At 49.1% G+C, this 83,882-nt stretch carries 82 protein-coding genes, 1 tRNA gene and 1 riboswitch; of the genes, 81 read left to right on the top strand and 2 right to left on the bottom strand.

Annotated features, from left to right (window positions below):
* Positions 1-135 precede the first annotated feature (135 nt).
* Positions 136-209, bottom strand: a tRNA-Pro gene (locus tag ACZYR9_RS19195).
* A 178-nt stretch (positions 210-387) separates the two neighbouring features.
* The gene (gene tadA, locus ACZYR9_RS19190) at positions 388-864 is read right to left on the bottom strand and encodes a tRNA adenosine(34) deaminase TadA (protein WP_488980067.1); all 477 of its coding nucleotides are present in this window, start codon (positions 862-864) and stop codon (positions 388-390) included.
* Positions 865-1,261: 397 nt separating this feature from the next.
* Here tadA and ACZYR9_RS19185 point away from each other — a divergent pair, with 397 nt between their 5' ends.
* From ACZYR9_RS19185 to ACZYR9_RS18785, 81 genes are all read left to right on the top strand, one after another.
* Positions 1,262-1,972, top strand: coding sequence for a PilZ domain-containing protein (locus tag ACZYR9_RS19185; protein ID WP_488980066.1), 711 nt, complete (start codon positions 1,262-1,264; stop codon positions 1,970-1,972).
* 80 nt (positions 1,973-2,052) lie between these two features.
* A complete protein-coding gene (locus ACZYR9_RS19180; RefSeq protein WP_488980065.1) occupies positions 2,053-2,769 on the top strand; it encodes a peptidoglycan recognition protein family protein in 717 nt (238 codons plus the stop codon).
* A 166-nt stretch (positions 2,770-2,935) separates the two neighbouring features.
* Positions 2,936-4,036 carry a redox-regulated ATPase YchF gene (ychF, locus tag ACZYR9_RS19175; protein WP_488980064.1) on the top strand — a complete coding sequence of 367 codons (1,101 nt, stop codon included), beginning with the start codon at positions 2,936-2,938 and terminating at the stop codon, positions 4,034-4,036.
* 53 nt (positions 4,037-4,089) lie between these two features.
* The gene (prfA, locus tag ACZYR9_RS19170) at positions 4,090-5,169 is read left to right on the top strand and encodes a peptide chain release factor 1 (protein WP_488980063.1); all 1,080 of its coding nucleotides are present in this window, start codon (positions 4,090-4,092) and stop codon (positions 5,167-5,169) included.
* A gap of 10 nt (positions 5,170-5,179) precedes the next feature.
* Positions 5,180-6,049 (top strand): peptide chain release factor N(5)-glutamine methyltransferase, encoded by an 870-nt coding sequence (gene prmC, locus ACZYR9_RS19165; RefSeq protein ID WP_488980073.1) that lies wholly within the window; start codon positions 5,180-5,182, stop codon positions 6,047-6,049.
* A gap of 99 nt (positions 6,050-6,148) precedes the next feature.
* Entirely contained in the window at positions 6,149-6,916 is a 768-nt protein-coding gene (gene spoIIR / locus ACZYR9_RS19160; RefSeq protein ID WP_488980062.1) for a stage II sporulation protein R, read from the top strand.
* 46 nt (positions 6,917-6,962) lie between these two features.
* Entirely contained in the window at positions 6,963-8,039 is a 1,077-nt protein-coding gene (locus ACZYR9_RS19155; protein WP_488980061.1) for an L-threonylcarbamoyladenylate synthase, read from the top strand.
* 116 nt (positions 8,040-8,155) lie between these two features.
* On the top strand, positions 8,156-8,719 hold the full coding sequence (locus tag ACZYR9_RS19150) for a manganese efflux pump MntP (protein WP_488980060.1): 564 nt from the start codon (positions 8,156-8,158) through the stop codon (positions 8,717-8,719).
* Between the two features lie 88 nt (positions 8,720-8,807).
* Complete coding sequence (locus ACZYR9_RS19145; RefSeq protein ID WP_488980059.1) at positions 8,808-9,392, top strand: low molecular weight protein arginine phosphatase; 585 nt, start codon at positions 8,808-8,810, stop codon at positions 9,390-9,392.
* 87 nt (positions 9,393-9,479) lie between these two features.
* Positions 9,480-9,560: riboswitch (ZMP/ZTP riboswitch) on the top strand.
* 95 nt (positions 9,561-9,655) lie between these two features.
* Entirely contained in the window at positions 9,656-10,114 is a 459-nt protein-coding gene (gene rpiB / locus ACZYR9_RS19140) for a ribose 5-phosphate isomerase B (RefSeq protein ID WP_488980058.1), read from the top strand.
* A 16-nt stretch (positions 10,115-10,130) separates the two neighbouring features.
* Positions 10,131-10,712: a TIGR01440 family protein gene (locus ACZYR9_RS19135; RefSeq protein WP_488980057.1), complete on the top strand. Its 582-nt coding sequence runs from the start codon at positions 10,131-10,133 to the stop codon at positions 10,710-10,712.
* Positions 10,713-10,774: 62 nt separating this feature from the next.
* Positions 10,775-12,022 carry a serine hydroxymethyltransferase gene (glyA, locus tag ACZYR9_RS19130; RefSeq protein ID WP_488980056.1) on the top strand — a complete coding sequence of 416 codons (1,248 nt, stop codon included), beginning with the start codon at positions 10,775-10,777 and terminating at the stop codon, positions 12,020-12,022.
* A gap of 429 nt (positions 12,023-12,451) precedes the next feature.
* Entirely contained in the window at positions 12,452-13,081 is a 630-nt protein-coding gene (gene upp, locus ACZYR9_RS19125; RefSeq protein ID WP_488980055.1) for a uracil phosphoribosyltransferase, read from the top strand.
* Positions 13,082-13,120: 39 nt separating this feature from the next.
* A complete protein-coding gene (wecB, locus tag ACZYR9_RS19120) occupies positions 13,121-14,263 on the top strand; it encodes a non-hydrolyzing UDP-N-acetylglucosamine 2-epimerase (protein ID WP_488980054.1) in 1,143 nt (380 codons plus the stop codon).
* A 173-nt stretch (positions 14,264-14,436) separates the two neighbouring features.
* Positions 14,437-14,673, top strand: coding sequence for an AtpZ/AtpI family protein (locus ACZYR9_RS19115; RefSeq protein WP_488980053.1), 237 nt, complete (start codon positions 14,437-14,439; stop codon positions 14,671-14,673).
* The gene (locus ACZYR9_RS19110; RefSeq protein WP_488980052.1) at positions 14,666-15,037 is read left to right on the top strand and encodes an ATP synthase subunit I; all 372 of its coding nucleotides are present in this window, start codon (positions 14,666-14,668) and stop codon (positions 15,035-15,037) included. Before ACZYR9_RS19115 ends, ACZYR9_RS19110 begins: the two co-directional genes overlap by 8 nt.
* A gap of 36 nt (positions 15,038-15,073) precedes the next feature.
* Positions 15,074-15,835 (top strand): F0F1 ATP synthase subunit A, encoded by a 762-nt coding sequence (gene atpB / locus ACZYR9_RS19105; protein WP_488980051.1) that lies wholly within the window; start codon positions 15,074-15,076, stop codon positions 15,833-15,835.
* 96 nt (positions 15,836-15,931) lie between these two features.
* On the top strand, positions 15,932-16,153 hold the full coding sequence (gene atpE / locus ACZYR9_RS19100) for a F0F1 ATP synthase subunit C (protein ID WP_488980050.1): 222 nt from the start codon (positions 15,932-15,934) through the stop codon (positions 16,151-16,153).
* A 113-nt stretch (positions 16,154-16,266) separates the two neighbouring features.
* Positions 16,267-16,752 (top strand): F0F1 ATP synthase subunit B, encoded by a 486-nt coding sequence (gene atpF / locus ACZYR9_RS19095; RefSeq protein ID WP_488980049.1) that lies wholly within the window; start codon positions 16,267-16,269, stop codon positions 16,750-16,752.
* A complete protein-coding gene (locus ACZYR9_RS19090) occupies positions 16,749-17,300 on the top strand; it encodes a F0F1 ATP synthase subunit delta (protein ID WP_488980048.1) in 552 nt (183 codons plus the stop codon). The genes atpF and ACZYR9_RS19090 overlap by 4 nt, the downstream gene beginning before the upstream one ends.
* 16 nt (positions 17,301-17,316) lie before the next feature.
* A complete protein-coding gene (gene atpA / locus ACZYR9_RS19085; protein ID WP_488980047.1) occupies positions 17,317-18,831 on the top strand; it encodes a F0F1 ATP synthase subunit alpha in 1,515 nt (504 codons plus the stop codon).
* Between the two features lie 117 nt (positions 18,832-18,948).
* A complete protein-coding gene (atpG, locus tag ACZYR9_RS19080; protein ID WP_488980046.1) occupies positions 18,949-19,806 on the top strand; it encodes an ATP synthase F1 subunit gamma in 858 nt (285 codons plus the stop codon).
* Positions 19,807-19,862: 56 nt separating this feature from the next.
* Positions 19,863-21,269: a F0F1 ATP synthase subunit beta gene (gene atpD, locus ACZYR9_RS19075; RefSeq protein WP_488980045.1), complete on the top strand. Its 1,407-nt coding sequence runs from the start codon at positions 19,863-19,865 to the stop codon at positions 21,267-21,269.
* Between the two features lie 62 nt (positions 21,270-21,331).
* Positions 21,332-21,739 (top strand): F0F1 ATP synthase subunit epsilon, encoded by a 408-nt coding sequence (locus ACZYR9_RS19070; RefSeq protein WP_488980044.1) that lies wholly within the window; start codon positions 21,332-21,334, stop codon positions 21,737-21,739.
* Positions 21,740-22,083: 344 nt separating this feature from the next.
* On the top strand, positions 22,084-22,449 hold the full coding sequence (locus ACZYR9_RS19065; RefSeq protein WP_488980043.1) for an NADH-quinone oxidoreductase subunit A: 366 nt from the start codon (positions 22,084-22,086) through the stop codon (positions 22,447-22,449).
* Positions 22,434-22,952: a NuoB/complex I 20 kDa subunit family protein gene (locus ACZYR9_RS19060; RefSeq protein ID WP_488980042.1), complete on the top strand. Its 519-nt coding sequence runs from the start codon at positions 22,434-22,436 to the stop codon at positions 22,950-22,952. The genes ACZYR9_RS19065 and ACZYR9_RS19060 overlap by 16 nt, the downstream gene beginning before the upstream one ends.
* Positions 22,949-23,857, top strand: coding sequence for an NADH-quinone oxidoreductase subunit C (locus ACZYR9_RS19055; RefSeq protein ID WP_488980041.1), 909 nt, complete (start codon positions 22,949-22,951; stop codon positions 23,855-23,857). Before ACZYR9_RS19060 ends, ACZYR9_RS19055 begins: the two co-directional genes overlap by 4 nt.
* Before the next feature lie 6 nt (positions 23,858-23,863).
* A complete protein-coding gene (locus tag ACZYR9_RS19050) occupies positions 23,864-24,967 on the top strand; it encodes an NADH-quinone oxidoreductase subunit D (RefSeq protein WP_488980040.1) in 1,104 nt (367 codons plus the stop codon).
* Positions 24,967-25,974, top strand: coding sequence for an NADH-quinone oxidoreductase subunit NuoH (nuoH, locus tag ACZYR9_RS19045; protein WP_488980039.1), 1,008 nt, complete (start codon positions 24,967-24,969; stop codon positions 25,972-25,974). Before ACZYR9_RS19050 ends, nuoH begins: the two co-directional genes overlap by 1 nt.
* Positions 25,975-26,013: 39 nt before the next feature.
* A complete protein-coding gene (nuoI, locus tag ACZYR9_RS19040; RefSeq protein WP_488980038.1) occupies positions 26,014-26,457 on the top strand; it encodes an NADH-quinone oxidoreductase subunit NuoI in 444 nt (147 codons plus the stop codon).
* Positions 26,458-26,982: an NADH-quinone oxidoreductase subunit J gene (locus ACZYR9_RS19035; protein ID WP_488980037.1), complete on the top strand. Its 525-nt coding sequence runs from the start codon at positions 26,458-26,460 to the stop codon at positions 26,980-26,982.
* A 4-nt stretch (positions 26,983-26,986) separates the two neighbouring features.
* On the top strand, positions 26,987-27,304 hold the full coding sequence (gene nuoK, locus ACZYR9_RS19030; protein WP_488980036.1) for an NADH-quinone oxidoreductase subunit NuoK: 318 nt from the start codon (positions 26,987-26,989) through the stop codon (positions 27,302-27,304).
* An 80-nt stretch (positions 27,305-27,384) separates the two neighbouring features.
* Positions 27,385-29,274, top strand: coding sequence for an NADH-quinone oxidoreductase subunit L (gene nuoL, locus ACZYR9_RS19025; protein WP_488980035.1), 1,890 nt, complete (start codon positions 27,385-27,387; stop codon positions 29,272-29,274).
* Complete coding sequence (locus tag ACZYR9_RS19020) at positions 29,264-30,892, top strand: complex I subunit 4 family protein (protein WP_488980034.1); 1,629 nt, start codon at positions 29,264-29,266, stop codon at positions 30,890-30,892. The genes nuoL and ACZYR9_RS19020 overlap by 11 nt, the downstream gene beginning before the upstream one ends.
* A 4-nt stretch (positions 30,893-30,896) precedes the next feature.
* Positions 30,897-32,411, top strand: a complete 1,515-nt coding sequence (locus ACZYR9_RS19015; RefSeq protein ID WP_488980033.1) for an NADH-quinone oxidoreductase subunit N — start codon at positions 30,897-30,899, stop codon at positions 32,409-32,411.
* A gap of 326 nt (positions 32,412-32,737) precedes the next feature.
* Positions 32,738-35,119 (top strand): S8 family peptidase, encoded by a 2,382-nt coding sequence (locus ACZYR9_RS19010; RefSeq protein ID WP_488980032.1) that lies wholly within the window; start codon positions 32,738-32,740, stop codon positions 35,117-35,119.
* 145 nt (positions 35,120-35,264) lie between these two features.
* On the top strand, positions 35,265-35,516 hold the full coding sequence (locus tag ACZYR9_RS19005; protein ID WP_488980031.1) for a DUF1146 family protein: 252 nt from the start codon (positions 35,265-35,267) through the stop codon (positions 35,514-35,516).
* 144 nt (positions 35,517-35,660) lie between these two features.
* A complete protein-coding gene (gene murA, locus ACZYR9_RS19000) occupies positions 35,661-36,986 on the top strand; it encodes a UDP-N-acetylglucosamine 1-carboxyvinyltransferase (protein WP_488980072.1) in 1,326 nt (441 codons plus the stop codon).
* A 155-nt stretch (positions 36,987-37,141) separates the two neighbouring features.
* The gene (gene spoIID, locus ACZYR9_RS18995) at positions 37,142-38,200 is read left to right on the top strand and encodes a stage II sporulation protein D (RefSeq protein ID WP_488980030.1); all 1,059 of its coding nucleotides are present in this window, start codon (positions 37,142-37,144) and stop codon (positions 38,198-38,200) included.
* A 66-nt stretch (positions 38,201-38,266) separates the two neighbouring features.
* Positions 38,267-38,995: a peptidoglycan DD-metalloendopeptidase family protein gene (locus ACZYR9_RS18990; RefSeq protein ID WP_488980029.1), complete on the top strand. Its 729-nt coding sequence runs from the start codon at positions 38,267-38,269 to the stop codon at positions 38,993-38,995.
* Positions 38,996-39,201: 206 nt separating this feature from the next.
* Positions 39,202-39,489 carry a sporulation transcriptional regulator SpoIIID gene (gene spoIIID / locus ACZYR9_RS18985; protein WP_036682840.1) on the top strand — a complete coding sequence of 96 codons (288 nt, stop codon included), beginning with the start codon at positions 39,202-39,204 and terminating at the stop codon, positions 39,487-39,489.
* A 14-nt stretch (positions 39,490-39,503) separates the two neighbouring features.
* Entirely contained in the window at positions 39,504-39,665 is a 162-nt protein-coding gene (locus ACZYR9_RS18980; RefSeq protein ID WP_488980028.1) for a hypothetical protein, read from the top strand.
* Between the two features lie 133 nt (positions 39,666-39,798).
* Positions 39,799-40,797: a rod shape-determining protein gene (locus tag ACZYR9_RS18975; protein ID WP_488980027.1), complete on the top strand. Its 999-nt coding sequence runs from the start codon at positions 39,799-39,801 to the stop codon at positions 40,795-40,797.
* Positions 40,798-40,828: 31 nt separating this feature from the next.
* On the top strand, positions 40,829-41,728 hold the full coding sequence (locus tag ACZYR9_RS18970; protein ID WP_488980026.1) for a flagellar hook-basal body protein: 900 nt from the start codon (positions 40,829-40,831) through the stop codon (positions 41,726-41,728).
* 10 nt (positions 41,729-41,738) lie between these two features.
* On the top strand, positions 41,739-42,614 hold the full coding sequence (locus tag ACZYR9_RS18965) for a flagellar hook-basal body protein (protein ID WP_488980025.1): 876 nt from the start codon (positions 41,739-41,741) through the stop codon (positions 42,612-42,614).
* Between the two features lie 28 nt (positions 42,615-42,642).
* The gene (locus tag ACZYR9_RS18960; RefSeq protein ID WP_488980024.1) at positions 42,643-42,861 is read left to right on the top strand and encodes a DNA-directed RNA polymerase subunit beta; all 219 of its coding nucleotides are present in this window, start codon (positions 42,643-42,645) and stop codon (positions 42,859-42,861) included.
* Between the two features lie 127 nt (positions 42,862-42,988).
* Entirely contained in the window at positions 42,989-43,513 is a 525-nt protein-coding gene (locus ACZYR9_RS18955; protein WP_488980071.1) for a CDP-alcohol phosphatidyltransferase family protein, read from the top strand.
* Between the two features lie 155 nt (positions 43,514-43,668).
* Positions 43,669-44,100 carry a 3-hydroxyacyl-ACP dehydratase FabZ gene (gene fabZ / locus ACZYR9_RS18950; RefSeq protein ID WP_488980023.1) on the top strand — a complete coding sequence of 144 codons (432 nt, stop codon included), beginning with the start codon at positions 43,669-43,671 and terminating at the stop codon, positions 44,098-44,100.
* Between the two features lie 53 nt (positions 44,101-44,153).
* Complete coding sequence (locus tag ACZYR9_RS18945; protein ID WP_488980022.1) at positions 44,154-45,860, top strand: phospho-sugar mutase; 1,707 nt, start codon at positions 44,154-44,156, stop codon at positions 45,858-45,860.
* A gap of 33 nt (positions 45,861-45,893) precedes the next feature.
* Positions 45,894-47,933, top strand: coding sequence for a DUF5693 family protein (locus ACZYR9_RS18940; protein ID WP_488980021.1), 2,040 nt, complete (start codon positions 45,894-45,896; stop codon positions 47,931-47,933).
* Positions 47,909-49,030, top strand: coding sequence for a polysaccharide pyruvyl transferase CsaB (csaB, locus tag ACZYR9_RS18935; RefSeq protein ID WP_488980020.1), 1,122 nt, complete (start codon positions 47,909-47,911; stop codon positions 49,028-49,030). Before ACZYR9_RS18940 ends, csaB begins: the two co-directional genes overlap by 25 nt.
* Entirely contained in the window at positions 49,030-49,773 is a 744-nt protein-coding gene (locus ACZYR9_RS18930; RefSeq protein WP_488980019.1) for a WecB/TagA/CpsF family glycosyltransferase, read from the top strand. Before csaB ends, ACZYR9_RS18930 begins: the two co-directional genes overlap by 1 nt.
* 128 nt (positions 49,774-49,901) lie before the next feature.
* Positions 49,902-51,020 carry a glycosyltransferase family 4 protein gene (locus ACZYR9_RS18925; protein ID WP_488980018.1) on the top strand — a complete coding sequence of 373 codons (1,119 nt, stop codon included), beginning with the start codon at positions 49,902-49,904 and terminating at the stop codon, positions 51,018-51,020.
* Between the two features lie 247 nt (positions 51,021-51,267).
* Entirely contained in the window at positions 51,268-55,032 is a 3,765-nt protein-coding gene (locus ACZYR9_RS18920; RefSeq protein WP_488980070.1) for an S-layer homology domain-containing protein, read from the top strand.
* 449 nt (positions 55,033-55,481) lie between these two features.
* Entirely contained in the window at positions 55,482-58,646 is a 3,165-nt protein-coding gene (locus ACZYR9_RS18915) for an S-layer homology domain-containing protein (protein WP_488980017.1), read from the top strand.
* 101 nt (positions 58,647-58,747) lie between these two features.
* Positions 58,748-59,341 (top strand): hypothetical protein, encoded by a 594-nt coding sequence (locus tag ACZYR9_RS18910; RefSeq protein ID WP_488980016.1) that lies wholly within the window; start codon positions 58,748-58,750, stop codon positions 59,339-59,341.
* An 88-nt stretch (positions 59,342-59,429) separates the two neighbouring features.
* On the top strand, positions 59,430-59,702 hold the full coding sequence (locus ACZYR9_RS18905) for an alpha/beta-type small acid-soluble spore protein (RefSeq protein WP_488980069.1): 273 nt from the start codon (positions 59,430-59,432) through the stop codon (positions 59,700-59,702).
* Between the two features lie 180 nt (positions 59,703-59,882).
* On the top strand, positions 59,883-61,088 hold the full coding sequence (gene metK / locus ACZYR9_RS18900) for a methionine adenosyltransferase (protein ID WP_488980015.1): 1,206 nt from the start codon (positions 59,883-59,885) through the stop codon (positions 61,086-61,088).
* 157 nt (positions 61,089-61,245) lie between these two features.
* Positions 61,246-63,873 (top strand): stalk domain-containing protein, encoded by a 2,628-nt coding sequence (locus tag ACZYR9_RS18895; RefSeq protein ID WP_488980014.1) that lies wholly within the window; start codon positions 61,246-61,248, stop codon positions 63,871-63,873.
* Between the two features lie 88 nt (positions 63,874-63,961).
* On the top strand, positions 63,962-65,116 hold the full coding sequence (locus ACZYR9_RS18890) for a sensor histidine kinase (protein WP_488980013.1): 1,155 nt from the start codon (positions 63,962-63,964) through the stop codon (positions 65,114-65,116).
* Positions 65,117-65,120: 4 nt separating this feature from the next.
* Complete coding sequence (locus tag ACZYR9_RS18885) at positions 65,121-65,843, top strand: response regulator (protein ID WP_488980012.1); 723 nt, start codon at positions 65,121-65,123, stop codon at positions 65,841-65,843.
* 90 nt (positions 65,844-65,933) lie between these two features.
* Positions 65,934-66,332 carry a hypothetical protein gene (locus ACZYR9_RS18880; protein ID WP_488980011.1) on the top strand — a complete coding sequence of 133 codons (399 nt, stop codon included), beginning with the start codon at positions 65,934-65,936 and terminating at the stop codon, positions 66,330-66,332.
* Between the two features lie 26 nt (positions 66,333-66,358).
* A complete protein-coding gene (locus ACZYR9_RS18875) occupies positions 66,359-68,257 on the top strand; it encodes an ATP-dependent helicase ComFA (RefSeq protein WP_488980010.1) in 1,899 nt (632 codons plus the stop codon).
* Positions 68,258-68,279: 22 nt separating this feature from the next.
* Positions 68,280-69,035 carry a ComFC family protein gene (locus ACZYR9_RS18870; RefSeq protein ID WP_488980068.1) on the top strand — a complete coding sequence of 252 codons (756 nt, stop codon included), beginning with the start codon at positions 68,280-68,282 and terminating at the stop codon, positions 69,033-69,035.
* Between the two features lie 281 nt (positions 69,036-69,316).
* Positions 69,317-69,565, top strand: a complete 249-nt coding sequence (locus tag ACZYR9_RS18865) for a hypothetical protein (protein WP_488980009.1) — start codon at positions 69,317-69,319, stop codon at positions 69,563-69,565.
* A 96-nt stretch (positions 69,566-69,661) separates the two neighbouring features.
* Positions 69,662-69,931 carry a flagellar biosynthesis anti-sigma factor FlgM gene (gene flgM / locus ACZYR9_RS18860; protein WP_488980008.1) on the top strand — a complete coding sequence of 90 codons (270 nt, stop codon included), beginning with the start codon at positions 69,662-69,664 and terminating at the stop codon, positions 69,929-69,931.
* A 15-nt stretch (positions 69,932-69,946) separates the two neighbouring features.
* Entirely contained in the window at positions 69,947-70,450 is a 504-nt protein-coding gene (locus ACZYR9_RS18855; protein ID WP_488980007.1) for a flagellar protein FlgN, read from the top strand.
* Positions 70,451-70,467: 17 nt separating this feature from the next.
* Positions 70,468-72,024, top strand: coding sequence for a flagellar hook-associated protein FlgK (flgK, locus tag ACZYR9_RS18850; RefSeq protein WP_488980006.1), 1,557 nt, complete (start codon positions 70,468-70,470; stop codon positions 72,022-72,024).
* Between the two features lie 22 nt (positions 72,025-72,046).
* Positions 72,047-72,943 (top strand): flagellar hook-associated protein FlgL, encoded by an 897-nt coding sequence (gene flgL / locus ACZYR9_RS18845; protein WP_488980005.1) that lies wholly within the window; start codon positions 72,047-72,049, stop codon positions 72,941-72,943.
* A gap of 13 nt (positions 72,944-72,956) precedes the next feature.
* A complete protein-coding gene (locus ACZYR9_RS18840) occupies positions 72,957-73,526 on the top strand; it encodes a DUF6470 family protein (RefSeq protein WP_488980004.1) in 570 nt (189 codons plus the stop codon).
* 102 nt (positions 73,527-73,628) lie between these two features.
* Positions 73,629-74,099: a flagellar assembly protein FliW gene (gene fliW, locus ACZYR9_RS18835; RefSeq protein ID WP_488980003.1), complete on the top strand. Its 471-nt coding sequence runs from the start codon at positions 73,629-73,631 to the stop codon at positions 74,097-74,099.
* Positions 74,093-74,344, top strand: a complete 252-nt coding sequence (csrA, locus tag ACZYR9_RS18830; protein ID WP_488980002.1) for a carbon storage regulator CsrA — start codon at positions 74,093-74,095, stop codon at positions 74,342-74,344. Before fliW ends, csrA begins: the two co-directional genes overlap by 7 nt.
* A 210-nt stretch (positions 74,345-74,554) precedes the next feature.
* Positions 74,555-75,682 (top strand): flagellin N-terminal helical domain-containing protein, encoded by a 1,128-nt coding sequence (locus ACZYR9_RS18825; protein ID WP_488980001.1) that lies wholly within the window; start codon positions 74,555-74,557, stop codon positions 75,680-75,682.
* An 83-nt stretch (positions 75,683-75,765) separates the two neighbouring features.
* Positions 75,766-76,104, top strand: a complete 339-nt coding sequence (locus ACZYR9_RS18820) for a DUF8042 domain-containing protein (protein WP_488980000.1) — start codon at positions 75,766-75,768, stop codon at positions 76,102-76,104.
* A complete protein-coding gene (locus ACZYR9_RS18815; protein ID WP_488979999.1) occupies positions 76,097-78,022 on the top strand; it encodes a tetratricopeptide repeat-containing glycosyltransferase family 2 protein in 1,926 nt (641 codons plus the stop codon). The genes ACZYR9_RS18820 and ACZYR9_RS18815 overlap by 8 nt, the downstream gene beginning before the upstream one ends.
* A 12-nt stretch (positions 78,023-78,034) precedes the next feature.
* Positions 78,035-80,056: a methyltransferase domain-containing protein gene (locus ACZYR9_RS18810; protein ID WP_488979998.1), complete on the top strand. Its 2,022-nt coding sequence runs from the start codon at positions 78,035-78,037 to the stop codon at positions 80,054-80,056.
* Between the two features lie 365 nt (positions 80,057-80,421).
* Positions 80,422-80,805 carry a flagellar protein FlaG gene (locus tag ACZYR9_RS18805; RefSeq protein ID WP_488979997.1) on the top strand — a complete coding sequence of 128 codons (384 nt, stop codon included), beginning with the start codon at positions 80,422-80,424 and terminating at the stop codon, positions 80,803-80,805.
* 25 nt (positions 80,806-80,830) lie between these two features.
* Positions 80,831-82,396: a flagellar filament capping protein FliD gene (gene fliD, locus ACZYR9_RS18800; RefSeq protein ID WP_488979996.1), complete on the top strand. Its 1,566-nt coding sequence runs from the start codon at positions 80,831-80,833 to the stop codon at positions 82,394-82,396.
* 17 nt (positions 82,397-82,413) lie between these two features.
* Entirely contained in the window at positions 82,414-82,815 is a 402-nt protein-coding gene (gene fliS, locus ACZYR9_RS18795) for a flagellar export chaperone FliS (protein ID WP_488979995.1), read from the top strand.
* Positions 82,808-83,143 carry a hypothetical protein gene (locus tag ACZYR9_RS18790; RefSeq protein WP_488979994.1) on the top strand — a complete coding sequence of 112 codons (336 nt, stop codon included), beginning with the start codon at positions 82,808-82,810 and terminating at the stop codon, positions 83,141-83,143. The genes fliS and ACZYR9_RS18790 overlap by 8 nt, the downstream gene beginning before the upstream one ends.
* A gap of 335 nt (positions 83,144-83,478) precedes the next feature.
* Positions 83,479-83,676: a cold shock domain-containing protein gene (locus tag ACZYR9_RS18785; protein ID WP_036682971.1), complete on the top strand. Its 198-nt coding sequence runs from the start codon at positions 83,479-83,481 to the stop codon at positions 83,674-83,676.
* The last annotated feature ends 206 nt before the right edge of the window (positions 83,677-83,882 follow it).

Below are 83,882 nucleotides of genomic sequence, written 5' to 3'. Positions count from 1 at the left end.
CGAAAGGGCTGAGAAGTTTGCTTTCTCGTTATTTAGAGCTTTGTTAACCTTTTGGAACCGCCGTATGCGGACCCGCATGTACGGTGGTGTGAGAGGTCGGGGGCTAGGCGCCCCCTCCTACTCGATTGTAGGATATCGAGACGACAGGATTTGAACCTGCGACCTCTTGGTCCCGAACCAAGCGCTCTACCAAGCTGAGCCACGTCTCGATGAATTCTGTACAGTTCATAGAGTTTTATTATTTTATCATGGGCAAGATAAAAAGTAAATAGAAGCGCCTGCTCCATCCGACAGCAGCAGGATAAATGAGCTGCGTCAACCATACACAGCCGCATCTTTATAACATGAAGCAGGAAGCGGCGGCTCCTTACTCACGCGATGTTTAAATTACGCCTTTCCCCGTAATTTGCGGAAAAATTGCGTCAGCATAGATCCGCATTCCTCTTGAAGCACACCGCTGACAACGTCAACACGATGATTAAACCGGTCCTCCTGAAGCAGGTTCATCAGGGTTCCGGCACATCCGGCTTTCGGATCGGGAGTGCCGTAAATGACCTGGGGGATGCGGGATTGCACGATAGCGCCGGCGCACATAGGGCATGGTTCGAGCGTAACATAAAGCCTGCAATCCAACAGACGCCAGGCATCCAAATGCCGGCTTGCCTGCTTGATGGCGATCAGCTCGGCATGGGCCAGCGGATCCCGTGTTGTTTCGCGGACATTATGGCCGCGACCGATAATTTCATTGCCGTAAACGATGACTGCGCCGATGGGCACCTCCCGAATCGACTCCGCTTTACGGGCCTCCTCGATCGCAGCTCTCATATAAGGCAGATGTTCCTCCCATAAAGACAATATGCACACACCTCATTTAGCTTTTTAGACAAAAGGTTCGAACAAACATTCGTTGTTAACACGCTGTGGATAACATTGTGGATAAATCACTGCATCATCTACCTTTCATTGTAGAAAAATCGTGTCGATAGAGCAAGTTTAATTCCGGTCTATCCAGTTATTCACAGGATGTCGAATAATGTGAATAAATGAATTCGAGCTGTGAGACATAAAAAGAGAGCTGAAAAATTCAGTTGAACGGCTTTCAAGCAAGCGCTATAATGAAGTAATATGTTTTATAGGTAAATTTACCTAGTTGTCGGACGAAAATATAGTTAGATGGTCTTGTTTCAAGCTGATGTGTAACTTCTCGCTAAAGATAAAATAAAGGGGTTTCATTTTGCGATGAAAGGTGGATTGCTTAACAATGGGGTCGACTTCTTACGGTACATCATTTGAAATAGAAAAGGTCAAGAATAGAAGTCAAAACGGCATTTTGCTGCACAGCCGGATCATGGTAGAGAAGAAGGATTTTGTCTCCACAGGCATTCTCACTTACGCGGAAGGAGATATTATTGAGATCGAAATATCGGAATATAAGACATTCGTACTCGGGGACAAGGTCAAACTGACGGTGTATTCGCCGGGCGGCGTTTATGTGTTTGAGTCAGCGGTTGTAGCCAGGGCCAGGGATCATGGTGCGCTCATGGTCATCAATCCACCCCATAATCAAAGCCGTTTTGCGGAGAAACGCGAGCATCCTCGAGTAAAAGTAAGTCAAAGCGGAGTGATCGTTTCGATCAAAGAAGCGGAAGGGGTCGAGCGGCTGCTGCAAAATAAAATCGAGCTTACGTTGCAAAATTTAAGCATCAGCGGATTAGGCTTTACGGTGCTGGAACACAATCAGCTGCCACTCAACTCGATGGTTAACGTGGCTCTCGATTTGGGCTTTACCTTACAATGTACGATGGAAATCATAAGATCGGAAAAAAGTCATGGAGGTTATTATTACGGGGCGAGATACGTTGATCTGGCACCGGATAAGGCTAATTCCCTGCGGGCGTTTATATTAAAAATGCAAGTGGAATCACATTATACACTGAAAAAAGAAGAAATGCAGAAGCGTAATTTCAAATAACCCGGGCGAACGCCACGGACCAAGCGCTGACTTTAAGCATAAGTTGATTAAGACAATCATGCTCAAAGGTGGTGAGGGACGTGGCGTTTCGAATGAAATATGAGATTATTCCGCGCTATTTGCCCGGACCGAGCAAACGGAGGCCGCAGCTGCCGCTGGATCAATGCCGATTTATGGTTGCGCACGATACGGGAAATCCGGGGGCGACAGCCGCCGCTAACGTATCGTATTTTCAACGCACCCGCAACGATATGTCTTCCTCGGCACATATTTTTGTAGATGACCGGGAAATCATAGAGTGCATCCCCTTTTTGACGGGACCTGCGGAAAAAGCGTATCACGTGATTTATAATGTCACAACCGACAATGCCAGATATGGAGCCGATGCCAACGATGCCGCTGGCGCAGTGGAGCTGTGCCACGGAGGGCGTATTGTTCTGGCGGAAGCGTACGAGCGTTATGTGTGGGTTATGGCCTATGCATGCTACCGTTACGGTTTAAATCCATCGACAGCCATTGTCGGCCATTATATGCTGGATCCCACCCGCCGCAGCGACCCGCAGGGGCCCCTGCGGCAGCTGGGCAAAGCATTCTCCGACTTGGTGAGGGATGTGGAGGATGAATACCAAGCAAGCATCATACCGGAGCCGCAGGTCCTTATATCGGCGGAGGATGCAAACAAGATGATCCGCTTTTTGTCCGCCTCCTATTTTGCTGTGAATGACACGCCGGCTCAAGCGGAGTTTCACCGTCTGGCTAATGAGCTGCGGAGGATTTCGGGGCAGCAAACGCAATAGAGGGAGCAATGGGAACGGGACCGGTTCTGCGGGAAGCAGGCCGGTTTTTTTGTATTTGGGCTGGGTGTGATTTTCCTGACCCGATCAGGTGACATATGGGACATATTTATGGTATAATCTTTTGTTAGGAATTTACTAGTCGATTTATTAAGGAGTTGTCCTTGAGATGGCATTGAAAGCAGGGATCGTCGGATTGCCGAACGTCGGCAAGTCTACGTTGTTTAATGCAATTACGCAAGCCGGGGCGGAGTCAGCGAACTACCCTTTTTGTACAATAGATCCTAACGTCGGTGTTGTAGAGGTTCCGGATGAGCGTTTGCAGGGGTTGGCCGATATCGTAAACCCGAACCGCATTGTGCCGACGGCATTTGAATTCGTCGATATTGCGGGTCTTGTGAAGGGCGCAAGCAAAGGCGAAGGGCTTGGCAATAAGTTTCTGGCTCATATCCGTGAGGTGGATGCGATCGTACACGTGGTTCGCTGCTTCCAGGATGAAAATATTACACATGTCTCGGGAACCGTTGATCCGATCAGCGATATCGAGACCATTAATCTCGAGCTGATTTTAGCGGACGTGGACTCGGTAGACAAGCGAATTGAACGCTCGCGCAAAAATATGAAGGGCGGCGACAAGAAATACACGCAGGAGGTCGAATGCCTCGAACGGATAAAAGAAGCGCTGTATAACGACAAGCCGGCTCGCAGTGTGGAGCTAAGCGATGAGGAGAAGCTATTGATTCGCGATTTGCATCTGCTTACGATGAAGCCGGTGCTGTATGCGGCCAATGTCAGCGAAGCGGAGGTTGCCAACGCGGAAGATAACCCTTACGTCCAAAAGGTACGCGAATATGCTGCTCAGGAAGGCGCGGAGGTAGTGCCGATCAGCGCGAAGGTGGAATCGGAAATTGCCGAGCTCGAAGGCGAGGATAAGCAGATGTTCCTTGAGGAGCTGGGGCTTCAGGATTCTGGTCTGAACCGCTTGATTCAAGCAGCCTATCGTTTGCTCGGGCTGTATACGTATTTTACGGCGGGAGTGCAGGAGGTCCGTGCCTGGACGATCCGCAAGGGGATGAAGGCTCCGCAGGCGGCCGGCGTGATCCATACGGATTTTGAACGCGGATTTATTCGGGCTGAGGTTGTGGCTTATGAGGATCTGATCAACTCGGGCTCCATGAACGGAGCTAAGGAAAAAGGGCTGTTGAGGCTCGAAGGCAAAGAATATGTTGTGCAGGACGGGGATGTCATGCATTTCCGTTTCAATGTATAGGGATGTTTAGTTTTATGCATACAATCAATCCAAAAAAGAAAGGGTGAAATCAGATGCTGGATCGGTTACAAGCATTGGCAGACAGGTATGAAAAATTAAGCGAGCTGCTTTGTGACCCAAGTGTGACGAGTGATTCCAAAAAGCTGCGGGAATATTCCAAGGAGCAGTCCGATCTTCAAGAAACCTACGACGCTTATATGGAATACAAGAGCGTGACGGAGCAGTACGAAGCGGCGCGGATCATGCAAAATGAAAAGCTCGACGACGAAATGAAGGAATTGGTGAAGCTGGAGCTCGAAGAGCTATCGGAGCGCAAGGCGGAGCTGGAAGAGCGCATCAAGATACTGATGATGCCTAAGGATCCCAATGACGACAAAAACGTTATTGTGGAAATCCGCGGCGCTGCCGGCGGGGACGAAGCGGCATTGTTTGCGGCCGACCTCTATCGGATGTATACAAAATATGCCGATGCACAAGGCTGGCGGACGGAAGTGCTGGACGTGAACATGAATGATCTCGGCGGATTTAAGGAAATTATTTTCTCCGTCAGCGGCAAAGGCGCGTTCAGCAAGCTGAAGTTTGAGAGCGGCGCGCACCGCGTACAGCGTATTCCGACGACCGAATCGGGCGGGCGTATTCATACGTCCACTTCAACGGTATCGGTGATGCCGGAGATGGAGGAATTTGACGTTGAAATCCTTGACTCGGACATTCGTGTCGATACGTTCTGTTCAAGCGGTGCGGGCGGACAATCGGTCAACACGACCAAGTCGGCCGTACGCGTTACGCATATCCCTACAGGCATCGTAGCGACTTGCCAGGACGGTAAATCGCAAAACTCGAATAAAGAGAAGGCGCTGCAGGTGCTGCGGGCTCGGATATACGATAAAATGCAGCAGGAAGAAATGGAGAAGTATGGTGCCGAGCGTAAGAGCAAGGTCGGAACAGGGGATCGTTCGGAACGGATCCGCACCTATAACTTCCCGCAAAGCCGGGTGACCGACCACCGGATCGGCTTGACGCTGCATCGGCTTGACGCTGTGCTCAACGGCGAGATGGAGGAAATTATCTCCTCGCTGACCATCGCTTCGCAAGCCGAGCAGATCGAAAAAGGAGAATACGCCGGTGCGTAAGGATCGGCTGATGACGATACGTGAAGCCTATGCAGAGGCTTCTTCTTTTTTACGGGAAAGCGGAGTGCGGGAGCCGGAGAGCAATGCCGGAAGGCTGCTGGAGTATCTGCTCGGCGAAAGTCGCAGCGGTCTGCTCCTCCGCTGGCCTGATCCTTTCCCGCCGGAGCGGGAGGCCGACTGGAGGCGGCTGCTCGCGCGCAAGGCGAACGGTGAGCCCGTACAGTACATTATCGGGGAGCAGGAGTTCTACGGGCTTCCCTATACAGTGACGCCGGCGGTGCTCATCCCGCGGCCGGAGACGGAGCTGCTGGTCGAGCAGGTGATTCAGCTCGGCCGGCAGCTGTGGAAGGAAGGCGAAGGCCCGGCGGCAGCGGACATCGGTACCGGCAGCGGGGCGATTGCGGTGAGTCTTGCCGTGCATTGCCCGCAATGGCGGGTGATGGCTTCGGACATCTCACCGGACGCGCTTAAGGTAGCCAAAGCCAATGCGGTTCGTAACAGGGTGGCCGAACGGGTTGTCTTCTTTGAAGGAGATCTGTTGGGTCCGTGGATCGAACGCGGGCAACGGCTCGATCTGGTCGTTTCAAATCCTCCGTACATTCCGGAGTCGGATGAGGCGGGACTGCAGCCGGAGGTACGGCTATTCGAGCCGCGGACGGCGCTGTACGGAGGCTCCGACGGTCTGGTGCCATATCGTCGGCTGACGGCACAGCTTGCCGAGCTGCCCGCGATGCCGGCATTGGTTGGCTTTGAGGTCGGCATGGGCCAAGCCCTAGAGGTAAGGCGGCTGTTGGAACAGGCGGCCGATTGGGATGAGATTCGTATTGTCCCCGATTTGGCCGGCATGGATAGGCATGTGATCGCTTTTCGGAAAAAATAGAAACTAAACCTGGGGTCCGCTTACGTTTAAACTCTCTTAATTCGGACATACTAGCAGCTAGAAAAGCTAGAGTTCGAGATTGGAGAGGGGCTGTCCGGAATGGTTAAACGGTTTGCGTGGAAAAGGTATGCGTACTTGGCTTTTGCTTTTATGGTGCTGCTTGCTTGCTGGGAATCCCAGCGTTCGAATGCAGTTGTGTTCGCATCGCCCGCTGTAAGGGGGGAGGCGCAAAGCAGCGTCATACCGCAAGAATCGATTCGTCTGCGTATCCTGGCACATTCCGATGCGGCCCTCGATCAATGGCTCAAGCGCGAAGTACGTGATGCTATTGTGGAACAAATGAACGGTTGGATTACCGGTCCGCAAGGCATCGAAGAAGCCCGTGAAACGATCCGGAAGCATATGCCGGAGTTAAACGAGCTGGTGGGTGAGACGCTGCGGAAGAACGGTTTTGACTACAGCTATAAAGTAGAGCTCGGTGTCGTGCCGTTTCCCACGAAAATGTACGGGAATCAAGTGTATCCTGCCGGAGATTACGAGGCGCTGCGCGTGTCCATCGGTGCGGCGCAAGGGCAAAATTGGTGGTGCGTGCTGTTTCCGCCGCTCTGTTTTATCGATTCGGAGATGGTGGTAAAGAAGAACACGGCGTATGCCGCTGAGGCGGAGAGTGCAGAGCAAGACGCGAAGGCAGGCAAGGATACGGAAAACGGCGGATCAAAGACGGAACAGGCCAAATCACAGAGTACTGATTTCAAGACAGCCAAGGTGAAGACCGGATCCGAAGAGAACTCCGCAGCGGCTGCCCAGCCTGAGGTTCGGTTTTTCTTATGGGATATGCTGAAAAAAATCGGCTCTTGGTTTGCTTGATCCCTTTAGATTTATGGAGTTTGCAGTGAAAGGAAGAGGTGGCTTCATGACGATAAAGACGAAGGTATGGCAGGTAGACGGGCGGCATCCTGAGCAGGATAAGTTGCAGGAGGCGGCAGGGCTTCTCCGTCAAGGGCACACAGTGGCGTTTCCGACGGAAACCGTGTATGGCCTTGGAGCGGATGCCCGCAGCTCGGAAGCGGTGGCGGATATCTTCTCGGCCAAAGGCCGGCCGTCGGACAATCCTTTGATTGTGCATATTGCAGACAGGTCTCAGCTGGAGGAGCTGGCGGCTCCTCCGGAAGAGGCTGTTTTGCGTTTGCTGGATGCGTTTTGGCCGGGCCCGCTGACCGTTGTGCTCCCCGTTCGTGCGGATGTGCTGTCGCCGCTTGTGACCGCAGGGTTGTCCACGGTTGGCCTGCGCATGCCCGACCATCCAGTCGCGCTGCAGCTGATTGCGGCTTCGGGCTGTCCGATTGCGGCGCCTAGTGCGAACCGCTCGGGACGTCCAAGTCCGACGCAGGCGGCGCACGTGCTGGAGGATTTGGAGGGCCGCATCGCCGGCATTATCGACGGTGGGGAGACCGGTGTGGGCGTCGAGTCGACGGTCGTGGAGTACGCCGGAGGCGCACTGCATATCCTGCGGCCCGGAGGCATTACGGCTGAGCAGCTGCGCCGGGCGCTGCCGCCCCATATCCCGTTGCTCGAGGTAAGCTCGGAGGAGCACCAAGAGCCGGCCGCTCCGCGCGCGCCCGGCATGAAATATGCCCATTACGCGCCCCGCGGAACGCTGCTGCTAGTCCAAGGCGCCCGGGGCACGGCGCCCGAACAGCTTCTCGCTCGCATGCAGCGCGAGCTCGATGAGGCCCGCGCGCGCGGCGAGCGCACCGGCGTCCTCACCTACGGCGAGTACGCCGCCGCGTTGCGCGCGGACTGCGTCGTCGCCTGCGGCCGCATGGACGACCTCGAAACGGTCGCCCATGGGCTTTACGCCGCGCTGCGCGAATTCGATGAAGCCGGCGTCGGCTTCATCGCAGCCCAGGCTTGCCCCGACGAGGGCATCGGGGCCGCGATCATGAACCGCCTGCGCAAAGCCGCAGGCGGTCAAATCCTAACGGTCTAATGAAGCTTATCCCTATCATGCCTATCATTGGCTTGCATCCGTACGTCGGCCTGAAGTCATCTTTCTCCCCTTGTCCGCATATGTTGATTTAGAATAGGACAGGGGGTAGGGTAGAAATGGACTTGGCATCACCGCTGGTGTGGGCCCAAATCATATCCATCGGACTCATGGCGCTTGCCCTCGGTCTGGATGCGCTGTCACTGGGGCTGGGTATCGGAATGAAGGGCATCCGCAAGCGCGATATTTTGAAAATTAGCGCAGCCACCGCTCTGTTTCATATGATTATGCCGTTGGCCGGCATGTGGATGGGCGGGTACATCAGCATGATGCTCGGGAAAGTGGCCGCAATGTGCGGCGGTATTCTTCTTCTTCTGCTGGGATTGCATATGGTGTACAGTTCTTTACGAACGGAGGAGTCCAAGCCTTACGATCATCGTTCCATCTGGGGATTGACGCTATTCTCGCTCAGTGTGAGCATCGATTCTTTCTCCGTGGGCATTTCACTGGGGATGTTTGCGGGGGATGTTCTGCTTACCGTGTTGATGTTCGGCGCGGCGGGAGGTTTGATGTCGGTCATTGGACTGATGCTCGGACGGCGCGTCGGACAATGGGTGGGGGAATATGGCGAGGCGCTTGGCGGAGTGATTCTGCTGGCATTCGGCATCAAGTTTTTACTTTAAAGGGGAAGTTCCATATTTGCTTGCTTTTGGGGTACAATAATATGGTGAGAAACCAAAATAGGAACTTCGGAAAGGCGGGAAGAACGCGATGAACCGAATCTTGTTCGTTTGTACCGGCAATACATGCCGCAGTCCCATGGCGGAAGGAATTATGCGTAAAATTGTTTCGGAAGAACGACTGACGGACATTGAGGTACGTTCGGCCGGCGTAGCGGCGTACGAAGGAACGCAGTTATCTGACCACGCGGCTTCCGTGTTACAGAGCAAGGGCTGCACCGGACCGTCGGCAGCTACATTTCTGACACAGACCCTGGTCGATTGGGCGGATTTGGTGCTGACCATGACCTCCAGTCATAAGAGGCATACGATTCAGCTGTATCCCGAGGCCGTGGACAAGGTGCATACGCTGAAGGAATATGTACAGGATGACCCGCAGTTAGCGGATAAAATAGCGGAGATGGAAAGCCTGATTACCGAGCTTGAGCTGAAACAAGCGCTGTCGGGGCAGATCACGGAGGAAGAAAGAGCACGGGTGCTTACCCTGCAAAAGGAATTGCCGGTGCCCGACATTGCTGATCCGTTCGGCGGCTCTTTAAGACAATATGAAAGCTGCGCTAAGGAGATCGAGGAGTGCTTGATCAAGCTGGCGGCAAAGCTGAAAAAGGGCCGGTAACGGCAAGACCCGGCGCACGGCTGCCGATACGGTAAGTTGGGCTTTACAGCAAACGTTCAATCGGATATGATAAACATATCATTTATAGGTGCCCGGTGTAACTGGCGACGAGTGGAATAAACCACAGTGGAGCATCGGGACTTACGGCCGGTCGCCTGGGCAAAGAGCAACGCTATGCGGGAAACGCATGTGCCATGCTCTTTTTTTCGTGTTTACCGCTCGTTTAGGTTATAATGAAATGAATAAGTGAGGAGGCGAACGTGATGAAAGTAGCAATGGGTGCGGATCATGCGGGATACCGTTTAAAGGATGAATTAAAGCCGTTTCTTGAGTCTATGGGTCATCAAGTGCTGGACTGCGGCTGCAACTGCTCCGATTCCGTGGATTACCCGGACTATGCGCTCACGGTATGTGAGAAAGTCGTTGCCGGGGAAGCGGACAAAGGAATTCTGATTTGCGGAACAGGCATCGGGATGACGATTGCAGCCAACAAAGTGCCGGGGATCCGCTGTGCGCTGGTGCACGATTTGTTTTCGGCCAAGGCGACCCGCGAGCATAACGATTCGAATGTGCTGGCCATGGGCGAGCGCGTCATCGGACCCGGCGTAGCTCAGGACATCGTAAAAATTTGGTTGGAGACCGAATTTTCAAACGGCGAGCGGCACAAAAACCGCGTTGGCAAAGTGATGGCGTTGGAAGATAAATATACGCTGCATCCTTAATTTGAGGTAAGCAGTCATGAACATAAACTTAACGATGATTCGTTCTCAAGTGGAAACCATCGTCCGTGAGCTGGTCAAAGCAGGAGGAATAGAAGCGGGGCAGCTGCTGGTTATTGGGACAAGCACCAGCGAGGTGCTGGGCAAGCATATCGGCACAGCCGGAAGCGAAGCCGCAGCCCGGGAGATTTATGCCGGAGTCGAAGCGGTGCGGAAGCAGATCGGATTTTATCCCGTATATCAGTGCTGCGAGCATTTGAACCGGGCGCTGGTTGTGGAGAAGGAAGCAATGCTGCGGTATGGATTGGAGCAGGTGAGCGTCGTACCGGTGCCCAAAGCCGGAGGCTCGATGGCCTCCTATGCCTTCAGGCACCTGAAGGGAGCGGTTGTTGTAGAGACCGTTCAGGCTTATGCGGGACTCGATATCGGGGGAACGCTGATCGGCATGCATTTGAAGCGTGTAGCCGTGCCGGTAAGGCCCTCTATCCGTCAGATCGGCGAAGCGCACGTGCAGATGGCTTATACCCGCCCGAAGCTAATCGGCGGCGCACGTGCAGTATACACGATCGACACGAAGGCGGCCGATGGGGCTTGTGATTAAGAAACGTTTTGCAATACAACGTATTTAAAATACATCAGGCGATAATCAAGGAGGATACCAACATGGAATTTTTGCGTAAACAAGATCCGAAAATCGTGGAAGCAATGAATCTGGAGCTCGGCCGTCAGCGTGACAAAATCGAGCTGATCGCATCCGAAAACTTTGTCAGCCAAGCTGTGCTTGAGGCGATGGGTACCGTATTGACCAACAAATACGCGGAAGGCTACCCGAATAAGCGTTACTATGGCGGCTGCGAATACGTAGATATCGTCGAAGATATCGCGCGCGACCGTGCGAAAGAGTTGTTCGGCGCAGAGCATGCGAACGTTCAGCCGCACTCCGGTGCACAGGCGAATATGGCCGTATACCTTGCAGCGGTACAACCCGGGGAGACGATCCTCGGTATGAACCTGGCACACGGCGGCCACTTGACGCACGGCAGCCCGGTCAATGCATCCGGTATTTTGTATAATTTCGTAGCTTACGGCGTAAGCGAGAAGGATTCCCGTATCGATTATGACGATGTCCGCAAAGCGGCATTCAAGCATAAGCCTCGCCTGATCGTAGCCGGTGCCAGCGCCTATCCGCGTATCATCGACTTCGAAGCCCTGGCGCAAATCGCCAATGATGTGGGCGCGTTGTTCATGGTCGATATGGCTCATATCGCCGGACTGGTGGCTGCAGGACTGCATCCAAATCCGGTGCCGCACGCTCATTTCGTAACAACTACAACCCATAAGACGCTTCGCGGACCTCGCGGCGGTATGATTCTTTGCCGCAAGCCATGGGCGGCGGCGATCGACAAAGCGGTCTTCCCGGGCTCCCAAGGCGGTCCTTTGATGCACATCATCGCAGCCAAAGCGGTAGCCTTAGGAGAGGCGCTGCAGCCTGAGTTCAAAACATACGCTCAGAACGTTGTAAACAATGCGCAGGCTTTGTCTGAAGGTTTGATGGCGGAAGGAATCAATCTCGTATCCGGCGGAACGGACAACCACCTGATGCTGATCGACCTTCGCAGCTTGAACCTGACCGGCAAAGACGCGGAGCACCTGCTCGATGAAGTCGGCGTGACCGTGAACAAGAACGCCATTCCGTTCGATCCGACGAGCCCGTTTGTGACCAGCGGTATCCGGATCGGCACTCCTGCGGCTACAGCCCGCGGAATGAACCAGGAAGCCATGCAAACCATCGCCAAGATTATTGCGCTCACGCTCAAGAATCCGTCCGATGAAGCCGTACTTGAAAAAGCGCGCGGCATGGTAAAAGATTTGACCGCACAATTCCCGCTTTATCCTGGACTTCAGTATTAATGATCTTTAAAACATCAAAGGCCGGCCCGCTATGAGAGGGGCCGGCATCTTTATGTTCCACGTGGATCATTATGTGGAAGTAGAACGTGTTAAATTGTGCTATAATAAGCTGGCGCAGTATAATCGCCTTTTAAGGTTGGGCTGCAGACTGTTGGCCGGTTAAGAAATATCAAATCATCTAGGCGTCGATGGAGGTATTCCCGGACGCTTTCTTTTATGATCCTTGCCGGCAAGTTTTATGAGGGACTGCAGTATCCCCAAAAGCAATCGTATGCTCCATAGAAGAGATGAGCGATTGCTTTTACAGGCAGCGTTTATTTCAAGCGGTTTAGGTTTTAGGCGGGTATTCCTTGCGATTGGGATAAGTATCGTTAGTTGTGGTATAATAGACAAGATTTTGGGCTTTATAGCGTTATAGGAGGACCATGCATGGGTAAAGTGTTTGTTTGCGACCATCCGTTGATTCAGCATAAGCTGACATACATTAGGGATGAGAATACCACCACAAAGGATTTTCGCGAGCTGGTGGATGAGGTGGCCACATTGATGGCTTATGAAATCACAAGAGACATTCCGCTAGAGAAGGTGCAGGTTCGTACGCCTGTTACAACTGCCGAGTGCAGGGTGATCTCAGGGCGTATGCTGGGTCTTATTCCGATTCTGCGCGCCGGTCTCGGTATGGTAGACGGGATTCTGAAGCTGGTTCCTGCGGCCAAAGTGGGGCATATCGGGCTGTATCGCGATCCGGATACGCTGGAGCCTGTGGAATACTACGCCAAGCTTCCGACCGATGTGCAGGAGCGCGAGCTGATTGTGATCGATCCGATGCTGGCCACGGGCGGGTCGGCCAATGCGGCCATCGAAGCGTTGAAGAAAAGGGGCTGCACGCAGATCAAGCTGATGTGCCTGATTGCTGCGCCTGAAGGTGTACAGGCTGTCCAAGAGGCCCACCCTGACGTTGATCTATATGTAGCGGCCATCGACGACTATTTGAATGACCATGGATACATAGTGCCGGGGCTTGGCGATGCGGGCGATCGGCTGTTCGGCACGAAATAAGCTGCTGGAAGCGGTAGTAAAGAAGGGAACCCCAGAGAGATGAAAAAGACGAAAGTGATAACCATTTTCGGAACCAGACCGGAAGCGATCAAGATGGCTCCATTGGTAAAGGAGCTGGAGAAGCATCCGGAGCACATCGAATCGCTGGTTTGCGTCACGGCACAGCATCGCCAAATGCTCGATCAGGTGCTGGATATCTTCGCCATCAAGCCGGACTATGATCTGGACGTCATGAAAGAACGTCAGACCTTGAACGAAATATCCATTCGCGTGCTTCAAGGACTAGACCCGGTCTTTAAAGAAGAAAAGCCGGATCTGATTCTTGTTCACGGCGATACGCTAACAACTTTTCTGGCGAGCTATGCGGCATTTATGCAGCAAATTCAAGTTGGCCATGTGGAGGCGGGCCTTCGGACCTGGAATAAGCTGTCTCCTTATCCGGAGGAAATGAACCGTCAGCTGACCGGAGTGTTGTCTGATCTGCACTTTGCCCCGACGAACTGGTCTGCAGGCAACCTGCGCAAAGAAAACAAGCGGGAGGAATCGATCTTTGTGACGGGTAATACCGTGACCGACGTATTCCAATACACGGTTCGTCCTTCGTTTACCCATCCTGTGCTTGAATGGGCGCAAGGCAAACGCCTGGTACTGATGACCGCACACCGCCGGGAATCCCAAGGAGAGCCGCACCGCCAAATCTTCCGAGCGGTACGCCGTCTGGCCGATGAGTTCGAGGACATCGCGATCGTATATCCGGTGCATCCGAGCCCGGCCGTAAAGGAACCGGCTTATGAGCTGCTCAGCGGGCACGAGAGAATCAAGCTGATCGAGCCGCTTGATGTGTTCGAGTTCCATAATTTTTACCCCCATGCCCATCTGATTCTGACCGATTCCGGCGGATTGCAGGAAGAAGCTCCGTCATTTGGCGTGCCGGTGCTGGTGCTTCGGGAAACGACGGAGCGTCCGGAAGGAATCGAGGCGGGTACGCTGGAGCTGGTCGGTACCGACGAACAGAAGGTATATGACCGGGCTAAAGCGCTGCTCAGCGACAAGCAATTATACGAAAGAATGAGCCGATCGGCCAATCCGTATGGAGACGGCAAAGCATCCGAACGAATCGTGGAAGCTATCCTTTTCCATTTCAACCAAAGAGCGGATAGACCCAAGCCGTTCCAACCGTGACAATATGATGACAAACGTCACACCATACATCTCTACTGTTTGGTTTGAAATGCTAAAAAACCTTGATATATCAAGGTTTTTGCGATTTTGGCCAAGGATTCCCCGCCAGACTTGACAATTGACAAATATGACTTTACTCCGCTAAAATAAACTAGGATTGATAAGGAAGGCTTATGAAACGACAAAATTCCAATGATAATCCGTGGCGAGCCGTTGCGCTGTTGGGCAGTATCGGCATTGATTTAGGCGTTTGCATGCTGGCCGGATATTGGCTGGGCAATTGGATGAGCGAACGTCAGGGCGGGGAGCCGCTCTGGATTGTAGGCGGAATGTTGGCAGGTTTCTTTGCGGGAGCCGCCGGCGCCTTTCTGATCATCCGAAGCTACATGCGGGGGGACGGCAATGGATGAATTTTCGGTCCGCCTGAAAACGATTCAACGTATCGTCATATTTTTTTTGTCTTTCTGTTTCATGGCATGGGCTCTACTGCCCGTATATCGCCCGCACTTTGCCGGATTGATCGTGGGAACGCTCATCAGCCTCATCAATGCGCATTACTTGGCATGGAAAATTAGGCAGCTCACGAATTCTGTGCTTGAAGGAAGAAGGCGCAGAGGAGGTCTTGGCTTCGGTAATAGGGCTGCGATTTCTTTGCTCGCCGTGTGGGGGGCTTACGAGGTGCCGGAGCATTTGGCTGTATGGACTACCATTATAGGATTAATTTTCGTACAGTTGGCAACACTCCTACTGGGTATTATTTCAATTAAAAAATAATTCCATCATGCTCTGGAAAGGGGTGAAACTACTAGAATGCATGAATTACCGATAGTGAATTGGTTAGGAGTCGACTGGGACCTTTCCGCCGTCATCACCATTGCAGTAACATGTTTGATCGTACTGCTCATTGCGATTGCCGGTACCCGTAATCTTTCCGTACACAATCCCGGCAAAATGCAAAACTTCCTGGAGTGGTTAGTCGAGTTTGTTCACAATATCATTGCAGGCACCATGGACATGAAAAAGGGCAAAGCCTTCATCATGCTTGGAATCACACTGATCATGTTCATCTTTGTCGGCAATATGCTAGGCCTTCCGCTTGTTATTGTGACGGAAGTAACGCAGCCAATTGCTTGGCTGGGTATTACCCAGGCAGAGCTGGATGCTGCACACCATGCCGGTAAACATGTCGGAATCCTGTGGTGGAAATCGCCGACAGCAGATTTGTCGGTTACAATGGGACTGGCTCTGATGGTTATTGTCATGGCTCATTTCCTTGGACTTACACGTAACACGAAGCATTACCTGCACCACTATGTCGAACCGTTCGCGGTGATGTTCCCGCTGAATATTGTCAAGGAGATTTCCAAGCTCTTGACGCTCGGCATGCGTCTATTCGGTAACATTTACGCTGGTGAAGTCTTGATAGCCGTTATTCTCATGGCAGGGGTCGCAGGGATACTCCCGCTGATCATCTGGCAGGGCTTCAGTGTGTTCGTAGGCGCTATTCAGGCGTTCGTCTTTACGACGCTGACCATGGTTTACTTGTCTCAAGCGATTGAGCACAAAGAGTAACATGCGGACGGGTTTGTGCACTGCGATTTGAAGCCTTATCCGCTTTATTAACCATAACAAAACCAAAATGAACAATTTTAAGGAGGAAATTTTACAATGGAATTTCTTGCAGCTGCTATTGCAATCGGTTTGGGTGCGCTTGGCGCAGGTATCGGTAACGGTATGATCGTAAGTAAGACAGTAGACGGTATCGCTCGTCAACCAGAGCTTAAAGGTACGCTTCAAACAGTTATGTTTATCGGTGTAGGTCTTGTCGAGGCGATTCCGATCATCGCGGTTGTATTCGCATTGCTCTTCACGTTCGTATTCGCAGGTTAAGAAGTTTGAACCTTAGGCGGGGAAGCCTATAGCCTCCACGCCTTCCTTTTGTCCGAATGTGCGTATTCGGATCATGATTCAGCCATTACCCCTCTGAAGGGAGTGACGTATAGATGCATTTCACATTCAGTTCATTTATCATCGCCATCGTTTCGTTCGGAATTCTGATGCTGCTCATCAGCAAATACGCTTTCGGACCGTTAATGGGCGTGATGGAACAACGTAGAAAGCTCGTTCTTGATCAACTTCAAGGCGCAGAGCAGGACCGCAAGCAAGCTGATGCCCTTCTCGCCGAACAGAAGGCCGCTCTTGAGCAAGTTCGCAGCGAAGCGAAAGCCATTATTGAGCAGGCTCGCGTGACCAGCGGGAAGCAGGCTGAAGATATGATCCGCCAAGCTAAGGAAGAGGCGGCAAGAATTAAAGAAGAAGCGCTTCGCGATATCGAAACCGAGAAGAACCTGGCCGTTGCGGCTCTCCGCAGCCAAGTCAGCGCGATGTCGGTTATGATCGCTTCGAAAATCATCGAGAAGCAAATCGATGAGAAGTCTCAGGAACAGCTGGTTGAGCATTACTTGAAAGAAGTAGGGGGCAACCAATGAGCCAGGACATGATCGCAGCCAAAAGATATGCAAAAGCCTTGTTTGAAGTCGCACGGGAAAAAGATCAAGTGGCTCAAGTAGAGCAGGAGCTTGAATCGGTCGTTGCCGTATTGAAAGAAAATACGGATTTATCGAGGCTGATTAAACACCCGGGCATCGAGGCTGCTGTGAAAATCGGGCTGATCAAGCAAATCTTCGAATCCTCCGTATCCGAGGCTGTACTGAATACGCTGCAGCTGTTGATCGAGAGAAGACGCCAAGAGGCGCTGGAAGCCTTTGTGAAAGCTTATGTAAAGATCGCAAATGATGCGCTTGGACAAGCGCACGCCACGGTATATACACCGGTGGAGCTGTCGGAAGCAGAATTGAACAATATTGCCGCCACGTTCGGCAAATTGACCGGCAAACAAATCCGCGCAGTATCGGTTATGGATAAAAGCTTGCTCGGGGGCATTCAAGTACGTATCGGCGACCGTCTTTACGATGGCAGTCTATCCGGCAAGTTGAAGCGCCTGGAAAGAACGTTGAATCAATCTCAAGCACTGTAGATAGGGGTGAGGTTCGTTGAGTATCAAACCGGAAGAAATCAGCACATTGATTAAGCAACAGATTGAGAATTACAATTCGGAAATTCAAGTGGTTGACGTTGGTACGGTTATTCAGGTCGGTGACGGTATTGCCCGTGTACACGGCTTGGAGAACGTTATGGCGGGCGAGCTGCTCGAATTTTCCAACGGGGTTTTGGGCTATGCGTTCAACCTTGAGGAAAGCAACGTAGGTATCGTTATTTTGGGACCTTACACGGACATCCGCGAGGGTGACCAAGTGAAGCGTACGGGCCGGATCATGGAGGTTCCTGTTGGTGAGGAACTGCTTGGCCGCGTTGTTAACGCGCTTGGCCAACCGGTCGATGGCAAAGGTCCTCTGAACACGACTAATTTCCGTCCCGTGGAGTCTCCGGCTCCTGGCGTTATGGCCCGTAAATCGGTTCATGAGCCAATGCAAACCGGTATTAAAGCCATCGATGCGATGATTCCAGTCGGCCGCGGACAGCGGGAATTGATCATCGGCGACCGCCAAACCGGTAAAACGTCGATTGCCATCGATACCATCATTAACCAAAAGGGCAACGGCGTGAAATGTATCTACGTTGCCATCGGTCAAAAGCAATCCACGGTCGTTAACGTGGTGGAAACCCTCCGCCGCAACGGTGCTATGGATTACACGATTGTAGTTACGGCTTCGGCTTCCGAACCGTCCCCAATGCTCTGGTTGGCTCCTTATGCCGGCTGCGCGATGGGCGAATACTTCATGTACAAAGGCGAGCACGTGCTCATCATCTATGATGACCTGTCCAAGCAAGCTGCCGCATACCGTGAGCTTTCCTTGCTGCTCCGCCGTCCTCCGGGTCGGGAAGCTTATCCGGGCGACGTTTTCTATCTGCACTCCCGTTTGCTTGAGCGCGCTGCGAAGCTTAGCGATGAGCTCGGCGGCGGTTCTTTGACGGCGCTGCCGTTCATTGAGACCCAAGCGGGCGACGTATCGGCGTATATCCCGACGAACGTTATTTCGATCACGGACGGTCAGATTTTCCTTGAGTCCGATTTGTTCTATTCCGGTCAACGTCCGGCGGTTAACGTCGGTATCTCCGTATCCCGTGTAGGGGGATCCGCGCAAATTAAAGCGATGAAGAAGGTTGCCGGTACACTCCGTCTCGACCTTGCACAATATCGCGAGCTGGCGGCATTCGCCCAGTTCGGTTCCGACCTTGACCGCGCTACGCAAACCCGTTTGAACCGTGGTGTTCGTACACTTGAGCTGCTGAAGCAAGGTGTTAACCAACCGCTGCCGGTTGAAAAGCAGGTTGTAGCGATCTATACGGTTACCAGAGGTCACCTTGATGAGCTGCCGGTCCAAGACGTACGTCGTTTTGAGGCTGAATTCCTGGCGTACCTGGACTCCAACCGTCCGGAAATCCTTCAAAACATCCGCGATACGAAAGACTTGACATCGGATAACGAGAAGGCTCTGACGGAAGCTATTGGTACATTCAAAAAAGGATTCGCTCCTTCCGCATAAATGAACGGTAACTGAGCTTCTCTTGCGAGAAGCTCGGTATTCCTTTTTAGCAAAGTTATCGGGCTTATCCATAGATGGCGCTCCTTCCGGAGGGCTTCGAGAGAGAGGTGAGCAGGCATGGCAAAAGGTATGCGCGAAATTAAGCGCTCGATTAAGTCTAAACAAAACACGAAGCAAATCACGAAGGCGATGGAGATGGTCGCGGCGGCAAAGCTGAGACGCTCTCAGGAAGCCGCGGAAGCAGCTCGTCCGTACGCTGAGAAGATGAAAGAAGTGATCGCGAGCATTGCGGCAGGCACGAAGGGTGTGAAGCACCCGATGCTGCAAACCCGTGAGGTCAAGAAGACCGGTTATCTTGTCATCACCTCCGACCGCGGTTTGGCCGGCGGTTACAATGCCAACGTGCTTCGTAAAGTAATGGCTGTCATCAAGGAAAATCACCAATCTACGAGCGAGTATGCCATTTTCGTCATCGGACGGAAAGGCCGGGATTTCTTCCGCAAACGCAATATTCCGATCGTCGAGGAAGTAACGGGATTACCCGACTCTCCGCAGTTCTCCGACATTAAGTCGGTCGCAGCTTCCGCTGTGGCGAACTTCGAGAATGGAACCTATGATGAACTTTACTTGGTATACAACGAATTTAAGAACGCCATTACGCAAATTCCGCAGGTGAAGCGTCTGCTTCCACTTGAGGAAGTAAGCAGCGAATCGGTGGCAAATTACGAATATGAGCCTTCTGCTGAGGGTGTACTGGAAGTTCTTCTTCCGAAATATGCGGAGACGCTCATTTACAGTGCGGTATTGGACGGTAAAGCGAGTGAGTTCGGAGCGCGGATGACGGCGATGAACAACGCGACGAAGAATGCGACGAAGATGATCGCTTCTCTTACCCTTCAGTACAACCGTGCACGTCAGGCTTCGATTACCCAGGAAATATCGGAGATCGTCGCCGGAGCGAACGCACAAAGCTAAGGAACGAACGGCTAGTAGTTGCCGTTTAAGATACGGAAACACATAGGAGGGAAAACATGAACAAGGGGCGCGTTGTGAATGTAACAGGGCCGGTCGTTGACATTGAGTTCGAACGTGGACACCTCCCTGAGATTTTGAATGCGATCAAAATTGAAAGAAAAGCGCAAAATGACAGCGAACGCGATATCAGTCTGACGGTTGAAGCGGCTGTTCATCTTGGCGATAACATGGTACGTTGTATCGCGATGTCTACTACCGACGGGTTGATCCGCGGTGCCGAAGCTGTGGATACGGGGGCGGCGATTTCCGTACCGGTTGGCGCAGCTACACTCGGTCGCGTGTTTAACGTTCTTGGAGAGCCAATTGACAACGATCCGAACGTGGACCGCACGCTGACAAGTCCAATCCACAAATCAGCACCTGCGTTTGACAACCTGTCCACGCAAGCGGAAATTCTCGAAACCGGGATTAAAGTTATCGACCTGATGGCACCCTATGCCAAGGGTGGTAAAATCGGTCTCTTCGGAGGCGCAGGCGTAGGAAAAACTGTTACCATGCAGGAGCTTATCCATAACATTGCGCAAGAACACGGCGGTATTTCCGTATTCGCGGGTGTAGGTGAGAGAACGCGTGAAGGTAACGACTTGTACCACGAGATGAAGGATTCCGGCGTTATTTCGAAAACGGCGATGGTATTCGGTCAGATGAACGAGCCGCCAGGTGCGCGTCTTCGCGTAGCTCTGTCGGGTCTGACGATGGCGGAATACTTCCGTGATGAAGAAGGAAGAGACGTTCTTCTGTTTATCGACAATATCTTCCGCTTTACCCAAGCGGGTTCCGAGGTATCCGCGCTTCTCGGCCGTATGCCTTCCGCGGTAGGTTATCAGCCGACTCTGGCTACAGAGATGGGTCAGCTGCAAGAGCGGATCACTTCTACGAAGAAAGGTTCCGTTACGTCCATTCAGGCGATCTACGTTCCTGCGGATGACTATACGGACCCAGCTCCTGCGACAGCATTTGCGCACTTGGATGCAACGACAAACTTGGAACGTGCTATCGCGTCCATGGGTATCTTCCCGGCCGTTGATCCACTCGCTTCGTCTTCGCGGATTCTGACACCGGAAATTCTCGGTGATGAGCATTACCAAGTAGCTCAAGGCGTGAAGAAAATTCTTCAGCGTTATAAAGAGCTTCTCGATATTATCGCGATCTTGGGTATGGATGAATTGTCCGATGAGGACAAACTGGTCGTGCACCGTGCACGCCGTATTCAGCTGTTCCTATCCCAACCGCTGCACGTTGCAGAACCGTTCAACGGTATTCCTGGCGTTTATGTACCGGTTAAAGAAACCGTGCGCAGCTTCAAGGAAATTCTTGAAGGCAAGCACGACGACCTTCCTGAACCGGCGTTCCATAACGTGGGTACGATCGAAGACGCTGTCGAAAAAGCAAAGACGCTGTAATAGAGCAGCATAAGCTTACGAAGTAGTTTGCCCTCAGGGCAAACTTTAGGAGGGGAATCCAAGTGAGCACATTCCTATTGGAAATCGTAACCCCGGAGCGTAAAGTGTATGCCGAAGAGGCAAACATGATTGTTGTGAAGGGTGTTGAAGGGGAGCTTGGAATTCTGCCGAATCACATTCCGCTGGTCACTCCGTTAAAAGTTGCGCCGGTTACCGTGAAAAAGCAAGGCGCTAAGGACGAATTTATCGCGGTAAATGGCGGCTTTATGGAAGTGCGCAAGGATAAGGTGGTTATACTGGCGGAAAGCGCCGAGCTGCCGGGACAAATCGATCTCGAACGGGCGCAAGCGGCTAAAGAGCGCGCGCAGCAGCGTTTGTCCGCAGCCAAGCAGGACCAAATCGATTTTAAGCGTGCTGAGCTGGCTTTGCAGCGGGCGATGAATCGAATCGACGTATCTGGTAAAAAATAATAATATGTTTTGAAAAAGCGAAGGAATGCTGTTCCTTCGCTTTTTTTACAATAAAGAAAACCTGCCTCTGAATCGCAGTCGCTCATCCTTGAATTGGCTCGTCAGAGGTTTTTTTACATTGCAATTGGTTGAAAATGTTAGACACCCCAAAAGGCATTTGTTATAATTGGGAAGGCATATATTAACAGCAGTTATACAAGCGATAAGAAAACTTTAACAATCGGGCTGCGCCTTGCGCTGGGTTATGTTTTCAATGCGTTTGTAGGACTAAAGTTATAATCGGTGTGCAAGTATTGCAGCACCCGGATACGAAAAGCTATAAACAGGGAGGCGGTTCGTTCACGATGTATATGAACAACTATGTGGTCGTAACGTTTTTTCTCTTGCTGGGCGTGTTACTCCCTATCGCTGCTCTTGGAATCGGGCGGTTGCTCCGGCCAAATAAGCCTGCGGAAGCGAAGTATACGACTTATGAAAGCGGTAACGTACCTATAGGCGAAGGGCAAATTCGCTTCAATATCCGGTACTACCTTTTCGCGCTGATGTTTGTCATTTTTGACGTTGAAACCGTGTTCTTGTACCCATGGGCCGTTGCTTATCAGCAATTGGGCTTGTTTGCGCTTGTGGAAATGTGTATTTTTGTTGGATTGTTGATCGTTGGCTTACTTTACGCTTGGAAGAAGAAGGTGCTGCAATGGACCTCAATTTAGCCAATATTACGCCGGAGGAACGGCAGGAGCTTGAACGCAATGTATTCATGACGACATTGGAGCAGGTCAAGGCTTGGGCACGAAGCAATTCTTTATGGCCCCTGACCTTTGGACTTGCCTGCTGTGCTATAGAGATGATGGGAACAGGTGCCTCGCACTATGACTTGGATCGTTTCGGGGTCATTTTCCGGACTTCTCCGAGGCAGTCTGATGTGATGATCGTCGCGGGTACGGTTACAAAGAAGATGGCTCCGCTGCTGCGGCGTTTGTATGATCAAATGCCGGAGCCCAAGTGGGTGATCGCGATGGGATCCTGTGCTACGGCGGGCGGACCTTACGTGAAATCGTATGCGGTGGTAAAGGGCGTGGACCAGGTTGTACCGGTAGATGTGTATATCCCGGGTTGTCCGCCGAATCCGGCCGCATTGATATATGGAATAAATAAGCTGCAGGAAAAAATCCGCTACGAAGCCAAAACCGGTAAGCAGGTGACCAATCGATGAGCGAGGAGCAAAAGCGGGATCAATCAGGAAGCGCGCAAAGCGAGGAGCAAAAGCTGAAGGCGGAAGGCGAATCCAAGCCGCAGACGAGCGAAGCTCCTTCGTCGATGAGCGGCGAGTCTGCGGCTGTAGATGGTGCTGAAGTAACAAAAACATCGGGCGCGGGAGAACCGCCTGGCGGTTATGCCAAAGCCGGTGCCAGTGCTGATGCGCCAAAATCGGAAGAGCCGAAAGCGGCAGCTGCGTCTGAGCCTGAGAAGCCCCCGGTCGAGAAGGCGGAGCCGGGAGACGCGCCGACAGCGGAGAAGGCTGCTCCGAGCGACGCTGAGAAAGAGGCGAAAGCGAAAGCCGCCGCTGAGGCAAGAGCAGCTCGGGCCAACGCGCGTGCCGCGAAGAAGGAAGAAGCCGAGCCTGAAGCGCCGAAGGAGCCGTCACCGAACCAGCCGCTTTTGGATCGTGTGGCAGCGATCCTGAAGGGAGTCGGCGAAGATGTGGTACAGGAAGCGTATATTAATGAAAAAGGCGGGCATATTCCTACTCTCATCGTCAAAGGAGACGCATGGCCGACCGTCGCCGAACAGCTGAAAGCCCACCCGGAGCTTCAGCTGAACTATTTGCGCAACGTGTCCGGCGTCGATATGGAAACGCATCTGGAAGTGGCGTACCATCTGATCTCTCTTGAGACCAAGCGGGAATATTGCATCAAAGTTAAGACCGACAGGGAGGCTCCCTCCATTGCTTCGGTCACTCCGGTATGGCCAACGGCGAACTGGAATGAAAGGGAAATTTACGACTTATTCGGCATCGATTTTCCGGGACATCCCGACCTGCGCAGAATTATGATGGCTGACGATTGGGTAGGCCATCCGCTTCGCAAAGATTACGAACCGCTCGACCCGGAGGTGTGATGAAGCTTGGCCATTAGAACGGAAGAGCTGCTATTGAATGTAGGGCCGCAGCACCCGAGTACGCACGGAGTATTTCGGATTATCGTCAAATTGGACGGTGAGATCATTACGGAGGCCATCCCGGTTATGGGATACCTTCATCGGGGTACGGAGAAGCTGGCTGAAAACTTGACCTATACTCAAATTATTCCGTACACGGACCGAATGGACTATGTTTCGGCGATGACGAACAATTATGTGCTCGTGAACGCCGTTGAACGGCTGATGCAGCTTGAAATTCCGGAACGTGCCGAATTTTTGCGTTTGATCGTCATGGAGCTTCAACGGATTGCCAGCCATATGGTGTGGTGGGGGACGTATTTGCTGGATATCGGCGCCATGAGTCCGTTTCTGTATGCTTTCCGCGATCGTGAAATCATTATCAATCTGTTCAACGAGCTGTGCGGCGCGCGGTTGACCTATAATTACATGCGGGTCGGCGGCGTCAAGTGGGACGCTCCCGAGGGCTGGATCGAGAAGGTACGTGACTTTGTCCCTTACATGAGAGGAAAGCTTGATGAATATCATGAGCTGGTCAGCGGTAACGAAATTTTTCTGGCCAGGATCAAGGGTATAGGAAAATATGATGCGGAAACCGCTATCGCTTACGGCTTGAGCGGAGCCAATTTACGCTGCACAGGGGTTGACTGGGATCTGAGGAAGGCTCAGCCCTACAGCTTGTACAACCGGTTTGAATTTGATGTCCCGGTGAGCCATAACGGAGATTGTCACGACCGGTATTTGCTGCGGTTGGAGGAAATCCGTCAATCGCTCCGTATTCTAGAGCAGGCCGTAGAGCAGTTTCCGGCCGAAGGCGAAATTATGGGCAAGGCTCCACGGGTCATACGTCCTCCGGAAGGCGAGATTTATTCCGCTATCGAATCTCCGCGCGGCGAGATCGGGTGCCATATTATATCCAAAGGCAAGGATAAGCCTTACCGGTTGAAATTCCGCCGGCCATCGTTTGTCAATTTGCAGATTTTGCCTAAGCTGCTGGTCGGAGAGACGATGACGAACTTGATTACGATTCTCGGAGGCATTGATATCGTTGTCGGGGAGGTGGACTGCTGATGCCTGAAATATTACAGCAGCAGTTGACTTGGACGAATGCAGCGATCATGTTCGCTTGGTCCGTCGTCATTCTAATGGTCGTTTTGGGCTTTGTTACTTATGCCATCTATTTTGAACGGAAGGTGATCGGCTGGATGCAGCTGCGGATCGGTCCGAACCGTACAGGTCCGCTAGGTCTGCTGCAAAGTGTGGCCGACGTGCTGAAGCTGCTCCTCAAAGAGGATACCATTCCCAAAAAAGCCGAGCGCGAGCTCTTTATCCTTGCTCCGGTCATTACATTTATTCCTGCGTTTATGGTTGTAGCGGTTATTCCGTTTACAGACCGATGGATCAGTACGGATATGAATGTAGGCGTGCTTTTTTACATCGCTTTATCGGGGATATCCACCATCGGCATCGTGCTGGGAGGCTGGGCATCGAACAATAAATATGCGCTGCTTGGGGGTATGCGCTCTGCAGCGCAAATGATCAGCTACGAAATTCCGCTGGTCATCTCCATCGTAGGTGTCGTGATGATGACGGGCAGCATGAATTTGAACCGGATCATCGAGGGCCAAGCAGGAGGTTTCTGGCATTGGAATTTCCTGCCCCAAATCATTGGCTTTGCGGTATTTGTCGTCGCGGCGATTTCCGAGCTTAACCGGACTCCGTTTGACCTGCCGGAGGCCGAATCCGAGCTGGTTGCAGGGTATCACGTGGAATACAGCGGCTTTCGGTTTGCATTTTTCATGCTGGCCGAATATGTCTACGTATTTGCCATCGCCGGTCTGACTACGGCGCTGTTCTTGGGCGGATGGCAAGCTCCGCTTCCGTTTTTGGATTTTATCCCGGGTATCGTATGGTTCCTGCTTAAGTTTTCGTTCATCGTGTTTGTTCTGTTTTGGCTCCGGGCTACGCTGCCGCGGGTTCGTGTCGACCAATTGATGGGCCTTGGCTGGAAGGTGCTCCTGCCGCTGGCACTGGTGAACATATTTGTAACGGCCATTTATATGGCCATCGCCATGTAATGCTGCTGCCGGATGCTGAATACGAAAGGGTGAATCAAGATGAAGGGCATCATGAAAGGGCTCGGCGTGACGTTAAAAGGCATGACCGCCAAAAAGATCACTTATGCTTACCCGGACGTTCCGCTGGAAATGCCTGACCGGTTCAGGGGAATCCAGCATTTTGACCCTGAAAAATGTATCGTATGCAATCAATGTGCACGGATTTGTCCTACCGAGTGCATTAATCTGGTGGGCAAGCCGAACCCGGACCCTGAGAAAAAGGGAAAGGTGATCGATACGTACGATATCAATTTTGAAATTTGTATCTTATGCGATCTTTGTACCGAGGTATGCCCGACCGAAGCGATCGTGATGACGAACAACTTCGAGCTGAGCACGTACAGCCGGGACGATTTGTTCAAAAATTTGGAGTGGCTCAACGATAATAATACCAATGTGCGTAAAGAAAATAATTCGGCGCTTCCGAAAGGCGGGGCGAAGTAGATGTTCGGAAACATAGCGGATTTTTTATCCAGCGGGGAGAACGTTGCGTTCTTTATTTGCGCACTGTTTGCCATCGGCGGGGCCATCTTTATGCTCAGCTTCACAAAAGTGGTGCACATGGTGCTGGCGATGGCGCTGACCTTCCTCAGCCTCTCCGGATTGTACTTCGTACTTGAAGCGGAGTTTGTCGGTGTAGTGCAAATCTTGATTTATGCCGGTGCCATTTCCATCCTAATGATCTTTGGCATCATGATGACCAAGCATAAGGAAGATGAGGAAGAACCGAAGAGGCCGTGGCATAACGGGCTGCTTTTTGTGGGTGCGGCCGGGCTGTTCGGGATCATATTTTATGCGATACAGCAGTCGGAGATTCCCGCCGGCCAATTTCCTTCGCTGCAGGACAATACGATGGAGATCGGGAAGCAGCTGTTTACCTTGCACGTGATCCCGTTCGAGCTGATGTCGGTGCTGCTCACCGTCGCTTTCATCGGCGCCATTATTATTGCGAAGAGAGAGGAGGATTGATGGCATGGGAGCAAGCGGTTTGGCAACGCCTTATTTAACGTTAGCGGCGATTTTATTCTGTATCGGGCTATATGGCGCTCTGTCGAAAAAGAATGCGGTCATCGTGCTGCTTTCCGTAGAGCTGATGCTTAATGCGGTCAATTTGAATCTTGTTGCGTTTTCTAAGTTCGGTGTAAATCCCGGCTTGACGGGGCAAATATTCTCTCTGTTCAACATCACGGTCGCTGCGGCGGAAGTGGCCGTCGGTATCGCGATTCTGATTGCGTTGTATCGTAACAAAGGGACAACGGATGTCGGCGAGATGGATTCGATGAAGCGATAAGAGGGCTAGCGCCGCAGTTGTCTGCCGGATGTAAGGCAACCTCGCGGCTGAAGCGAACGCTTAGAGGAGGACTTAAGCTCATGGTATCGGCTTACTCGCAATACGCCTGGCTTATCCCGTTGTTTCCTTTGCTGTCGTTTCTCATTTTAACGGCGGCAGGACGCTCCTTGCGGGATGCAGGCGCATATATTACTATTTTAGCCGGGTTCGCATCGTTTGTACTGGCGTTTCTCGTATTTTGGGAGCGCATCGGCGGACAGGTGGAAAATTTCACGTGGAACAATTGGGAGTGGATCAAGCTAGGCGATGTATCCCTTAATATGGGTTTCGAAGTGACGAACCTGAATGCCTTGATGCTGGTGATCGTCACCTTGGTTAGCCTGCTTGTCAACATTTACTCCAAAGGCTATATGCATGACGACGAACGAATCAATGTGTTTTTTGCTTACATAGCGCTGTTTACTTTCTCTATGCTTGGATTGGTCATTTCTGAGAATTTGGTGCAGCTCTACATCTTTTGGGAGCTGGTCGGCGTCTGTTCGTTCCTGCTCGTCGGCTTCTGGTATTTTAAACCGGAAGCGAGGGCTGCGGCGAAAAAGGCGTTTATCGTTACCCGGATCGGTGATGTGGGATTGTTTATCGCGATTTTGCTGCTGTTCTGGGTGATGCCGAATAACGCGCTCGATTTCACTTCCATCAGCAATGCATTTGAGAGCGGGCAAATTCCGGATCATATCGCCACATGGATCGCCATTTTGATTTTCATCGGCGCGATCGGGAAATCCGGTCAATTTCCGCTGCATACTTGGCTTCCGGATGCCATGGAAGGCCCGACGCCCATCAGTGCTCTGATTCACGCCGCTACCATGGTAGCGGCCGGCGTGTATCTCGTGGCTCGTACGTTTGATGTTTTTACGGCTTCGCCTACGGCGTTGACGGTGGTTGCGTTCGTTGGGGCATTCACGGCTATTTTTGCCGCCACCATCGGTACGGCGCAAAACGACATCAAGCGCATTTTGGCCTATTCGACGGTAAGCCAGCTTGGTTATATGATGATGGCGCTGGGCATCGGTACGGCCGCCGCCTATACGGCAGGGATTTTTCATTTGTTCACTCATGCGTTCTTCAAGGCGCTGCTGTTTCTTGGTGCCGGAAGTGTCATCCATGCGGTTCATACGCAAAACATTCATGAAATGGGCGGCGTCGGCAGCAAAATGAAAACCACCGCATGGACATTCGCCATCGGCGCCTTAGCCTTAAGCGGCATCGCTCCGCTGTCCGGTTTCTGGTCCAAGGATGCCATACTTACGGAAGCCTACTTTACCGGGCATTACGGTCTGCTCGCGGTAGGGCTGATTGCGGCGTTTTTCACCGCATTTTATATGTCGCGCTTATTCTTCCTGGTGTTTATGGGTAAGCCCCGTCAGGAGCAGCACGGCGTACATGAATCGCCGGCATCGATGACGTTTCCATTATGGGTGTTGGCTGTGCTTGCCGTTGTAGCCGGCTTTGTATTTACACCGTTTAATCCATGGCTCGGCAGCTGGTTGACAGGGCATGGGCCGGAAGAGCATGTATCGGTATTCGTCATTATCATGTCGAATGTGGTTGGTCTGCTCGGCATTGGGCTTGGCTACTTGGTTTACATCAAACGCAGCGTTCCGGCGGATGCCGTTTCGGCAAGGGCTCCTTGGCTTTACGCTCTTTTGAACCGGAAGTTCTACATCGACGAGCTGTATCAAGCCGCGGTCGTTCGTCCATTGCAGGGGCTCGGCAAGCTGCTGCATTTGTTCGATATTTATGTGGTTGACGGTGCGGTTCGCTTGTCCAGCTATGCCGTGAACGGACTAGGACGTCTCGGCTCCCGTATGCAAAACGGACAGGTACAGTCCTACGGTTTGGTTACGCTGATCGGACTTATCATCATCATGCTGGCCATAGCCGGAAGGAGGTTCCTCGATGCCGGATAACTTTCCGATCCTTTCATTAATTGCTTTTTCGCCGCTCCTCGGTGTGCTGATTCTGATGTTCATGCCCAAAACGCAGGGCGGATGGATCAAGACGACGGCGATTGTGGTTACTCTCATTCCGCTGCTGCTGTCCGGCTGGCTGTACTCTCAATTTAATACGAGCCTGGAAGGCATGCAGTTTAAAGAAGAGCTTCCCTGGATTCAAATACCCCTGAATAAGGAAACGCAGGGACTCAGCCAACTGACGTCGTTCTTCTTCGAATTTAACTATGCGATGGCGGTGGATGGGATTTCACTCCCGCTGGTCTTCTTAACGGCGCTGGTAGCCACGATGGCTGCACTGGCTTCGGTCAACATTAAGAAACGATGGAAATCGTATTTCATCCTGTTCCTACTGCTGGAAACCGGTATGCTGGGCGTGTTTATGTCTCAGGATCTGTTCTTGTTCTTCGTATTCTTTGAAATCACACTGATTCCGATGTTCTTTCTGGTTGGGATCTGGGGATTCAAGGACCGGGAGCGTGCAGCGAACAAATTCCTGATTTATAACGGAATCGGCTCGGCAATTATGCTGATTGCTTTCTTGATCCTGGTCAGCACCGCCGGCTTCAGTCAGACCATTCAGGATAACGGAGTATCCATCCATTATTCCGGCAGCTTGAACGTCATTATGGAAAACCTGTTTCAAAACGCCGATGCCTACGTGAACCAGGGCGATTTGGAAGGGAATCCGTTCTTTTTAAGCGAAACGATGAAATGGGCGCTGTTCCTTATGCTGCTCGTCGCCTTTGGCATTAAGCTGCCCATCTTCCCGTTCCATACCTGGATGCTCAAGGTGCACACCGAAGCGCCGCCGGCTGTGGTTATGATTCACTCCGGTATCCTGTTGAAAATGGGCGCATACGGCTTGATCCGCTTCGGCATTCTGCTGTTTCCGCAGCAGGCGATGCAGTGGGCCGGCGTACTGGCCGCTTTGGGTGTGATTAATATTTTGTACGGTGCGATTCTTGCTTTTGTGCAAAAGGAGTTCAGGCTGGTTCTGGCTTACTCCAGCATAAGCCACATGGGCATTGTGCTTTTGGGAATCGCAGCATTAAATACGGTCGGAATGCAAGGCGCGGTATTCCAGCTCATCTCTCACGGGCTGATTTCCGCGTTGATGTTCCTCATCGTAGGCAGCATTTACGAGCGGACACATACAACCCGGCTTGATGAGCTTGGAGGCTTGGCCAAAACCGTACCGTTCATTTCGGGCATTCTGCTTGTAGCCGGGATGGCGTCGTTAGGTTTGCCGGGCTTGTCCGGGTTCATCAGTGAGTTTCTGGCATTCTTGGGGCTGTTCGAAACACAAAAAATCATGACGGTTGTCGGAGCTCTTGGTATTATTCTGACGGCAGTTTATGTCCTGAGAGGGGTACTGGCCATCACTTACGGACCGCTCAGAAGCGGGCTGCCGGAGATGCGGGATGCGCGTCTGATCGAGGCGATTCCAATGATTGCGCTGGTCGCTTTTATCGTGGTGCTGGGGATCTATCCAAGCGTATTAAGCGATCCGCTGCATCAAACCGTCAGCAGTTTCAATCAATTCATTCACAGCGTAGCGAAGATGGGGGGTTAGACCGGTGGAACAGATACGTCTTCAAGCCAGCGATTTGATCCTGCTGGCCCCGGAGCTCACGCTAGTCATCGCTGCTGTCGTACTGTCGCTTATCGATTTGTTTCTTCCGAACAAAGCGAGCCGCACATGGCTCGGGTGGCTGTCGCTTGCGAGCATCATCATATCGGCTGTCTTTGTCATTTCCTATCTGAACCCGGCAGAGCCGAAGCAGCTTCTGCAGTTCAGCTACCGGATCGACGATTTCGCGAATATCATGAAGCTGGTGCTGCTTACAGGCGCGGGACTCATCACCTTTATGAGCATCGGCTCGGTGAAAGAAGAAAATATTCCTCACATCGGGGAATTTTATTACTTGCTGTTACCCGCAACGCTTGGCGGAATGATCATGGCCTCTTCGGGGGATTTGATTACGCTCTTCGTGGGATTGGAGCTGCTAAGCATCACCTCCTACATTTTAGTGGCCATGAACAAGAAGAGTATGCAGTCTAACGAAGGAGCTTTTAAGTACCTTGTGCTCGGTGGCATTTCTTCGGCGATCATTTTGTACGGGATGTCGTTTCTTTACGGGATGTCGGGATCCACGACAGTTAGTGAGATCAACGCTGCCTTAGGACAAAGCGCACAGGGGATGCTCCCTCTGATTTACTTGAGCTTCTTCCTTCTAGTGGCGGGCTTTGGCTTTAAGGTAGCGGCGGCTCCGTTTCATATGTGGTCCCCGGATGTATATCAAGGCGCGTCTACACCGGTAACCGCGTTTCTTGCGGTCGTTTCCAAAGCGGCGGCCTTCGCCATCTTGTTCCGGTTGATGTACAACATCTATATGGTCGGGGACTTGATGAGCCTGCCGATTCATCAGGATATTATGACGACCTTGATGGTGGTGGCGGCGGCGGCCATGGTGGTTGGTAATTTCGTCGCTCTGCGCCAGACGCATATGAAACGGCTCATGGCTTACTCCGGAATCGCCAATGCGGGTTATTTGCTCGTTCCCATTGCGATTCAGTTCTCCATGGTGCAATATTCGAACTTTGCCCAGTTTACGTATTACTTGATCGCATACTTGTTCATGAATATCGGTATTTTCGCCGTGATCATGATCATTGAGCGTTCCACGGGCGATGAAGCCCTTAAAGGCCTCGCGGGATTATATTACCGGGCTCCGGGTACGGCGATTGCCGCGGTGCTTGTGGTACTGTCCTTGGCGGGACTTCCTGTAACCGGGGGCTTCTTCGGGAAGCTTTACATTCTGCTGGCGGCGATCTGGACGCAGCATTATTGGCTGGCTGCGGTGATGATCGGCACGAGCATCGTAGCGTATTACTTCTATTTCGGATTCATCCGTCAGATGTTCATGCGCAGCGATTATGAAGCGCGCGAGATTCGTGTGCCGCTTCCACTTGGCATTACGATGTGGCTGTGTGCTGCGGTAAGCGTATTGCTCGGTCTGTTCCCTCAGTGGGTGATAGGCTACATTGAACGCATTTTCTCGCTGACGCAGGATCTGTTCATGTTTTATTAATTGGCATTCGCTTGTCCGTCGAAGCTCGGTTCTCCCTTTATGGGAGGCCGGGCTTTTTATGGTTATGTCTTATTCGTGAACGTTCGCGTCAGGATGTGAATTCCAGTTGCAGGGAATGCGGTTAAAGCTTAGAATGAAATAATGAAGTACGGCATACGAAATCAAAGCAAAGGATTTTGAATGCGATGAATGATATGACTTATAAACATATATTTATAGCATCCTTCCTCAGCCTTGCCTTATTTCTGGCATGCTCGGGGACTACATATGCCGCACAAGCGGATGATCCGTTTTTTGTGAGGCAAACATACTTGCAGCAGATCGGGATGAATCATGTATGGGAAGCGGCGAAGGGGAATGGCGCTCTGACCATAGCGATTGTGGACACGGGAGTTGATCTGGAGCACCCTGATTTAAAACCGAACCTGGTTCCCGGGATGAATCTGATCAATCCGAAGCAGCCTCCGATCGATGACAACGGACACGGTACCAATGTTGCCGGGATTATCGCTGCTGTCGGCAACAATGACCGCGGAATCGCAGGGATGCTTTGGGATGCGCGGATTATGCCCATCAAAGCGCTTGAAGCCGATGGGTCCGGCGGCGAAGCAAGGCTCGGCGAGGGGATTCGTTATGCTGTTGATCACGGAGCCAAAATTGTGGTGCTTTCACTTGGATTGAATAAGTATTCCACTTATATGAGCGATATCGTTCGTTATGCCGAAGAGCGGGATGTGCTCCTGGTTGCAGCTACCGGCAACGAAGGAAACCGGGTGAAATATCCGGCTGCTTATCCGACGGTACTTGCCGTAGGCGGCCTTTCCGCGAACGGAGAAGTGGATCCGAAATCCAATACCGGTCCTGAGGTCGATGTGGTCGCACCATGGGACGTGTTTACAACGGGGCTTTGGGGTACATATGAACCGAAAGACGGCACCTCCATGGCTGCTCCGCAGGTGGCGGCGGCCGCCGCACTGGTATGGTCGCGGCATCCGGAGATGAAGCCTTATCAGATTCGCCAATGGATCCGGCAAACGGCACAAGATTTAGGACCGGAGGGTTGGGATCCGGCCTCGGGCTACGGACTGCTGCGGGTGGATCGGCTGATAACCGAGCCGTATTTGAGCGATATGCACGAGCCTAATAACCGCAAGGATCAAGCTGCAGCGCTATCGATCAGCAAGAAAGTGTCCGCATCCTTCTCGAGCGGAACGGACTCCGATTGGTATTATATCGATGCGTCCTACAACGGAACCGTGAATCTGCGTTTTGACATGGACAGCAGGGTCGGAGTGAATGTGCAGCAGACCGATGTTTCCGGCGTGCTCACCAGCAAAACGGTTCAAGGAGGCCAGACGGTTTCTTTCCCCGTTTCAAAAGGAAGGAGCTATTATCAGCTGCAGTTGAGCGATCGTAACCGTACGGACGAGATCCCTTATCAATTGACGACTTCGTTTGATATCTATCGCGATCCGTATGAGGACAATGACCGTCAATATAAAGCTTATGTCCTGCCCTCCCGCAGTTTTACGATCAAAGGGACGTTTCACCAAAATGATGATGTTGACTGGTTTGAATTTCCCGCTCCGTATTCCGGCTCCATGAGAATCCGTTTGTCAACGGATACCGCGCGTATGGACCCTGTACTGCTGGTTCAAAAGCAGGGAGAGAGATCGATCACGATCGATGCGGCCGATGACGGAGGAACGGAGGTTTACAATATACCGGAAGTGTTCCCCGGCAGCTATTACATACGAGTAACGAATGTCAAGGAATATGCCAACCCTGTAGTAGGGGAGTATACGCTTTCCATCGAATATGACGCCAAGCTGGTCGATCCAAACGAGCCGAATAATCGTTCTTACCAAGCGACGACGGTATCGCTCGATACGCCATATACCGGATTGCTCGATAAACCCGATGATATCGATTGGTTCCAGTTCCGGATTGAGGAAGATAGCTTGGCGCAAATCAGACTTAGTGACATACCTCCATCTGTCATCATATATATGCAATTGTATGACCGATCGATGAATTTGATGGCGGGCTCCATGAATAACGCATCGACGACGGCTCAGGAGTTGTCAGGACGCTTTTCTCCCGGATCATATTACGTAAGGCTGAAATCGAACAAGGCGTTTACGAATCAGATGTATCAGTTTCAGGTCAATGCCAAGCCGCTTACGGGCGGTTATGCCGATATTCGGGGCCATTGGGCGCAGAGTGCGATTACAGGGTTGACTGCGAAGAAAATCATTGACGGTTACGGCGACTATACGTTTCGGCCGAACCGAGCGATTACCAGGGCGGAAGTAACCGCCGTACTGTCGCGCGCGTTCGGCTTATCCAAGGAGCGGACCGGTGCTTTCTCCGATTTGCAGAGGACTCACTGGGCCTACTCTTACATTGCAAGAGCGTACGAGGCTGGGATGATCGACGGGTATCCGGACGGGACCTTTGTACCCGACCAGCCCGTGACCCGGATGGAGATGACGGCGATGCTGGCCCGCAGTATGAATATGACGGGGAAGTACAGGGGGGTGTCGCCTTTTGTTGATGTGGATGAGCGCTATTGGGGGACCGCGATACTGAAGCAGATGAAGGGGGAAGGACTGATCAGCGGTTATGCGGACGGTACTTTCCGGCCGGATCAGCAGGCGACGCGAGCTGAGTTTATCCAGCTTTTATACGATATATTGAATAAATAAAACAAAATATTTTCAACTTATGGTGCAAAAGACCGATTAACAACGCAAGAACGTGGGTAAAAATGCATGACGAAGCCTCCTGTACCCGAATCGTCCAAGGGTTCAGGAACAGGAGGCGTCGTCTAAATGAGGAGGACCTCCGGTTATGGACTATTTAAATCAAATGAATTCGGCCATGGGGTTGAAGGGTCTGCTGAATATCGCAGTCGTCTTGGTATTCATCGGGGTTTCCTGGTGGGCGTTGCAGGAACTGAAGCTGGAGAGCATCCTCAAAAGGCCGAAAAGCACGCAGGCCAAACTGCTGCAAATCCTGCTCTCTGTCGCTCTTGGATACCAGATCGCCCGGTTCATTATCGACTATCTGGAATGGTCGACATGGTTTTCGGGGATGTTCTGAAGCTCAATTTTTCGAATAACCAAGGAGAATCTTGTCAACAATGGATAGTACAACCGTTGTAAAATCGAACCATGTCACGAATAATATTTTGATTGGCGGAATCAACGAAAATAAACAAAGAGAAACGCGCGGAGGGGGATCATGATGAACAAAATTATCGTCCGCGGCGGCAAGAAGTTAACTGGCAGAGTGAAATTGCACGGTGCCAAGAATGCTGTCCTGCCGATTATCGCAGCCTCTATATTGGGATCCGAAGGAGAAAGCGTGATTCTCGATGCGCCTCCCTTGGACGATGTCCTTGTCATCAACAAAGTCTTGGAAAGCCTGGGTATGGAAGTCGAGTATAAGAATGAAACCATTCGTGTTAATGCGGGCCGTATCGACACATGTGAAGCATCCTACGATCTGGTACGGAAAATGAGGGCCTCCTTTCTTGTCATGGGACCTTTATTGACCCGCATGGGCCAGGCCCGCATATCTCTTCCCGGCGGCTGCGCGATCGGAACGAGGCCGATTGATCAGCATCTGAAAGGCTTTGAAGCTATGGGAGCGGAAATTGAATTGGGCCAAGGTTACATTGAAGCTCGGGTAAGCGGCAGACTGAAGGGTGCGAAGGTGTACTTGGACGTTGCAAGCGTAGGCGCCACGGAGAATATCATGATGGCTGCAACGCTTGCCGATGGAACGACGCTGATTGAGAATGCCGCCAAGGAACCGGAGATCGTAGACCTAGCGAATTATTTGAATGCCATGGGCGCGAAAATTCGCGGCGCAGGGACTGGAATCATCCGCATCGACGGTGTGGATCGACTGAAGGGTGCCGTTCATACTGTGATTCCGGATCGCATTGAAGCAGGTACATATATGATTGCTGCGGCGATTACTCGTAGTGACCTGTATATTGAAGGAGCGATCGGAGACCATCTGCGTCCGGTCATTTCCAAATTGCAGGAGATGGGTATACAAATCATGGAGGATGAGAACGGGATTCGGGTGTATACCGACCGTCCGCTTCGTGCGGTAGACGTCAAGACTCTGCCGTACCCCGGTTTTCCGACCGACATGCAGTCTCAAATGATGGCGCTGCTGCTGACGGCTGACGGAACGAGCCTGGTAACCGAAACGGTATTTGAGAACCGATTCATGCATGTAGAAGAAATGGCGCGTATGAATGCGCAGATCAAGGTGGAAGGACGAACCGCTGTGATCAGCGGCGGCGCCCGGCTTCAAGGTGCGAAGGTATGCGCAACGGATCTGCGTGCAGGCGCAGCGTTAATCCTGGCTGCACTGGCCGCGGAGGGAGAAACGGAAATCACCGGTCTTCACCATATTGATCGCGGATATGTGGATATTACCGAGAAGCTCAGCCGTCTCGGGGCGGATATCAAGCGGCTGCCCATCGAGATTGTGGAGACCGAAACAGTGGAGGAACCTGTCCCGCTGTTCGCTGTACAACCAAGCATGGCATAAGGAACAGAAGAGAACCGACTCTTTTCAGAATCGCGAGGAGAGGAGGTTCTCTTCTTTTTGTTCTATTCTATCTTTTGTTTTCATAAGATGATGTTACCTGCAGCAGCAGTTAACGAGATTCGAAAGCCGAGGACAAAAGATGGAGGAACAGCAAGATGAAGTACAAGCTTATCCGGCCACAGAAATCATGGATTCGCTGGTTCGCCGTATGGCTGGCCAGCTTTACGGCAGTCGTTGTGCTCGTACCGGCGCTGCTCGTTCGAACGTTACCCGCAAACGAGCCGATACCGGATGCGGCGGGCCAAAAGGAAAGCTTGGAAGTCACCGGTCAGGGGCAAACGCCTTGGATTCCCGTCTACTTGTCCAAGGAGAAGAGAACCGAAATGGTAAGTTTGGAGCAGTATGTAAGGGGCGTGGTTGCCGCTGAAATGCCTATGGAATTCGAGCTTGAAGCGCTCAAGGCTCAGGCCATGGCGGCGCGTACGTATATTATACGCCGACTCTTGGATGGGGATCAGAGCCATGTGCCGGTTCCGGAGGCTATGGTCACGGATACGACCGCACATCAGGCTTATGTAACAGACCAGGAACTAAAGCAGCGGTGGGGCGAGGAAAACTATGTCTCTTACATGGAGAAGCTGAACCGTGCCGTAACGGAAACGAAGGATATCATTTTAACGTATCAAGGACAGCCGATTGAAGCCAGCTTCTTCTCAACCAGCAACGGCTATACGGAAAATTCAGAAGACTATTGGAATGTGGCGCTTCCTTATCTGCGAAGCGTAGCCAGTCCATGGGATGCCGAGCTGTCCCCAAAGTACAAAGAGACGATGGTCCTGACGGGTAAAGAGCTGCAGCGCATGCTGGGACTCCCTTCGGCTATACCGGTATCGTCGGGCAAAGCATCCTCCATAAGGGTTATTGAGCGAAGCGCCGGGAACCGGATCAAAAAGCTGTCTATTAATGGAAAGCTGTTTACGGGCCGGGAGGTGCGTGAGAAGCTTGGGCTGAATTCCAGCCAGTTTCAATGGCATTATGCAAACGGCAAATGGGAGATTACCACCTTTGGTTATGGCCACGGAGTCGGAATGAGCCAGTGGGGCGCCAATGGAATGGCTAAGGAATCCCGCAAAGCGGAGGACATCGTCAAGTATTATTATACGGGCATAGAGCTTGGCAAAGCATCGAATCTATTGAAAGACAAAAGTTTCTAAAAAATAGGTTTTCCCGCGTATAAATCTCGCGAACCTGGCAAGAATGGTTAGCGAGGTGATATACATATGAGTGAACAAAAAAGAGATTTGCCAAAACAAGAAGAAGCTCCTAAATCGATCGAAGGAGCGAAAAACAGATCAGCTTCATCCTGGAAAAGATTGCTCGCCAAAAAGTGGGTATTTCCGGCAATGTACATGGCAGCAGCGGCAATCATTTTAACCGTCATGTGGATGTACCAGGGAGCGGGGACGATGACATCTGACAAAATCAGCCCCGATTCGACCCAATCCGGTACCGTCACAGACAGCGTTACAGGTCAGGATGCCGTAGCCACCAATGCCAATCAGGAAACGATGCAGTGGCCGTTTAAAGACAAGAATGAGCTGGATGTCGTCCTCCCGTTTTTTGACAACAAGGCTGCAAACGAAGTAAGACAAGCGGCTATGGTAGAGTACGGTGATACATTCACGCCGCACATCGGGATGGACTTTGCCAGACCGGACAATCAAACGTTTGACGTGATGGCTGTCATGAGCGGCAAGGTTAGCGCCGTACAGAAGGATCCGATTGTAGGCCATCTCGTTGAGATTACGCACAGCAACGGTCTGGTTTCTGTTTACCAAAGCTTGTCCGAAGTGAATGTGGCCAAAGACGCGGAAGTGAAAAAGGGCGATGTGATCGCTAAAGCGGGCCGCAACGAGCTGGAGAAGGAGCAAGGCGTGCATCTACATTTTGAATTGCGCCAAGGTCAAGGCGGACCGGCTGTGAATCCGGAAAGCTATATTACGGAGTAATAAGAAAATCGTGTATTTTCGAAGGCAGGGGAAAACCATCTCTCCTGCTTTTTTTGCGATTGCACAACAGCTTGTCTTTATGAAAAAGAGGCTTGTCCTTGAAAATAAATGTGTTCAGCGGGCTTGTCAGGTCCGTGAAACAAAGAATATAAGTGCACACCCCTCATATAATGTACCAAACTAACTCGAGTAGGGAGGCGAGGGGAGTGCACGATTACATCAAAGAGCGAACCATTAAGATTGGCCGCTGCCTGGTGGAAACCAAGCATACGGTTCGCACCATTGCAAAAGAGTTTGGCGTTTCCAAGAGTACGGTGCACAAGGACTTAACGGAGCGCTTGCCGGAAATCAATCCGGAACTGGCCAATCAGGTGAAGCACATATTGGAATACCACAAATCGATTCGTCACCTTCGCGGTGGGGAAGCGACCAAGATCAAGTACCGCAAAACCCGCAGCCCGAAGGCGCAAGAGAAGCTGGTCACTGTAAAATGAAGTGAGGCACCTGCATGCGGCTCCAGGACACTGCAGCTAAAGCAATCGGCACATGCAGACACTTTCCCGGCCGTACCGTGAGCGGCACGGAGGCGGCGGATGACGGCTATGTTTTCTCATCCGGATGCCCTAGTGTACTGACGGTACGATTTCACTCCCGAACCGATGAGAAATGAAGCGATATTTGTCGAAAAATCTGGGAACAAAAAGAGGAATTTTCAATCTCATGGCGAAATTACCTAAGTAACGTATATTATAGGAGTGCCGCTTCTTATATGAGATGGACGGTTGGCAGGGAGGATTATTTGGATGTTAAGCAAGGATATCGGCATAGATCTGGGGACTGCGAACGTCCTGATTCATGTGAAAGGGCGGGGTGTAGTCCTGGATGAGCCGTCCGTCGTTGCCATTGAGAGCGATACGAAACGGGTGCTGGCTGTCGGGGAAGAAGCCCGCCGCATGGTCGGGAGGACGCCTGGCAATATTATTGCCATTCGCCCGCTTAGGGATGGCGTCATCGCCGACTTTGAAATTACCGAAATGATGCTCAAATATTTCATTAATAAAGTGGGAGGCAGGAAGTGGTACAGTCATCCCCGCATCTTGATTTGTGCTCCGACCAATATCACCTCCGTGGAGCAAAAGGCGATCCGGGAAGCAGCCGAGCGAAGCGGAGCTCGTGAAGTGTTCTTAGAAGAGGAACCCAAGGCGGCAGCCATTGGTGCGGGCATGGATATTTTTCAACCGAGCGGAAACATGGTAGTCGATATTGGCGGAGGGACGACGGACGTGGCGGTTTTGTCGATGGGTGACGTCGTCACCGCCTCTTCAATTAAAATTGCAGGGGACAAGTTTGACTCTGCCATTATGAAGTATATCAAGAGCAAGTATAAGCTTTTAATCGGTGAACGGACAAGCGAGGATATCAAAATCCGCATTGGAACGGTACATCCGGACGGACTGAAAGAAACGATGGACATCCGCGGCAGAGATATGGTAAGCGGACTGCCGCAGACGATTACGATTAACTCACATGAAATTCAGGAAGCCCTGTGGGAGCCGGTATCTTCCATTGTAGCGGCAGCCAAGAGCGTGTTGGAACGAACGCCTCCGGAACTGTCGGCAGATATTATCGATCGCGGCGTCATCCTGACAGGCGGGGGCGCCATGCTGCACGGAATCGACCAGCTGCTGGCCGAAGAGCTCAAGGTGCCGGTTTTGATTGCTGAAGATCCGATGCATTGTGTAGTTAAGGGTACCGGGATTATGTTGGACAACCTGGATAAGGTATCGAAACGAAAATTTTAGTGATTCAGACCTTGTAGGAGGCTAGGAAACCATGTTAAGAGGCTTGTACACCGCCGCATCCGGCATGATTGCCCAACAGCGTAAACATGATATTGTTACGAATAACATCGCGAATATCAATACGCCGGGCTTCAAGGGAGGCAATGGGATTAACCGTTCATTTCCTGAAATTTTAATCTCACGGGTGCGAAACGGGGAGGGCGAGCCTGGTTCCGTGTCCCTAGGCAGGTTAAATACCGGCGTTTTGGCCGAGGAGAATGTATCTCTGCACGCACAGGGAGACCTTCAAGAAACGAACAACCCGTTTGATTTTGCCCTGGTTTCAAATATTCAGGTGCCGGGCGCCGTCTTTGACAGCTCTGGTAAATATGTGGATGCGGACGGCCAGCGTGTCATTCAGCCGCAGGCGTTTTTTACGATATTGAACGCGGCAGGCGAGGAACGCTATTCATTGAACGGTAAATTTTCTCTTGATGCGAACGGTCAAATGATCGATTCCGAGGGGAATCAAGTGCTGGGGCGGGATGGACAACCTATCGTTCTTGTAGAGCCGGGAACGGGAACTCCAGTTACGAATTTTCGTATTATGCGGTCCGGACAGTTTACGAATGCGGATGGTCTGCCGCTGCTTGGAGCAAACGGCCAGCCGCTGACCCTGATGATTACCCGTGTGGAGGATCCCAATCAGCTGATCCGTGAAGGCAATGGATTATATCGGTTGGGTCCCGACGCTCAGGGCGGCTTTCGTCCGATCAATGGGGATGATCAGGTGGAGGTGCGTCAAGGCTACATCGAGCGTTCCAATGTGGACACGGGTCAGTCCATGGTCGATATGATGGCCGCTTTGCGAGCCTATGAAGCGAATCAGAAGATGGTTCAATTTTACGATAGAAGCATGGAAAAGGCCGTCAATGAAGTTGGACGGGTTTAGGAGGTAGCACATGAACAACTCCATGATTAAATCGTCGGTATCGATGCACGCGCTGCAGCAGAAGCTCGATTTGATAGCCAACAATATCGCCAACGTGAATACGACCGGCTACAAACGGCGCGAAGCTTCCTTTCAAGATGTGCTCACCAGCATACAGCAGCAGCCGCAGGGCTTCCAAAGAGAAGGACGGCTTACACCGCTTGGATATAACCAAGGGTGGGGAGCCAAGCTCGTTGCGGCGCAACTGAACCTGTCCCAAGGCTCTCTGCAGGCTACCGATAGCCCGCTGGATACGGCTGTTGAAGGCAGCGGCTTGTTCGAGATTTCCACCATTACTCTGGATGCCGATAATAATCCGGTGCAAAACATGAGATGGACCCGCAATGGCGCCTTTGAGCTGTCTCCTTCAGCGGACCCGCAGGACCCGGATAATATGTTCTTGACTACGAAAGACGGCCACTATGTGATGGGAGCCGATGATAATCCGATACGCGTACCGATCAACCATCGAATCCAAATTGGGCCGGATGGCATGATCATGGCTTACAATGAGACGGATCCAGGAGCAGCTCCCATTGAAGCAGGTCAGATCAAATTGGTGCGTGTCGTTCGTCCCCAATTATTGCAGCAGCTGGGAGATAATCTTTACGGACTGCCGGGCAACATAACGCCGGCTCAGCAAGAGGAGATTCTGCAAACCGTTACCGCTGCGAATAATGCGGTGGATCCCATTACCATCCGACAAGGCTTCCTGGAACAATCCAACGTCAATTTAGCCGATGAGATGACGGAGCTGATGACGGTACAGAGGGCGTTTCAATTAAATTCCCGGGCGGTCAGCTCTTCCGATCAAATGATGAACCTGGCTAACAGTTTGCGTGGCTAGCGGCAATACGTAAAGTGAGGTTGGTAACTTGAGCAAACCCCCAAAAGAGACGTCTGAGGAAACGAAAAAGCGGAATCCAACGGTCCGCCGGATCATCAGATGGACTTGGTTCCCTCTTACTTGTGCGGCAGCGCTCGTGATAGGGCTTACGATTGGTTATGTATATATTGGTAAGCAGAGCTTGCATGATGTGTTTGATGTCAATACTTGGCGTCACATCTTCGATCTCATATTTTCCGATTCTTGAACTCCCTAAGAGGGAGTTTTATTTTTTTATTCATAACGGTATAATGTATGGATGAGAAAGAATGCAGAGAGAACGATAACGAACAGTGCCGGTCTGGCCTGAGTATCTGGAGGGGGAACACCTGTTGTTGTGGAACTTGCCCAATATCCTAACACTATGCCGGTTTGTTCTGATTCCGGTTTACTTGGTTGTGTTTGGGGCTGGTTACATTAAGTCAGCTTTTTTTGTACTTCTGGTTGCCGGACTGACCGACGTGCTGGATGGTTATATTGCGCGCAAACGCAAGCTGGTTACGCCGCTTGGCAGCATGCTGGATCCTCTCGCAGACAAATTGATGATGATTACCGTGATTTTGTCATTGGTGTTTTCCCAGATGATTTCTTGGCAGGCTGCGGCGGCCATATTTTTAAGGGATGCAGGGATGATCGTCGGTTCCGCGTTTTTCCATTTCCGAGGAAAAAAGACGGTGCCTGCCAATGCATTGGGCAAGCTGACCACGGTCCTGTATTACGTGGCCATTTTGTTTATCGTTTTTGAGCTCCCGTACGCCCATGCTTATTTGTGGTTTGTTATTACGGTTTCTTTGGTTACTGCGGTGATTTATGTTCTACAGTTTTATTTACTAAACCAAAGGAGTTTAAAAGCCGATTGACCTGTTTAAAAAGAGCTTATGTCAAGGCCTGCCGGATGCGGCAATCCTGAACATAAGCTCCCTTATATCAACCTTCATTACTGCAGATCATGAAGGGACATTATTAGTTTGAGTTAAATGGAGTTAACTTATACCATGTGAAAGGAGCATCCATTTTGTTAGATGCCGTACAAATCCAAGAAATTATTCCTCACCGCTACCCGTTCCTATTGGTGGACCGAATTTTGGAGGTCGAGCCCGGCGTAAGAGCCACCGGTATCAAAAACGTAACGATGAACGAACCCTTTTTTCCGGGACATTTTCCAGGGTACCCCGTCATGCCGGGTGTGCTGATTGTGGAGGCATTGGCTCAGGTTGGCTGTGTCGCGATGCTGATGGTGGAAGCCAATCGCGGAAAACTTGGCTTTTTTGCAGGAATTGATAACTTCCGGTTCCGCGGACAGGTGGTTCCCGGGGATACGTTAACCTTGGAGGTGGTCATCACCCGCTTAAAAGGAAGCATCGGCAAGGGTCAGGCCACGGCCAAAGTCGGGGACAAGGTGGTGGCGGAAGGGGAGTTAATGTTTGCTCTAGGAGACAGAGAATAAGACCGATCATATTTCACATTCATACATAAAACCATGGTGGAGGAGACGGAACGATGAATTCTCAAACGCGAGTGCAGGAGCAATATGAGCTTTGGTTAAATGATGAGGCTGTCGACGCAGAGACAAAAGAAGAGCTTCGCTCGATTTCGGGAGACCCGAAGGAAGTCGAGGATCGGTTTTACCGCGACCTTGAGTTCGGTACAGGCGGACTTCGGGGTGTAATCGGAGCGGGAACGAACCGGATGAACGTTTATACGGTAGCGCGGGCCACGCAAGGGTTGGCTCAGTTTCTGCTGAAATCCGGTAAAGAAGCTCCATCGGCCGTCATTGCTTATGATTCAAGGAATCAATCTCCCGAATTCGCGCTTGAAACTGCCAAGGTGCTTGCAGGTAACGGAATCAAGGCTTATTTATTTGAGTCGCTGCGCACGACGCCGGAGCTGTCTTTTGCCGTACGTTATTTGAACGCCGACGCGGGGGTAGTCATTACCGCCAGTCATAATCCACCTGAATACAACGGGTTTAAAGTATATGGAAACGATGGAGGGCAGCTTGTTCCGCATGAGGCGGAGCAGGTCATTGACGAAGTTCGCAGCGTAGCGTCGTTTGCCTCTGTGAAGAGAAGCTCACGGGCGGATGCAGAGAGAGCCGGGCTGCTGGAATGGATTGGGGAAGCGGTGGATGAAGCGTATATTAGTGCGGTTACCGCCGTTAGTCTAAATTCCGAGTTGGTAAGGCAAATGAGCGATGATTTCCGTATCGTTTATACACCGTTGCATGGCGCGGGGAATTTGGCTGTACGTGCCGCATTGGGAGCCATAGGGTTCGAGCAAGTCCATGTGGTGGCGGAACAGGAAAAGCCGGACGCGAATTTTTCTACGGTGAAGTCGCCCAACCCGGAGGAACGGGAAGCCTTCACGCTGGCCATCGCCGAAGGCAAGAGGATCGACGCGGACATTCTCATCGGCACAGACCCCGATTGCGATCGAATGGGGGCCGTGGTTAAGGACGCGAGCGGGGAATATTTCGTTCTCAGCGGCAACCAATCGGGCGCGATTATGGTCGATTACCTGCTGGGCCGCTTGCAGGAACGGGGAGAGCTGGCGGCTGATGGCGTCGTTGTCAAAACGATTGTGACAAGCGAGATGGGCGCAGTCATTGCGGAGCATTACGGAGCGAAGGTGCTGAATACGCTGACCGGCTTTAAATATATCGGCGAGAAAATGACGCAGTTCGAACAAAGCGGAGAGGCCACATTCTTGTTTGGCTTTGAGGAAAGCTACGGCTACCTTGCGGGCACCTACGCCCGTGATAAGGACGCCGTCATCGCATCCATGCTGATCTGTGAAGCTGCAGCTTATTACAAAAGCAAAGGCAAGACGCTCTATGATGTTCTTCAAGAGTTATATGAGCGGCACGGATATTTTATGGAAAAGCTGGAAGCCCGAACGCTCAAGGGCAAAGACGGCGTAGAGAAGATTCAAGGCATTATGGAAGATTGGCGGAAGCAGCCGCCTGCTGAATTAAATGGGCTTCAAGTGACGAAGGTGGAGGATTTCTCACAGGGTTTATATGGGCTTCCCGTAGAGAATGTACTGAAATACACCTTGGAGGACGATTCGTGGTTCTGCTTGCGCCCGTCGGGTACGGAGCCCAAGATCAAGGTTTACTTCGCTGTTCGCGGTACCTCTGCGCAGGGCGCTTCGGATGCGATCGATAAGCTTGTCCAGACCGTCATGTCCCGCGTGGACCATCACTAACTTTGGGAGCTGACAGCATTGAAGGAAAGGTACATGAAGTGGAATCAATTGGTGTTGAAAGGACTGTGGTGGCTGGTTATCCTTGGGATGCTGGCCTCCATTCCCATCGTTTATCAGCGTCATCAAACGGAGCAGCAATCCGGACGCAAGGTAGAGTTTGTCATGGACTATCGCGACTTGCTCGAAATTTCCGACACCCAGACGGACCCGCGTAAATTCGTGAATGACCAGCTTCTCAAGCTGAAGCAGCATGGCGTGGGAAGTATGGCGGTATATGAAGCGACTTTGAGTGAGCTGAAGCTCAGCCGCCGGATTGAGGCGCTTTCCTCTCGCGACGCCGCTGCGCTCATGCAAGCTCCGTTTTCTACAGGTGAGAACTTTACGTATATTTTGTTTACGGAGGCGGGTTCGCAGAGCCGGCTTCAGCCGCTGATCGAGCGAACATTCTCTGATTTGGGTGTGAGGACCAGACCGTGGAGCTTCAAGAATCAGCCTGGCATGATCATTGAAATGGCAATGGATGAGGCGCTGCTCAAAACCATGGATCCCGACCCTATTACGCTTCAAATGCTCAAGGATGAGGGTTTTTCCATTGTCGTTCGCATGTCCAACCGCCGTCCTTTTGATACAAACCGTATGGATGCTCTGCTTGCGGAGCTGAGGAAGCTAGGCGTTAAGCGGTTTATTGTGGACGGTGAAACCGTGCCTGGATTTATCAGCGAGAAGGACACAACGAATTTGGACAAGATGGGCGAGCTGATGCGCAAGCACGGGATAGGGCTTGCCGCCATCGAACTGCAAAAGACGGAGCAAAAGGGCTTTGCCGGCTTGGCCAAACGAATCCATCATAATGTAGTAAGACTTCATTCTTTTACGGAGACCGATGCTCAGAAGCTGACGGAGAATTTGTCCGAGGAAGAATTGAATGGGCGTATACAGGGCGTAGCGGACCGGTTTGTTCTTGCGGTGAAGGACCGTAACATCCGGATGGTATTCCTGAATGCCCGTGCTGTAAAAAATCTGGACAAAGGCCAAATTTTGTACCCGCTTGATTCGATCTATGCCGCTTTAGACGGTTCTGACGGCGCCATTGGGCGCATTCAAGCAGCGGGCTATACCATGGGACAGGCGCAAGCCTTCCAATATGTATACTCTGAGTGGCAAAATGCCGCAAAGGTTCTGGTGTGGGCAGGGAGCGTCGCTTTGATTGCACTCACGATCGCTTTTTTTGTGCCTGAGCTGGCCTTGGCTTTGTTTATACTCGGTATGTTAGGCTCCGCAGGATTACTTGTGCTTAGCACCAGCCTATTTGCGCAGGCCTTGGCTTTGGGTGCCGGAACCTGTGCGCCGACACTTGCGATTATGATGGCCATCCGTGCCTGCCGGGAAAAGCGGGAACGGCCGGAAGGGTCGAGAATCGGTTTTGCCCTGATTCTGCTCCTGCGAACGACGTTGGTTTCCGCCATCGGAATTCTCTTTATTGTAAGTATGCTGAATCAGATCACCTATATGCTGGTCCTGCAGCAGTTCCGTGGAGTCAGCGTGCTGCACTTGGCTCCGATCGTATTGGCAGGCGCGTATTGGCTGCTGTTTAGCGAGAAAATGACTTACAAGGAGCGCATCGATCGCGGTCGCAGCATTCTAACCTCAAACATTAGTGTACTTTGGGTCATTGCAGCCGCGGTGATCGCAGCTGCAGGCTTTTATTATTTGTCCCGGACGGGGAATGAGGGGCAAGCTTCCGCACTGGAGAGATATTTCCGGTCCTTCTTGGAAAACACGCTGGGTGTTCGCCCGCGGACGAAGGAATTCCTGATTTCACACCCGCTGTTTTTACTCGGAGCCTATCTCAGCTATAAATACCGGAGCGGGCTGCTGTTGATTCTGGCCGGTGTGATTGGACAAGCTTCCGTAGTCGATACGTTCGCTCATCTGCATACACCGCTGATGATTTCATCCATTCGCGTCGTATACGGTCTGGCTTTCGGAGCATTGATCGGAATTGGTTTTATTGCACTGTGGGAAATTGTGGCAAGGAGTTGGCAACGGTGGAGACCTCGGTTAAACGTATAGCGATATCAGGTTATTACGGATTCAACAATAGCGGTGACGAGGCTGTGCTTCAATCGATTCTGCTGGCTCTACAGGAACAAGGAGAACGACAGGGCGTAACTTTTGTCCCTGTCGTTTTGTCCGTGAATCCGGAGGAGACGTCCCGGACGTATGGAGTGGAAGCCGTTCACCGGATGAAGCCCAAGGAGGTTTGGCGGGCATTACGGAACGCCGATGGGCTGATCAGCGGCGGCGGAAGCTTGCTGCAGGATGAGACGAGCCCCAAGACGATTCCTTACTATATTGCCGTCATGCGTTTGGCGCAGTGGATGGGCAAGCCTGTATTTGTTTACTCCCAGGGGATCGGGCCGGTGCATCGCAAGTTCTTTTTTGGATGGATTCGATCGGCCTTTCAGCGAAGCTCGTTTGTTACGGTAAGGGATGAGGAATCCAAAGCCTTGCTGGGCAGGATGGGAATATCGCCGTCGGATGTGGAAGTGGTGCCGGACCCGGTAATGGGCCTGCCTATGCGCGGGCAACCCACACAAACGTCAGGAGATGAAGCGAAACCTGTTATTGGGGTTTCCGTCCGGTTTTGGAATGAGGACCGTTCCGAGCTTAAGGCGGTGGCGAAGGCTCTTCAGCTCGTACTGGATAAAACCGATGCGGTGGTCCGCTTTCTTCCGTTCCATCTCCCTTCAGACGAGAAAGCTTCTTTGTATGTGATGGAGCAGATGGGGGGAATCTACAAAGAGCGGCTTACGGTTGCGCACAATGTTACTCATCCCCAGGATATGCTGGCGGAGGTGGCGGCTTGTCAGGCTCTGCTAGGGATGCGGCTTCACTCTCTGATCTACGCAGCCAGCCAATACGTTCCTGTGATCGGGCTTTCTTATGACCCAAAGATCGATCAGTTTTTGAACCGACTCGACATGAAATCGGCCAGCAGCACCAAGCAGCCCCGAGCCGAAGATTTGGCTCAAGAAGCGTTGGGAATGCTTGTTCAAGGAGCTTCATGGAAACGGGATAAGGGACAGGCGATCGAAAGGCTGAAGATCGCAGCCGGTCGTCCGGCTGAGCGTATTGCATCATTTTTTGCTAAAGGACGGGGGATGTAGTGAGTTTTCCCAAAGTAACCATTTTTGGTGTACCCATTTCGAAAATGAACATGAGCGATACGGTAGCATATTTAAGTCAGGTCATCGCTCGACGCGAGCCGCATCAGATTATTACGGCTAATCCGATTATGGTCATGACCGCGCTTGAGCATCCGGATTATATGAAGATGATGAAAGAAGCGGAGTTGGTCGTCCCCGACGGCGCGGGCGTGGTTTGGGCTTCCGGCTATGTCGGCAATCCGGTCGCTGAACGCGTAGCAGGGTTCGATCTGATTCAAGAATTGATGAAAGCGGGCGAAAAGCAGGACTGGAAAGTATACCTGGTCGGCGCTTCCCCTGAAGTTATTGAAGCCGCGGCGGCCCGTTTGCAGGACTTGTATCCGGGAATCAAGCTTGTAGGTTTCAGGGACGGTTTTTTTGGTGAAAAAGAAGACACCGAGGTCATTGAGGCTATTCGTGCCGCGGCACCGGATATTTTGTTGGTAGGCCGGTCGGCGGACAAACAAGAGCCATGGATTGCCAAATATAAGAATCAGTTGGCCGTACCTGTCATGATGGGTGTCGGAGGAAGCTTTGACGTATTGTCGGGAAAATTAAAGCGTGCTCCGGTGCTGTTCCAAAAGTTGAGACTGGAATGGTTCTATCGGCTGCTGCAAGAGCCTTGGCGGTATAAAAGAATGCTTGTGCTGCCGAAATTCGCAATGAAAGTCGTCCGTGAAAAAGAAAATGTGCAGAAACCTTAACCAGAACTGTGAAAACAACCTGAAAACCACCTAAACGGCACAAAATTGGCAGTGGTATTTCCAATGTCATCAGAGTATAATTTGGAGTGTTTGGGGTTTTCATAGAAAAAGGGGCTGTGAACATACACATGAATTTGTTATACGGAATCGGCTTTTTCGCTGCATTAATCATCGCGCTGCTTATGACGCCGCTAGTGAAACGCTTTGCTTTCTGGGTCGGGGCCGTTGATGCGCCGAATCACCGCAAGGTACATAGCCGTATTATGCCGCGATTGGGCGGACTGGCCATATTTGTTGCATTTATTGGTGCTTATTTTGTGATTTCACCGGCTATCGATTCGTTAAAGAATGACGTCGTATTCGGCTTGCTGGTCGGAGGTGCGATCGTTGTCCTGATCGGCGCGTTTGACGACCGCTTTGACTTATCGCCGAAAATTAAGCTGCTGGGTCAAATATTGGCTGCCTGCGTCGTTGTTTATTCGGGTGTGACGATCGAGCTCGTCAATGTGCCGTTTGGGGACGGAGCCATCTCTCTATCGTGGCTATCCGTACCGTTGACGATCTTCTGGATCGTAGGCGTAACCAATGCCATCAATCTGATTGACGGGCTGGATGGCTTATCTGCCGGAGTATCGGGTATTGCGACAACGACCATCCTGGTGCTTGCTTTAATGATGGGAAATACAACGGTGGTTCTGCTATGTGTGGCCCTACTGGGCAGTATCGCAGGCTTCCTGTTCTACAACTTCCACCCGGCAAAAATTTTCATGGGCGACTCCGGCGCACTGTTTCTCGGCTTCTGCTTGGCTACGTTATCCGTACTTGGCTTTAAACAAGCCACGGTGGTCTCCTTGCTTGTTCCAATCATGATTTTGGGCGTGCCGCTATCCGATACCTTCTTCGCTATCCTGCGGCGTTGGGTGAACAATCTGCCGATTTCGGTTGCGGACAAAAGCCATCTGCACCATTGTCTTTTGCAGCTTGGCTTCAGCCATCGTACTACGGTATTGATCATTTACGGCATTGCCCTTGTATTCGGATCTTCAGCGGTTTTGCTATCCTATATGTCAGAGCAGCAAACGCTTTGGGGAGCGGTGATTCTCGTTGCCGTGCTGCTTTGCATTTTGATTCTCGGAGCGGAAGCCATCGGCATTATCAGCAAGACGAAAAAACCGGTGCTTAAATTTTTAAATAAAGTCCGTATGAAGACTATGCAGCTGAGCGATCGCTCGCGTGTATCGAAATAAGAATAATCGACATAGAAATCCCAGGCCATAACGGTCTGGGATTTTCCGTGTTTCAGTTTTTTGTACCCCATCTATAACATTATTGTTTTTTCAAGCCGATAACAAAGATACATACTGCTGTTTGGGAATGTTTATCACTCATGCATGTCCTCAATAAAAAGGAGGTATATCAAGAGAAGAAACAAGGTAGCTCATTCCCGTCGATAACCCATTTATCATACATAAGGAGGAAAACCTGTTGAAACAAATGAAGAACCGATTCATCAGTATCTTTGTTATCATGGCTATGCTGGCTTCGATGATGATCCCGCTGACCGTTGCCGCTGCGACAAACTTGAAGGTTAAAGGCTTCAGCACTTCTGCAAGCGCCCCTACGCCGGTAACCAGCGAATATGTGGATATCACCGTGGAAGTGGACAATATTGACGATTCGGAAATTTCAAGTATTTATTATGAAATTGAGAATTTGAGCACGAATCCCGGTGCGCCGGTAGAAAACAGAACCAACAAAGGGATTAGAAGCCCGAATTCGAATTACGAAATTATTTTTAGTAATGTACGATTGACGGAAGGGACAAATAAAATCACGTTCTACACGGGAGACGTAAGCCGACTCGCTTCTCAGCCAGCTTATATCACATTTACTCCTACGACAAACATTACGGATTTGAGATTTAATCAGGTTCCTTTGGATGACAATGCGATGTATCCGCAGGATCCTACCCAAACAGCCTATACCATTACAGGTAAATCGCCGAATGCGACGACCGTACAGGGATACTTGTTGGGACAATCCAATCCGATTACCGCATATCGCAGCAACAACGGAGACTTTACCTTCATCCCTAGCCGTAATAGCGACTTCAATATGCAGGCGGGGGACAATATATTTAAAATTGTTGCGAGTAACAATACGAATTCGTATACACTGACACGGCATTTTGTTTTTAATGACGGCGGTCCTTTTTTGTACGAAGGAGCCATTCAATCGACTACCGCAGGTGCACCGGTCCAAAAGCTGATTAACGATCCTTTACCTCAAGTGGACCAACTGTCGGCTTATTTGACTGGAAAAATGAAAGTTGACTTGGAACCGGGATCCACTACGGTAACCAAGTATGTGTATGCCGAAATTCAAGTGGTGGGCGGATCGAAGACTACCGTTCATTTCACAGGGCCGTCGGCGCTGACTACACTTTCGACCACCTCCTATTATAAGATATTTGATCTGGGATCCGTTGATCTGGCGTTAGCAGCGAATCGGAAGCAAACCATTATTGTCACTTTCTATACCGGTACCGGTCTGATCGGTCAGGTGCCCAAGCAAACGTTTCATTTTAACTATTTTGACCCGACTGCCCCTTATGTCACCAAGGTGAACAAGATTCTGGGCAATGATGCTTTGGGAGTGCCCATTGAAGTATCGCTGAATGAGAACGGCGGAAATGAAATCAATGAGCTTCCTTCGGAATTTTTCGCGTACACGACTAACGTCGATCCTGCCACAGGAACGGTGGTGGCTAATGTAGCGGGCTCAGCTGCCACATTCACTGCAGCACACGTTGCTACTGTAGGCAATGAGGAAAAGTGGAAGTTCCAAATTAGCGGAATAAGGGACGGAAATTCGACATTAAGTGTCGTTCCTGACGGGGACAGCAACGGGCGAATGGATTTTCCAATCACGATCACCAGCACGCCTTATTTAATTCCAATTAACTTCCATAATAATATGATGATTAAAAACGCGGCGCTGGATACGCCGGCATGTACCGTTGGGGGTACGCCGGGCACCGCTTGTTTGCAAGCGCGCGTGATGAATCTGCCTTCGTCCGAATATCCGAATATTAAGGTAACCGTGAACGGCAGAACGGCTAATTTAGCCGCAGCTGATTTCCCTAACAACGATTCAACGATGATGCTTGATTTAGGAGCGGCACGAACCTGGACTCCGGCTCTGCCTGCAGGGGAAGCTTTAATTGTTGAGGGAAGAAATTCGGTAAAATTCAGTCTGAGCCTTAACGGAACAGTCGTGACAACGGCACAGTATGAAATTTTCAAGTTCACGCTGCCTACTCCTGCCTTTATAGGGGACATTTTGCCTAACCCGTTGGATAAATTCACAAAAGCTCAGACACCGGATAAATATGTTACGAATGCTTCCGAGGTATCTTTTGTGGGACGGTTCACGAATGCGGATACGATTCGAATGAATGTGCGCAAGACAGATGCCCAAGGGAACCCTGTTCTGACTTTTGATGCTCGTTCAGGTCCCGGCTGGGGCTATCCCAGTTCCCCGGCTAGCGGACAGGTCCAATATTTAAATATCAATACCTCCACCGGCGGCTTCACAACGAATCCCGTTTCACTTCCGTTTAACGGCGACGTGGTTTTTGAATTCTTGATTTCGAATAATACGGGAATTACCGAGACGCGGACGATTACGATATCCCGTGAGCCGGTGCCGTACCGGGTTATTTTACCTAACCTGATTCAGGTCGGTAACCAGCAGCAAGCAAACATCAACGGCAATTTTGTTGATATTAAATTAGAGGCTGAAAATGCGGACAGTGTTACGTTCGGAAAAAATGATGTGGTCCGGAGCAAAATTGATCCAGCGGATAACAAGCCCTACTTTTATTATCGTTACCAAAATTTAAAAACAGGTAAAAACACGATTAACTTTACTGTTACACGGGGAACGGAGCAGACAAACGGCAGTTTTGTGGTGAACAATGTGAACACTTCCATTGAGGGCGCTCAAATGCTGATGCCGCTTCAAAACAAGTACCAGCTGTTTCAAGGCGACTTGGTGCTGACATTCCCTAAAGACACGAAACTGATGCGTAACGAGTCATCCGCTCAGCAGCAATATTTGACAGGTGATCGCAAGCTTTTCTTCGGAATAGCCAATACGAAGGACGGAAGAGTGAGCAAAGATTATGCCAGTGACGCCAGTGCCAGCTTCTTCCTGGAGGAGCCGACCCGGAAATTCAGACCGGTCAGCCAATTGTATTGGATCAATGCGGGCTATATCAATCAGAACGATTATACGGATACGGATAAGCTGAAGGAAGCGTTGACGGGTACCGGACAAGATCCATACAATGTGGATATCAATTCGAGCAATGTGCGTTTTTACCAAAAAAGCACTATAAACGATATGAAGGATATGGTTGTGCCTTCCAAGCGCGGTGAGCTGACACTGAAATACGATGACAGCATCCGTGAAGATTCCTGGAAGTATGTGACGGTGTATCAAATGGATGTCTTTGAAGACTACAGGGGCATGACCACGTTGGCGTGGAAAAATATCGGCGGTGTCGTTGATCCGAAGAAAAATACGATAACGGTGCCTATCGATCACTTCGGATATTTCCAGGTCATGTATATGTACGACAGCTTTAATGATATTACAAGCCATGAGTGGGGCAGAGACACCCTGGACACGTTATACTCCAAGGGATATATGAATAACAAATCGCCGGCTTTGTTTGTCCCTAACGAGGCGATTACTCGCGGGGAATTCGCAACGGTGCTGGTCAAAGCCTTTGATCTGCCTTTGAACTATAGCGGTACTCAAACGTTCAGGGATGTTCCGGCCATGGGCAACTCCAACTCTTTGTATGATTACAAATACATTGAGACGGCGGCTAGAGCCGGGATCGTTAGAGGCAACGCGGGAGGCTTGTTTAACCCCGGCGGGGCCATCACGCGTCAGGATGCGGCTGTGATGATTGCAAGGGCTGCAGAGCTCAAGGTATCTTCTGATACGGCAAAGTCGATCGCAGCTTTGCAAAAGCAATTTACAGATGGTTCCGAAATTGATTTTTACGCTGCACCATCGGTTGAGGCGGTTACCAAGGCGGGGCTAATCCAAGGGATTGAAAACGTGCTTCTTACAGGACAAAAGAAAGCGACCTACCGTTTCGACCCTAGGCAAAACTTTACACGGGTTCAGGCGGCTGCAGTATTGGAGCGCGTACTGAAACAGCAAAAAAAGCTTCCTAAATAAATGATTAAGCCGCCAACATCATAGGTGAATGACCATGAGTTGACGGCTTTTATTTAGCAGTCGATATGGAAAATTGTTCGTAATGACGAGTGTAGGATATAGTTGTATACTAAATTTGTTAAACGGGCGATACAACGGGATAGACAAGTTGCTATACGCTGGAACACCGCTGTATATCTGTAAAAAAACTTAAAAAAGTTTTTTCAGAAAGCGCAACTTTTTTACAAACGGTGCGTTTAATACAGTGTAATAAACAACAATAACTTGAAGAGTTAACCCTTTGGATAAATTTCTCAAAATTAACTCTTTACCTTGGTAGCGTGTCGGTGTATAATGTTAAATGGCATGCGACTCTCTATTATTGTTTACTAGTTTCTGCAAATTATACATTGCAGACATAACTAATAAAAATCATTTCGCTCAACTCTGGGAAGGGGGTGAATCGGCTAATGAGGGAATCGAGCTATAATTTATCTACAAATAACTCTCAACAACCGAAAGATATTCGAGGAGGAGAAAAAAAGGTTATGAAGAAAAGTTTATCTGCTATTTTATCCCTGGCTGTGGCATTCTCGATGTTTTCTTCCGTAGCTATGGGCGCAGAAGCTGCTAAAGATTCGTCCAGCTTCAGCGATCTGAAAGATCTCGATGCAGCTACTAAAGCTAAATTCGATGCAATGATTTCTGCTGGTGTATTTGAAGGTGTAAGCGACGGCGTATTTGGTCTTAACGACAAAATGAACCGCGCTCAATTCGCGAAGGTTGCCGCTTTGATCTTCAATTTGAATGTTAACACTTCCCTGACAACTTCCACTTTCTCCGATGTTCAAGCTGACGATCCGGCTAACGGCTACGCTCTTCCTTACATCGAAGCTCTGAAAGCTGCTGGTTTGACTGACGGTTATGCGCCTGGTCAATATAACCCAGCTGGTGAAGTAACGAAGCAAGAGCTTGCTACATTCTTGATCCGTGGATTGGGTCTTGACGCTCAAGCTCAAGCAACTCCTGGCGTAAGCGACCAAACGGTTTCCGACTGGGCTAAAGGTTATGTTGCTCTTGCAATCGAGAAAGGTGTCTTGTCTAGCGGTGCAGACGGCACATTCGGCGGTACTTCCGCTGCAACTCGCGACCTGCTGGTTCTTGGCGCTTATGAAGCTCAACAACAATTCAAAAACCTCAACAAGCCTGAGAAGGCATCTGTTGCTTCTGCAAAAGCAGTAGGCGTTCAGAAAGTTGAAGTTAAATTGGACAGAGACGTTGACACTGATAAAGCTACCCTGACTTTGAAAAAGGGGTCGGCAAATATCGGTACAACTGTAGCGTGGTCTGAAGACAAAACTACAGCTACGTTGACTCTGACTGACGCTAAAATTTCCGCTGGCGAGTACAGCGTAACTTTGGGCGGTCTGGATGCAGCAGCAGTTGACAAAACCGTTGCTAGCTTCACAGCTGAAAACGAGAAGCTGACGTCGATTGACTTCTTGACTACTAGCGATACCATTGCATATGCAGACGCTGTTGTCCTTAAGTTGGCTGCTAAGAACCAGTACGGCGAAAATGCTTCTTATTCCGCAGGTTCTTACAGTGTTTACACTGCAGGTGCTACCTTCACTAAAATCACCAAAAATGATGAAGGCCAATTGTTGCTGACATTGGATACTAAAACCAGTGACACTACTCAAAGTGTATCTGTTATTCCAGTAACGATCGTAAATAACGATCAATACTTGACAGTTACTAAAAACTTCAAACTGGGTGTTGCTCCAATCCTCACTAAATTGGAATTGGGTGAAGCTCAATACTCTAACCCTAACAATGCAATCTCCGGTAAAGGCGACAACGCTAAATTTGATCTGAATCTTTTCGATCAATATGGCGGCCAAATTACTTACGATTCTCCTGATTTCAATAATGGTGCAAACCTCAATGTCATTTGGAATCAGTATGTAGGAACAAACTCCGCTGGCAACTCTGTTATCACAACTGATGTTGAAGATAACGGACAAAACATTCCAAGATTGAAAGTTTCTTTGAATGAGAATGTTGATAAATCCGCTGAGTACACGTTCACTGTAACAAATCAAGCAGCTACTGCAACAGGTAAAGTGAAAATCCAATCTACTAAGATTGCTACTAAAGTAGAGCTTGGCGATTTCAATGATGTAATTGCTGCTGGTGATAAAGATGTTTATATTCCGCTTGTAGCATATGATGCTGAAGGCAATCGCCTGAGCGTTGATGATTTGACAAGTGATGTTAACGTCGACAGAATCAAGCTGAGCATCTCCGGCGTTGCTGCTGGTGACTATGAAATCAAAACTTCCGGTGCTAACAAGGGCTCTATTCACCTGAAAAACATCAGCAAAGCAGCTAAAGGTGCGGTTTCTGTAACTGCTGTAATCGCAACTGCAAATGCTAACAGCACGGTTACAAGAACTTACACTATCGCTGATGTTCGTGTACCTGATAGAATTAAAGAAGTTAGCGCACCTGCAAAAGCAGCTGTAGCCGGCGCATTCAGCAGCTTCCAATATGTTATCCTTGACCAATACGGTAAGCAAATGGATTACAACCTGGAAAGCACTGGAAACGGTAATGCGGCAAATGATGGTGAGGGAACTGTAACTTATTCCGTCTATGTTTCCCTTTCTGGTAACGATGCATTCCAAGTAACCAGAGACGAAGACGGTCAAGCTCCAATTGTTACTACTGCACAAGGAACAGAGTACAAAGGTTCCAATGAGTGGGATGCTAACTCCTTCAAAAAGTTCAACGAAGGCTTTAGAGTTGTTGCTACAGGATCTGAAGGTCAAAGCAGCAAATTGCGTATTTCCTTGCGTAAAACAACAACAACAGGCGCTAACCCTGGTACTGTAGAGATTGCATCCACAACTAAGGATCTCAGCATCTCTCAGGCTGGCGAAGATTTCACTTACACGCTGAACCCTATCGGTGATCTCTACTATGCAATTGATAGTAAGCTTACTGCTGCACCTGCAGCTGGTGCAATGAAAGACAACTTGTTCAAAAAGCGTGTTAACTTCACAGTTAAGAATGCAGCTGGCGACACTGTAGCCATTCCTGACAATTTCATTAAGTCCATTACGTCTTCCAACCAAGTTGCTGCTGTGGCTGAGATCTCCTCGAATAACAAGGCTTATGTACTTGGTAACAAAGTGGGAACTTCCACTATTACCGTAAGCTATGTTAACCAAAAAGGTGAAACAAAAACAGCATCGACAACAGTTAATGTTAAGAACGAAGCTGTTACCATCAACAAAATGGTTGCTAACAACAGCAAGGTATTGGTTAACTCTGGAACGCAAAACATTGTTGATCAATTCTACAATGCTGCATCCCCATCTTTAACCAAAGGCTTGATGAACCTTAAAGTTTGGGATCAGTATGGTGTAAGCTATGATGGCTTAACACTTAAAAATAACTACAATCTTCTCGGCATTATCTTCTCTGTAGAGAATGTTGTAGGTACAGGTACAGTTACTGTTAATGATGACGGCTCCGTTACTATTCCAGCAACTGTAACACAGTTCGACCTTGTTGCTACTGCTCCAAACGGAACATCTGTAACAACAGAAGTTAACGTAACTCCTTAAGCTAGTACAACAGTTTTATGAAAAAGAAGACCCTTTGTGGTCTTCTTTTTTTATAGCAAAGAAATGTTATTGAAATTAAACATCGTTAGGAGAGTGGGTTTGTGTTTTCATCATGGCGTAAGGCTACTATTATAACATCAATTCTGTTTATCTCATCCTTAGGACTAGTTTATGCAGACACAAACTCTGGCAATGTACAGCCTGGGTCTGTTGATGATCCGATCATTACGAAAAGCTATTTTGACCAAAATATCCAAAGTAAAATCGCGGATGAGCTGACTAAGCAAACCTTCAATGAAGAAAAGGTCAGACAGATCATTGCTTCGGAATTAGCTAAAACCGTAACGACACCTTCTCCTGGAACTGGCAGCACTACGCAGCCTTCCGTATCCAATTCAGGCCTTACCGTTATCAAACTGGGGCAGGGCCAAAGTCTGTACGGTGGTGAAGGAACCGAGTTCATCGTTCGTACAGGCAAAGTTGTTGCATTTAGTTCCACCGCGGACGGGATTGCCGACGTAACGGCCGGTAAAGATATTACTGCGGGAGCAAGTGTTGAACTTAACCATCTGCTGATTGTCCCTCGTGAAGGTCGCGGGATTAAGCCTGATCCTAAATTCAAACAAGATATTTACGTCATGGTACGCGGCAGTTATTTATTGACTAATGCGGATGGCTCCAAGGTTACACCATAATTTTACCCGAATCTCCAATCATTCATACGTTTGCTCGACTACATAACGGAGACACTATAAGTACATCCCGAAATAGGAGGTACTCATGATGGCCAAGAATAATAACAAGAAAGTGGTGCCGGAGAGCGGACAGGCGTTGGATGTGATGAAATATGAGATCGCTGCGGAGCTGGGCCTTCCGGTAGGAAAGCAAGCAGCCCAAATGAATGTCGAATTTGCTGCAGAATTAGGAGAGGTTCCATCGTACGCGGCAAAGGAAGATTATTGGGGACATATTGCATCAAGAGATGCCGGTGCGGTTGGAGGCACGATTACTGCCCGGTTGATTAAAAAAGCGGAAGAAATGATGCTTAGCTTGTAATCGTGACACCCTTGTTAATAATTAGTGGAACTTATCATAATTTATTGACACACTTAGACAAATCCAGTAACATACTATAAAGAAGGTAACAGCCAAAGAAACCTTTTCCAAGCGGAAAAGGTTGATTTTTTGTATGTGTACTTATGTATTTATGAATACTAGCTTTAGGAGGTTATTCTTATGTCTAATCCAGTGGGTCGCCGCTTATTTACATCAGAGTCGGTTACAGAAGGTCATCCCGATAAAATTTGCGATCAAATTTCAGACTCTGTATTGGATGCATTCTTGGCCAATGATCCGAATGCCCGTGTAGCATGCGAAGTATCGGTGGCTACAGGTCTTGTCCTCGTCATTGGTGAAATCAGCAGCCGCTCGGAATACGTCGATATTCAAGCCATCGCACGTCAAGCGATTAAAGATATCGGATATACACGTGCCAAATTTGGCTTTGACTCCCAAACATGTGCGGTTCTGGTTTCTTTGAACGAGCAGTCTCCTGACATTGCACAGGGCGTTAACAAGGCGCTTGAAGCACGCGAAGGTCAAATGTCCGACGATGAGATTGAAGCGATCGGTGCGGGAGACCAAGGAATGATGTTCGGATTTGCGGTTAACGAAACGCCGGAATTGATGCCGCTGCCGATCTCGCTATCCCACCAGCTTGCCCGCCGTTTGACGGAAGTTCGTAAAAATGGTACGCTTGCCTACCTCCGTCCTGACGGAAAAACACAAGTCACCGTTGAGTACGACGGTCCGACTCCAGTTCGTGTGGATACGATCGTTGTTTCTACGCAGCATGGGGAAGACGTAACCTTGGAGCAAATCCAGGCCGATATTAAAGAGCATGTGATCAAACCGATCGTTCCGGATCATTTGATCGATGCAGACACCAAATATTTTATTAATCCAACGGGCCGCTTTGTTATCGGCGGACCACAAGGGGATGCCGGTTTGACCGGGCGTAAAATCATCGTTGACACCTATGGCGGTTACGCTCGTCATGGCGGCGGCGCATTCTCCGGTAAGGATCCGACAAAGGTTGACCGTTCGGGCGCGTATGCCGCTCGATATGTAGCGAAAAACATTGTTGCCGCAGGCCTTGCAGACAAGTGTGAGGTTCAGCTGGCCTATGCCATCGGCGTAGCCAAGCCGGTATCCATCTCTGTCGATACCTTCGGTACGGGGAAAGTAAGCGAGCAGAAGCTGGTAGAGATCGTTCGCAAGAACTTCGACCTTCGTCCAGCCGGCATTATCAAAATGCTTGACCTGCGCCGTCCGATCTACAAGCAAACGGCAGCATACGGACACTTTGGACGTACGGATGTCGATTTGCCATGGGAGCGTACGGACAAAGCGGAACAGCTGAAAGTGGATGCTCTAAGCTAATGCTCTAACCTATGATCTGTCTAAGCAGGACGATCCGTATATCGGGTCGTCTTTTTTGTTTCTTGTCTTATTTTTTTAATAATTGCTATCGTAACTTTTTAGCTAGTAATAGAGTCTAAAATAAAGGAGAGTGGAAACGAGAGAGGAGAACAAAAGAGTGATTTTGCAAAAGAAATGGCGAAAGTTGTCGTGTGTCGTCCTTGCAGCTTCGTTGCTGCTATCGTCTTGGCCGGGAACAGGCGGGAATGCGGCTTACGCAGCAAGCGAACCGACCGTGACGATGGTGAGCCAGGAAATTTTGACGTCCGGTGCCGTGTTGAAGAAATATGTATGGAAATCGTTACGCAACAAGCAAGAAATTCAAGTCAACGGAAATGTAGTCGAAGTCGATTTGACGAATCCAAATGTGAAGCTGGATGTCATGACGGGTACAGGAAATCAGTTTACGAAGAAACAAACCATACTGGGAATGACCAAGGAAACGAAGGCTGTTGCCGGGATCAATGGTGATTTTTACAATACGCAGGCCGAAGGCGTTCCCATGGGTCCGCAGATTTCCAATGGTCAGCTGATGGCTACTCCGCCTTATCTGCCGGGCTTTTATTCGTTTGCCTTGGATAAGAACAACAAGCCGATTGTGGACTTATTTACTTTTAAAGGATCGATTATCGCCAAGGACGGAGCTTCATATCCGCTTGGCGGCATCAATAAAACGTACTACTGGTTTGAGCCGAGCGGGGAACACAGTCATATCAACGGCATGTTTATGTATACGAATGCATGGGGTCAGATCGACCGCTCTAATGATGGGGTTACCGTGCCGACAGAGGTGCTGGTCCAGAATGGCATCATAAAGCAGATTGCGGTTAACGGAATTATCCGGATGATCGCTCCACAGGACGGTTACATTCTCCGTGCCTCGGGCAAAGCGGCGGATTTTGTCGTTGCACACTTCAAAGAAGGGGATCCGTTGAGAGCTGATTACCAGGTTCTAGCGCAGGATCCGAACAAGAGTTATGACGTCAGTACGTTTAAAATGATGATTGGCGGTCACACTATCATGGTAGATGAGGGCAAGCCTGCCAGCTTCTCTCGTGAAGTGGCAAGTCTTTGCTGCAATCGTTCGCGTACAGCGATAGGGTACTCTCAGGATATGAAAACCGCCTATCTGATTACCGTAGATAATTACGGAGACAGCAAAGGGTTAAGCATGCAGGAGCTGCAGCAGTTTATGATTAAGGTAGGCGTATGGAAAGGACTTAATCTGGACGGCGGCGGATCGACGCAGATGGCCGCGCGCCCGCTGGGGCAGTTTGATCCCGTTCTTGTGAATCAGACGGAGACCGGAGCCCAGCGGCGTGTAGTTAACGGAGTAGGGGTATACTCTACGGCTCCGCAAGGAGAGGTAAAAGAGCTTTTCATTCAAGCCCCGAGTTTTGTGTTCGTGGGAGAGCCGGCTGCATTGAGCTATAAAGCTTATGACGTCTATTATAATCCTGTAGACACGTCTAAATTGCCGGCTCAGTGGAGCGCTGCTGACAATCGAGGAACATTCAAGGATAATATATTCACCGCCACAAAAGCGGGAGTGGCCAAAGTGACGGCTGTTAACGGAAAAGGACAATCGACGGCTGATCTCGAGGTCGCTGGCAGAAGCCAATTGAAAAGCATGACCATTAAAGCGGATAATATGACGCTTACCGAAGGAGAGTCGGTTAAACTGCCTCCGGTTATTGCGACAACCTTGGCTGGCAAGAGCAGAGAAATTCCGCCGCAACTGATCCAATGGGAAGTGCTCGGTATTCAAGGCGAGGCAGCCAATGGAACGTTAAAGGTGAACAGCTTGGCCGGAAGCACGGGAGCCCAGCTCATTGCCAAATATGACGGCTTCAGCACATCCACGGTGATTCCTGTAGGGGTTGACAAGGTGTGGTATGATTTGGACAATTTTGCGGTCATGACCACGTCCAATGTGAAGCCTCAGGAGGTTAAAGCAGGGGTAGCCATTAAACCCGGCGCTAACGGGAACAAGTATTTGGAGCTCAACTATGATTTCTCGCAGGGTACAGGGAACAAATGGGCCTATGCGGCACTGGATACCGGTATCGTGATCGAGGGGCAACCTCAATATATGAAAGTAAAAGTCAACGGTGATGAGAGCCTGAACTGGCTGCGTGCGGAAATACTTGATAATGCAGGTAAGATACATCTGGTAAATTTGGCCCGCAGCATTAATTGGAAGGGATGGAAGCAGGTAACCGCCGATTTGTCGGCGTATCCGATCAGCTATCCGATCCGGGTGAAGAGCATTTATGTCGTGAATGAGGAAATCGGTCAGGATGAGCGGCTCGCCAAGAGCGCGATCGGTCTTGATGATATCACGTTTACGTACAGAGGCGGTTTGGAGAAGCCGTCGTTGAATTCGATTAGCTTAACGATCAATAATAAAGCAGTGACCGTTAACGGGAAATCCATGACGCTGGAGCAAGCCCCGGTGATTGAAAAAGGCAATACTTTGATCCCGATTCGTTTTGTGACGGATGCACTAGGGGGTACGGTACGCTGGGACGATGCAGAACGCAAAGTCACTGTCATCCGCGGCGGCAAAATGATTGATCTATGGATCAACGATACCGACCTCATCGTGAACGGCCAAAGAGTGACGGCAGAGGTGCCGCCGGTCATTATGAATAATTTGACGATGGTGCCGCTGCGCATCTTATCAGAAAATTTAGGCTGGAAAGTCACATGGGATGGGAAGACCCGCCAAGTGACCCTGCAATAATTAGTACTATCAGCTCTCACAATCTTGTGAAATTATGGTACTATATTGCTAGTGCAACTGAGAAAAATGACGAAGGAGCTTTGTCCGGATGTCTGTCGATGTTTTTGACCGCGTCATCAAGAATGCCATTGATGTCATGGAGAACAGCAAATACCAAATTTTCGAGATCTGTGAAAGTGTCCGGGCAGAACGCGAAGCGCTGAACAAAGAGCTGCAAATGGTCATTGAAGAAACAGCGAGAACAATCGATACGGTAGACCGCTTCGAGGTGGAATACCGGCGTTCTCGTGTGCGTTTGACCGAAGTGAGCCGGGATTTCAAGCGATTCAATGAGGAAGACATCCGTACGGCCTATGAAGCGGCTACTCAGCTTCAAGCGCAGTTAGCTATTCATAGGGAGAAGGAACTGCATCTCAAGCTGCGGAGGGACGATCTGCAGAAGCGCCTGAAGAATCTCGATAAGCAGCTTGAACGAGCGGAAGCTCTTGTCTCTCAATTCGGTGTCGTTTTGGAATATTTGACCGGAGATTTGAACCAAGTGACGCGGCTCTTGGAGTCCGCCAAAAATCGGCAGCTTTTGGGCCTTAAAATCATTTTGGCACAGGAAGAGGAACGCAAGCGCATTGCGCGTGAAATCCATGACGGTCTGGCGCAAAATATGGCGAATATGGTGCTGCGGACCGAGATTACAGAGCGCATGCTGGCCAAACACGCTTACAATGCCGTAAAGAATGAATTAGAGGACTTGAAAATTAGTGTCAGGAGCGGGATTGAAGAGGTCCGGAAGATCATCTTCAATCTCCGTCCCATGGCACTGGATGATCTTGGATTAGTGCCGACATTAAGGAAATTTGTGCAGGATTATGAAGAAAAATCAAAAGTCCGCACAAAATTTGAACTGATCGGCAAAGAAATCCGTCTGCCTTCCGGTATGGAGGTTGCGGTATACCGCTTAGTTCAAGAAGCGTTCTCCAATGTGCACAAGCATGCACAAGCCTCATTCGTCACATTGGAGCTGACATTCCAGCAGCAGATGATTAAGCTTACGATTACCGATAACGGGGTCGGATTCATTTCAGACAACATTGATAAGAAAATCACAGACGGAAGTCATTATGGACTTATGGGTATGCGCGAACGCGTAGAACTGCTCGAAGGAAGATTGGATATCCATTCTACCGTAGGGGTGGGAACGAAAGTATCCATGGTCATACCGATTAAGTCAGAATCCAAGGAGGATTAACCATATGGACATGCTGGCCAGCGCTAAACGTCCCATTAAGCTCGTTCTTGCAGACGATCATCAGCTATTTCGCGAAGGGGTAAAACGCATTTTGAACATGGAGAGCGACCTGGAGGTAGTAGGGGAATGCGGAGACGGCATACAGGTTCTTGAATTGTGCAATACACTCCATCCGGATATCGTATTAATGGATATTAATATGCCGCTTGAGAATGGCGTGATGGCTACGGAGAAGCTTAAAGATATTTTTCCGGATATCAAAGTGATCATTCTATCCATTCATGACGATGAAAGCTACGTGTTTGAAACATTACGCAAGGGAGCATCCGGTTATTTGTTGAAGGATATGGAGGCCGAGTCTCTGATAAACGCCATTCGTTCGGTGGTTTCAGGACATGCTTATATCCATCCGAAGGTTACCGGAAAGCTGATTAATCAGCTTCGCCGCATGACGTATCTGGACGAGCAGGGCGTCGCCGCTTCCGGTGTTGCGAAAGAAGCTGATGTGAAATATGTACATATGGACGACAGCCCGTTGACACGCAGGGAAGCCGAAGTGCTGCGTTTGATGGCTGAAGGCAAGAGCAACAAGATGATCGGTGAATTTCTTTATATCAGTGAAAAGACGGTTAAGAACCATGTCAGCAGCATTTTACAAAAAATGGAGGTAGACGACCGTACCCAAGCCGTAATTGTCGCCATAAAGAACGGTTGGGTTACGTTATAAGTGAGCGGGGGCCATCATAGCCTTTGGGTTCGGGAAAGGAACCAACTTCTCTTAAGCCGCATATAATGCTCTTAAGGGAGGGGAGCCGCTATGATGTTAGGCTTGGCTTGGATTTTCGGTTGTTACGCAGCGGGGATTGCGCTTATTCATTGGCTGCATTGGCACTGGAAGCGACGGGGGACTGAACAGGCTGTACACTATATTCTGAAAACTTATAATCATCAGCTTCAGATCGAGTGGTACCTGCGTTCGCTGCACTTTTTTTCCTGGCTCAAAGGCAGAGCAATTACCGTTACCATTGTGGATGAGGGCTCTACTGACGATACATTGACCATTGCCGAAAGGTTAAGACTGGAGCATCACTTGAACATCTGGACGATAGTGGATATGGACTGGGATGAATGGGTTCTGAAGCATCAGGATGAGCAGATGATCGTTATCCGGCTTAACCATAACGAAGAGTTAGGAAACGCTTACAAATATTTATGAGTAATGAAATGGGGATGGAATCATTCATGATGGCTTTGGTCTATGCTTTGTTTTCTCCCAAAGGCTGTTCCTGGCACGTTTCTTTGGATATACGGGCCGACCGCGACCATTGGGTCGGGTTGTACGGCAGCCGATTCAAACTTCGCGTGCTGGAGCCGGCCTTATCGTTTGGACAAGCCATGGAGCTGGTGCGGCATGCATCACAGAGTTCAGCAAGGGGAGAACTGAAGGAGCTGCTGAAAGGCGTCAGAGCGCTTGGAATTACACGGGAAAAGCTGACAAAGTGGCAGCTGCAGGAATGGAAGCCCTCCGTGCTGGAGCGTTCCTCCATGAGCAATCATACGGAAATAAGGTACGTGCTCACGGCAATGGCAACATCGCTGGAGGGGCGTTTTTTGCTTTTGGAGGAGTTCGAGGCATTCATGCAGAGTCAGGTCGATCCGCAATGGGCTGATGCAGCGGGTTATTATTTGCAGAGTGCTTGGCTGCAAGGGCGTATCCTGCTTGAAACCGGTGTGGAAAAACGGAAATCCGGCGAAGGGCTATGGTCCTTGCTGCATGGATCGACAAAAGGACGCTGTAAACGATGCGGCAGCATTGGTATTCAGCGGCATCAAAAGAGAAAAAAAACCGGACCGAAATGGGAAGCAGAGGAACCGGCTTCGGTCATATGGACCGATTGTCCGTATTGCGAAGGTCCTTGTCCTTACTGCGAATCGTGCCTAACGATGGGTCGGGTACGATACTGCACACCTTTGATCCGACCCGGGACTTGGAATGAACAGCGAGAAAAGGACGAATGCGGGCCGGAGCCGGACAGGCATGCTTTATTAAGTCCATGGGGATTAAGTGAGGTGCAAGCGGAAGCAGCAGGGCTGGCATTGGATTTTTTGAAAGCAAATAAGTACCTTTCAAGGAAAAATGAGAATAAAGGATCTACGAAGAAATTTTTAATTTGGGCAGTTACGGGAGCGGGGAAGACGGAGATGATTTTTCCGATGATCCAATACACCCTGGCTTGCGGCGGAAAAGTGGCGATCGCAACACCAAGGCGCGATGTCGTGCTGGAATTGAAGCCGCGGCTGGAGAAGGCTTTTCCGTTAGCCAAGATGGTCACGCTTTACGGGGGAAGCGAGCAGCGATGGGAGGGGGGGGAGCTGACACTGGCGACGACGCACCAATTGATGCGGTTTGACCGGGCCTTCGAGCTTGTGATTGTCGATGAACTGGATGCATACCCTTACCACAATAACCCGCAGCTGCAGTATGCCGCAGAGCGGGTTTGTAAGCCGGACGGTACATATATCCTGCTGTCGGCGACACCGCCGGCAGAACTGCAGCGGGCGGTAAAGAAGGGCACGCTGCCGCATGCCCGAGTCGCCGCGAGGTATCATCGGCATCCTCTTCCGGTGCCTTCTTTAATCTCGTGCCCGGCCTTGCGTCAGACGCTTCAGCAGGGCGGACTGCCTGGCAAGCTAAAGGACAAGCTGCAGGCTTCGCTTGATCGAGGCGCTCAAATTTTCGTTTTCGTGCCGAAAATCGCGATGGTTGAGCCTTTCGCGGAGCTGCTGCGTCAGGTTTTCCATCACGTTAACATCCAAGGCACGTCATCCAAGGACGCTGACCGTGCCGGTAAAGTCACCGACTTTCGTTCAGCAAACATTCGAATGCTGGTGACCACGACGATTTTGGAGCGGGGGGTTACGATACCGAAATCGGATGTTTTTATTTTGGATGCGGATTCTCCTGTTTTTGATGCCGCCGCGCTCGTCCAAATGGCCGGAAGAGCAGGACGATCCGCTCAAGACCCTAGGGGGCTTGTCATTTTTGCTGCTAAAGAAAAGACCCGTTCTCAATCCCAGGCTGTTAAGCACATCGTGGCGATGAACCATCTTGCTCTCAAGAGAGGGTATATTGATGCTTAGGAGGGACTGACGGTTGTTGAAGATGAATCAGGTAATCGAGCGGCTCATCCGTTTCATTGGCCAGACGGAGACGCTGCTTGCCCCCAGAACCTCAACTTGCCTGGTGTGCGGAGGAAAAGAAAACGGAACAAGACGCATACCTGTCTGCCAGCGCTGCTATGAACATATCCCATGGATACATGAAGTCCGATGCGACCGGTGCGGCCGGTACGGGGAATGTCCGGACTGTCCCCGGCGTCAAGATACTTATTTCACCCAGAACCGCAGCGCTGTTCGTTATAACGATCAAATGAAGGAGTGGCTGGCCATCTATAAATACCGGGGGAAAGAATCGCTTGCGAGGGTACTCGGGCCCATGCTGCTGCACGCATATCATTTACATCACAAGGGCAAAACCCGGCCCGATGCGGCCGAGTGGATCACCTACACTCCCCTAAGTAAGCAGCGGTTGGATGAAAGGGGATTTAACCAAGCCGAGCAGCTGGCCAGGGAGCTGGGAAGGTTAACCGGCCTCCCGGTCATTCCTCTGCTGATTAGAATGCGCCACACTGACAAACAAAGCTTTAAAGCCAGAGCCGATCGGCTTGACGATATGGTGGGAGTGTTCGCCCCGGATCTTTCACAGATGGCGCCTATTGTCTCGGCCTGCCGAAAGGGGCGAGTACGTCTTTACCTGGTGGACGATGTGTATACTACCGGAAGTACGCTGAATGAATGCGCACGCACGATCAGGACGGTTTTACCGGTCAGCGTGCATGGGATCAGTTGGGCAAGATAGGAAGAATTGTGAAATACCTCACATTTGTCGAAAAAAGATGTGCATTGTCGTATTTTTTAAGATAAACTATAAAGAAGAGATAGGTCCGAAAGGAGCGGGTTATGATGAGTCTCAATGTGGAAAACTGCAGCCGGTGCGGTAAAGTCTATCTGAAAAATAATTATGGCATGTGTACGAGCTGCATTAAGGATCTGGAAGCAGACTATGAGAAATGTTTAAAGTTTCTTCGGGAGAATCAGAAATGTACAATTCAGGAACTTAGTGATGAAACAGGCGTAGACATGAAGCAGATCGTCAAATTCATCCGTGAAGGACGCATTTCCATTAGAAACAATCCGAATATGACCTATGATTGCGATATATGCGGAGCTCCTATTCGTATAAATAATATATGTGATGACTGCCGGACGCGCTTGGTGAAGGATTTTGATCACCTTCACGAAGATGAGGAACGGAAAAAATCCCGGGAAGAGCTTCAAAAGAGTACCGCCTTCAAAATTAGGGATAGGCTTGAAGATCGCTCAAAATAACTCAATTTCATCTAAACTTTTAAAAACAGCCCACCGATAAAAGTAGTAATACGGAAATCGGTGGGTTTACTATTGCTGTCAATTGAGGTGAGTAAGATGAAGATTAATGGAACGAATCAAGTTAGTTCGCTGAACCAATACAAGAAAAGTCAGGAACAAATACAATCGGCTGCATCCGGGAAGAAGAGCAAGTTGAAGGACCATGTGGAAATTTCCAGTGAAGCAAAGGAGCTGCTCGGGAGTTCCGGTGTAACCCCTACAGAGCGGGAAAGACTTGATGAATTAAAGAATTCGGTGAAAGCGGGTACGTATCATGTCGATGCCCGTACGCTGGCTGAAAAAATATTTCCTTTTTTGAAATCCTAATTGGAGTGAAGAGCCATGTCTTTGGAAGCCTTGTTGCAAACGATGGCGGAGCTGAATGTTGTTCATACCACCTTATTGGATCTTGCAGAGCAAAAAAAGCATGTGCTTATCCATAATGAAGTGGAACAATTAATGCAGATTGTGAACAAAGAAAACAAGCTCCTGAAGCGCATAGGGGAGTTGGACCTGCAGCGGGTGGAGGCGACCGGAGCCTTTTTGATGGAGAAAGGGTATAAACCGAATCCCCGCGTAACGGTCAGCGACTTGACGAAGATCATTTTTAATGCGGACGAGAAAAAGCAGCTGATGGATGCGCAAAAGCAGCTCTTGGCAAACATCCGTAAGCTTAGGGAGCTGAATCAGTTTAATCAACAGCTTGCTGAGCATGCTATAAAATATATTAATTACTCTCTTGACCTGCTTGCCGGTTCACCCGATGATGAAGTGGTTTATCACAATCCGCACCAACAATTGAATTCAAGTATGAAGCCGAACAGGTTATTTGATACGAGGGCATAGAACGGGAGTGTATTCCTATGAGATCAACTTTCCATGGGCTGGAGACTGCGAAACGATCATTGTTTACGCAGCAAGCCGCTTTACAGACGACTGGACATAATATCGCTAATGCCAACACGGCAGGCTATTCTAGGCAGGTTGTGAATATGAGCGCGTCAAGGCCTATGGAAGCTGTAGGCATGAACCGCTCGAATGTTCCTGGTCAATTAGGCACAGGGGTAGAGTTCGAGTCGATCACTAGAATTCGTGAAAGTTTTTTGGATAATCAGTATAGGAACGAAAATAAATCCTTTGGCAGCTGGTCTGTTCGACAAGATACATTAGAGAAGCTTGAAAAAATCATTAACGAGCCTTCAGATACGGGGATTCGAACGGTAATTGATAACTTCTGGAAATCGTGGTCTGATCTCAGTAAAGATCCGGAAAGCACCGATGGACGTAAGATTGTCCGAGAGAATGCATTGGCATTGACGGATGCCTTTAACGCCACAAGCAAGCAACTAAGCGACTTAAGCGCTGATCTTACAGAGAACATTAATGTAAAAGTAAACCAAATTAACACCATTGCCTCTACCGTCTCCAATTTGAACAGAGAAATTCAGCGCGTTGAAGGACTTGGCGATAATGCCAATGATCTTAGAGACCAAAGGGACTTGTTGACCGATGAGTTGTCTAAGATTGTGAATATCCAAGTAAGCGATACAGCCCAAGGTTACACTATAACCATGGGCAATACAGCTATTGTTACAGGCGGTACGCCAGCTGTATTGACAAGTGACATCTTAAATCAGGCATTTTCTTCAGGGGACCTTAATAGCGGTGAAGTATACGGCATGATCGTTTCGAGAGATCAATATGTGGCAAGCTATATGTCTGAGTTAGATACAATGGCGAATACTTTGGTAAACGGGAAAATCACTGTAACGATTCCTAAGGATTCCGTTTTGCCTGAAGGGACCGTATTGAATGGGGTTACCTATTCCGATGCCAACAATAACAGGACATTGACAAGCGATCTGACGGTCGAGGTGGATGGCTTTAACGGGCTGCACAAGCTCGGATATAACCTGGGGAACCCATCCTCAGGAGTGCCTTTCTTTGATGAGAACTCCGGCCAAACCATAACGGCTGCGACATTTAAAGTCAATTCGGCAATCGTCGATACCCCAAATCTTATTGCAACCTCGATGCGTACAATAGGAACGGGAGCGAATGAAAAAGTAGTCATCGGAAACAATACGGCTGCTCTTTTAATGTCGCAGGTGAGAGATGCCAAATATAGTTTTGGAACTGGAACCAATACATCCTTGGCAACCGTAGACGATTATTTCCGTTCGGTTGTCGGACAGCTTGGCGTACAAACAAAAGAGGCCCAACGGCAAGCGAGCAACCAGAAGGTTCTGGTGGATCAAGTCGAAGCTAGAAGACAATCGGTGAGCGGCGTTTCGTTGGATGAAGAAATGTCCAACATGATTAAGTTTCAGCATGCATACAACGCTGCGGCTAGAGTAATGACCACTTTTGATGAGACGCTTGACAAAGTGATAAACGGAATGGGTGTCGTTGGCAGATAATAGCTAAGAAGGAGGGGAAGCCATGCCGTTAAGAGTGACGCAAGGCATGATCAGTACGCAATTGCTTAGGAACGTTTCTACGAACTTGGGCCGATTGAGCAATTTGGAGAATCAGCTCTCTACCGCACGCAAAATCAACGCTCCTTCCGATGACCCCGTGGGAATCACATTCTCATTAAGATATCGGAGCGAGCTTTCTGCAAACGATCAATTTCAAAGAAATGTAGACGCAGGCTCTTCGTCCTTGGATTTTGCTGACACGATGCTGGGACAAGCTGGAGATGTATTGCAGCGTGTTAGAGAATTAGCGGTTAAAGGTGCCAATGCTTCCAACCCGGACACGGCCATGGAAGCCATTAAAACCGAGATTCAAGAAATGTATAAACAGATGGTTGATATTGGAAATAGCAAATTTAAGGGTAAATATGTGTTTAACGGTCAGCTCACTGATCAGAAGCCATATACCGAAGCCGGGGCTGCTACAGAAAAGACGGATAACGGGCTTTTGCAATTTGAAATGGGTCCTGGCATTAAGCTGCCTGTTAATATTGTGGGCGCTGATGCTTTTGGTTTACCTACGGATCCCGATAATGTGTTCCTCATTATGAATGATATGATCACGGATCTTGCCAATAATAATCATGCCGGCGTTAGCAATGCTATTGATAAAATCGACTCGAGAATGAACAAGCTACTTGAGATGCGTTCGGAGGTCGGTGCCAGAACCAACCGGATCGAGCTCATTCAAGGGAGATTAGTCGATATGAGCACCAATTTACAAAGCCTGCAATCCAAAACAGAGGATGCGGACATGGCTGAAGTGATTACAAACTTGAAAATGGGCGAAAATGTATACCAGGCTTCCCTCTCGGCAGGAGCCAAAATTATTCAACCTAGCTTAGTCGACTTTTTACGCTAGGAGGTCATTTCTAATGGTTACTTTCCCCTCCATCTCCATACACCAGCAGTATGCACAGCTTGGAATTGACGCCGATCAGGCGACGCTCGAACAGAAGCAGCCGAAGGCGACCTACGAGATGAAGCGGATACCGCCTAAGCTCCAAATCGAATCGCCGCCTGGAGATCTTCAAATCGATCAGAGTAAAGCATGGGATGCGCTAAACCGAGCAGGTCATCTGGAAACCATGAACCGGATTTATTCGGAGGCAAAAAATGTAGCGCTGCAGGGCATTGCGAGAATCGTAGAGCAGGGCAACAGTCTAGGCAACATTGCGGCAGGTGGCAATCCTATAGCAGATAATGCACAGCAGCTTTTTTTCGATCGGTTTGAATTTAATTATACCGGGGCGGCATCTTATGATAATGTTGATATTCATTATAGGGCAAACAAACCGAGGATCGAAGTGACCGATGGCCGGATAGAAGTCAATGCGCAGGTGAACCGGCCGGAGCTGAACGTTACCAGAGGTAAGCTGGATATCTACATGCTGCAATATCCCAAGGTAGAAATTACACCGCCTCAAATTGATCTGAGGATATAGTGAAAGGACTATCGGTTTGGAAATTTCTATAGTTTTTAATATACTTTTCTCAAGGGCTCCGGTTAGGAGCTTTTCTTATTTACATGAAGGGGTGATTCATAGATGATGGTAGGTACTTTGCAATTTGGGCAAATCATCGTGGAGGAAGATCAAATCTTCTCCTTTCCCCAAGGCTTGCCCGGTTTTGAAGAAAGCCGGCAATATGTGATTTTGCAATCGGAGGCAGATGAGCCATTTTCGTTTATGCAGTCCGTAGACAATCCTGATTTATCGTTTGTCATCACGAATCCATTCCTCTTCTATCCAAGCTACGAATTTCAACTGCCGGAGAGCGTGCAGGAGGAGCTGGAGATCTCAGATGCCAAAGATCTGATGATTTGGTCCATTATTACCGTCTCAAGCGAAATCGAAAATATAACGATAAATCTTCTTGCGCCCATCATTATTAATATGATAACCAAAACGGGCAAGCAGGTCATCCTTCACAATACCTCCTATAAAACCAAGCACAAGCTGGTAGACCATGCGGCAGATGCCGTTCCGTCGCAAATGGATGGTGAGCCGTCATGCTAGTACTTACCCGCAAAAAAGGCGAATCGATCATGATCGGAGATCAGGTGGAGTTGGTTGTGCTAGGAGTTGAAGGGGAAAGCGTTAAATTAGGCATTAGAGCTCCCCAAAACGTCGAGGTTTATAGAAAAGAAATTTATTTGTCGATACAAGAATCGAATCGTGAAGCATCGAACATTGCTGTAAATCTCAAGGATTTAAGCGCTATGATCAAGGTGAAGCGAGAAAAAGATAGTAATTTGTCCTAAATTAGAGAAAAGTAGCGGTATATCGAGAAAATAGGGCTTTTAAAAGCATAAAATCGACTCAAATGCGTCTAAATGATCGAAATTAAACCTACAGTACGCATCGATCAATTACGATAATATTAATAAGAACGATTCATTGGGCGGCCGACCTATGAATAGTTGAAAACCACATGGATGTGGGAAAACGAACCTTCAGGGAGGAAGAAAAACATGAGAATTAATCACAACATTGCAGCATTAAACACACACCGCCAATTGACAGGAAACAACGGTGCGGTTGGTAAATCTTTGGAAAAATTGTCTTCCGGTCTTCGCATCAACCGTGCTGGCGACGACGCAGCGGGCTTGGCTATCTCCGAAAAAATGCGTGGACAAATCCGCGGCTTGGACCAAGCACAGCGTAACGCTCAAGACGGCATCTCCTTGATCCAAACAGCTGAAGGTGCTTTGAACGAAACTCACAGCATCCTGCAGCGTATGCGTGAGCTTGCCGTTCAATCGTCCAACGATACGAACACGGATGCTGACCGTCAAGAGCTTCAAAAAGAAGTGGACCAATTAGGTAAAGAACTCGACCGTATCGCAAACACGACGGAGTTCAATACGCAGAAGCTGTTGAACGGTAACCTGAGCGGTACGAATGCTGCAGTACAATCTGCAAAATTCGATGAGAAGGCTGCTGTATTTACGGGTATTACGAACGCTGGTACGATCACAAATGACCTGTCTTACAATGTAAGAGTCGGATCCGCAAACTCTTCCGCCACTACCTTTACTATCACCTTTACAGACCATCAAGGTGTTGCAAGCAGCTTGAAAATCGGCGCTGCTGGCGGTACAGTAACTATCGGACAAGCTAGCGTAACCATCGGCGCATTAACAACAGCTAACATTGGTGACGAGTCTACCTTTACACAAAGAGCGGCTATCAAAGACAACACGGATACGTCTTTGACCTTCCAAATCGGTGCGAACTCTTCGCAAACGATGAACGTTTCCATTGAAGACATGGGCGCAGCTGCACTGAACGTTAACGGTGTCAAAATCGATACCAAGGGCGCGGCCGAAGCTTCGATCTCTGCGATCCAAAAAGCGTTGGATGATGTATCTTCGCAGCGTTCCAAGCTGGGTGCGTTCCAAAACCGCTTAGAGCATTCCATCAACAATCTGGGTGCATCTTCCGAAAACCTCACCGCTGCAGAATCCCGTATTCGCGACGTAGATATGGCGAAGGAAATGATGGACTTCACAAAGAACAACATCTTGACTCAAGCAGCTCAAGCGATGCTTGCGCAAGCAAACCAAACTCCTCAAGGCGTATTGCAGCTTCTGAGATAATTAATAGTAAATTCAATGGTATAAAAAATGGGAGAAAAGCCGACTGTATAGTCGGCTTTTCCTAAATTAAGAGGGGATAATTAGTGATAACGCAACTAAACGAATTAAAGGATACAACCAAACAGCTGATAGAAAACATTTGCTCCCGAATTGAAGGTATTGCCGAACTTTACCAAAGCGGAAACGATGAATCGGCTAATCAGAAGATGATCTTCTTAATCGAAGATCTCACTGCATTGGTCGAAGGTGCGGAACGGCTGCAAGCCCATGTCGGTGCTATCAGGATGGATGAATGCAGCGAAAAATTGAACATGCTGTTTCAGGCATATCAAACGAAGGATTATCTGTTGACCGCCGATTTGTTAAAATTTGAACTGCTCCCATTATTCGAATACTGGAGTGAACATTTAAACGATGAGTAGTAAGCTAACCCTAAGCGTCTGCATGATCGTCAAAAACGAAGAGAATAATCTTGGACGCTGTCTTGATAGCGTTGCGCCGCTTCTAGAAGCAATGTCTGCCGAATTGATTATCGTGGATACAGGCTCTACCGATAAGACGGTCGATATTGCTAAAGAATATACCAGTAAAGTGTACTACCATGAATGGAATAATCATTTCTCCGATATGAGAAATAAATCGATAGCGTACGCTTCAGGGGAATGGATTTTTATTCTGGACGCTGATGAGGAATTGGAGCATCCAGAGAAGCTTGTGGCATTATTGCAATCCGAGACAATTAACGAATACAACACGATACGGGTTTTGGGTAAAAACTTTTTGACTGAAGATCGTGATAAATATGTTGTGCATATATCGGAGCGTTTGTTCAGAAATACAGGGAAATTCCGTTATGAAGGCTCCATTCACAATCAACCGAAGTATGAGAATCCTGCCTTGCATGCCGATATTTATATAAGGCATTACGGCTATAATAATGATGATCCGGAATTGATGGAAAAGAAATTCAAGAGAACAAGCTCCTTGCTGCTGAAAGAATTGGAGAAGGACCCGGATCATATTTATTATCGGTTTCAGCTAGCTAGAACTTATTTCATGCATAAAGACTATAGGGAAGCTTTGTTGCAAATAAGGAAGAGCTACTCCTTACTAAAGAAACAGAGTAAAGACATAGTGGCAAGAAATTATTATGTTATCGGTGAACATGCCCGAATGAGTTATGTTTGCAAAGTATTTGACGAAACGGTAAGAATAGCAAAAGAAGGTATTTCATTATCGCCTCAATACATAGATTTATATTTCTACTTGGCGGATGCACAGCTTGCTCAGCAGGAAATAGATCAAGCGATTGAGTCATTCAAAACGTTTTTGAAGCTTCATGAACAATATACCAAAACGGGATTATCCAAATTGTCTATTCTGGAGCTATATACGGTAGATGAAACAACGAAATTTGTTGCCGCCTATAAATTAGCCAGGGCTTTAATTGAGAATGAAAATTATGCGGAAGCAGTTGAATATATAAATTTAATTGAAGAAAATACCCATAAAGTTGATCTTGCTATTAAAGTTATGTTAAAGCTTAAAAGATATGAGGAGTTGTATCAATTTTATAAATCTATTGAAAATAATTCCTTGGCAGCATACTTTGCCAACAGGTTGGAAATAGCGGCAATAGCTTTGAAGGATGATGACGAAAAGTTAGTATTAGCAAGAGCATTTTCTAAAGATGAAGGGCCCTATGGCCAGCTAAACCAAATTAGGATAACGGATGACAACAGCCGTTTAATTAAAGATTTTGTTGCCAGCAATATGATGAATAAACTGGATGTATTTCCGTATTTTCAAATTTATCAGTTTGCTATAAAATGCAGCTTGCCTGTGATTTCTTATTTTAAAGCGTTGGAGAACGGATATATTAAGCTGTATGTAAAAATGCTTTTGGATAAATTCAGTGAAGCTCATGATTATTTTATGAAGTATTTAAAAGGTGAAAAAATCAGACCTAATGATTATCACGGCAATCGGGTCTATTGCGCCATTGCAAATGTTGTTTTATTAATGGCAGTCGAAGATGCTAAGAAAAAGGATAAGGCAATGGATCAGGAGTACCACGAAATATTTGATTTATATATTGAACGTGGAATTAATTATGTTACTCAATTATATCAACAGACGTCGGTCAGATTAATTTATAAAACGATTGACAACGCGGAAGACCAATTTTTTATTTTGATGTATCTTGCCCAAGAAGCAAGCGAAAAAAACAATCTAAAATATGCGCTAAGTTACTATAAAGAGGCTGCCGAAGTTTATCCTTTCGTTGCAGGGCTATTAAAACCATTTATGGAACGAAGGACTTCAACTGTTACTCAATAAAGAGGGGATAACATGAGCGATACTGACAAAGAAATACTCGAAAAAGTCAAATTGATGAAGCTGAAAATCGAAGAGCTTATTAACCTGGGAGAGCTTGAAGCGGCCGGTCAAGCGATCGAAAAATGTGAAAAATTAGTGCCTGAGGATGTTGAATTGCTTTCGATGAAAGCGATTGTGCTGATGGTAGAGGGCAAATGGGCCGATGCAAAAACGGTGTTGATGAAAGGCCTGGAGATAGCCCCTTATCATACCGATTTGCTTTATAATCAAGCCTACTGGTATGAACAACAGCAGGATTACCAATCCGCATATGAGCTATATTGCGATCTGAATCGTCTGCTTCCAGAAGATCAGGGACAAGAAATGAGAAATAAAATCTCTCAATTGAAGGAGCTCGACCCGGCGATACGAGAAAAGAAAAAGCTTGTTTTTTTTGTCAAGGAAGGGATGGGAAGTTTTCTTAACGATATTATTAATCGATTATCTTCTGACTATCGGACGAAAAAGATCATAGTCACCCATTATCCCCAAATTGATGAAGGCATGAAGTGGGCGGATATATGCTGGTTTGAATGGTGTGATGAGCTAATTATTTACGGAAGCAAGCTTCAGGCGGCCCGGGATAAGCAAATCATATGCAGACTGCACAGCTACGAAGCTTTCACGGACTACCCGAAGCAAGTGGATTGGACAAATGTAGATCATGTGATCTTTGTAGCCGAGCATATTAAAAAATTCGTTTTAGAACAAACTAATAATCTTGACGAAGATCAAGCGGTTGTTATTCACAATGGCATCGATATCAATAAATATACGTTTAAAGAGAGAGAAAAAGGGTTCCGTATTGCTTATGTAGGCTACATTAATTATAAGAAAGGGCCTATGCTGCTTCTGCATTCCTTTAAAGCTATTTTTGATCGGGATCCCAGATATAAATTGCATATTGCCGGTCAATTCCAAGATCCGAGAGATATGCTTTATTTTAGACAGATGATAGCCGAGCTTGGATTGCAGGATCATGTCATTTATGAAGGCTGGCAGGAGGATATTAACAAATGGTTGGAGGATAAGCATTTTATCATTTCCACCAGTGTACTCGAAGGCAATCCGGTCGGAGTTATGGAGGCCATGGCCCGGGGAATTAAACCGTTAATCCATCATTTTGTCGGTGCAAAATGGCAATTCGGCAAATTTGTATGGAATACGCTTGATGAGCTTACCGATATGATTATGTCGGAAGAATATACTCCTAGAGAGTATCGGAATTATATTGAAGAAGGCTATTCATTAGATAAACAAATAAATGAAATTCACCGTGTATTGCAAACGTTCAAGAAGGACACCGAGGAGATTGCTGCGGCCGCGAATGAAGGTATGGCCGGAGAAGCCTCAGTACAAGAGGTTACACAGTTTTATGATAATTTCCTGAGCTATTTGCAGCAGGATCGACAAAGGGATAATCCAAGGCATCTATACATCAAACAGCGGTTGCAGCAAATTGTCAAACCTGGTCAGAATGTACTCGATTTGGGCTGCGGCATAGGGATAACCACGGAATTTATCCATTCGCTTGGGGTGGAGAAGGTTATTGGGGTTGATCTCTCACCAAAATTAATTGAGTATGCCAAAAGTACGGTTGCTGATGTTGAATTTATCGCGCATGACATTACCACACTGGATCTGAATGAACAGTATGACGTGATCTCTCTTTGTGATGTTATGGAGCATGTGCCAAGGGATAGATATCCTGATTTATTCCGGGTTATCCGCAAGCATTTAAAGGAAGAAGGGATTGTGTTTATTACGATTCCTGACCCCGAATACTTGGATTTTATTAGAAAAATTATGCCCGATAAACTGCAGATTATTGACAACAGTATCATGTATCACGAAATGAGTGATCTTAGTAGGGATAACGGTATGTCCATTAAGTTTTTTAACGCATATAAAATATTTATTGATAATGAGTACAATGAGTATGTGATTACCACCCAGAACTTTAAAAAGACTTGGGATAGGCTCTTATCAAAATAAATCTTTTCTTAAATAAGAGGTGACAAAGGGTTCCTGCGTGGATTTCATTTAATAGTAACGTATCTCAATTAATCGATAGAATTCGCAGCAAAACATTATACTCGGTATCACGGGATTTGTTTATGTCGAACTTTCGCGCATGTGGCAGCCCGATATTTGCGTCTGGGATAGGTTGTACTTAAAAATACAATCTATTCCGGAACTTGCCGATTTGGCCGCAAATGGAAACCGATACCCAGATGAGTATAGTAAGAGCACTAGTATCATTATTAAAAATAGGGTTGATTTCAGAGATTTCCTCTAACACAATTCACATTTTTGTCCGATATTATTATCATAAGAACCCAGTCGTGGAGGTGTTAGAGGTGGAAGTGAACTTATCATACGGAGCTTCTGAAAATAATAGATACCAAACGGCAGCAAGCAAGTCCTTAGTTAACGATTCCCCTGTTTCATCAACGGCTAACCTTCATTCGGCAAAAGACATAAAAGAAGCGGAACTTAGGGGAGAGAACATCCCTGTCAGTGAGGAACAGTTCATCAAAGCGATTGAACGGGCCATTAAGTCCGTTGAAGGCGCAGCAACTTCCCTGGAATTTTCCGTGCATAAAGAAACAAAGCAAATCCTTGTTAAGGTATTGAACAAGGAAACCGGAGAGCTCATTAGAGAAATACCTCCAGAGAAGAATCTCGATTTAATCGCTAAGATATGGGAGATGGCTGGAATCATCATAGATGAGAAAAGATAAATTAATAAGCGGGAGATGATGACTAATGGTTACACCCCTTAATCGCTTTAGTGGTTTGGCAAGCGGAATGGATATCGATTCCATTGTTAAAGGTCTAATGACGGCTCATAGAAAGCCACTGGACGTCCTTAAACAAAAAAAGCAGATAATCGAATGGCAGCGTGAGGATTATCGCGATATGAATACGAAGCTGTGGGATTATCGCAATACCAAATTATTTGATTTTAAGCTGGAAGGCAATTTAAGCTCCAGAACGGCTACTTCCGCCAATCCGGATATTGTTACAGCCAGAGCTACAGGAGATGCGCAGATTGGGCCGCTAAATATTAAAGTAAATAGTGTAGCTACAGCCGCCTCTAATATAAGTGCAAGCGATATACGAGCAAATTCCTCATTTGACCCGACAAAAACATTAGCTAGTCAAGCGGCTAATTTGGCAGGCACGCTTACTGAGGTAACTCCAGCAACAGATCCTCCTACATATGAGACTTATGAAATTAAAATCAATGATAGTAAAGTGATTACGATCAACCCGAATGTAGACTCGCTGAATAATGTGATTGCCCGCATCAACGCAAATACTAATGTCACGGCTTTTTATGAAGTGGGCAGTGGGGGAGGTTTGGTCTCGTTTACTTCGAAGCAGACGGGCAAAGTGAACGGTCCCAATAAGGATTCGGCCGACATCACCTTTGAGAACGTAAAAGGTAATTTTACGACGGACATTTTAATGGTGACGGGTGCAGGTACAGCAGCTACGGATGCCTCTGTAGATATCAATGGGGTAACTGGTATTACGAAAACGAGTAATACTTTTACCATCAATGGTGTTGAACTTACATTGAATCCGCAGACGCCGGCAGGCTCTTCAACTACAGTCATGGTAAAAACAGACACAGATAAGATGGTTGAGAGCATAAAGGGCTTTATTAATGATTATAATGAAATTTTAAAAACGATGCAGGACAAAATCAGTGAGAGCCGATTCCAAGGTTATGCACCACTGAGCGACGAGCAAAAAAAGGAAATGAAGGATAGTGACATTGAGCTTTGGACCAAAAGGGCGCGAAGCGGTCTATTAAGGAATGATTCTTATCTTAGCCAGGCTGTCAGCGGAATGAGAATGGCTATAGTGTCTCAAGTTGAAACAGGGAGCAAGGACTATAAAACGTTAAGCTCTATCGGTATAGAGACCGGTCAATATGTTGAAAACGGGAAGCTATATCTCACCGATGAGAAAAAGCTGAGAAAAGCCATCGAGGAAAATCCTGATGCCGTAATGGCCATGTTTACGGCTAATGGAAATGGTGATTCGGACAAATCGGATGTGGGAATTGCAGAACGGATTTATGACCAATTGAAAGTAACGTTAGATGGTCTTACGAGCAGAGCAGGTACAGTCATTTCTCTTAAGGACAATAGTGTTCTTGGAAAGAGACTGAATGAAGTGGATAAAGAAATTGATCAATGGAACACTCGATTAAACGATATTGAAAATCGATATTATCGGCAATTTACAGCGATGGAGAGCGCTATTAGTCGATATAATTCTCAATCCGGATATTTAGCCAACGCATTCGGTGGAGCATAATAGCAGGAGGCCCTAAGATGATACAATCAGCGCAGAGAAATAAATATTTGGAGGCATCGGTTCAAACTGCAACCCCTGCACAGCTTTTGATTTTATTATGTGATGGAGCTATACGTTTTTGCAGAGCGGCGATTGAAGCCATTAAGCAGAAAAAATATGCTGAAGCGAACGATAATCTTTGCAGGGCTCAAGACATTATCAGTGAATTTATGATTACCTTAAATCCTCAAGCGTCTATTTCGGATAATTTGATGAAGCTTTATGAATATTTTAATTTCCGGTTGATTGAGGCTAATACAAAGAAAGTGATTGAACCCGCGGAAGAGGTGCTGGGATACTTAATTGAGCTGAAGGAAACGTGGTATCAAGCTTCAAAGTTAGCTCAACAGAGTCCCGGTGCCGGAGTAACTTATGGATGAGCTCTTTCAAGAGTTGGAACAACTCATGGAGGATTGGATGCAGTCTCTATCACATATGACCTATGAAGAGATAACAGCATATGTCGACAGCAGAGAGCAAATCATTGAAAGGATGAAGTGCCTCTCTTTATCCCGGACGGAACGAAGCGGGTTTACGGTACGAGTACAACGCTTGCTTCAATATGATGCGTTAATCCTTGCCAAAATGAATGAGCTTAGAGATGAGGGGTTAGAAAGAACCAGTAAAATCAACCAGGGCCGGTTACAAAAATCGGCGTACGAAATTGACATTGTTCCGGATAGTGTATTTTTTGATCGGAAGAAATAATTGACGGCTGGATTAAGGTAATTGACTCCAATCTAATGCTAAAAGCAATCCTTCATATTATAAAACGAGTGATACTCACAGCTGTGCTGTGAGTATTTTTTTATCTGTGGACAATGTGCATAACTCTGTTGATAACTTTGCCAGAAATGTCGAAAAACCGCGATATGACGGGCTTTTTGGATGTGAATAGGTTATTAAGAGAATGTTAATACGAGAATTTTCAAAATATTTCTATAACACGCGGATGCTGCATTGACATGGGTAAGTTTGGGATGATATATTCGAAATGTAGGCTAGAGCTTGCAGTTATTTGATAACGAAGGGAATGTTTTTGCATGCAAGGTAAAGTGAAATGGTTTAACGCAGAGAAAGGTTATGGCTTCATCGAACGCGAAGACGGAGGCGACGTATTCGTACACTTCTCCGCAATTCAAACTGACGGCTTTAAAACGCTGGAAGAGGGCCAATCCGTTGAGTTTGATATCGTAGAGGGCGCTCGTGGTCCTCAAGCCGCTAACGTCATCAAGTTGTAATCATCCGGCCGGATTCGGCCGCCTTTATAGATGGTTATGTTTGAAGATGGCTGGACACCCCGGAAATCGTTCCGGGGTGTTTTTTTTGTAGTACGCCCAGCATGGGCGTCATCTTTAGGGTGAAAGTCCTGAACGGGGGCTGGCGAGCGCCTACCGTAGCCAAGGGCAAGGGTGTCCGTCGCGAGGCGGAATCTGAAGGAAGCCGG

Source organism: Paenibacillus sp. F024, from assembly GCF_057814255.1.
This window is presented reverse-complemented; position numbering and strand designations above follow the sequence as displayed.

Coding starts and splice junctions, on each gene's coding strand:
- ACZYR9_RS19185 (WP_488980066.1), top strand. CDS start 1,262: ATGGGGTCGACTTCTTACGGTACATCATTTGAAATAGAAAAGGTCAAG.
- ychF (WP_488980064.1), top strand. CDS start 2,936: ATGGCATTGAAAGCAGGGATCGTCGGATTGCCGAACGTCGGCAAGTCT.
- prfA (WP_488980063.1), top strand. CDS start 4,090: ATGCTGGATCGGTTACAAGCATTGGCAGACAGGTATGAAAAATTAAGC.
- prmC (WP_488980073.1), top strand. CDS start 5,180: ATGACGATACGTGAAGCCTATGCAGAGGCTTCTTCTTTTTTACGGGAA.
- spoIIR (WP_488980062.1), top strand. CDS start 6,149: ATGGTTAAACGGTTTGCGTGGAAAAGGTATGCGTACTTGGCTTTTGCT.
- ACZYR9_RS19155 (WP_488980061.1), top strand. CDS start 6,963: ATGACGATAAAGACGAAGGTATGGCAGGTAGACGGGCGGCATCCTGAG.
- ACZYR9_RS19150 (WP_488980060.1), top strand. CDS start 8,156: ATGGACTTGGCATCACCGCTGGTGTGGGCCCAAATCATATCCATCGGA.
- ACZYR9_RS19145 (WP_488980059.1), top strand. CDS start 8,808: ATGAACCGAATCTTGTTCGTTTGTACCGGCAATACATGCCGCAGTCCC.
- rpiB (WP_488980058.1), top strand. CDS start 9,656: ATGAAAGTAGCAATGGGTGCGGATCATGCGGGATACCGTTTAAAGGAT.
- ACZYR9_RS19135 (WP_488980057.1), top strand. CDS start 10,131: ATGAACATAAACTTAACGATGATTCGTTCTCAAGTGGAAACCATCGTC.
- glyA (WP_488980056.1), top strand. CDS start 10,775: ATGGAATTTTTGCGTAAACAAGATCCGAAAATCGTGGAAGCAATGAAT.
- upp (WP_488980055.1), top strand. CDS start 12,452: ATGGGTAAAGTGTTTGTTTGCGACCATCCGTTGATTCAGCATAAGCTG.
- wecB (WP_488980054.1), top strand. CDS start 13,121: ATGAAAAAGACGAAAGTGATAACCATTTTCGGAACCAGACCGGAAGCG.
- ACZYR9_RS19115 (WP_488980053.1), top strand. CDS start 14,437: ATGAAACGACAAAATTCCAATGATAATCCGTGGCGAGCCGTTGCGCTG.
- ACZYR9_RS19110 (WP_488980052.1), top strand. CDS start 14,666: ATGGATGAATTTTCGGTCCGCCTGAAAACGATTCAACGTATCGTCATA.
- atpB (WP_488980051.1), top strand. CDS start 15,074: ATGCATGAATTACCGATAGTGAATTGGTTAGGAGTCGACTGGGACCTT.
- atpE (WP_488980050.1), top strand. CDS start 15,932: ATGGAATTTCTTGCAGCTGCTATTGCAATCGGTTTGGGTGCGCTTGGC.
- atpF (WP_488980049.1), top strand. CDS start 16,267: ATGCATTTCACATTCAGTTCATTTATCATCGCCATCGTTTCGTTCGGA.
- ACZYR9_RS19090 (WP_488980048.1), top strand. CDS start 16,749: ATGAGCCAGGACATGATCGCAGCCAAAAGATATGCAAAAGCCTTGTTT.
- atpG (WP_488980046.1), top strand. CDS start 18,949: ATGGCAAAAGGTATGCGCGAAATTAAGCGCTCGATTAAGTCTAAACAA.
- atpD (WP_488980045.1), top strand. CDS start 19,863: ATGAACAAGGGGCGCGTTGTGAATGTAACAGGGCCGGTCGTTGACATT.
- ACZYR9_RS19065 (WP_488980043.1), top strand. CDS start 22,084: ATGTATATGAACAACTATGTGGTCGTAACGTTTTTTCTCTTGCTGGGC.
- ACZYR9_RS19060 (WP_488980042.1), top strand. CDS start 22,434: ATGGACCTCAATTTAGCCAATATTACGCCGGAGGAACGGCAGGAGCTT.
- ACZYR9_RS19055 (WP_488980041.1), top strand. CDS start 22,949: ATGAGCGAGGAGCAAAAGCGGGATCAATCAGGAAGCGCGCAAAGCGAG.
- nuoH (WP_488980039.1), top strand. CDS start 24,967: ATGCCTGAAATATTACAGCAGCAGTTGACTTGGACGAATGCAGCGATC.
- nuoI (WP_488980038.1), top strand. CDS start 26,014: ATGAAGGGCATCATGAAAGGGCTCGGCGTGACGTTAAAAGGCATGACC.
- ACZYR9_RS19035 (WP_488980037.1), top strand. CDS start 26,458: ATGTTCGGAAACATAGCGGATTTTTTATCCAGCGGGGAGAACGTTGCG.
- nuoK (WP_488980036.1), top strand. CDS start 26,987: ATGGGAGCAAGCGGTTTGGCAACGCCTTATTTAACGTTAGCGGCGATT.
- nuoL (WP_488980035.1), top strand. CDS start 27,385: ATGGTATCGGCTTACTCGCAATACGCCTGGCTTATCCCGTTGTTTCCT.
- ACZYR9_RS19020 (WP_488980034.1), top strand. CDS start 29,264: ATGCCGGATAACTTTCCGATCCTTTCATTAATTGCTTTTTCGCCGCTC.
- ACZYR9_RS19010 (WP_488980032.1), top strand. CDS start 32,738: ATGAATCATGTATGGGAAGCGGCGAAGGGGAATGGCGCTCTGACCATA.
- ACZYR9_RS19005 (WP_488980031.1), top strand. CDS start 35,265: ATGGACTATTTAAATCAAATGAATTCGGCCATGGGGTTGAAGGGTCTG.
- murA (WP_488980072.1), top strand. CDS start 35,661: ATGAACAAAATTATCGTCCGCGGCGGCAAGAAGTTAACTGGCAGAGTG.
- spoIID (WP_488980030.1), top strand. CDS start 37,142: ATGAAGTACAAGCTTATCCGGCCACAGAAATCATGGATTCGCTGGTTC.
- ACZYR9_RS18990 (WP_488980029.1), top strand. CDS start 38,267: ATGAGTGAACAAAAAAGAGATTTGCCAAAACAAGAAGAAGCTCCTAAA.
- ACZYR9_RS18980 (WP_488980028.1), top strand. CDS start 39,504: ATGCGGCTCCAGGACACTGCAGCTAAAGCAATCGGCACATGCAGACAC.
- ACZYR9_RS18975 (WP_488980027.1), top strand. CDS start 39,799: ATGTTAAGCAAGGATATCGGCATAGATCTGGGGACTGCGAACGTCCTG.
- ACZYR9_RS18970 (WP_488980026.1), top strand. CDS start 40,829: ATGTTAAGAGGCTTGTACACCGCCGCATCCGGCATGATTGCCCAACAG.
- ACZYR9_RS18965 (WP_488980025.1), top strand. CDS start 41,739: ATGAACAACTCCATGATTAAATCGTCGGTATCGATGCACGCGCTGCAG.
- ACZYR9_RS18945 (WP_488980022.1), top strand. CDS start 44,154: ATGAATTCTCAAACGCGAGTGCAGGAGCAATATGAGCTTTGGTTAAAT.
- ACZYR9_RS18940 (WP_488980021.1), top strand. CDS start 45,894: ATGAAGTGGAATCAATTGGTGTTGAAAGGACTGTGGTGGCTGGTTATC.
- ACZYR9_RS18925 (WP_488980018.1), top strand. CDS start 49,902: ATGAATTTGTTATACGGAATCGGCTTTTTCGCTGCATTAATCATCGCG.
- ACZYR9_RS18920 (WP_488980070.1), top strand. CDS start 51,268: ATGAAGAACCGATTCATCAGTATCTTTGTTATCATGGCTATGCTGGCT.
- ACZYR9_RS18915 (WP_488980017.1), top strand. CDS start 55,482: ATGAGGGAATCGAGCTATAATTTATCTACAAATAACTCTCAACAACCG.
- ACZYR9_RS18905 (WP_488980069.1), top strand. CDS start 59,430: ATGGCCAAGAATAATAACAAGAAAGTGGTGCCGGAGAGCGGACAGGCG.
- metK (WP_488980015.1), top strand. CDS start 59,883: ATGTCTAATCCAGTGGGTCGCCGCTTATTTACATCAGAGTCGGTTACA.
- ACZYR9_RS18890 (WP_488980013.1), top strand. CDS start 63,962: ATGTCTGTCGATGTTTTTGACCGCGTCATCAAGAATGCCATTGATGTC.
- ACZYR9_RS18885 (WP_488980012.1), top strand. CDS start 65,121: ATGGACATGCTGGCCAGCGCTAAACGTCCCATTAAGCTCGTTCTTGCA.
- ACZYR9_RS18880 (WP_488980011.1), top strand. CDS start 65,934: ATGATGTTAGGCTTGGCTTGGATTTTCGGTTGTTACGCAGCGGGGATT.
- ACZYR9_RS18875 (WP_488980010.1), top strand. CDS start 66,359: ATGATGGCTTTGGTCTATGCTTTGTTTTCTCCCAAAGGCTGTTCCTGG.
- ACZYR9_RS18870 (WP_488980068.1), top strand. CDS start 68,280: ATGAATCAGGTAATCGAGCGGCTCATCCGTTTCATTGGCCAGACGGAG.
- ACZYR9_RS18865 (WP_488980009.1), top strand. CDS start 69,317: ATGAAGCAGATCGTCAAATTCATCCGTGAAGGACGCATTTCCATTAGA.
- flgM (WP_488980008.1), top strand. CDS start 69,662: ATGAAGATTAATGGAACGAATCAAGTTAGTTCGCTGAACCAATACAAG.
- ACZYR9_RS18855 (WP_488980007.1), top strand. CDS start 69,947: ATGTCTTTGGAAGCCTTGTTGCAAACGATGGCGGAGCTGAATGTTGTT.
- flgK (WP_488980006.1), top strand. CDS start 70,468: ATGAGATCAACTTTCCATGGGCTGGAGACTGCGAAACGATCATTGTTT.
- flgL (WP_488980005.1), top strand. CDS start 72,047: ATGCCGTTAAGAGTGACGCAAGGCATGATCAGTACGCAATTGCTTAGG.
- ACZYR9_RS18840 (WP_488980004.1), top strand. CDS start 72,957: ATGGTTACTTTCCCCTCCATCTCCATACACCAGCAGTATGCACAGCTT.
- fliW (WP_488980003.1), top strand. CDS start 73,629: ATGATGGTAGGTACTTTGCAATTTGGGCAAATCATCGTGGAGGAAGAT.
- csrA (WP_488980002.1), top strand. CDS start 74,093: ATGCTAGTACTTACCCGCAAAAAAGGCGAATCGATCATGATCGGAGAT.
- ACZYR9_RS18825 (WP_488980001.1), top strand. CDS start 74,555: ATGAGAATTAATCACAACATTGCAGCATTAAACACACACCGCCAATTG.
- ACZYR9_RS18815 (WP_488979999.1), top strand. CDS start 76,097: ATGAGTAGTAAGCTAACCCTAAGCGTCTGCATGATCGTCAAAAACGAA.
- ACZYR9_RS18810 (WP_488979998.1), top strand. CDS start 78,035: ATGAGCGATACTGACAAAGAAATACTCGAAAAAGTCAAATTGATGAAG.
- fliD (WP_488979996.1), top strand. CDS start 80,831: ATGGTTACACCCCTTAATCGCTTTAGTGGTTTGGCAAGCGGAATGGAT.
- fliS (WP_488979995.1), top strand. CDS start 82,414: ATGATACAATCAGCGCAGAGAAATAAATATTTGGAGGCATCGGTTCAA.
- ACZYR9_RS18790 (WP_488979994.1), top strand. CDS start 82,808: ATGGATGAGCTCTTTCAAGAGTTGGAACAACTCATGGAGGATTGGATG.
- ACZYR9_RS18785 (WP_036682971.1), top strand. CDS start 83,479: ATGCAAGGTAAAGTGAAATGGTTTAACGCAGAGAAAGGTTATGGCTTC.